Raw genomic sequence first — 115343 nt, forward strand, 5'->3', positions numbered from 1 at the left:
TATCTCTGCGGAGTGGTAGTTCAGTTGGTTAGAATACCGGCCTGTCACGCCGGGGGTCGCGGGTTCGAGTCCCGTCCACTCCGCCATTTGATATCATAAACAAATTAAGTGCATTACCCCATGCACATACCACTGCGGAGTGGTAGTTCAGTTGGTTAGAATACCGGCCTGTCACGCCGGGGGTCGCGGGTTCGAGTCCCGTCCACTCCGCCATTTGTTTTCCTCAAGCAAATGATTAGATAATTCTTTACTTTACACCTCACTATTTCCTTATACTGACAACGTATCTCGTATCTCGTATCTCGTATCTCGTATCTCGTATCTCGTATCTCGTATCTCGTATCTCGTATCTCGTATCTCGTATCTCGTATCTCGTATCTTTCATCCTATCTTGCTAATATTCTTCATTATTCCTATTTATTCAGCTTTTTATATCTGCATGAATAGCAAAGAATGGCGGCTCCACAACAAAAAGGAAATGCGTTATGAGTACATTCGGAACACAACTAAGACACTATCGCAGTGAGCTGAAATTAAGCCAACCAGAATTTGCAGAGCAAGTTGGAATAGAGCAAAGTTACCTTTCAAAACTTGAGAACGATAAATCAGTGCCTTCTAATGACACATTTCGTTCAATATTAACGGCGCTCAATCTAACAATTTGCGACTTTATGGAGCCATTAAAACATTCTGTAGATAAAGCTCGGTTGATTAATGTGCCTGATATTGAAGCTTGGTATAAGCAACAAAGTAATAAGCAATTCATTAAACAGCGCTCATTGATCTATATTGCCATACTATTAAGTGCGCTAGGCTGTGCCATGTTTTATTTAGGGCATCAAGAAAAGCTATTCAACACAAAGTTCTATGAATACAAATCATATGGTGTAGTGAAAGATAATGAACCAGATGGCATTTTTCATGATTGGCGAACGCTACTCGTAGAACAAAGCAGCGAGAAAATAGATGCAAAACGTCGAGAAATGATTAGCAGGCATGATTTTAAATTTATTATCTCAGCGGATTATAAAGGTTTTTCGTTTGTAGAATCTGGCGAGCAAGGTAGGCGTTTGTATAGCCTGACTTCAAAAACACCCGTTATCAAGCCTCATAAAGGCCATGTATGGCTTGAGTTTATTGGTATCTTATTGCTTGTAGTTGGTGCAGGTCTCATCACATTTGAGAGTAAACTGACAAGACAGCAATAATGAGTTGTAGAACCTGACGCGTGTTAGCTGGCGTCAGGATCGCGAGGAATTAAATGCGCAAACTGTTGCTGGTGGATTTGTTCGTATAAGGTCGCTGCATAGCTTTGCGCATCATGTAATCTGCGCGTACTGATGTGTTTTCTCAGGTCATCAAGTGCAGCGGTTGCAGGTTCATAACCTTGGCTACTTGCCAGACTTAGCCACACCGCGCCATGAAAAACACTGTGTGGAACACCTTGCCCTTTGATGAAAAACAGTCCCATATAAAATTGTGCTCTATGGTTACCTGCCATAGCAGCTAGGCGCATCCATTTCGCAGCAAGGGGAGGCTGTTCATTTTTTAAATAATATAAAGCTTTGTTTAGTACGTTTTCAACAGATTGAGTACTTTTATCTGGCGCCGACCCTTTATCGGGTTGGGTAATAAAGGCAAGTATATTATCAAGCTGTTGCTCTAAATCTAAGCCTACTGGCGAATTATCAGACATAGTTTAGTTATTTTCTTGAAATAAAAGACCTTATTAGTTTAGAACATTGCAAGGTAAAATGTCCTCTTATTGAGATAAAATATGATAAAATTAGCCAATTAATCTCAACTTAAAGTTCAACATGTTCGAAAGACTTTTCAAAATCACTGAAAACAACACCTCTGTGCGCCGCGAGACTATTGCTGGTATAACAACATTCATTACCATGGTTTACATTGTATTTGTTAACCCAGCCATGTTAGCCGAAGCAGGAATGGACCAAGGTGCGGCATTTGTTGCAACCTGTATTGCAGCTGCAATCGGCTGTTTTATCATGGGTTTATGGGCTAACTACCCATTAGCATTGGCGCCAGGTATGGGCTTAAACGCTTTCTTTACCTATGGTGTAGTGCTTGGCATGGGCCACACTTGGCAAGCTGCCCTTGGCGCAGTATTTATGTCTGGCTGTATCTTTTTGTGTTTAAGCCTATTTAAGGTGCGAGAGTGGATCATTGATGCCATTCCACTGGTATTAAAGCGTGCCATTGCCACAGGTATCGGTGCTTTCTTAGCGCTTATTGCATTGAAGAACGCCGGGATTATCGTAGCAAGCCCTGCAACGCTAGTGCAGTTAGGCGACATTACAGCACCGGGTCCTTTACTCGCCATTTTTAGCTTTTTTGTGATTGCGGCTCTTTTATATCGCGACATGAAAAGTGGCGTGCTAATTAGTATTTTATTAGTAACGGCTATCGCCCTTGGTTTAGACCTTGTGCAATACCAAGGTATTGTGTCAATGCCACCTTCAATTGCACCAACCTTTATGCAATTAGATTTTGCATCAGCATTAGAAATCTCAATGCTAACAGTGATTTTTGCTTTCTTATTTGTTGATTTGTTTGATACCTCAGGCACTTTAGTTGCTGTTACGCAAAAAGCAGGGCTTGCTGATGAGCAAGGTAAAATGCCTCGCTTAGGTCGTGCATTAAGTGCAGACAGCACAGCAACCATTGCAGGCTCAATGCTTGGTACGTCAACAACGACGTCGTACATTGAATCAGTAGCAGGCGTATCTGTGGGCGGCCGTACAGGTCTTACCGCGGTGGTTGTAGGCATTTGTTTCTTGTTAATGATGTTTTTTGCACCACTAGCCGGTATGATCCCAGCTTATGCAACGGCAGGTGCGATTTTGTATGTTGCGGTTTTAATGATGCAAAACTTAAAGCTGGTCAATTGGGATGATATGACAGATGCCATTCCGGTGAGTGTGGTTTTATTGATGACACCGTTAACGTTCTCGATTGCGCACGGTATTGCTCTGGGTTTTATTTCGTATACTGCGGTGAAGTTGGTATGTGGTAAAAAAGATGAAATCAGTATTAGTGTGTGGGTATTAACAGCATTATTTATCGTTAAGTTTGCGTTTTTATCTTAACGAGCTCAAAGCAAAGAAAAAGTGGTTTACCACTTTTTCTTTGGTGCGAATAACACGTCTAAATCGTCTTGCTCTTGTTCTGCTTTTTTCTTTCTTGATGTTGCATTAGATGCTTTCAATTCAGAGCTAATCGCTTCTAAGTAATTTTCAACTTCTTGTCGTTTTGCACTCACATATTCATCGCTGTAGCTCACACCCGATAGGGTAGCAAGTGCCTTTTCAAAATATTGTCTGGCTGATCCCACCATGTTTGCCGAGCGAGCAGATAAACCACGTTTGATTTGGCTTTCTACATTGATCCTTAACTGCAATTTTTCAAGGCGTTTATCTTCTGCAACAAATACTTGGCTATCAACTTTACCTTTACCATGCTCTGAGCGCAGTACCGCACGTAATTTTTTAATACCTTGGATTAATGCGATTAGTTGTTTGTCGTTATCAGGTAACACCAGTGCGTCACTGTTATTTGCTTCTATTGGCGAGGTTAAACGCTCTTTAGATTCTTTTAAGCGATTTTTTAATTCTTTTGAACTTGGAGAAAGTTCGACCATACCTGCTAGAGCATCATAAATACGACGTTGGAGAATACGCAGGATGTTTTCAGACATGGGAATATTAGCACTGTTAAGCAAAACATCTTCTGCTTCTTCAATGATTTTCTTTAACTTTGTTAACTCTTTACGGCGCTCTGCTTCTTGCTTTTCTTTATGTTGTTGCACCGCACTTACCCACAGTGCAATGACGATTAATGCAACAATGAGCATGATGATGATAGAAACAATCATTACTAAATCTCAGTTTTAACTATCTAATTTTTTTATATTACATTAAAAAGATTAGATCTGAACAGCTTTGCGGTTAGTTATCTAGAATAAACTTCCGATGATTACTACTTTATAATGAGTATAGCGCTAAACTAGCACCTTTATTGAATATTTTGCGTGTAAACACGGCTACCGAGCCGTAATTTAATGTGTTAGCCTTAGAAACAATCGATATAAATGTATAGCGCGATGAAATATCACTTGGCATTGTGCTTTGCAGCCTTTATAAATAAACAATAACAACGTTTACAATGCAGCCATGAAACTACAACAACTCAGATATATAGTCGAAGTCCAAAATCATAAACTGAATGTCTCTGCAACAGCAGAAAGTTTATTTACCTCGCAACCGGGGATCTCGAAACAAGTTCGTATGCTTGAAGATGAACTTGGTGTGCAGATCTTTGGTCGTAGTGGCAAACACTTAACGCATGTAACTAGTGCCGGTAACGAAATCATTAATATTTCACGTGAGATACTATCAAAGGTTGAGGGTATCAAAGCGGTTGCCAATGAACATACCTTACCGGATCAAGGTAAACTAAATATCGCGACCACGCACACACAAGCACGCTATGCATTACCTAATGTTATTCAAGGCTTTATGAAAAAGTACCCGGCAGTGTCTTTGCATATGCATCAAGGTACGCCACAGCAGATTTCTGATGCAGCAGCACGAGGCGACGCTGATTTTGCCATTGCGACTGAGGCACTGCATTTATACTCTGATTTAGTTATGTTGCCGTGCTATCACTGGAATCGCAGTATCGTAGTGGCAAAAACACACCCACTTGCGCAAAAGGCTGATAACTTAACGGTTGCCGATGTGGCTAAATACCCGCTGATAACATATGTGTTTGGTTTTACTGGCCGCTCTGAATTAGATAAAGCTTTCAATGCTCATGGGCTTGAGCCACATATCGTATTTACTGCAACGGATGCTGATGTAATCAAAACCTATGTGCGTTTAGGGCTAGGTGTGGGCGTTGTCGCATCGATGGCAATAGACCAAGTAACAGACACTGATTTAGTGTGTATTGATGCAAGCCATTTATTTGAAGCGAGTACTACTAAGATTGGCTTTAGAAAAGGCAGCTTTTTACGCAGCTATATGTATGATTTTATTGAACGATTTGCACCACACTTAACCAAAGAATTGGTTGAGCGAGCAAGCTTATTACGTAACCAAGAAGATGTTGATAAGCTCTTCGAAAATATAGAGTTACCAGTAAAATAGAAATAAAAAAAGCCGCTTTAAAGCGGCTTTTTTTATTGTGCTGAAAATTAACACTCGATGATATTAACTGCTAAGCCACCGCGAGCGGTTTCTTTGTATTTTGTTTTCATATCATTACCTGTGTCGAGCATGGTTTTAATTACCTTATCAAGGGTCACTTTTTGCTCGCCAGAACCACGCATTGCAAGGCGTGATGCATTGATTGCTTTGATAGCGCCCATCGCATTACGTTCAATACATGGTACTTGCACAAGGCCTCCTACTGGGTCACAGGTTAGACCTAGATTGTGCTCCATACCAATCTCAGCGGCGTTTTCAACCTGCACAACATTACCACCCATGATTTCAGTTAGGGCGCCCGCTGCCATTGAGCAAGCAACGCCCACTTCACCTTGGCAACCTACTTCAGCACCAGAAATTGACGCATTCTTTTTATATAAAATACCAATGGCTGCAGCTGTTAATAAGTAACGGGTCGCAATATCACGGTCTACTTCTTTTATGAAAGTGTGATAATACATTAATACCGCAGGTAAAATACCCGCAGCACCATTGGTTGGTGCGGTAACTACACGGCCACCGGCCGCGTTCTCTTCGTTTACTGCAAGGGCAAACAAATCAACCCAGTCCATCGCACGTAGTGGGTCATTGTTTACCTCAATATTTAATTTAAGGTGGAGGCTAGGCGCACGGCGTTTTACTTTTAAACCACCTGGTAAAATCCCTTCTGTGCGCATGCCACGTTCAATACAGGCTTTCATAACTTGCCAAATATTAAACAACTCATCTTTGATATCTTTTTCGCTGCGTAAGGTTTTTTCGTTATGCATCATAAGTGTTGATACACTAAACCCTGATTCACGGCATAGCTCTAACAACTCTTTAGCCGTGTTAAACGGATAAGGTGCAGGGTTTTCCTCGCGGATTTCGAGTGCTTTTTGTTTTTCGTTCTCGAATTCTTCGTCAGTTACGATAAATCCGCCGCCGATTGAGTAATACACTTTACTGAATAGCTTTTCGCCATTTTGACTCGCAATGATTTCCATCGCATTTGAGTGCTTTGGTAGTGTTTTACGACGATGGAATACAATCGCACCTTGCTTAGGGAAATTGGCTTTATGGCTTTGGTTTAAGTAAATAACCTGTTCTTTTTCGATTTTTGCCAGAATATCGTCAACTAAATCAGCATCAATGGTTTCGGGATCATAGCCAGCAAGGCCTAAGATCACGGCTTTACCTGAGCCGTGGCCAATACCTGTTTGACCTAGTGAGCCAAACAGCTCAACTTTAATATCGGTGACGTTTGCAAGTAAGTTTTTTTCTTCTAATTCGTTTACAAATAAACGCGAAGCGCGCATTGGGCCAACAGTGTGAGATGACGATGGGCCAATACCAATACTAAACATATCGAATGCACTGATCATAATTTGCTACTCATTTTCCTTTAACGGCATACTACCTGCCTTTGAACGGTGCCACATAATAACGTTTAAACGTGTCTGTGTAACCCTAAAAGCAGGATAATTAAACTGGTAGGGCGAGCTGTTTGATAAAGTTATTAATAATGCTCGCTGTTGCTCCCCAAAGCAGGCCATGGGGGGTCATCAAACCTTGCAAAGTAATGGTTTTACCATTTCGCTCAAAGGGGAGGGGCTGCCAATTTTGTTGGTTACTCAAATAAGATAAAGGCAGTAAAAAGCTGGCAGCAACTTCGTTGGGATCTGCGTGCCATGTTGTCCCTTCGCTGAGGGTACACACAAAAGGCTCAATAGTGAAACCAGTCAGGGTCGCGTACTGGTGTAATTTACCGTGGACAGTCACTTGATGTGTGCCAATATTAAGCTCTTCATTGAGCTCTCGAAGGGCTGTGTGCATTAACGTGTCATCTTGCTCTTCATACTTTCCACCTGGTAAGCAAATCTCCCCCGGGTGATGAAGTAAATAACTTGGTCGTTTGCACAGCAACAAATGCGCTTCGTCATTAATATCTAGCAAAGGTAACATCACGGCACTGGCACGCTTTTCGGCATTAAAGCGAATGGTAGCTGGACGCTCTGTGGTTTGACTTAAACTAAAACGGGCAATTATTTGCTGACTATTCAAGGTTTGTTACTTCAACGTTTACTTTAATAAAGGCAGTATTTTATTTACTTTATCGTAAGTTTCTTGGTACTCCAAGTCGACCTTTGAATCAGCCACAATGCCACCGCCAGCCCAGCAATAAATTGCACCTTGATGACACACTAAAGTGCGAATTGTGATACTGGTATCCATGTTGCCACAGGCACTCAAATAGCCAATTGAGCCACAGTACACACTACGGCGATGTGGTTCGAGCTCTTCAATAATTTCCATAGCACGAATTTTCGGTGCTCCGGTAATTGAACCACCCGGGAAAGCGGCATGAATTTGGTCAACGGCATCTTTGCCATCCGCTAATTCTGCGCGCACAGTACTTACTAAATGATGTACAGCTGGAAAGCTTTCAATGGCAAATAGCGAGGGTACGGTGACACTACCTGGACGAGCCACTTTGCCTAAATCGTTGCGCAGCAGATCAACAATCATGACATTTTCTGCGCGGTCTTTTTCAGATTGTTGTAAACGGGTTGCTTGTGCTTGGTCTTGTTCAGGGTCAGCCAAACGAGGGAGCGTTCCTTTAATGGGCTTGGTTTCTATTTGACCTTGATTTATAGAGATGAAGCGCTCAGGGGAGATAGATAAAATAGCGCCATCTGGGTGATTTATATAGCTTGAAAATGGGGCTTTATTCGCTTCTCGAAGTTGTTTATAGGCTTGCCATGTTGAACCTGAAAATTCAGCTTTAAAACGCTGCGCAAGGTTGATCTGGTAACAGTCACCACTTTTTAAATAAGCTTGAATTTTCTCGAATTTTTCGCTGTAGCTGGCTTTGCTCATATTTGACTGCCAGTCGCTTTGTAGCGCGAACTCTACACTTGCTGGCGTTTCGTTTAGGTGCTGCTGGTATAGCGCTAAGCGATTTTGATTTGGCTGACAAACGTAAAACCAGCTTTGCTGTTGCTTATCAAAAATAAGAGCATCAGGATAAAGTCCAACAGCCATTTGCGGCATGTTAATGTCGTTTTCGGCATGATTTGGCATAGTTTCAATCACACGACCTAAGTCATAACCAAAATAGCCAAGCCAACCACCTGTAAAAGGCAGATTGTTAGGGTTTGCTGTGTGATTAAATTCCTGAAGACCTGCTTTCATCAAGCTAAAACAATCACTTGATTGCGCCTTGCCGTCGACAAAGCATGTATTTTCACGCACTTCTAATCGCTTTAATGGCGCAATGGCAATGATATCGAAGCGGCTATTTACATGCTCGCTATTGGCTGAATCGAGCAACACAGCATGGGGCAAATGAGCAAAATGACTAAATAGCGCGATACAATCACCGCTTAAATCTAATTTAATGCACAAATTTTCATCGTTTATCATCTACATTGCCCTGAATAACTAGCCCGAAACGGGCGAGGAGGGTATCATAAGTTAAATTTGATTGGCAGCGTTATGATTTCCTTTATAGTGATGCCATGACTAACCCGTAGAGTAAATCTTCGTCACCGGTTTACTCAGGATCACGTACAGCGCTACGCGATAAAAACTTAAGGAACCCGTAATGAGTACAATTCGTCAGCAAGACTTCATTGATAGCATTGAAGATGCATTGCAATACATTTCTTTTTATCACCCTCTCGATTTCGTACAAGCCTTAGAAAAAGCTTACAACAAAGAGCAAAGCAAAGCGGCAAAAGATGCCATTGCGCAAATTTTAATTAACTCTCGTATGTCTGCTGAAGGTAAACGTCCGCTATGTCAAGATACAGGTATCATTACCTGTTTCGTAAAAGTAGGTATGGATGTTAAGTGGGATAAAACAGACATGACTGTACAGCAAATGGTTGATGAAGGTACACGTCGCGCATACTTAAACCCAGATAACCCGTTACGCGCATCAATTGTTGCAGACCCAGCTGGTACGCGTAAAAACACCAAAGACAATACACCTTCAGTTGTTCATATCGACTTAGTGCCAGGTGGCGAAGTTGAGGTAATGGTTGCAGCGAAGGGCGGCGGCTCAGAAAATAAAACGAAAATGGTTATGCTTAACCCATCTGATGATGTGGCTGCATGGGTTGAGAAAACATTACCAACGATGGGTGCGGGCTGGTGTCCACCTGGCATGCTAGGTATAGGTATTGGTGGTACTGCAGAAAAAGCCGCGGTACTAGCGAAAGAATCATTAATGGATCCGGTTGATATTCACGAGCTGATTGAGCGCGGCGCTGAAACAACTGAAGAAAAAATGCGTATCGATATCTTCGAACGTGCTAATAAGTTAGGTATTGGTGCTCAAGGTCTTGGTGGTTTAACAACCGTAGTTGATGTGAAAATCAAAACGGCACCAACTCACGCAGCATCAAAACCAGTGGTAATGATCCCGAACTGTGCAGCAACTCGTCACGTACACTTCACGTTAGATGGTTCAGGCCCAGCTGATCTTAAAGCGCCTAAACTAGAAGATTGGCCAGAAGTTACATTTGAAGTTGGCGAAGGTACACGTCGCGTTGATTTAAACACTCTGACAAAAGAAGACACACAAGAGTGGAAGATGGGTGAAACGGTTCTTCTGTCTGGTACTATTTTAACGGGTCGTGATGCAGCGCATAAACGTTTACAAGATATGATCCAATCAGGTGAAGGTTTACCTGAAGGCGTAGATTTTGATAACAAGTTTATCTACTACGTTGGCCCTGTAGATGCAGTGGGTGATGAAGCGGTAGGTCCTGCAGGCCCTACAACTGCAACGCGTATGGATAAATTCACTGATATGATGTTAGAAAAAACGGGCATCATCGGTATGATTGGTAAGGCTGAGCGTGGTCCTGCTACAGTAGAATCAATCAAGAACAATAAGTCTATTTACTTAATGGCGGTAGGTGGTGCAGCTTACCTTGTATCTAAAGCAATCAAGAAAGCACGCGTTGTTGCATTCGAAGATTTAGGTATGGAAGCAATCTACGAGTTTGAAGTAGAAGATATGCCAGTAACGGTTGCTGTTGATAGTGAAGGTGCAAATGCGCATACGCAAGGCCCAGCTATTTGGAAAGCAAAAATCGAAGAACTTGATGGCAAATTAAAATAACCATCTTGTAAGTCTTTTATTAAAAAACGGCGCAACTGCGCCGTTTTTTTCTGATCTGACCAGTCTCAATTATTTTCTTAGCATACCTTCATAAAGCAGATACTACTTGGCCTTATCGGCATATTTTTCTTGTCACTTTTTCTTTACGCTATACTTTACCTTTACGTTCACGTAATAAAGTTTGTTAAGTTAATATTTTGTTTTGAATTAACAATGCTTAATGTGTACTTTGGTTGGTATAATTTTTCTATAAAGTGTTAGTTTTTGAGTTGATATTTCGGCTTGGGAACTTTGCTTAGTTTTATCATCTCATTTAGTAGCAAGCGAGCATGCGAAGTGATAAAGTCTCGGCACTTTCAGCGCTCACACCCCTTAGGGTAAGAAAATTTCGGAGTATTTAACTGTGGCTGTATTTAATAAAGTCGACTTTGATAACCACGAGCAAGTGGTGTTTTGTTCAGATAAAGAATCAGGCCTAAAAGCTATTATCGCGGTTCACAATACCAAGTTAGGCCCAGCGGTTGGTGGTTGCAGAATGTGGGACTACACAACTGATGAAGACGCGGTTACTGACGCACTTCGTTTATCAAAAGGTATGACCTACAAAAATGCTGTGGCACGTTTACCATTTGGTGGTGGTAAGTCAGTGATCATCGGTAATGCAAAAGAAATTAAATCAGAGCAACTTTTCCGTGCATTTGGTCGTCAATTAGAGCGTTTAAGCGGTAGCTACTATTCAGCTGAAGACGTAAACATCACCTGTGATGATGTTGCTATCATGAATAAAGAAACGAACTATGTGCTAGGTCTTGAAGGTAAAAGTGGTAACCCTTCACCATTTACAGCGTATGGTACATTCTTAGGTATTAAAGCAGCTTTACAACATCAACGTGGTCATCAAGACCTTGCTGGTATCAAAGTAGCTGTGCAAGGTTTAGGTGCAGTGGCATACGGCCTTTGTAAACACCTACATGAAGCGGGCGCAACATTATTTGTAACAGATATCAACGAGCAAGCTGTTGAGCGCGTTGTAAATGATTTCAATGCAACGGCTGTGGGTATTGATGAAATCTACGACTTAGAAGTTGATGTGTATGCACCTTGTGCACTTGGCGCAACGGTAAACGACACGACTATCCCGCGTCTAAAAGCAACAATTATCGCTGGTTGTGCGAATAACCAATTAGCAGAGTCTCGTCACGGTGAGATCATCCGCGAAAAAGGTATCTTATACGCACCAGATTACGTAATTAACGCAGGTGGTATCATCAATGTTTACTACGAAACAGCACCAGAAGGTTATAGTGCAGAAGCATCAACTAAGCACGTTGAAGGTATCTACGATACGTTAACTGAAATCTTCGCACGTTCTGAAAAAGAACAAAAATCGACGCATTTAATTGCCGATGAACTTGCGTTAGAAATCATCGAAAACGGCTTATAATTTAGTAAACCAGCTAAATTTACAGTTAAAAAAGGTGCGCAGAACGCACCTTTTTTGTCTCTGTTATTTATCGCAACAAAATGACGAAGGCTCACTATCTCGGTACACTCGGTTTTTAAATCTCGAGGACGCCTAATGAAAACTCAGCCTTGTGAAATAACCCCAATCAATCTTGATACTTGGCCTCGTAAACAGCATTTCGCTTTTTTCAACGAATTTTCTCTGCCATATTTTAATGTGTGTGTTTCCCTCGACATGGCAGCTCTCTACAACAAGTGCAAAGCAGAACCTTATTCGTTCTTTCACAGCTATGTTTACCTAACGCTTGAAGCATGCCATGAGTATGCGCCAATGCGCCAACGTATCATTGATTCTTTACCCGTACAATTGTCATCTGTGCGTGGCAGTGTGGTAGAGCTGGCAGAAGATGAAACATTCCGCTTTAGTTATTTTGAAAAACAAGCGTCGATGGCAGACTTTTCAAAACATGCCACTGAAGTGGGAAATGCGAGTAAAGCAAAACCATTTTTTTCTGATGCATTTGCTGCAACAGAAGGGCAGCCTGATCTTATTCATATCTCAGTGCTTCCATGGTTAAACTTTACTGGGTTTGCCCATGCGGTGAGTGAGGGGCATGGCCTTGGTATTCCTAAGTTTGTGTTTGGTCAGTATGACTCACAAACTGGCAAAATGCCGCTTTCAATTGATGTGCATCATGCCTTAATGGATGGATTGCATGTAGCTAGATTTGTGAAAATATTGCAAGAAAAAATTGCGAATTTTTGTAATTGATTGTTGCTAAATGTCATTAAAGTGAGTAAAAATTGCAACTAATGTAGTATTATCTGAAGTTAGGGATGACTTTGGCTTCACAGAGCTACATCACTGAATAGAACGATAATAAATATCAGGGTTTTAGTTTTATGGTGCGGGTAGTTAGTTGTATTTTTCTTTTCTTTTGTTTCAGCGCTTTTGCAGAATCTGCACGCCTCTCTCTGAGTGATTATTTTACCGAGACTTGGAGTACACGCGCTGGCCTTCCTCACAATAGTATTAATGGTGTCACGCAAACCAAAGATGGATATATCTGGATAGCGACTTGGGAAGGACTTGCTCGTTTTAATGGTCGCGAGTTTAAACTCTTTACTCGAACCGAAATTCCTGGCTTACCTGATTCTGGCCTACGCAGCCTTATTGCAATGGAAAATGGCGATTTATACATTGTAGGTGCCCGAGGTGGCATTGCGCTTCGCTCACAAGGGGGGTGGCGAGCATTACCAAGTTCATCAGCCATGGTAAATCATGCACTTGTTACTGAACAAGGTGAGCTTTGGCTGGCACTTGAAGGGCAAGGTATTGTTTACCGCGCTTCTGAAACTGCCACTGAGCAAAAACTGCTTGATAAGCTAAGCGCGTACCGTCTTTTACAAGACAAAACAGGCGTGATTTGGGCTGCCACTAGTGATGGTCTTTATCAAATAAATGATATGCAAGTCAGTAAGGTCAGTGAAGACTCTGGGCTTCCTAATGCCTCTGTGTTTACCTTATTACTTACTCAGTCGGGCACTTTAATTGTCGGCACTGAAAAAGGGGCATGGCAAAAGCAAAACGATAAGTTTGTTGCTATTAACCCTGTGCTTAATAACGAATCAATTGCCAGCTTACTGGAAGATGCGCAGGGCGATTTGTGGTTTGGCACCATCAATAAAGGGGTGTTCAGACTCAGCAGTTTAGGCCTTGAAAACTTAGCCGCAGATGATGGCTTACCCAACAACCGTATTTTATCTTTACTACAAGATCGCGAAAAAAGTATTTGGGTTGGTACAAATGCGGGATTATTTCGCTTGCGTGAAGCGCCATTTACAAATTGGAGCCAAAGTCGTGGGCTTGCATCTGACTATGTGCGTACCGTGTTATCGCATTCTGATGGTAGCTTATGGGTGGGCAGTAGTAATGGCTTAAATCGTATTGAAAATGGCAAGCTCACCACCCTTATCCAAGCCTATGAAAAAGATCCGCTATCCGTATTAAGTTTAACTGAAGATAAGCAGGGCGGAGTATGGGTAGGTACTTACACTGCGGGTTTAATGAAAGTGGTTAATGGACAAATTTACCCAGTAAAAAACCGCAGTAATGGCCTGATCAGCAACGAAGTTCGCGCTGTGTTTTTTGATAAAGCGGATAACTTATGGATTGGCACCGCCGGTGGTTTAACCAAAATTGACCCTGCTGGGCAAACTGAATTATTCACCACAGAAGATGGCCTAACAGGTGATTTTATTATGGCCCTTGTCGAGGATGACCATGGCAGGTTGTGGGTCGGCACGGGAGTGGGTGTGTCCATTTATGACCCGGCTACTAAGCAATTTAAAACTCTCGAGTTTCCAAAGCAGTTCAGCACAGAGTATGCATTCGGTTTTTACTTAGATGGCGATAAAATGTGGCTTGCAACCGATAGAGGCCTTGTTCGTTACAATCTCAGTACAGATAAAATGAGCTTGTTTGGTCGAGACCAAGGTTTACCGGTCGATAAGCTGTTCCAAGTTATTGAGCAAGGTGATTCACTGTGGCTAACCAGTAACCGTGGTGTGATCCAAGTGAACAAAGCTCAGCTTGTTGCACTTTTAGATAACCCTGAAAAAATTAAGCCAATGAGTGTTTCGATGCAGCTTTATGATGAAGGCGATGGCATGCTAAGCGCGCAAGCGAATGGCGGTTCAAACCCTGCTGCTGTGCTTCATTCTGATGGACAAGTATGGGTTGCTACTGCCAAAGGCGTTGCTATTGCGACACCAGAGCGCTTAAAAGAAGCCAGTAAACGCCGTTTATCGACCGTTATTGAAAGCTTTGAAGTCGATGGCAAACCCATTACTTTACCAGTTGGCAATGAGGTACTGAGCTTACCTGCTGGGGTTTCTCGTGTTTCATTTAATTACGCAGGGCTTAGTTTTATCATGCCGGGGCGGTTAAACTACCAAACTCAATTAAGTGGTTACAATCAACAATGGGTAGACCGGGGACGTTTGGCTATTACCGAATACACCAATTTACCGCCGGGTGACTATACCTTTAAAGTGCGCGCTGGGTATCCAAATAGTGATTGGCAAAATAATGAGCAAGTACTGCGTTTTAAAATTGCCCCTTACTTTTGGCAAAAAACCAGCTTTAAGTTATTTATATTAATTGCTGTGCTCTTTAGTGCTTATGTGATTTATAAATACCGCTTATATCATTACAAGCGCATTGAAATTGAGTTAACTGAAAAAGTTGAACAGCAAATGCATGATTTGCAAACGCAAGCCGATGCCTTTGCTCATTTAGCGAATCATGACCAATTAACGCAATTACCCAACAGACGTGCTTTTGATATGTGGTTGTCTGAAAACTTTAATCAGTTCCAACGTGATAATAAAACACTCAGTATTGCGATTATGGATATTGATCACTTCAAACTGATTAATGACAATTTCTCGCACTTGATTGGTGATAAAGTGATTTGTGAAATCGCTCGTTTGCTGCGTATGAATTTCCCTGATGAAGGCTATGCGGCGCGTTGGGGCGGTGAAGAATTTACCCTGTTGTTCCCTTACAAAAACGCTGAAGAAGCCGCAAGACTGTGCGAAATTATCCGTTTAGAGATAGCGGGTTACGATTTCTCTGATTTAGCGCAAGGGCTCTCTGTGACGGTGAGTTTTGGTGTGGCGGATAATACGCAAGTTGCTGATTATGACCGCTTGCTATCACATGCTGACAACGCTTTATACAATGCGAAGAATAACGGTCGAAACCAAATTTTTATTTATAATCAAGGCTGTATTGCGCTTGATTAATCAGTGTTAAAATAAAAATGTGTGTAAACAATTGATCTTTTTTTGTTTGCACACATTAAAGTATCAAGATTGTTTTTTAGGCGATAGTAATGCTTAACCTGGTTTTGATACTTTTTTTAATAATTTTTGTTGTGTGTTACTGGCGCTGGGACGACATTCGTAATCACTTTTGGCAGAAAAAATACCTCAATAATACCCTCAATGCTCAGCAAAAAAATTTGCTGTTAAACTATATGCCCATCTATCGAAAGATGACGGATGCCGACCGCGAAAAACTAGAGCGTCATATCGTTTGGTTTTTAAATGAAAAACGTTTTATAGGCTGTGATGGCCTTGAGCTTAATGATGCAATGAAGTTGATTGTAGCAGCCGATGCCTGTGTTTTGGTGCTCAATAAACCCTGGCCATTGTATCGTAATGTAAAAGAGATCCTTTTATACCCAAGTGCGTATTATGCTCCGCAAACCTCCCGCGATAATGCCGGGCTGGTCAGTTATCACAATACCGTTCGCCAAGGTGAATCATGGCCGGGTGGAACCTTGGTATTGAGCTGGCATGATGTACTTGAGGGGAACCGCTTGCCAAGCGATGGTCATAATTTAGTGTTTCATGAATTCGCCCATCAGCTCGACCAAGAAACAGGCAAAACCACAGGCACGCCAATGCTTGCGAGTAATGAAGATTATCAAAAGTGGGCAAAAGTATTTAGCCGCGCCTTTAATCAACTCAAAACCCATTTAGCTTATGGCATGCCGCATGTTATTCATAGTTATGGCGCGACCAACGAGGCAGAATTTTTTGCCGTTATTACAGAAACCTTTTTAGAAAAACCCGCCGAACTCAGGCAGTTTGACCCTGAAATTTATCATTTACTGGTTGGCTTTTATCAGTTTGATCCGATTGCGTGGCATTAGTCGACTATTTACGTTTGTTTAACACGAATTGCTGGAATCTTGCTATGCTATTTGGTGCAATCCTAAAAGTGTGCATATAAGCAAAACAATAATAAGTGAGATTTCAATGAAGAAAATGCTTCATACAGTGCTGGCTGTATCGATTTCACTTGCTCTTACAGGGCAAGTAGCAGCAGAGCAAGCAAATGATGACAAATGGCAGGTGGACGCACCTAAAGGGCAATTCCTAGACGCTAAAATTAGTGTTGAGCAGGGCACGTGGATGAACGTAGATATTAGCCCTGATGGTAAAACAGTGGTGTTTGACCTACTCGGCGATATTTATACCATGCCAATGTCAGGTGGCACTGCAACGCAATTAACCAGTGATATTGCATGGCAAATGCAACCACGCTTTAGCCCTGATGGTAAGCACATTGCATTCACTTCAGACCAAGGTGGCGGCGACAACATTTGGGTTATGGATTTAAATGGTGAAAACCAAAAAGCAGTCACGAACGAAACATTTCGTTTGTTAAATAGTCCTGCTTGGAGCCCTGATGGCGACTACTTAGTAGCACGTAAGCACTTTACTGCAAGCCGCTCTTTAGGCGCTGGTGAAGTATGGCTTTACCACAAAGCGGGTGGTAAAGGTGTACAGCTGACTGCACGTGAAAACGACCAAAAAGACTTAGGCGAGCCGATGTTCTCACCTGATGGTCGTTATGTTTATTTCTCGCATGATGCAACGCCGGGTAAAACATTCCATTACTCTAAAGATTCTGTAGCGGGCATTTATAAAATTAAACGCTACGACCGTGAAACCGGCGAGATTGAAACTATCATTGATGGCATGGGTGGGGCTATTCGACCGACACCTTCACCAGATGGTAAAAAACTTGCGTATATCAAGCGCGATGACTTCCAAACAAGCTTGTACTTATATGATCTTCACACTGGTGAGCATACCAAGCTGTATGGCGAGCTTGAGCGTGACATGCAAGAAACATGGGCTATCCATGGTGTATACCCAACAATTGCTTGGACACCAGATAACGAACAACTGGTCTTTTGGGCGGGTGGTACCATTCATAAGCTAGATGTGGATGATAAGTCTGTCTCGACTATTCCATTTAAAGTTGAAACTAATAAGCAAATTCAAAAAGCCGTGCGTTTTACACAAAACATTGATAGCGATAATTTTGATGTGAAAATGCTGCGTAATGTACAAATTTCACCAGATGGTGAAACGGCTATTTTTGAAGCGCTTGGTCATATCTATAAGCGTGATTTAGAGTCTGGCAAAGTAAAGCGTCTGACTAAGCAAGACGACCACTTTGAATTATTCCCGCAGTTCTCTCGTGATGGTAAGAAGATTGTTTACACCACATGGGATGATAACGAGCAGGGCTCGGTACGTGTTGTGTCTGCACGCGGTGGCCGTGGCGATACCCTTACCAAAGAGCCAGGTAAATACGTAGAGCCAACATTTAGCCCAGATGGTAAAACAGTTGTTTATCGTAAAGCATCCGGCGGCAGTATCCTTAACCCAACATGGTCATTAGAGCCAGGTATTTACTCAGTAAGTGCCAAAGGCGGTGATTCAACACTTATCACTAAATCAGGTTATCAGCCGCAATTTGGTGCAGCAAACGACCGTATTTATGTAATGAGCCCTTGGCCAAAACCAACATTGAGCGTTGTTGAGCTTGAATCAAAACAAGTTCGCAAACTTTATGAGTCAGAGCATGCAACAGAGTTTAGAGTATCACCAGATGGTGAGTACTTAGCGTTTGCAGAGCGTTTTAAAGTATTTGTTACGCCATTTGTTGAGCGTGGTAAAACCATTAATATTGGTCCGAAAGATAGCCAATTCCCAATTGAGCAGCTTTCTGTTCGTGCAGGTGAAAACATCAGCTGGAGTGGCACAAGCGATAAACTTTATTGGAGCTTAGGCCCTGAGTTATATCATGCAAGCCTAGCGGGTTTATTTGATATTAACCAAAATGCTGAGACTGATTTTAAAGTTAAAAGTGGCGATAACATTGGTTTTACAAAAACCGTGGCGGAGCCTAAATCAGTATTTGCATTAACTGGCGCACGCATTATCACCATGAACGGTGAGCAGGTTATTGAAAACGGCGTTATTGTTACTGATGGTAAGCATATTAAAGCGGTTGGTAGTAAAGACAGTGTTGCTATTCCTAAAGGCGCAGAAGTAATTGATGTAACTGGTAAGACGATTATGCCGGGTATTGTTGATGCGCATGCTCACGGCTCGCAAGGTAGCGATGAGATTATTCCACAGCAAAACTGGAAGAACTTAGCGGGCTTAGCGTTAGGCGTGACAACGATTCACGATCCATCAAACGACACCACTGAGATTTTTGCTGCAAGCGAAATGCAAAAAGCGGGCATGATTGTCGCTCCTCGTATTTTCTCAACGGGTACCATTTTATATGGTGCGAATATGCCAGGTTATACATCGCATATTGACTCGTTAGAAGATGCTAAGTTCCATCTTGAGCGCTTAAAGAAAGTGGGCGCGTTTAGCGTTAAATCCTATAACCAACCACGCCGTGAACAGCGCCAGCAAGTTATTGAAGCAGGTCGTGAACTTGAAATGATGGTTGTGCCAGAAGGCGGTTCATTACTGCAGCACAACTTAACTATGGTCGTTGATGGTCATACGGGTATTGAACACTCAATTCCTGTTGCCAATATTTACGATGATATTCGCCAGCTTTGGTCTCAAAGTGACGTAGGTTACACGCCAACTCTGGGTGTTGCATACGGTGGTATTTGGGGTGAAAATTATTGGTACGACAAGACGGATGTGTGGAATCACCCACGCTTAAGTAAGTTTGTACCAAAGAATCAGCTTTTACCTCGTTCAATGCGTCGTGTTAAGGCTCCCGATCATCACTATAACCACTTTAACAATGCGCGTGTTGCCAAAGAGCTGCAAGACTTAGGTGTTTTAGTAAACCTAGGTGCTCATGGTCAACGTGAAGGTTTAGCGGCACATTGGGAAATTTGGATGTTTGCACAAGGTGGTATGACACCACTTCAAGCAATTCGTGCAGCAACGTTAGATCCTGCTAAATACATTGGTCTTGATAACAACATCGGTTCTCTTGAGCCGGGTAAACTTGCCGATTTAATCGTTATTGACGGTAACCCGCTAACTAACATTCGTGATACAGATAAAATAGATTACACCATGATCAATGGTCGTTTATTTGATGCTGCCACCATGAACGAGGTGGGTGAGAAAAAACGCGAAAAGTTATATTTTGAAGAAATTTAACATAGCGGAAATATAAACTGAAAGCGGCCATAGTGCCGCTTTTTTTATAATTTATTTATTGCTTTAAATGAGGAAACTGTTTAATTCCTACTAGTTTTGCTTGGCAGATCATGCCCTCTACAAGCGTCATCAAATAATGGCTCAGTGAGTCGAGCTGCGAGCTTTCCATGTTTTCACACGCTGATAAGCGCCGTTTTATTAACTGCTGGACTGCCAATTTATGTTCTTTGCAGGCTTGATTAATCGAGCTGGCAGGATCAGCGAACTCAGCGGCAGTGTTGATAAATAAACAGCCATTAAAATCACCTAATTCAGTTACTTCAGAGTTAAACCAAGCTTCATGGCAGCTGATCAACGCTACTTTTAACTCTTCAAGCCTTGTTACCTTGCTGGTGGCATGCGTTAACCAATTTAAAAATCGGGTATGACGCTCACTAAGGCACGCGAGTATCAATTCATCCTTACTTGCGAAGTGGTGGTACATGGTTTTTTTGGCGACACCGGCCACACTAATAATTTCGTTTATTCCCACACTATGAATGCCTTTTTGATAAAAAAGTGACAGGGCGGTCAAAATAATATGTGTTCGTTTATCCATAACAAGATCTCAATTGGCGATTAATGATAGCTTGACAGAAGTAGACCGAGTTGTCTACCATTTGCGAGGTAGACAATTCGGTCTACTTTGGGAGGTATAATGGATAATAAAGTAACTAAAGCGGCAATCGCGGGTGTGTTTGCTTGTATGGCAATTTTTGTGTTGGCCTATTTACAGCAACTAGGACATTACGGTGTGTGGTTGATGGCACCGTTTGGTGCAACTGCCGTGTTGGTATTTGGTGTGCCACACAGTCCGCTTGCGAAAGCGAAAAATGTTATTGGTGGGCATCTTTTGACTGCATTAATCGGTGTTGTATTTGTAAATTATGTCGGTGTAGGGCCTGTTGAAATTGCTATAGCAACAGGACTGGCAATTAGCCTAATGATGTGGACAGATACCGTACATCCAGCGGCAGGCGCAAACCCGATTTTGATAATGCAATCTATGCAAAGCTGGGATTTTTTAGTGATGCCCGTATTAATCGGTACGGTATTTATTGTGTTGTTTGGCTGCTTTAGTCAATGGATTATAACGAGCCAAGTGAATACCCATAAAAAAACCGCTAACGAGTAGCGGTTTTTTAAAATGAATGAGTGCAATTAAATTACACAACACCACGCGGTAAACGACAATCGTGGTCTTTTTCAGCTAGGTTAACAATCCAAAGCTCTTCAGCTTTGTAACCATCATCGTTTGCTGTAACAACAGTAAACGGTGCTTTCTTAGCTGTTTTAGCTGGTGCAGCGGTTTTAGTTTTGGTTTTTTTCGCTGGTGCTTTTGGTGCTTCTTCTGCTTTAGGCTCAGCTGTTTTACCAGAAGTGAGCTCTTCAGTCAGCGCTGCAACATCAGCAAGGCGCAAGTTTTTGCCACCATCGATGCTATACCAACCAGGTTTTGTAGTGATTTCAGGTTTCTTACCATTCGCTGCTTCGTATGCTGCTTCGAAGGCATTTAACACTTCTGTTTTGTCTAGTTTGCTCATCAGAGACCCTATACGTTGTAAACACAGATTAAGAATATATATTTATACCTATTTTCAGCTTACTTTTCAATTTTTTGCGATTTTCCTTCCATTTTTCACCCATAAACGCCAAAATTTGCACAAAATAAAGGGTTGAAGGACGATTTCCATATGCAACGCAAACAATTTACTCAATTATTAAACGACATTCTTAAACCTGATTCAATCGCTGATTTTTGTCCAAATGGCTTACAAGTTGAAGGGGCGAGTGAAGTAAAAAAAATAGTGACAGGTGTCACAGCAAGCCAAGCATTGATTGATGCTGCGATTGCAGAAAATGCAGATACTATTTTGGTACATCATGGCTATTTCTGGAAAGGCGAGTCGCAGCCAATCACGGGGATGAAAAAGCGCCGTATTGCTGCGCTTTTAAATAATGATATTAACTTATATGGCTATCATTTACCGTTAGATATACACCCTGAAATTGGTAATAACGCGCAACTGGCAAAGTTACTTGATATTGAATTCACTGCTGGGCTTGAATCTGGTCCAAATAGTGTGCCGGTAAAAGGGCGCTTAAAAACCCCATTAAGTGGTGAAGAGTTTGCCGACAAAATTACCCAAGTACTTAATCGTGCACCATTAACAAGCTTGGTAAGAAAAGAGAAAATCGACACCATCGCTTGGTGCACCGGTGGCGGACAAGGGTATATTGATTTAGCGGCTGCCCAAGGGATTGATGCTTATCTCACTGGTGAGGCTTCTGAACAAACAATTCATAGTTCACGCGAGCAAGGTATCGATTTTTTTGCAGCAGGGCACCATGCGACTGAGCGGTATGGCATTAAAGCCTTAGGCGAGCTTTTAGCTGAGCAGCATGGTTTTGATGTAACGTTTATCGATATCGACAATCCAGTCTGATTAAGTCTACAGCGCCTCTGGATCAATCCAGCGGCGCACACTCACCCAAGCACTGCCAATTTTCTCATGCGCTACTCTGGTCACTGCAACAAGTACATCGTCATCAGGTATAAACTGCTTATATGTTGGATACTGACTAAAATCTTGAAAGTCGGTTGCCGCTGGGATCACGTCAACACCTTGTGCATTAAATAAGTCTTTCGCTCGCGGCATGTGGCTCGCTGAGGTGACAAGCGCTGTTTTTCTATCGACTAAATAAATGGCAAGTCGCTGCGCCTCTTCTGCGGTGTCCATGGCGAGAGGATTTTGTTTAATTCTCGATGCTGAGATACCAAGCGCTTTTGCTGTCTCAAACATGAGCTGGCTATTGGTAGCATTAGCAAAGCCGCCTCCTGATACATAGAGGGTGGCATTTGGGTAGTGGTGGGCAAGTTTAACACCTTCAAGTAATCGAGCAAGCGCACAATCGCCTAACTGGTGGTTTGCTTGAAGGCGTGAGTTGGGCATTATAGAGCAGCCAAGTACCACTATATTATCAAGTTTAGGGTGTTTTGCTTGGTTAAATTGCCATGCAGGGTTATTGCTTGCAGCTATCAGTGACTGGCCAATATATGGTGTGCTTATCAGCATTAAAGTTAAAATGCTAACAAAGCCAAAATAGAGTGCTTTGCGTTTATGGGCAATGGCTAAAAATACCATCACTAAAGTAAGCAGCCCGAGCAACGGCAGGGGCATTAATAAAGAGCCAATGATCTTTTTAATTTCAAACATGTATACCCAAGCCTCCTCAAGGTACAGAATTCAGCGTTTCACAGGTGCCTTAATATCAAGGCGTTACTTTGCAAAAATGGCAGCCCCTTTTAAGAAGTAACAACGATGAGAGTAAGCACCTGTGAAGCGCCCAAAGGGTTGGTTTAAAAGCGAATTATACTGCGTTATTGATTTTAACCATAGAACCACTATTGTTTGCAATCAATGCCTTGCCTAAATCGCTTTTAATTCCAACTGAAACTCGCACCTTGAGGTGGTTTGGGTATTAACATTATTGTTTGTAACAGATGCAGCTATGTTAGTTATTTTGCCTTGTTTTAGCGACCGTTATTTTGCTTACACGTATTTAAAAAGTGGCGATAAACAGGGTTATCTTTCATATTCTTTTTCATCGCTAAATACATAGGGCGAGTAAGGCCTAGTGCACCTAACGGAATAGACTTAATGAGTCCTTGGCTTTCATAAGGAGTGACTAGCCAGTCTGGTAATGCTGCAACCCCCATACCTGCGCTCACTAATTGGAATATCAATAAGCCTTGGTCAACTGTTTTAAGCGTGCCATCAAAGCGTGCATTTTGAATAAAATGTTTAAAGATATCTTGGCGCTCACGCGGAATAGGGTACGAAATAATTGTTTCGTTCTTTAAATCAAGGGCGGTGACATAGGCTTTTTTTGCCAATTCATGATCCGGTGCGACTATCAGCTTTAATTTAAAATCAAATAGGTGAGCATATTCAAGCTGATCGGGTTCACGAATGTCAGAAGTCAGCACAAGATCTAACTCATCATTAATTAAATCTGGAATGGCGTCATAACTAAAGCCGCGCTCATAATCAATTTTAATATCTGGCCAAAAGTTATTAAATTCTTTGATGGTTGGGAGCAACCAATGAAAGCAGGCATGACACTCAACACTTAAACGTAAATTTGAAATTGGCTGATTAAGGCTTTCTTTTAAACGACACTTTGTCGCTTCAACTCGTGGCAACACCTCATTGGCGAGCTCAAGAAGTAGCATACCTTGCGGAGTAAAACGCACAGGCTGTGTCTTACGCTCGAATAGTTGGCAATCTAACTTATTCTCAAGATCTTTAATTTGATGCGATAAAGCCGATTGAGTTAAAAATAACTCACGGGCGGTATTGACCAAAGAGCCTGTTTCTTTGAGGGTCGCTATGGTTTTTAGGTGCTTTATATCAATCATCTTTAAAAAATCTCATGAAAAATGTGAGTCCAACTCAGATTACGAACATACTACGCCTTAGAATTTGTTTTTTCAACGTCTAGACGTCTAAAAGTGATGGTTATTTTATCTTCTTTTTTACAATACGCCCTTTTACAATTAATTGACAGCGTTGTCATAAAATTGTTTGCAGGTTGATTCTGAAATTCCATGAATTTACCTCAAGTTGAAACTTGCTGTTTTAAATGTTTTTAAGCATCTGGTCATTAATTTAATCCTGGATTCTAATGACTAAAAATAGGGCTGACTTTTCACTAAGGTATTATTTTTTAACATGTTAGTATCTTCTAATGAGTGTATTGTGATTTTTTAAAGGGATGCTTGTGTTACGAACTGTACTTTTACTCTGGGCTTGTTGGGTATTGCCTGCTTTTGCGGGCACTATTTACAGTCAGTTTCCGACAGAAATTGACCCACATGGTCACTATGTTTTTTATTCACATGGTTTTATTGTCGAAGGGACAAACCCTAAGCCTGTTCACAAAACCTTTGGGGTGTATGATTTTATTGCTGTAAAAGAAGCATTGGCAGATGAGAGCTATCATTTAATAGCCTATCACAGGCCAAAAGACACTGAACCTTTTGTGTTTGCGAAAAAACTCGCTGCAGATGTCGAAGCATTGATCAGTGCCGGTGTTGCTGAGTCGAACATTAGTTTGGTTGGTTTTTCACGGGGCGGGGCATTATCGATACTGGCAGTCAATGAACTTAAACGTACACGTATCAACTTAATTATATTGGCAGGTTGTGCAGGCCTTATAAAAAATCACACATCAGTTAAGGCTTATGGCAAGGTGTATTCTATCTTTGAGCGCTCAGATCAGGTTGGCTCTTGCCAATTTTTAATTGATAGAAGTGACGTAACCAAGTTCGAAGAAATAAGCATTAATACAGGGCTCTCCCATGGTGCATTTTATAAACCAAAAGATGAGTGGCTGTTACCAATTAAGAAGTGGCTAAAGGATTAATTATGCCTTATATATTGCTCGTTTTTGTGATCAGTGTTTTGGGCGTGAGCGATGTAAGCCATGCTGAGCCGTTTACTTTGCCACGTACTAATACTGTGTTACTTAAAGATAAACATACCGAAAACGAATACCCCATTACGATTAAGTTGCCACGCAGCTACCAAAAGCAAAACCAGAAGCGCTACCCAGTTGTTTACCTATTAGATGCAAACTACAGTTTACCGATTGCCTCTGGTGCTAGTCGCTTTATGATGAATTCGGGGGCTATAGAAGAGGTAATTATCGTTGCAGTAGGATATCAAAAAGGTGTATCTGGGCTTAATAGCCGTATTTATGACTATACGCCATTTGAAGATAAAAATTGGCAGCGTAAAACTGGCGGAGCAAGTCAGTATCTAAACTACCTAAAACATACTGTATTGCCTTATATTAAGGCCGACTTCAGAACAACCCAAAAAAGTACGTTAGTCGGTAACTCACTTGGCGGTTTATTTGCGGCTTATACCTTATTCACTGAGCCTTCGCTTTTTTCAAATTATATTATCGGTAGTCCTTCAGTGTGGTTTAAAGAAAACTCAATATTAGCTATGGCTGTAAAACCAGCTGCCAACACAACAAAAGTTTACATCGCAGTGGGAGAACTTGAAGAAAGCGAAGGTGAACAAATGGTGTCGGGGGCAAGGCAATTAGCAGCTAAAATTACTAAACAAAGCGGCGCGCTGGTTACAACAAATTTATTTGTTATTCCTCAGGCACGCCATGCAACTGCATTCCCAACAACGATTACCCAAGCCTTAGACTGGATTTACCAGGTTAATACCAACCCGCAATAATACTTAATCATTTTGAGGGATCAAACCTGTCGCTAACTGCGTTAAAAATTTCTCATTTAGAACAACTAAATAACGAAATTTTTGCCTTGCTATCAACGAGGTTTTATTGCCTCAAAATAGACTACTTAATTAAGCGGATTGGTATAAGAGCAATTAAAGAGCGTGACACTTTTTATATTTTTTGCCGCTACCACAAGGGCATTCATCATTACGGCCAATTTTAATATCTGCAACTGGCGTTATATCACCATCAAGGTAACGCCATAAGCCATCTTCTTTAATAAAACGCGACTTTTCGTGTAACTCACAATACAAGTTTTGGTAAAAGTAATTTGCTTTAAATTCTACAAAGCCTTCTTGCTCGTTATGTTCAGTCTCTAAAACACTGAGTTTGGTAAAACGGCAGCTATTAGCAAAATCTTTAATTTCGCGAACCGGGTTCGCGGCTTGCTGGCTTTGTGCATAAGTACTAAATACATATTTTGCATCTTTTAGCGCGTATGCACTAAAACGAGAACGCATAAGTTGCTCTGGGGTATCAGCTTGGCTTGCACCGGTATGAAAAGGCTGGCAGCAAAGCTCGTAAGTCGATTCGCTGCCACAAGGACAAAGGGAGTGTGTGAGTGATGTCATAACAACTTACCTAAAAATGTAAATTGTTATTTTAACAAGCCTATTGTGGCTGCGGTACTAAATTGTTTAATTGAGCGCTTTTTGTAAAGCAATAAAACTTAGCTGATGCCTGATCTAGGTTTAAGTTCATCGAATCAAGTTGATGATTGTTTACAATATCTGTCCATGTGATCACAGCAGCAAAGTTACCGTTATGTAATGCTGAGCTAAGTACGTATTCAAGGTTTACTAAATGCTTTTGTCTGATCACAAGTAGTTTGCTGGTATCAATTGAACACGAATCTAATAATGCTTTGCTAGGAACATGATCAGGTGCAATTAATAGTGTCCATGCATTTTGGCTATTGTAATGATGTAATACTTTTAATAGCTCAAAGGTTGCTGATATTTCGTCTTCAATTTGAATTAAATTAACAGACGCTTTGTCGTTATCTTGTTGGTAGCTTTTAACTGTTCTTAAGGTAATTGGCTGTAACATAACTTTCACTCACTGGTTGTTTATACAGTATGTGTATACAGTAGTTTATACAGTGTTTTTGCGCAAGTACTTTTTTTGCTATTTTTTAACCAATGATTCAGTTTTATGTTAATTAAAATGATTTAGTTCTTATTAAACATGTAGTTATAATTTTGGTTTGCAGAGTTAAAAAGCTAAAAAATTTAGCATTTAACTCATACAGTGTTTTGTACAGTACTGTGTAAGACGTAACATTTTTCTTTTATACAGGTGTTTTGCATAAAAAAGCCGGTATAAATACCGGCTCTTTATCTTTGCAATCTTGCTACTTATCTAAATAAGTATTCAAAAACTCAAGATATGCGTTTGAGGCTTTTATGCGGTTTTCCTTTTTAGTAAAACCATGGCCTTCATCATCAAATAATACATATTCGACAGGCACACCATTTGCCTTAACAGCGGCAACGAGTTCATCGCTTTCAACTTGTAAAACGCGAGGGTCGTTAGCACCTTGGATCACCATTAATGGCTTGGTGATGTTTTTAGCATGAAATAGTGGCGAAATTGCACGGTGACGTTCACCGTCTGTAGCTGGGTCGCCCATTTCGTCATACAGCGCCTTTTTAAAGCTTTCCCACCATGGTGGAATCGAGTTTAAGGTTCTAACCCAGTTTGTTACACCAAAGATGTTGATACCTACTTTGAACTCTTCAGGTTCAAAGGCAAGTGCGGCGGCGGTCATAAAGCCACCGTAACTTCCTCCTATGATGCCAATTTTGTCAGCATCGACCCAATCGAGGCTTTGTAGATGCTTTTTGCCGTATACGATATCTTGTAAATCATCAGTGCCATGCTTTTTGTCATCTAAATGGAAGAAGGTTTTACCATAGCCTGAGCTGCCACGGTTATTGACCGCAAAAATGGCATAACCGTGATTGACTAGATGCTGCTGCATTGCACTATAGCCTGTGCGGCTTTGGCCGCCAGGGCCGCCGTGCACCCACACTAAAGCTGGTACTTTGTTGTTGCTGTTAGCTTGCTTAGGCTTATATAAAACCCCAGGGATTTCTAAACCATCAAAACTTTTAAAGCGCACAATTGTGCTTTCAACCAAGTCATTTTGATTAATTGCATCACTTAATGTGTTGGTTAACTGTTTCGCTTTCGATTCACCGAGTTGCCACACAAATAGGTTACTTGGCGAGGTATCTGAATTTAAATAAAACGCCATGGTCTTTTCATCAGCTGAAAAATTAACACCACGTAAGTTACCAGCAGGCAGCGATGGCATGGCTATGCTTTTACCTGTGGTGGTATCGATTATTGACACCTTAGTGCTTGCGTCGGCATTAACACCGCTTACTTGATAACGACCAGATTCAGAGAAGTAAATAAAGCTCACATCCCACTCATCTTTGAGGGCAGGGCTGTGCTTACCGGTCGTTAAGTCATAGCGCCAAATTTCTGCAAACTCACCTTTAGCATCGGTTGAGTAATACAGTGATTTACTGTCTGTTGAGAAGGTTTCAGGGCCGTATTTGGCGTCGTCGTCATGGCGGGTAATGAGCTCTGGCTTCAGTGTTTTTTTACGCGTATCGAGAATGAACACATCGCTGTCTTTGTTCGAATTATTTTTAGATAAAGCAATAAAACGGCCATCAGGGCTGATCGCACCGACATCCAGTCCCATGGTGTTTTGATAAACAAGGGTTACTTCATAACTGCTAGCATCGACGCGATAAAGATCCATAAACTTAGCATCACGTTGATTGCTGGTTATAAAAAATTGTTTCGCATCTTCAGTGAAGCCTGCAAAACCCGCGCGGGTTTCTTCACCTGGCGTAAGATCTTTAACTGTGCCGTCTGTTTCGCGAACATAGATGTGATAACGCTCGTTACCGCCAGAGTCTTTGGTAAATAATACGCGCTCATCATTAGGGAAATAAGCAACTGCATAAGTACTGTCTTCAAAGTCAGTTAAACGGGTTTTCTTGGCGCTTTTTATATCTACTTCATAAAGACTATAAATGCCGCTTTCGTCACTACTAACGAGTATTTTGTCGCCTTTTGGTGAAAAGCTGCTGCCCATAATTGACGTTGTGTCAAAAAAGGTTTCAGCGTCATACTGTTTTACAGTTTGTTTTTGTTGCACGCTTTCGGTGCTGCTTGTTGATTGGGTTGATTGTGAACATCCTGCAAGTGCAAGGCTAAGTGCGCATGCAACAGCTGCTAGTTGAAAACTCGGTTTCATTGTAATTATTCCTTATCTATTTTTCGCTATAGAGTCTTGCCTGTTCATTATATAAACGCAAGTTTTACCAGTTCGATATTTGTTACAAATCATGTAACTAATTAGGAACATGAGTGTGCTACTATTTTTTCACTATCAAAGGAATAAACATGATTGAAATTAACAACCTCAACAAGCGTTTTGCTTCAGCACACGTTTTTGAAAACTATAATAAGCAATTACAAGGTAAAAGAGTTTGTTTACAGGCAGCAAATGGTAGAGGAAAAACAACATTACTGATGATACTAGCGGGCCTTGAAAAGCCCCAGTCTGGGCTGGTTTTATATAATAATGAGGCATTAAAATCGCCGCAAAGCGATGTATCAATTGCTAGCGATCTTATTGTGCTGCCTGATTTTTTAACTGCGCGGCAAATTTTTGAACTTAGTTGCAAGGCATTAAATAAAGATATGCCAGAGCAGCTCATTACAGGGTTTAACTTTACAGAGCACCTCAATACTCGCTTTAGTGCTTTGTCGAGTGGCAATCAAAAGAAGTGTCAGCTTATTATTGCTTTTTTAAAGCAAGCTCCATTTTTACTCTTAGATGAACCGAGTGCAGCGCTTGATCAAACAAGTATTCAATTTTTGCTGACCTTACTTGATGGCTACCTAGATGATAAACCTAATGGGCAAATCATCATTACAAGCCACGAACCAGAGGTGTTTGTGCAGCGTGGTTTTGAGTGTACATCTTTATGATTGATTCTTTTGCTAGTTACTTGTCATTCCTTTCTTATCGATACCTAGCATATACGACCACCCTCAAAAGTATGCTGTCTCAGTTAAAGAGTTTTAGCTTGTTGTTTGCACTGGTACTAGGCCCTGCATTTCTTGGTATGGTTTTGCTGTTGTTTTTAGGACTCGGCAAAATAGTCGATAGCCATGCAGCACCTGCTTACGGTGCAAAATTAGCAGTGGTTTATCTTTTACTTGAATCGGTAATGTTGTGGGCCATGGCGCCAGCCATTAAAAATGAGAAAAATAGGGCGTTTCAGCGAAGTCTTTATATATCCTATTGGCGAGTATGTGCTGACTGCAAGTTACTACTTTTAAGTAATGCATGGCTCATTGCCAGTTTATTAATAGCAATAGATCTATCGTTAAAGCAGTGGCTACAAGTACCTCATTTTTTGCTGTTCATGTTGTTGCAATGGTTATGTGGAGTATTTGTTCTTTATAAGCCTCGTGCGCTTCTTTATAGTTTATTACTCAGTTCTGTCTTGGTATTACTGCCTATTAGTTTATCTTCAATGCAATATTTTTTGGGTTTTGTTGTTATTTTCGGCTGCTCGACTTTGCTCCCACCCGTAAGAATGAGCCATAAATTAAAAGTACACTCGCTTGCTTTATTTTGGCTTAGCTATTTCATACAGCACAGCTGGAGCTTAATATGGCGTGGTTCAGTTTTGCTAGCATGCTTGTTCGCTTTATTACAGCTAATTTCAGTTCGTAATGACTTTAGTGACTTGATACAGGCTGTGGCTTTTTCAGTATGCGTATTGCTAACGAGCTCGCTGCAGTTTGATTGCTTGGCTGTTTTTCAAAAATTTCAGCTGTTCTTTCAAAGTAATAACCAAGACAAGCCGTTTTATAGGAGCCAGTTTTTACCGAGCTTTATATTTTTTGCTGTAGCTTTAATACTCGTTATAAGCATGCTTGGTACTAAAATGATTTACTTCTTCATTGGGGCAGTGTGGTGTGTATTGCAACAATATTTAGCGCAAAAAAAACCAGCGCAATTTGCGCTGGTTTGGTTTTTCATAACAATTGGAATTGTTTTGCTAGCTTAAGCGGCGTCAGCTTTTTTATCGCTCTCGCCGCGGGCTACTTTACCTGCAACTAAGTCTGCTGGGTCAAAGTCGTCAACGTTAATAACGTCAAGACGGGCTTTTTCAACAGCGGCTAGTTTGTCGGCTTCAGCTTGGCTTAAAATACCTGCTTCTAGGCCCATTTGCGCTACTTTATCAAGTTGGAAGAAAGGCAGTTTCACGCCTTTTTCACGGCACACCTTATCAAACAGAGGCTCAACTTCTAGTACGTCTTTAAGCGTTTGCTCTTGACGACCAACAAGGTTAAGTGGCTCGTTTTTAAGGTAAATGTAGTTAGCTAAACGGTTACGAGTTTCGCTTGGTACTTGTAATAAGTGTGCTAGTTTGTGCTCAAGCTTATCAGTAGGTTTACGAACTGGACGACCGAATGGGAATAACATAATTTTTAGCATTGCACGTAGTGGTGCAGATGGCATGTTATTGATTAAGTCAGCAAGTGCACGTTGGCAGTGGTAAAGGTGATCTTGGCAGCTCCATTGAACAAGCGCAAAATCTTCTTTTTTACGGCCTTCGTCGTTGTAACGTTTAAGTGTTGCAGATACAAGGTATAAGTAGCTTAGTAAGTCACCTAAACGTGCAGAGATACGCTCTTTACGTTTTAATGAACCACCAAATACCGCCATGCTAATATCTGACATTAATGCTAATGATGCACTGAAACGTGACGCAACACGATAAAACTCAGCGGTTTCGTCTTTGTACGGTGTACTTGTGAAACGTGCGTTTGTAAATGCTAACCACTTAGTGCGAACAAGGTTCGAAATAGTAAAGCCAATGTGGCCCATTAACGCTTTATCGAATACTGCAAGCGCTTCTTCACGGTCTTCAATTGCACAAGCGCCTAGTTCAGTTAACACGAATGGATGACAACGAATTGCACCTTGACCATAGATGATCATGTTACGTGTTAAGATATTTGCACCTTCAACGGTAATCGCAATTGGCGCACCTTGGTAACCGCGACCTAGGTAGTTGTTTGGACCAAGCATAATGCCTTTACCACCATGAACATCCATGCCGTGAATTGTTGCTTCACGCATTTGCTCAGTTAAGTGGTATTTAATAATTGCAGATACAACCGATGGTTTTTCGCCAAGGTCAACAGCACCTGTAGACATGCTTACTGCAGCATCAGAGCTATATGCGTAACCTGCAAGTTTAGCGAGTGATTCTTCAACACCTTCCATTTGACCAATTGGCAAACGGAATTGACGACGAATACGGCTGTATGAACCCGTTGCAAGCGCAATTGTTTTAATGCCACCTGTAGAGTTAGACGGCAAGGTGATTGCACGACCAACAGATAAACATTCAACAAGCATACGCCAGCCTTGACCAGCCATTTTCGGGCCACCAATGATGTAATCAAGTGGTACGAAGATGTCTTTGCCGCGAGTAGGACCATTTTGGAATGGTACATTTAGCGGAAGTGACGACGGCCAATTTCGACCCCTGGGGTATCTGTTGGGATCAGCGCACAGGTAATACCAGGTTCTTTATCATCACCTAATAAACCGTCAGGATCTTGTAGTTTAAATGCAAGACCAAGTACAGTCGCAACTGGAGCTAGAGTAATGTAACGCTTGTTCCATGTTAGGCTAATACCGACAACTTCTTCACCATTCCACTGACCTTTACAAACAACACCGTAATCAGGAATTGCACTTGCGTCAGAACCGGCTTCTGGTGATGTTAAAGCAAAACATGGAATTTCTTGACCACTTGCTAAGCGCGGTAAGTAATGATCTTTTTGCTCTTTAGTACCATAGTGCTGAAGTAATTCGCCCGGACCTAATGAGTTAGGTACACCTACGATAGATGAAAGTAACGTTGATTTACTTGTTAGTTTTTGTAGTACACACGATTGTGCATAAGCAGAAAACTCTAAACCGCCGTATTCTTTTTTGATGATCATGGCAAAGAATTTATTATCTTTTAGATATTGCCAAACATCTTGCGGTAAATCAGTTAGTTCGTGAGTTGCGTGCCAGTCATCTAACATGCTACACACTTCTTCAACTGGACCATCAATAAACGCTTGCTCTTCGATAGTCAGTTTAGGTGCTGGGTATTGGTGTAATTTGTTCCAGTCAGGACGACCGCAAAATAGATCCGCTTCCCACCACGTAGTACCGGCATCGATTGCTGATTTTTCAGTTTCCGACATCGTCGGGGTTACTTTTTTGAAAGCAGCGAAGATAGGTTTGATGATGTATTGTTGACGAACGCCAGTCACAGAAAGTGGCACAGCGATAAGTAAGAATAGTAGCCAACTAATTGCGCCAAACGCGCCAGCAAATGTGCCAACAAGTAAAGTCGCAACGGCAATACCTAAGCAGGTATTCCAGCTTGCTCTGTGGTAACTCGCAATACTAAGCAGCACGAGTAAACCAAGTAAAAATATGAGAGTCATTGATTATTCCTTAATAGAGGTCAGACCACCTCTTTTAGAGTAGCGCTTGAAAAGCGAATTATCAAGAGGGGAACAGGGATTAAAACAGTCTGTGCAACGAGTTTTATTCATTTAAAAATGGCTATCAGTGCAAAAACATTTACAGCCAGTGAGGGATTGTTGAGTAATTACTTATAATCAGCGCCGTTATACTGGCAATTAGTTGTGAATTGCTCAGATAGTTCTGAAAATCTCAGCATAGCAGTTGCCATCTTTAACGCTATGTTTAACAATGAGCGCAGGCAGGGATCAGCCCATCATGCCTTCCTTCGATTAGTTTTATAGGTTAAGAGTTCTATGTGTGAGTTGCTTGGCATGTCGGCCAATGTACCAACGGATATTTGTTTCAGTTTTTCAGGATTATTAGAACGCGGTGGTAATACTGGCCCGCATAAAGATGGCTGGGGCATCACTTTTTACGAAGGTAAAGGCTGTCGTACATTTAAAGATCCAGAGCCAAGTTGCCAATCAGAAATTGCCAAGTTGGTTAAAGCGTATCCAATAAAAAGTATTTCAGTGATAAGCCATATTCGCCAAGGAAACCGTGGTCGAGTGTGCCTTGAAAATACCCACCCATTTACTCGCGAGTTATGGGGCCGTGAAATTACGTATGCTCACAACGGGCAACTATCGAATTATCATGATTTAAAACCAGATTACTATCGACCTGTCGGTAATACCGACAGTGAGCTGGCGTTTTGTTGGCTGCTCGATAAAATTCGCGAAAAATACCCTAAACGCCCATCAAATATGGCGTCTGTATTTCGTTATGCTGCCAAGCTTGCCCACACACTGCGTGAAAAAGGCGTATTTAATATGCTGCTTACTGATGGGGTTTATGTTTTAGCCTATTGCACCAATAACTTACATTGGATCACTCGACGTGCACCGTTTGGCAAAGCGACATTAATTGATGCAGACATGGTGATTGATTTTCAAAAAGAAACCACACCGAACGATGTGGTTACTGTGATTGCAACACGGCCACTCACCAATGATGAACGCTGGCAGAAAATGGAACCCGGTGAGTTTGCCCTGTTTAAAATGGGTGAAAAAATCTAAATAAAAGATGAAGCGCTATTAAGGCGCTTCGTTACTCACTTCATTTGTTACGGCCACTGGCGTGGTCACGGTGAATGAATTAAGCTGCACTTCAAATTGCTCAACGCCTTTTTCACCTTTCCACATACGAACTAGCATGTAGTCCATTTCTGGGGCAAACCAAGCAAGTGCTTGACGTTTATCGTTATCGTATAAACGTTTAACTTTAATTGCTTCTACATTACCAACAGGTAGCGAAATCATTTCTGTGCCGATAACTTCAAAGTCGTAATTGCGAAGGTTGCCTTTTTTATCAATCAATGGATACGATAATTGTGTTTTACCTTGCTTTAGCTCTTCGCGTACTTGCACTTGGTAAGATAGAGAATCTTGAAAATCATCTGACCAATCCAGCTTCAATGGGTATTTACTTTCGCTGCTTTGAACTTGCTTTTGCGCTGCATCAAATTTTAAGCTGTATTCTTTATCAGGCCCGGTGCCCGAACGTTCCATGGTGTAACTTAGCGGAGAAATTTTTTGATCATGGTACGTAAATTTAGATGTTTCTTTTCGTGAGTCTGAAAAAATCATCCATTCGATTTCACTGTGATAAGTGATTACGTAGTTACCGTCTGCGGCTTTTTTCAGCTCGCGTACTGCTTTACCATGGGTTTCGCCTTTACGAAGTACATCGTATTTGGCTTCATATTGAGTGAGGTCGCCAGCTAAAACACTGGTAGGAAGTAATAAAGTGCCCACACAAGCGAGTAGGGCACTTAGATTTTTATTCTGGGTAGTGCGCGCCGTGTGCAGGAAGTTTCTTTTCGTCAAAAACTGCATAATCTGCTTCCATCTTGAGTCGTTGTTCACTGAACCACTTGACCACCAATGGATAGATTATATGTTCTTGCTGATGAACACGTTGTGCGAGTGTCTCTGCGGTATCGTTTTCGAGTACCGGCACTTTGGCTTGAAGAACAACGGGACCGCCGTCTAGTTCTTCTGTGACAAAGTGAACACTAACACCATGAACGTCATCTTTTGCATCTATCGCTCGTTGGTGGGTATTCAGCCCTTGGTACTTAGGCAACAAAGAAGGGTGAATGTTCAACATTTTTCCCTTAAATTTTTGCACTAAGCTAGGTGTAAGAATACGCATAAAACCAGCTAATACAACTAGATTTGGTTCAAAATTGTCAATAATGTCCATTAACTCAGCATCATAGGCCTCGCGCGAGTCAAAATCTTTATGGCTTAGTACACGTGTTTGTATACCTGCATTTTTTGCTCGCTCAAGGCCATAGGCGTCGGCTTTATTACTAATTACAGCGGCGATTTCGGCCTTTATTTCACCACGCGCACACGCGTCGATGATGGCTTGAAGGTTAGAACCGCTACCAGAAATTAATACAACAAGACGACAAGGGGTCATTAGTCACGACCACCTAAAATTTCTACTTGCTCTTCGCCTGCTTTCGCATCTTGGATCTCACCAATATGCCATGCATTTTCGCCAAGATCTTTAAGAATTGTTAAGCTTTGCTCAAGTTTGTCTGCTGGAACAACTAAAATCATACCAACACCACAGTTGAATGTACGGTACATTTCGTGTGTTGTGATGTTGCCGTTTTCTTGTAACCAGTTGAAAACTACAGGCCATTCCCAGCTGTCACCTTTGATAACTGCTTTTGCAGACTCAGGAAGTACGCGCGGGATGTTTTCCCAGAAACCACCACCCGTGATGTGAGATAAGGCGTGTACATCAACCTGCTTGAATAGCTCAAGTAGTTGTTTAACGTAGATACGAGTTGGCTCTAATAGGTGATCGCCAAGTGTTTTGCCTTCAAGCTCAGCGCTCGTGTCTGCGCCAGATACTTCAAGAACTTTACGAATTAATGAGAAGCCGTTTGAATGAGGACCACTTGATGCAAGGGCGATTAATTGGTCGCCTGCAGCAACTTTAGTACCGTCGATAATTTTTGATTTTTCTACAACACCAGTACAGAAACCAGCCATGTCGTAGTCTTCGCCGTCGTACATACCTGGCATTTCAGCAGTTTCACCACCGATTAATGCACAGCCAGAAAGCTCACAGCCTTTACCAATACCTGTTACAACATCAGCCGCAGTATCTACGTCTAATTTACCCGTTGCATAGTAATCAAGGAAAAATAGTGGCTCTGCACCTTGTACAATAAGGTCGTTTACACACATAGCAACAAGGTCGATACCCACTGTGTCGTGCTTTTTAAGATCGATTGCTAAACGTAGTTTTGTACCAACACCGTCTGTGCCAGCAACCAGTACAGGCTCTTTATAGCCAGTTGGTAGTTCGCAAAGTGCGCCAAAACCACCGATACCGCCCATTACTTCAGGACGTCTGGTTTTTTTAACTACGCCTTTAATACGCTCAACAAGTGCATTACCGGCATCGATATCTACGCCCGCGTCTTTATAGCTAAGAGACTGTTTTTGTTCGCTCACAGGTTTTCCTCAAAAAAGTTGCATGTGGGTTGCTTAGAAACGCGCGTATTTTACAACAATTGCACTGGCGCGGCTAGTTGAAAAATCACTTTAACCGACTTGACAAGGACAGTTGTCCGGTTTTTTTGCTTTCAAGTTACAAGGCAAAAGTATCAAGCAAATGACCCTTCTACCTTGAAACTAGAAACTTCTTACTATTTGTTAAGCTTTCGCGGTTAAAATAGCGCGAAGAGGGGCAGGGTAACCTTCAATGGTTTTGCTGGTGTCATTTGGATCTAAAAAGTCGACTAATGATTCGTTTTCCATCCACTGGGTTTTACGTTGTTCTTCAAGCGTTGTGATTGCGCAGTCTTTAACTTGTACATCTTTAAAGCCAACGCGCTCCATCCATAGTTTTAATGCCGCGGTGCTTGGGATAAACCATACATTACGCATTTTCGCATAGCGGTCAGTTGGCACTAAAACTGTGTGCTCATCACCTTCAACAACCAGTGTTTCAAGGACTAACTCACCCCCTGGGCGAAGCTGTGCTTTTAATTGCGCTAAAAAGTCGATAGGTGAACGACGATGATATAAAACACCCATTGAAAATACTGTATCGAATGCTTTTAGCTCTGGCAGAGCTTCAACACCTAATGGTAATAAATGCACGTTTTCATCTTGGTGATAATGCTTTATCGCTTGGAATTGGCATAAGAACAAATCAGATGGATCGATACCCACCACAAAATTTGCGCCTTCACCACGCATGCGCCACAAGTGATAACCTGAGCCACAGCCAATATCAAGCACAGTGCGGCCTTTTAACGGTTCGATATGAGGCAGTAAACGATCCCATTTCCAATCACTGCGCCACTCAGTATCAATTTCGATACCGTGTAAGCTAAATGGCCCTTTACGCCATGGCATCATGCGCTTTAATAAATGCGTTAACTGTTTTTGCTGACCTTCAGATAGCTCATCACCGGTGCCAATTTGTACTTTATCCTGAAGATTCACATGGTTTGTGCTTACCTCAGGTAAGTTTTTCAGCACTTTTTGCCATTTCGGTAAATCACCGTGGCTGGCTTCTAGTTCCCAGTGCTTTAATTGACCTGGCAAAGTTTCGAGCCAGTGACTTAGCGGGCTTTGTGCAATCGCAGCGTAAAATTGGTTAAACCATTGAGACATGAAATACTCTTTATATCGTTGTGATGATTACTTGATTGCAATCATCGAGCAGAAGTTAAAACATTGATACCACACTTGCGTTTGGCTAAAACCAATTTCACTTAATCGGTTTAAGTGGGTAGATAAATGATCAGGGCGCATGACATTTTCGATAGCCGTGCGCTTTTGGCTGATCTCAAGCTCCGAATAGCCGTTGTGACGTTTAAAATCATGGTGTAAATCAATGAGCAAATTATCGCATTGCTCATTTTCACCTCTAATTTTTTCGCTCAGTAGCAAAACGCCGCCAGGTTTTAAATTTGCGTAAATCTTTTCAAGCACCGCTTGGCGCTTTTCAGGTGGAATAAACTGAAGTGTAAAGTTCATCGCGACCACAGAAGCATTCTCGATGGCTAAATCGTTGATATCACCTAGCGTAACTGTGACCGGCACGTCAGAGCGAAAACCCTGTAAATGTAATTTACAGCGCTCAACCATCGCTTCTGAGTTATCGACGGCAATAATATTACAGTTATCGGTGCGAATATTTCGGCGCATACTTAGCGTTACAGCACCAAGAGAACAGCCTAAGTCGTATAGGTTTGAATTACTTTGCGCATACTCGCCAGCCAGTTTACCTATGGTGCTAACAATGGTTGCGTAACCCGGCACCGAGCGCTGGATCATATCAGGGAAAACTTCTACTACATGTTGGTCAAAGCTAAAGTCTTTAACCGCTTGCTCAGTGGCATAAATACTGTCTTTTTGCGTCACGTGAACAGTCTCTTTAAAAAATAATACCGCTATTTTAGCATTTTTAACTGGATAGTCAGTGATAAATTCAGTAGCTTGGCTAGAATTATCAATAACAAGTACAAAAAAGAGAAGTTTAATGACAAAAAGCAAAGTGATCAGTACAGAAGATATCTTATCAACTCTGTGTCATTCAGTGACTGGAGTTCTGTCTTCAGCAAGCGGTAACGGTATTAGTTATTCTGCCATGGTTCAAAAAATCACCCGCACCTGTATGCGTCCAGACATTGGCTGTTTTGTATTGTTCGATGGTGGCTTTACCGGTCTTGTGGTAACAAACTTCACAGCGCAAGCAGCCATGGAAATTTATCATGACTATATGCGTAACATGGGTATGCCAGAAGACGAAATTGCACAAAGCCATTTATCAGATGATGTGGCAAACGTACTCGGCGAGCTTATGAACCAAATCGTTGGTGACTTTACGTCAAAAGTACGCGACCAACTGCATACTTCTATTACGCAAAACCAACCTAAGATGATGGCGATTAACAAACAGGTACAAATTTCTGTTGATACCACCATGGATAGACCACAAGCACGCCGTGTGACATTCACTACTGCGAAGCAAAATATCTTCTATCTAGAGCTTGCGATGGATAAAACTGAATTTATCAAACTACATGATTTTGATATTTCAGAAGCCGTTGACCCAGATGACATCATCGAAAACGAAGCCAAACAAAAAGCTGAAAAGCAAAAAGCATCATCACAAGCAGACGATGCAGATGATGATTTTATGGCAGAACTTGGTTTGTAACCTAACGACTTGAGCTGTCAGCTATCAGCTTTCAGATAAAATAGAGGCGCGGGTTAGACCGCGCTTTTTTGTTTAGTTGAAGAAGAGCAACTGTTTTAAATCAGCGATTCAGTTAAATTTATTCTTTTTGATATTACTAATTAATTCATCTGCTAGAAAAATATACTTTTCTTGCTGGAATCTTTCCGCTGATACTTTTAATGCTTTTGCATCGCTAATTAATAGATTTCGTGATTTATCAAAGTAATTTAGAGGAAGTTTTCTTTTTTGTTGAATGCTCCAGTAGCTTAGCATTTCTTCGACCATCTCATTATCTAGTTTATACATCTCCACAACACGATCGATTACAGCTTGGTAGTTTTTAGTCTTTAAATCTTCTCTATTATACTGTCTCCAAATTTTAAATAGCTCTCGATAGTGCCCTTTATAAATAGAAGGTGGTTTAGTGGAAAGTAATAACAAAGCTTCTGCTTCAGAAAGTTTCTGTTCTTTTTTTAATTCCAAAGCCTTTAAGTAATTGTTGAGAAGAGCTGCCCCTTGAGGATCAATATCTGCAGAGGTTAGAACGATGTTTTGCTCGGTTAGGCTTTGGATTTCTTTTGATATGTTTACAGTTGGACTGTGATTTTTCTTTTTGTAAAACCAGCTGAATATGCTCACGCTCTCTCCGATTAATATAAATGGCCCTAGTTATCGCAAGAAAATGGTTAAACCACTCATTCAGTATTTACTTTACAGCTTAAAGCTCTGAACTTAAAGCTCGTTTAAAGCCTACATTCATCCAATTTATGCTTTACTCATAAAGCCTTAAATGGATTTGATGATTGCATGAATTACTTAAAAAACTTTATAACTAAATTTGTTTTCATGATGCAGAAGCGGCCGGGGTTGATGGCGGTGTTGGCTTTTTGTAGTGGTGTAGCGAGCTATGTCTTTGTTGAGCGAAAAGAATCGTTTTCGCAACTTATCTCTATTTTGCTATTAGTCACTTGGTTGTGGTTGTTAATAGATAACTGGCTAAGAAATAAAGTAGAGGAGCGTTTTGGTGTGGCGGTGTCGCCCAACGTGATGCGCTTTGCGCTGCAAGTTGTGCAGCAAGAAAGTTTGTTTTTTGCTTTACCATTCTTCTTGGCGGTGACTACCTGGGACCATGGTCAGGCCGCGTTTACCGCTTTAATTATACTTTGTGCGTTCGTTTCTGTTGTTGACCCCCTCTATTATAAAAAGCTTGCAAGGCACAGTGTCTGGTTTAGTGTGTTTCATAGCTTTTCTTTGTTTGTCGTGCTGTCGGTTACCTTGCCTATTTTATTAAAGTTAACGACCAGCCAAAGTTTTGAAATTGCACTGATAACAGCGGTTATTTTAACTGTCCCTAGTCTTGGCAATTTGATGCCCAATGCGAAATGGTGGCGTTTCCCGTTGTTGGTGTTATTGCTTTGTACATTAGGTGCTGGGCTTTGGCAATTACGTAGCTTTGTGCCACCTGCGGCACTGCGTTTAACGGATATGAGTATGTCATATCAGTTAGATGCACAGGCTCGTAAACCGCTTTCGCCAATAACAGAACTCACTGAGAAGAGCTTGCATGAAAACGGTCTATATAGTTTTAGTGCGGTAAAAGCACCGCGAGGGTTAAATGAAAAAATCTTCCATGTTTGGGTGCATAATCGAAAAGAAGTTGACCGCATAGCCTTGGATATTTCTGGTGGTCGTAAAGAGGGCTATCGAGCGTGGAGCCATAAAACGAATTTCCCTGCTAATGCTGCAGGGAAATGGGTCGTTAAAGTGGTTACCGAGTCTGGGCAGCTGATAGGGCAAATAAGATTTGAGGTTACAGAAGTTTAGCTGTCAGCTTTCAACCGAAATTAGAGGGGGCAATTTTGATTGAACGTTTATGAATAAAAACATTTTGAATGAGGCTTTATGTGTATTGAAATCAACAGCCTTACTCATAACGAATTTTTAGAGGAACATATTGCTTTGAACCAATAACTTAATTATTGTAAATATTAAATTTAATATTTTTGGCAAGAAAAGCATGACTAGGTATTTTCAGTTTACTGTGCTGGTTACAGCAGTTTTATATACGACTTTTTTTTTCTTACCATATATTTGGCAATATATTTACTCTGAAGACATTTCTTACTTATTATCTGCTGCAGGAACAGGTGGAATTATCGACCCTCAAAGCTCGTTTCCATACATTTACTCAATGGTATATGTATTAAGTCTGCTTGGTCTTTATTTATACAAAAAATTAGCGAAGTGGTTATTTTGTTCACTGATCGCCTTTAACTTTCTTGTGAGCCCTTACATTCTTGGGTTATATGTAACAATGTATTTTGATGCATCTATTGGTTATTTACTTACTCTTTGCGAAGGTGCATTGATTCTAATGCTCTTTAGTGATGATGTTATAAAAAAGCTCAAGTAAACAGTCTATTTTTGATATTAGATTTCATATTATTTTCACTTATAGTTTTAATACGGATTTTTCCCTTCACCTACCAGCACACTGAATATTCTTAAATCCAGTTCTAGTTGATGGTATTGCGGCTCCATGTGGCAGCAAAGTTGATAGAAGGCTTTGTTGTGGTCTTTTTCCTTAAAATGAGCCAGTTCATGTACGACGAGTGCTTTGAGAAGGGGCTCAGGTGCGCGAAGTAGGTCGCTATTAATGGCAAGATCGTGTTTTCGGGTTTTACCTTGCATACGAAAAGTATGGGTACCTAAGGCATTTGTAACCATATCGCCTTGTTTTTTGAATGCGGCACGACCAAAAGGCAGGGCACTTTTAAGGTAGCGCTTTTTCAGCTCAGTGGCGTAACTGTATAAAGCTTTATCGCTGGTAATGCTATGGGCATCAGGGTATTTGCCCTTTAGGTATTTTGCGGCCCTGTCGCCATTAAATAGCTGTAAAACTTGCTCAATGATGTGCGGCGGGTAACCTTGAAAATAACGGCTGTAATCTTTCATGTTTTCTCTGATAAATCGGGCGCTAAAATAAACTGCTTTGGCTTGCTTCGCGTTCACCTATAAACGGCGCAAGCACGGGGTGATTGTAACCTAAATCTTGGCAGAACTGTCTTGCTAAAAGTGGCGACTGGCGATTATCTGCGGTATGAAAAAACAAATAGGGTGATTTTCCTTCATCAAGCCATTGTTTTATTTTTTGTAGCCATGGCTGGTAATACGACTTGTATTCATGTTCAAGACTGGCAATCACAAAGCGCAGCATGGGCTGATTTCCTGTTGCAATGGCATGCACAGGTAAATAAGGTTTTTTCTTTTGCGCATCAATGAGTGCATCGGTATCGGCGGGTACAGCAAATAAAGCGCGGGTATCCATACTGATACGGTCTATATTATTTTCAATTAATAGCTGATTTAAACGAATTTCTGCATCATCTTTTTGAAAGAAACCGGGGTGACGTACTTCTATACCGTAACTAAGTTGTTTGGGTAGTTGTGCAATAAAATTAGCAAGCAGGGGTAGGGCATCTGGGCCAAAGGCACGGGGTAGCTGCAACATAATTTGCCCCGTTTTAGCAAAAATTGGCTCAAATAAGTTTAGCCACGCATTAAGCTCACTAGTTATATTCGTCAGCTGTAATTCGTGACTAAAACGCCGATGAAACTTAAAAGTAAATTTAAAGTCTTCGGGTACCGCATCATGCCAGCGTAATAATGACTCGTGACTCGGATCAGCATAAAAACTGGTGTTGCCTTCGACTGAGTTAAAGCATTGCGCATACTCACTGAGCATGTCGGCGCTTTTACAGTGACTAGAGAGCAAATTTCCTTTCCATGCGGTGCTAGACCACTGCGGACAACCTAAATACAGCATTAAATCAACCAATAAATTTAAACTTTAGCTAGTGTATCAAAAGAAATGTTTGCTCAGAAGTCGAGGTATATATTTAGCCCCCGACAGGCACTGCTGGCACTCGCATTTTGCGATGGTTTGGGTATAATGCTCTGCCTTAAATGATTACTTTGTATAGTGGCTTTTGCTCTCAAAATAGCGAACTCTTAAGAGCAGGCGGCTATAAGTCTTTAACTGACAGGAATACTATGCGCTCTATATATTGCGGACAGCTAAATAAATCTCACGTAGATCAAGAAGTTGAACTATGTGGTTGGATCAACAAACGCCGTGACCTTGGTGGCCTTATCTTCGTCGATTTACGTGACAGAGAAGGTTTAGTACAAGTTGTTTTTGATCCTGAAGTAGAAGGATTAATGGATACTGCGAATAAACTACGTCAAGAGTTTTGTGTGCAGTTAAAAGGTGTTGTTCGCGCACGCCCTGAAAGCCAAGTAAATAAAGACATGGCAACAGGTGAAGTTGAAATTTTAGGCACAAGCTTAACTATCATCAACCGTTCAGAGCCATTACCACTTGATTTTAATCAGCAAAACTCTGAAGAGCGCCGCTTAAAATACCGTTACCTAGATTTACGTCGTCTTGAAATGAGCGACCGTATCAAACTTCGTGCAAAAGCGAGCAGCTTTGTGCGTCGTTTCTTAGATGACAACGGTTTCTTAGATATCGAAACACCGGTACTGACAAAAGCTACACCAGAAGGTGCGCGTGACTACTTAGTACCTAGCCGTGTTCACAAAGGTAGCTTCTACGCTTTACCTCAGTCACCACAGTTATTTAAACAATTATTAATGATGTCGGGTTTTGACCGTTACTATCAAATTGTTAAATGTTTCCGTGACGAAGACTTACGTGCTGACCGTCAGCCAGAATTCACACAAATCGATTTAGAGACGTCATTCATGAGCTCTGATCAAGTGCGTGCAATGACTGAGAAAATGATCCGCGAAATGTGGCAATCATTATTAGACGTTGATTTAGGCGACTTCCCAGTTATGCCTTACAGCGAAGCAATGCGTTTATATGGTTCTGATAAACCAGACCTACGTAACCCAATGCAGCTTGTTGACGTTGCTGATTTAGTAAAAGACGTTGAGTTTAAAGTATTCTCTGGTCCTGCTAATGACGAAAAAGGCCGTGTTGCTGTATTAACTGTACCTGGCGGTGCTGAACTTTCTCGTAAACAAATCGACGATTACACTAAATTCATCGGTATCTATGGTGCGAAAGGCCTAGCATGGATGAAAGTGAACGACCGTGCTGCGGGCGTTGAAGGTGTACAATCACCAATCGCTAAGTTCTTAAACGAAGAGGTGATCAACCAGTTACTTGAGCGTACTAACGCACAATCTGGCGATATCATTTTATTTGGTGCTGATAAGCGCAACGTTGTAAACGAAGCAATGGGTGCACTACGTCTTAAGATTGGTGTTGATTTAGGTATTACTAATCTTGATAGCTGGAAACCTTTATGGGTTGTTGACTTCCCGATGTTCGAAGAAGACGACGAAGGTACATTGCATGCGGTTCACCACCCATTCACTGCACCGAAAGGTATTTCTGCTCAAGAGCTTGAACTAAACCCAGCTGGTGCATTATCAGATGCATACGACATGGTATTAAACGGCTACGAAGTTGGTGGTGGTTCGGTACGTATTCACAATGCTGACATGCAAGAAACTGCATTCAGAATCTTAGGTATCGAAGCGCAAGAGCAACAAGACAAGTTTGGATTCTTACTTGACGCACTTAAATACGGTACACCACCGCATGCGGGTCTTGCGTTTGGTCTTGACCGTTTAGTTATGTTGCTATGTGGTACTGATAACATTCGTGACGTTATTGCTTTCCCTAAAACAACGCAAGCATCATGTTTATTAACAGATGCACCAAGCAAAGCTAATGCAGATGCATTAACTGAGCTTGCAATTAATGTTGTAGCGAAAGACGCTGAATAATTCATAATAACCTGAATTATAAGACTTAATGAATAATAACCCTAAGGTGTATGCCTTAGGGTTTTTTTGTGCTTAAATGAATATTTAGTATGTTCTTCAAGGAAAGAGAATGAATATCAATGCAACTTTAATCGGGCAAATAATTGTTATTTTAATTCCTGTGTTTGCCGCTATCAGCTATTACTTAGGTAAGCGCAAAACCTCAACACCAATCGTGGTGGCCGTTATTGGTGGGTTACTAGCGCTAATTCCATTGTTTGGTCTTATTTTTATTGCAGTACTTGCGCTTAAACAAGATATTGAGACCACCGCGTGATCGCAAGCCATTCCCTTTATTTTGAACACACCTTTGAAGCAAACCTTGCAGGGCAAACATTTTCGCATTGTGAGTTTGAGCAATGTGAATTTATCGACTGTGACTTTAGCAATAGCCAGTTTGAAAACTGTCGGTTCATAGAGTGTGAGTTTAAAAACTGTAATTTAGCTGCCCTTGGTCTTAGATACACCTCGCTTGAAGAAGTGAGCTTTAAAGAGTGTAAATTAACCAGTGTGCGCTTTACTGATGTTGATTGGCCGCTACTCGCCAGCCGTGCCCCAGTGAGTTTTGTTGGCTGTGAGCTTAGCCATAGCAGCTTTTTTGAACTTAGTTTAAAGGCTTTAAAAATGCGCAGCTGTTTTGCCAAAGATGTTGATTTTAGACATGCAGATTTAACATCTGCTGATTTTACTGATACGGATTTTCGTGACAGCTTGTTTCAACAAACGAATCTCAGTAAAGCTAATTTTATAGGTGCTAGTCACTTTGCTATTGATATAACTGCTAACAATATCAGTAAAGCCAAATTTGAACGTTATGCCGCTTTGGACTTGCTCGCAGGGCTCGATATAGAGCTGGTGGATTAAATATTATTGCTAATTAAAGTTAAGGAAAGTTATGGATTTAAGTCCCATCACCTTAGAAGGTCAATTTGTTAAATTAGTGCCGTTAACGCTTGAGCACCGTGATGCTTTAGTTAACGCCGCTTCAGATGGAAAGCTTTGGGAGCTTTGGTTTACCTCGGTGCCCAATGAAGAACGTGTTGACGATTATTTAAGTATGGCGTTTGAACAACAAGCACTTGGTCGCGCAATACCATTTGCTGTCATCGATAAACACACCGATGAGGTGATAGGCTCAACTCGCTTTTGTAATATCGACAGTAAAAACCGCCGTTTAGAAATTGGCTATACCTGGTATGCCAAGCGTTTTCAGCGTACTGGGGTTAATACTGAATGTAAAAAACTGCTACTAAGTTATGCATTTGAAACACTCAATGTGATTGCTGTTGAGTTTCGTACCCATTGGCATAATCAGGCTTCGCGCAATGCCATTGCTCGCTTAGGGGCGAAACAAGATGGGGTGCTTCGTAATCACCAAATAATGGCCGATGGATGCGTCCGCGATACTGTGGTGTTTTCAATTATTGATGGTGAGTGGCCGATGGTTAAACGTAGCCTAGAATTCAAATTAGCGCAGTCATAAAATGTTAGATATTAAAAAGGTTGCGCTAATGCTCGCTTTAACTCTAAGCGGGCAAACAGCCTATGCAAATCAAACAGAGACACTGTTTGATACTGAGCGCACCCGCCATATTCCGCTGACCATTACCGCAGCAGATAGCAAATGCACGATAAAGAAAAAATGCCCCGTGGCGTTTATTGGGGCAGGCTATGGTATGGCGCATACAGAGTATCAATTTGCCCAGCAGGCCTTTCATCAGCATGGTTATTTAACGGTTGAAGTGGCTCATGAGTTAAAAGGCGATCCGAATTTAAACCCTGAGCCACCCTACATGACCACACGCATGGAAAACTGGCACCGCGGTGTACAAACCCTTGAGTTTTTAGCCGTAGAACTTGCAAAGCGTTATCCTGCGTATGACTTTAATCAGCTCACTTTATTTGGGCACTCAAATGGGGGGGATATTGCAGCATTATATGCGGCTATTTATCCCGCTAAGGTAGCTAAGCTGATCACCCTTGATCATCGCCGTATGCTGATCCCGCGAAACAAAAATATTCCTGTACTGACACTACGCGGTAGCGATTACCCAGCAGATGACAACGTATTGCTAACGCCGCAAGAGCTCGCAGTATACCCAGTGACGCAAATTAAGCTTAAAGATTCGCGCCATAACGACATGTATGATGGTGGCCCAGAAGCGCTTGTAGCACGTATTAGTAAAGAACTTAACGCGTTTTTATCTCGCTTTTAATGCTCAGCTAAAACTGAGCATTAATATCGCTGCGAAAATTAAAATAGCCCATCTCGACAAGGTTGTTATACACACCCTCAATATTTAGTGGTAGCCATTGCTGGTACATTTTTAAATGGCTGTATTGTGGCAAGCTTATTTCTTTTTGTAAGGTCGCAAGGTTCTTACCTTTTAACATGCCATCGCGCACTGCAGTGTGTAAGTCTTGAATATAGTGTAAGTACGAGACAACATCATCGCGGTTGCCAGTATCTGCATGGCCACCTATAAATGCAGCAAATGTGGGTTCATTTAACACTGCTTTAGTTGAATGCAGCATGCCGTTAATATCGTAACCAATCAGATTTTTATATGGCATGCGGCCAAGTACAATCCAATCAACAACATAAAGTACATTGGCAGGCATAAAACGCATACTGACATTACCACGGCCATTATTGGGCCCATAGTATTTCAGTTGCACGTAGTTATCACCTAAATCGACTTTGAGTGTATCGGTAAATGTAAGATCAGGCAGGGCAGTAGGCACTTTATTTAATTTAAGGTCCTCAGCTGCAAATTGATGAGCGACGACCGTTGTGTTGTTATCGATTAGCTCATGACCGCCCATTGCATGGTCAACATGGCTATGGCTGTACAACATGTACTTGATATCGGCGTTAAAGGTTTTCTTGATATAGCTTTTTAAGTATTTTGCGGCATCGCTATTAATAGGATCAGTCACCAAGGCAAGGTTATCAACAATCATAAAAGCGCTGTGGTAATGGCCAGCACTAAAGCGATATACGTTGTCTTTAATGTTTTCGACTTTATAGTTTGCTGGTTCTGCTGAGCTGATCTGATTGGTAACGAATATGAGCGCACTGAAAAGTAAGATTTGCAGACTTTTGAACATTAGCGATCCTTTTGCGTTGAAATGTGTCTAACTAACCATATCAAAGTTTAGCTAATAGTACATATTATACTACTTAAAGGCTTAGTTGATCTGTATCAAAGTTAAGGAGCTAAGCAAGGTAGGGCGGACATAAGTCCTTATGTTTTTGCCTGTGTTTCTCTATCCTCGCGAAGCGCTATAATGAAGAAATGCTATGCTTAGCACAGACTTCTAGAACCTTATTCACTGGAAAAGACAAATGCAACATTTACCTACCGTTGATTATAAAGCGAGCGATGCGGCCGCTCAATTTGTTGAGTCACTAAGAAACACAGGTTTCGGTGTATTAAAAAATCACCCAATTCCTCAGTCATTAGTTGAGTCTATTTACAAAAATTGGCAAGAATTCTTTAATTCTGAGCAAAAGCACGAGTTTTTATTTTCAAAAGAAACACAAGATGGTTACTTCCCACCATCAGTGTCAGAAGTTGCAAAAGGCTTTACCGTTAAAGATATTAAAGAGTACTACCACGTTTATCCAAAAGGCCGTGTTCCAGCACAGCTAGAAGAAGAAATTCGTGAGTACTACCGTTTAGCAAATGAGTTTGCAGCGACATTATTAAGTTGGGTTCAAGCTGAAGCACCAGAAGAAGTGCGTGCTAAGTTCTCTATTGACCTTAAAGATATGATTGCTAACTCTGAGCAAACACTCCTGCGTATTCTTCATTACCCACCAATGACAGGTGATGAAGAGCCAGGTGCAATCCGTGCAGCAGCGCATGGCGACATCAACTTATTAACTGTATTACCTGCGGCAAATGAGCCAGGTTTACAAGTACAAAAAACAGATGGCGGTTGGTTAGACGTACCATGTGATTTTGGTAACCTGATCATCAATATTGGTGACATGCTACAAGAAGCGTCAGGTGGTTACTTCCCATCAACGATTCACCGTGTGATCAACCCAACGGGTAAAGCGTCAACGAAATCACGTATTTCGTTACCATTATTCTTACACCCGCGTCCTGATGTTGTGCTTTCTGAGCGCTACACAGCAGACAGCTACTTACAAGAGCGTTTACGCGAGCTTGGTGTTAAGTAAAAATTGGTTATAAAGAGAAAGCGGCATTAAAGCCGCTTTTTTTATGCCTTAAATTTGTCTGCTAAGTTCAGCATTAAGTGTTAGTTTGCAAATAATTCCATGCATTATTGACTATCCTAGGTATAATGCGCGCACTTCGCCGAATCGGCTGAATTTTTTAAAGAGAGATAGTATGAGTTTTGATGGGTTAGGTTTATCACCAGCTTTAGTAAATGCAGTTTTAGAAAAGGGCTATGAAGCACCTACGCCTATTCAATCACAAGCTATCCCTGCGATCATTGAAGGCCGTGATGTTATGGCCGCAGCGCAAACTGGTACAGGTAAAACAGCAGGTTTTACACTGCCGTTAATTGAGCGTTTGTCAAAGGGCCCTAAAGCGGGTGGCAATAAAGTACGCGCATTAGTATTGGCTCCAACTCGCGAGTTGGCTCTACAAGTAAGCGAAAATGTTGAGCAATATGCTAAGCATTCAAATGTTAGCTCATTTGTTGTTTATGGTGGCGTTAAAATTAACCCACAAATGATGCGCCTTCGTAAAGGTGTTGATATTTTAGTGGCCACACCTGGTCGTTTATTAGATCTACACAATCAAAATGCTGTTAAGTTTGATGATTTAGAAGTGCTGATCCTTGATGAAGCAGACCGTATGCTTGATATGGGCTTTATTCATGACATCAAACGTATCATTGCTAAATTGCCTGCTAAACGTCAGAACCTGATGTTCTCAGCGACGTTCTCTGATGAAATTCGTGAACTTGCAAAAGGGCTCATTAACGATCCCGTTGAGATTTCAGTCGCGGCAAAAAACACCACAGCTAAAACGGTTACTCAATCTGTTTATGCGCTAGATAAATCACGTAAAACAGCATTGCTTAGCCACCTGATCCGTACTAACGATTGGCAGCAAGTATTGGTATTTTGCCGTACTAAGCATGGTGCTAACCGTTTAGTTAAGCAGCTTGAACGCGATGATATTGTCGGCGCTGCCATTCACGGGAATAAATCGCAAGGCGCTCGCGTTAAAGCACTCGAAGGCTTTAAATCGGGTGAAGTGCGCGTATTAGTGGCAACCGATATTGTTGCCCGTGGTCTTGATATTGTTGAGCTACCTCACGTTGTTAACTACGATCTACCGAATATTTATGAAGATTACGTACATCGTATTGGCCGTACAGGCCGAGCGGGTGCATCAGGTCATGCTATTTCGTTTGTAACAGTAGATGATGCCGACGATTTATATGGTATTGAGCGCTTTATTGGTGAGCTTATTCCGCGTGCAACCGAAGCAGGTTTTGAGCCAAACAAACCGGTTGCTGAAAAGCCGCTAGATACGCGTCCAATCAAGCCGAAAAAGCCAAAGAAACCGAAAAAGCCAAAAGCACCAGCTCAAGATGGTCAAGGTGTAGCAAAACCTGCACAAAAGCCAAAACCTAAATCGCAAAAGCGTCCTTCACAAGGTAAGTGGCAGGGTAAGGGTAAAGAGCAAGGCCAAAACCAAAAAGGTGCAAACAACGGGAATAAATCAAATAACACTAAACCAGCAGGTAATAAACCTGCGGGTAATCGTCAGCGTGTATCGGGGCCATCTCGCCCAAGACGTAAGCCCGCTGCGGATAGTTAATAGCAGTAAAAACAAAAAACGCGCAATTGCGCGTTTTTTGTTTTAAATGAGTTTAATGCAATATAAGGTGGCGACACCAATAAAGAGTGTCACGGTGACACTTAACAAAGTGCCCAGCATGACATACTCAGTAAGTTGTTTTTCGCTACTTTCTTTTAAATCACCGAATCGAAAGATAGATTTGGCCGCCAGTAGAAAGCCCACGCCGCCGTATTCACCTAACAAGATAAAGCTCAACATTAACACTCGCTCGAGCAAGCCAATAAAATGCCCCGCGGCAGGAATGCTGCCTTCATTGTTTATCTGAATATTGATTTTCTCTAGCATCATGCGAATAAACACAGAGCTTGGGTTAAGCACCAATAAATAAGCTGCAATAACAAACAAAGTATCGAGGGCAATCAGCTTTTGCCACGCTAAGCTATAAAATTCATTCTTATCACTAAGCCAAATGCTTAGCATTACAATCACAACAAGATGCGCCAACTGGTCGAGTAAAAACGGCACCACGCCTTTATTTGAATATGACTTTGCCAAGTCAATGACATAGTGGCTTAGCATAATCGCAACCGTTGCTAACAATACACAAGAGAACTCTTGCCAGCCATAAGTGTATTCCCATAGTGTGAGCACAGCTAAAGAGGTCACGCCGTGTGTTAATACGTGCAAATAGAGTTTACTGGCACGAAAGTGACGGTTGTTTCTGTCGTGTACCCAGCTCATTGGTTGCCAATAAAAGTCTGCAAGTAAGTGGCCCAATACTAATGCGGTGAGTAATAGAGCAAAACTGGTCATAACAATCCTTTGAGTGTGGTTTGGCTGTAATTTATAAAGCGCTCGATAAGTTGATAATGCGCCAGGTTGAGTAACTTCGTGACATTCTCTCGGCTAGTATTAAGCTCTTTAGCAAGCTCTGCATGGCTGTTGTTCTCGGCGGTTAAATAATAAAACAGGGCATTGGCCTGCTTTTGACTCATTTTTTCAAGCAGGACTTCGACAAGCGCAATATTAAGCGCAAAGCCTTCTTCAAGGGCGTTATTTTCAATATTTAACAGTAAGCGTTGCTGGCCGATGTTATCTAAACCACGACCAGATAAGGTATAAGCACTGCCTGTGGCTGTTTTTATATCGGCGCGGGGGTTGTCGAGTGAGCCAATGGCCAAGCTTTGTCGCAGTTCGTAATTGGCTGCTTTCATTTGCAAATACAACAAGATTGCTGCATGACACACCAGTTCTGGCTCTGTTAGCTGTACTTGTAATGCATCGCCACGGTAAATGGTAAAGCTTGCATTAAAACGCTTGGCAACAAAGCGTAAGCTTTGATCAAGCTGATAAAGCATAGCGTCGTATTCTTGTTGTGGAATTTTTTGTGATTTAATTAAATCACCGCTGATCACCGCAATCATTATGATCCCTTAGATTAAGTAACTTAATTTAGTTACATCGCGATAAGTAACCAAATTTGGTTACTTTTTTTTATGTAACCAATTTAGGTTACTTTTTCGTAAATATCAACCTAGATATGCTACAGTGAACACAAATCACTAAAGAACAGAAAACTATGTCAGCAGTTGATAAGCCAAGAGTCGGTATTTTTGTAGATGTACAAAACATTTATTACACCTGTAGAGAAAGCTACAAGAAAAACTTTGACTACAATGCCTTTTGGGCACAAATGAGCGAACGCTATCAAATTGATTGCGCCATTGCATATGCAATATATCGTGGCGATGAAAAGCAATCGCAGTTTCAAAATATTCTGCGCGCAATTGGTTTTGAGGTAAAACTGAAACCTTTTATTCAGCGCAAAGATGGCAGTGCAAAAGGGGATTGGGATGTTGGCATTACCATTGATATGCTAGAGCATGCCAAGCAGCTCGATAAAATGGTATTGCTTTCGGGTGATGGTGATTTTGCCTTATTACTTGGTCACTTAGCGAATAAGTATCAGCTACCGTGTGATGTCTATGGAGCAGAGCAGCTTACCGCTGATATTTTAAAGCAAGCCGCCGCTGAATTTCATTGTATTGACGATTCACTGCTACTATCAAGGTGAAAAAATATTCCTATAAAAATAAAATGTTTAACTAAAGTATTATTTCAGCTAAGCTAACATTAGCTACACTTTATGATAAATAAAGGAATAGTCACGCACAACGCACTAAATTATGCAAAAAAGCATAAATAAAGGTGTAATAGGACATTGTTGATGTGGTTTCTAATTTTCTTGTCTGTTAAATAAAACGTTTTAATTCAATTAATTAAAAATAAATATGAAAGATATACGAATTTTTATAAAAAATATAATGACAACGCTGTCATTTGTTGTGTAACATTAAATCAACAAAGGTTGAGATGATTTCGCATTCTGATAAGAAAAATAATGCGATTTAGACAAAAACTAAACGAAGGCTAGGGGTCGTTAAATGATGGCGAAGAGTGTGAATGAGGACCAATTGTTTATTGGTATTGATGGTGGCGGAACGAAATGTCGAGCAACTATCTACTCTGTTAAACAAGGTGTATTAGGAACTGGCCTAGGTGGTCCTGCAAATCCATTACATGGTTTGGAACGTACTCTCGAATCAATTATGGTCTCAACACAATTAGCACTTCGTGATGCGGGTTTACCGCTTGAAACCGTTCATCAGCTTTATGCCGGCTTAGGTTTAGCAGGTGTAAACCTACCAAGTTTGTACGACAAGATTATGGAATGGGAGCATCCATTCAAACAAATGTTCCTCACCACTGACTTACACACAGCCTGTATCGGCGCCCATGAAGGGAGTGATGGTGCGGTGATCATCACAGGCACTGGCTCTTGTGGTTTTTCTTGTGTAAATGGTCGCACAACTAACTTTGGCGGTCATGGCTTTGCTCTAGGAGATAAAGGCAGTGGTGCCTGGATGGGTCTTGAAGCAATAAAAGCGACCTTGTTAGACCTTGATGGCCTAGGCGAAGCAACAAACCTAACTAACGTGATCACCGAGCATTTTGAAGCTGACAATGCGATGGCAATTGTTGAACAAATGTCTGGTCAGCCTTCGAGTAGTTTTGCCAAATTAGCCCGTTATGTATTTGAAGCAGCCAATAATAATGACAAAGTTGCTATCTCCATTGTGAAAGAAGGGGCTGATTACGTTAGTAAATTAGCGCAGCGCTTATTAGAGAATAACCCGCCACGGTTATCTATGATTGGCGGTTTAGCCGAGCCATTAAATAAGTGGCTTGCAGAAGATATTGCGAAACGCGTTGAATCCCCTATTCAACCACCGGAAATGGGCGCGGTGTATTTTGCTCAGCAATCTGTGCTTGAACAAAACCAAGAGGTAAGTTTGTAATGACGATTTATCATGCAAGTTCATTGTTTACCGGTGACGAATTTTTATCTGATGTGTATTTTAGCGTCGACAATGGTGTGTTTAAGCGTGTTGAAGCAGATGCTAATGCCGTTGCATTAACGGGTTTAGTGGCCCCTGGTTTTATTGATGTACAAGTAAATGGCGGTGGCGGGGCGTTTTTTAACGCTGAACAAACGCCAGATTGCTTAGATAGAATAGCCAAAGCACATGGTCAGTTTGGTTCAACTGCGATTATGCCAACCCTGATCACTGACAAAGTTGAAGTCATGGCAAAAGCGGCCGATGCCACTGCACAAGCAATTGCTGAAGGTGTTCCGGGCATAATGGGTGTGCACTTCGAAGGCCCGCACCTTTCATTAGGGAAAAAAGGCACCCACAGCGAGCAATTCATTCGCCCTATTACAGAACAAGAATTTGCGATTTACGCCCGCCAAGACTTAGGCATTAAAATGGTTACCTTAGCACCTGAAAATGTCAGTGCTGATGATATCGCACGCTTAGTGGAGAGTGGTGTAAAAGTGTGTATTGGTCACACCAATGCAGACTTTGCGACCGCCAATGCTGCACTTGCTGCAGGGGCAGATGGTTTTACCCACTTATTTAATGCCATGTCAGCATTTACATCACGAGAGCCAGGTGTTGTTGGTGCTGCACTTTGGGATGATAACAGTTGGTGCGGCTTAATTGTTGATGGTCACCATGTACACCCATCATCAGCTAAATTAGCAATTCGCACCAAGCAGCGCGGAAAAATTATGTTAGTCACAGATGCAATGCCACCTGTGGGTACTGATGATATGGAGATTGATTTCTTTGATGGTCGTAAAGTTATTCGTACTGGCGATCGATTAAATTCAACGACCGGTGAATTAGCAGGCAGCGTACTTGATATGGCAAGTGCGGTGCGCAACACAGTGAACACATTGGATGTTAGCCTAGCTGAGAGCTTACGTATGGCATCACTTTATCCTGCACAATATTTAGGTTTACATAAAAAAGGTCGCTTACTGAGCGGGTTTGACGCTGACTTTGTGGTGTTAGACGCACAGCAAAATGTACAAGCCACCTTTATTGCTGGAAAAGCGCTATAACAAGCTTCCCTGGTAAAAACCCCGCCGTTGTATCGCGGGGCTTTTTCTATTTAAGGTAATACAATGACAACAACACAACCGACAAGAAAACGTTTGGCATCGCTGGATGCACTGCGCGGCATGGATATGTTTTGGATATTAGGCGGACAGTCACTATTCGCAGCGCTCTTCGTTTTAACAGGCTGGACTGGCTGGAAAGTTTTTGAAGCACACACCGTGCACAGCGTTTGGCATGGCTTCACATTTTACGATCTAATTTTCCCATTGTTTATATTCTTATCGGGTGTGGCGATGGGACTAGCCCCAAAACGCATTGACCATTTACCGTTTGATGAGCGCAAAGTGTATTACCGCAAGGCGGGTAAACGTCTTTTGCTATTGTGTTTATTAGGTATTTTATATAACCACGGCTGGGGCACAGGGATGCCAATGGCGTTAGATGAAATTCGCTATGCCAGTGTGCTTGGCCGCATCGCTATTGCATGGTTCTTCTGTGCAATGTTGGTTTGGCATACTAGTTTACGAACACAAATTATTACCGCTGCGGCTATTTTAGTGGGTTATTGGTTACTACTTTGTTTTGTTCCAGTGCCGGGTGGCAGTGCTGGTGATCTTTCAGCAGCAGGGAGTTGGAATGCATGGTTTGATGCACACTTACTGCCGGGTATTAGTTATCAAAACCGTGTAGTAGACCCAGAAGGTGTGTTGTCGAATATTCCTGCGATAGTCAATGCATTAATGGGGGTGTTTGCAGGTCAATTAGTGGCTCGAGCTCAGCAAATTGGCGAGTGGAAAATGACCGCCTTATTGTTCGCCGCAGGTGTGGTAAGTGTATGCTTAGGCTGGTTATGGGATTTACAGTTCCCAGTAAATAAAGAACTTTGGACCAGCTCATTTGTGCTTGTAACCGTTGGCTGGAGTGCCATATTGCTCGCCGTTTTTTATGCACTGGTGGATATTCTGCCGGGGCAACGCGCTGCGTATCCATTTGTGATCATAGGTGCAAACTCGATTATTATTTATTTAGCGTCAAGTCTTGTGAATTGGGGCTATGTAAGCCAAAGCGTATTTGGTGGGGTGATTCGAGCTGTGCCAGAGGCGTGGCAACCCCTGATGGCGGTCATTGCGTTATTAGCAGTACAAATGCTGGTATTACATTGGATGTATCGCCGTAAGATCTTTGTTAGTGTTTGATAATTATTAAACACTAACAGAAAGAGTAATTTTTTATTCACTTTTACTTTACAAAGATAAAACTAGAAGTGATAATGACAGCGTTGTCATAATGGTTATAGCTACTGCATCGTATCCTGGCAGTGGTTTGATCTAAAACCCAGCTCGATTGCACGTGGGGTTGGGTTTTAGGTCCCATTTTTTTCCAACTTATAATTAGAGCTAATCGATATGCAAATAGTGATTCTTGATGATGCAGCCCAAGTTGCAGCGTATGGTGCCAACATCTTTGCGAAACAATTACTAAAAAAACCAGCCTCGGTTCTTGGTCTTGCCACAGGTTCAACACCTGTTGCTTTGTACCAACAACTGATCGAAAAAAATAAAGCTGGCGATATTTCGTTTAGCCAAGCGACAACATTTAACTTAGACGAATACTTAGGTTTAACTGGCGAGCATCCACAAAGTTACCGTTACTTTATGAATGAGCAGCTGTTTAACCATGTTGATATCGACAAACAAAACACCCATGTACCGCCGGGTGATGCAGTAAATCCGCTTGTTGCTTGTACTGAATATGAGCAAAAAATCACAGCCGCTGGTGGTGTTGACGTACAACTACTTGGTATTGGCCGTAATGGTCACATCGGTTTTAACGAACCTTCATCAGGTTTGACATCACGCACCCGTGTAAAAACACTGACGAAAGCGACGATTGAAGACAATGCGAGATTTTTTGCAGAAGGCGAATATCAACCGCATTTATCAATCACTATGGGTATTGGTACTATTTTAGAAGCCAAAAAAGTCGTGCTTTTAGCAACAGGTGCAAGTAAAGCGGATGCCGTTCACGCCATGGTAGAAGGTCCGTTAATGGCTAAATGCCCAGCTTCAGCATTGCAACTTCATAAAGATGCGGTGATCATTATTGATAAGGCTGCCGCAAGTAAATTAGAAGATTTAGAGTTCTATCAGCATATTGAAGCTGAGAACCAAAAACTACAAGCGCACCTAGCGACCTTGTAGAATTGTGAGAGAGAATAAAAAAGCCCAGTTTGGGCTTTTTTTATGCCTGTAATAAATTGGGTTTATCATCCGCTTATGGTAGTTTTAGCGAGTAAACTATTTTCAAGGAATGCCATGCTGAATTACTCTCAAATGCCATTGGATCGTGCATCAAATCGCCGTAAAGATCCAAAGTGGTTAAAGGCTCAAATGAATTCTCAGAGTCGCTGGTTATTGGTCAATAACAATCAAAGTTTATTTGTTAAAGACAGTCCTGAAGTGTGTTATTTACGCTTATCTCAAGTGGATCATCTCGATTTATCAAAAGGCATTTTATTGGGTTTAGACGACGATGATGTGGCTCATTTTGCTTTAGATGTCAGCCATGTTCCAGACTCACTCATTGAGCCTATACTTAATGGCGCTGAATTTGTTGATATTCGTAAGTTAGGCCCACAAGTTGAGCTAAAACAAGGCTCGATTGCCGCACTGGCAAGGGGCTTGTGTTTTTGGCACGCAACGCACCGTTTTTGTGGTCGTTGTGGTCATGAAAATAACATGGTTGAAGCAGGGCATTCACGTTTATGTGAGAACCAAACTTGCCAGCATCAAACTTTTCCGCGAACCGATCCTGCCGTGATAATGATCGTGACTAAAACCTTTTCAGACGGAGTTGAACGCTGCTTGTTAGGCCGTCAAGCAAGCTGGCCTGACGGTGTTTTTTCAACTCTTGCTGGTTTTGTTGACCCAGGTGAAACATTAGAGCAGGCCGTTGCCCGCGAAGTTATGGAAGAAGCTGGTGTTGCGGTGACAGATATTCAATATATCGCTTCACAGCCTTGGCCATTTCCATCATCAATTATGTTTGGCTTTATGGCCACAGCGGTTTCAGAAGATATTCAGGTAGATAAAGACGAGTTAGACGACGCAAGATGGTTTAGCCGTGCTGAACTTAATGAATTTGGCCAATGGCATGAGCAGGGCAGTCATCTTAAACTAACCCGACAAGATTCTATTTCTCGATTTTTGGTTGAGCACTGGCGCAACCTGTAAAGCACAGCTTGGACAAATTATGACAAAGACAAATAAAAATACCCAAATCGTCTCTGCAGGGCGTAAAAAAGCATATACACAAGGAGTGGTGAACCCTGTGGTGCAACGCGCATCAACAGTGGTATTCGACTCGGTGGCTGATTTAAAAGCAGCGGCTAAGAAGCGAGGTGACAAAACGTTATTTTATGGCCGCCGCGGTACGACCACACATTTTGCTCTGCAAGAAGCGATTACTGAACTTGAAGGCGGCGAAGGCTGTGCGCTATATCCATCAGGGGCGGCTGCAATAAGCAATGCGCTACTCTCGTTTGTGAAAACGGGTGATCATATTTTAATGGTGGATACTGCTTACGAGCCGACCCGTGATTTTTGCGACAAAATACTGGCTGGATTAGGCATTGAAACAACCTATTACCCGCCGGGAATTGGCGCAGGAATTAGTGAGCTTATCAAAGATAACACCCGCGTATTGTTTTTAGAATCACCAGGTTCAATCACTATGGAAGTGCAAGATGTGCCAGCCATGGTTGCTAAGGCTAATGAGCGCGGTGTAATGACCATGCTAGATAACACCTGGGGTAATGGTCTGCATTTTAGACCGCTTGAGCATGGCGTTGATATTAGTATTCAAGCTGCAACAAAATACATCGTGGGTCACTCTGATGTGATGATGGGTGTGGCGGTTGCCAATAAAAAGTATTGGCCAACCCTTCGCGAAAATTCATACCTACTTGGTCAATGTACCTCTGCGGATGATGCCTATTTAGCACTACGTGGTCTGCGTACTATGGCTGTGCGTTTAAAACAGCATGAACAAGCCGCCATCGAAGTGGCTAAATGGCTTGAAACACACCCATTGGTTGATCATATTCGCCATCCGGCTTTTGCAACGTGCCCGGGTCATGAGTTCTTTAAACGAGATTTTGATGGCAGTAACGGCTTATTTTCATTTGTAATGAAGCAAGGTAATCAACAAGCGATTGATGCGTTTTTAGATAGCCTACACCATTTTAAAATGGGCTTTTCTTGGGGCGGTTATGAGAGCTTAGTCACGGCAAACCTCAGCATGAAAGGGCTTCGCTCTGAAACGGGTTGGTCGCAAGGTCCGGTAATAAGACTTCACATTGGCCTTGAAGATGTGGCTGATTTACTAGCCGACCTTGACCAAGCGTTGGCTGTATACGAAAGCCACCTCTAGGTTAAAAGTTTATACTTTGTTACATAAGACCCGCTTGTCGGGTTTTTTTTTCTGGTAATTCAAGCTGTTTCAACTTAGTGTAATTCTAATAATAAAATTCATTAAGGATTATGAGTGACGCAGTTACATCCTAAACGACTTGCACAAATTGCACAATTTGAGCTGGTACGACTATTTCTAACCAAACGTGGTTTGTTGGCGGTTGCCGCTTTTGCCATTTGTTGGCTACTTATTTTACGCTATCCCATTGCCCAATCTGTGACCTTGATTAGCTCACCTGATTTTGCCGATTTTGCTAGGCAAGCATTTGGCGCCATTGGCATCAGTAAATTACTTGATTGGCCTGAATCTGAACTGGCCGTTTATTGGTTGATTGCTTTATTTAGTTTTCCAAGTTTTTGTTTGTTTTTATGTAGTGACCAAACAGTGGGCGACAGACAACGAGGTACGTTGCGCTTTTTATCACTTAGAGCGACTCGTTCAGAAATTATTATTGGCCGCTTTTTAGGGCAGCTACTCATTTTAGCGGCATTGTTATTTGTTACCTTGATGGCAACGGTTGCAATGCTTGGCTATCGTGAGCCAAGTTTGTTGCTTTCTGGCTTATCGCGAAGCTTTATGTTGTTATTTTATTTGCTTGTTGCGGTTATGCCATTTATTGCCTTGATGAGCTTTTTGAACACGTTTGCCCGTTCATCGCGTCTTGCTTTTGTATTGGCTATTTTGTTCTTTGCTGGCGGTAATATTGTGATTGGCTTACTGACGTGGCAATGGCCTGCATTTGAGGTTTTAAATTACATATTTCCCGGCTATCAACTTGATTTAATGGCAGGTCAACGTGCCGGCATCACACTGGCTCTTGGTTTACCACTTTTACAAACGGCAGTGTTACTGCTTGCTGGTGAACGAATTTTTGCAAGGAGCTCATTATGACCGTTTTAATTCAAGCACAAGGCTTGTCAAAAAACTACGGGGCTAAACGAGCGCTCGATAACGTTAGCTTTGAAATAAAGAAAGGAGCGCCGGTAGCGCTAGTTGGCCCAAATGGGGCGGGTAAAACAACGTTATTCAGTTTGTTATGTGGTTATATTTTACCAAGTTCAGGAAAATTATCGGTCATGGGGCATAGCCCAGGCAGTGCGGCGTTATTTGGTAAGCTAACCGCGTTACCACAAGATGCCCAGCTTGATCCTCGTTTTAGTATTGCGCATCAACTTAACTTTTATGGTCAATTACAAGGGCTCAGTGGTGCGGTTCGTAAAAAAGAAACGGCTCGTGTTTTAGAGCTCGTTGGTTTGTCAGAAGTGGCTAAGCAGCGACCGGATGACCTTTCTCATGGTATGCGTAAGCGAGTGACGATTGCACAGGCATTAATTGGTTCACCTAAAATAGTGATGCTTGATGAAGCAACTGCAGGCCTTGATCCAATTCATGCTCGTGAGGTGAGAGAGCTGGTAAGTTCTTTAAGTAACGAAGCAACATTTATTTTAAGCTCCCATGACTTAACTGAGCTTGAGCGTTTATGCTCTGGGGTTTTACACCTCGATAAAGGGGTGTTAAGTGAGCATCAAGCCCGTTCTAGCACGCAAGATAATAAACACTTTATTACGCTGCAGTTAAATCAAAACTATGATGATGTCGAAGCAAAGCTTGCAAGCCTTGCCCATGTACATCATGTTTATATGAGCCAAGCAAAAGAATATGTGATCGAGTTTGAGAAAACCGCTGAGCCTTTTGATATCAATCTTCTACACTTTTGTTATCAACAAGGTTGGCAGTATCGTCAACTAGTGAATGGTCACACACTCGAAAATCAAATTTTTCATAAGGAGAGCTAATTATGGGTTTATTAAGCGGATTAATGGGTAACGCAAGTGAAGTCGATAATGATGATTTAGAAGAACTACTTGCCAATACACTGATCGATGGTGAAACAGTACAAAAAGCCTATAAAGTCATTCGAGATATGTTCATCTTTACCAATAAAAGATTAATTATTATTGATAAACAAGGTGTTACTGGATCTAAAGTTGAAATGCTGAGCATTGCTTACTCAAAAATCACCAAGTTTAGTAAAGAAAGTGCCGGGCATTTTGACCTTGATGCTGAACTAAAAATTTGGGTTGGTTCAGATCCAACGCCAATCAGCAAAGACTTTAAAGCAGGAGATAACATTAATGAGGTTTATAGAATTATAAGCCAATTCGCTTTATAAGGTACTGAGAGACTTTACTTTTTTCACTAAAAGTTGGCTTGGAGACGTAAGTTTCGGCCAACTTTTTCTTTACATTTGCCGACACTTTATTACAATTAATCGAGTAAAAACAACTGCTTAGTTAAGTATCCATTCAGTTTTCTCACGTTAGCATGTGCCCAACTTAGCCATCAGGCTAGTTTTCAACAGCAATGAAACAATGTTAATAGGGAAATCTGTTTATGAAAAAGTTAGCAGTTATTATTTCGAGTATGCTTCTGTCAACTGCCGCGACTGCTGCGGATAGTTACCAATCAATTAGCCATTTAGGGTACATGGACACCGATGGCAACGACACTGTAAGCGTTGATTCAACGTATTACTTCGCACCAAAGAAAACAATGGGTCCTTACGACCAGTTTGAATACATCAACAGAACAACCAACGTGTTTGGTTCGTACGCAGATGATGACTTTGGTGATGTAACTAACATCGGTGGTGAATACTTCGTACAAGATTTTGTATTTGGTGCGGGTTATAGCAACTACGATTACGGTTCAGATACTGATTTATTCAATGTATCTGCAGGTTACTTCTTTAATCCTAACCTTCTTCTTAAAGCAACATTTATCGACGTAGAAGACGGTGACAACACTGTAATGTTCGACCTTAAATACAATCACCAGCTTAACAGCACTGATTACTTAGGTTTCACATTCACAGCTGACGATGAGTTTGATTACCGTGCAGTAAATGCAAAATACTTCATGGATCTTCAACAAGGTAACTACCTAACAATTGAAGGTACAATCTCAGATACAGACGATAGCGGTAGCTCTTGGGAACTAGGTTCTAACTACTACTTCTCTAAAGCAACGTCAGCATTTGTAACGTTTAATAAAGAAGATGACTACAGCTTTGGTGCACAGCACTTCTTTAACAAAAACGTAGGCTTAAAAGCTGGTTATGCAAACAACTGGGATGACTCAGATTACGATGCATACTTTGCAAACGTAAGCTTACAGTTTTAATCATTAATTTGATGATATAAAAAAGCCCGCATAATGCGGGCTTTTTCGTTTTTATAATTACCAACCGCACTGGCGGTCTTTATTTTGCTCATCAAGGTATTTTTGTAACGGTGCAAAGTAATCTAAGATTGCTGTTGCATCCATTTCTTCTTTACCAGTGATCGTCGCAAGAGCTTCTTGCCATGGGCGACTTGAACCCATCTCTAACATTGCATTTAGTTTTTCACCCGCCTCAGCAGAGTTGTAAACTGAACAACGATGAATCGCTTCTTTGTTACCAGCAATTTCACATAAACTTCTGTGGAAGTCGAATTGTAAAATGTGCGCTAAGAAATAACGTGTGTAAGGCGTGTTACCTGGTACGTGATACTTGGCACCTGGATCGAAGTCTGCTTCGCTACGTGCGATAGGCGCTTGGACACCTTGATATTTTTCACGTAATTCCCACCACGCTTTGTTGTAGTTCTCTGGCGTTACTTCACCTGAGAAAACTTTCCAGCGCCATTGGTCTACCAATAAACCAAATGGAATAAATGCTACTTTGTCTAAAGCCATTTTCATTAACAGGCCAATATCTTTTGACTCATCAGGCACCTCGTCTAATAAACCAATTTCTTTTAAATAACCCGGTGTAACAGAAAGCGCAATGGTGTCACCAATTGCTTCGTGGAAACCATCGTTCGCACTTTCTTGGTAGTAAACAGGCTGATCTTTATATGCGCGTTGATAGAAGTTATGGCCTAGCTCGTGGTGAATAACAGAGAACTCTTCACCTGTACGTTGAATACACATTTTAATGCGTAGGTCATCTTTGCTATCGATATCCCATGCTGATGCATGACACTGCACATCACGGTCTTGTGGTTTAGTGAAAAGTGAGCGCTCATAGAAGGTATCTGGTAGTGGTGCAAAGCCCATTGATGTAAAGAACTTCTCGGCACCACGTACCATTTTAAGTTCGTCGTAATCGTGCTCAGCTAATAGTTCAGTTACGTCATAACCAGGATCGGCATTTTCTGGTGCAACAACATCGTAGATGTTACCCCACGTTTGTGCCCACATATTGCCTAGTAAGTGTGCAGGGATAGGTTGGTCTTGTGGTACTTTATCTTCGCCATATTTTTCACCTAGCTTGGCACGAACATGACAATGTAATGAATCATAAAGTGGTTTAACTTGGCCCCAAATGCGGTCAAGTTCTTTCGCAAAATCATCGGCTGGCATGTCGTATTTACTACGCCACATAGCACCTGTATCTGCATAACCTAGCTCTTTTGCACCTTCATTGGTGAGTGCAACTTGTTGCTCATAAAGCGGGCGCATAGGCTTTGAAACTTGACGCCAGCCTTGCCATAAATCAAGCAATTCATTGTAATCACGGCTCGTTGCCATTTTCGCAGTCATCTCGCCAAGGCTTAAACAGCTACCATCTTCTTTACAGTATTTACCTTTACCATAAATACCCCCTAGCTCAGCCACTAGCTGTGAAAGCTTAGCTGTTTTTTCAGCATCTTGTGGCGCAGGTAAGGTGAGCGCTAGTTTAAGTTTATCGAGTTTACGACGCGCATCGTAATCAAGCTCTAAACTATCGAATTTTGCAGCTTCATTAGCAAGGCGAACAACAGCTTCAGTCATCTTGCGATTTACTTCAGCAGATAGTTCAGCAGTATCATGGGTGATGAGTTGGCATAAATCCATTCAGCACGGCTTGCTTCTAAATAAAGCGCGCTTAATTCTTTTTCAGTATCGGCGATAAATTTAGTGGCATCTTGTGCTGTTACTTGGCTTGTTTTGACTTCAGCAGTCGTTGTTTTAGTGCTTGCAGCGTCATCATTACAGCCAGTAAGTGCTAGTGCACTTGCGACCATAAGTGCGCTCATGCTGAGCTTAAATGGAGTCTTTTTCATAACGTTCCCTAGAAGTTTATTGTTATTTATTGCCCATGCATAATAGCAGTGTCTTAGTAAACAACAAACTGCATCGGTAAAAACAACCTAGGTAAGAGCCGCTTACGTTGTATTTATGGCACGATCAGTCATACTTGAACCAGTTAATTAAAATAAAAGGATTGCACAATGACGACCGTAATCATTCTGTTACTGGTTGCTGTGATTGTAATTTTTGCTGTGAAAGACATTCGCATCAATCTTGTCACACGACCTACGTTTAGTATGTTTAAAAAAGTTTTGCCGCCGTTATCGCAAACAGAACGTGAAGCTATGGAAGCGGGTGATGTTTGGTGGGATGGTGAACTATTCAGTGGTAACCCAGATTGGCAAAAACTGCATCGTTTTCCTAAACCTGAATTAAGCGAAAAAGAACGCGCATTTATGGGCGAGCAAGTCGAAACCTTGTTAGCCATGCTTGATGATTATCAAATCGTACAAAAAGATAAAGACCTACCAAAAGAAGTGTGGGACTACCTAAAAAAAGAAGGGTTCTTTGCGTTAATCATTCCTGAAAAGTTTGGTGGTCGCGAGTTTTCGGCGATTGCAAATTCAACCATCGTATCGAAAATTGCCACTAAGAGTTTAACCGCTGCGGTTACCGTAATGGTACCGAATAGCTTAGGTCCAGGCGAATTACTCCTTCATTATGGAACTAAAGAGCAACAAGAGCGTTGGTTGCCAAGCTTAGCTAAAGGTGATGATGTACCTTGTTTTGCATTGACGGGCCCTGAGGCGGGTTCGGATGCAGGCAGTATTCCTGATACAGGCGTTGTGTGTAAAGGCATGCATGACGGTGAAGAAGTGATTGGTTTAAAACTTAACTGGTCAAAACGTTATATCACCCTTGCACCCATTGCCACCGTGCTGGGTCTTGCATTTAAGATGTACGATCCTGAGGGTTTATTAGGTGATAAAAAAGAGCTTGGTATTACATGTGCGCTTATTCCGACAGACCATGAAGGTGTTCAAACAGGTGAGCGTCATTACCCTTTAAATATGGCATTTATGAATGGCACAACGTACGGTAAAGATGTGTTTATTCCGCTTGATTGGATCATTGGTGGTGAAAAAGGCGCTGGTCGAGGCTGGCGTATGTTAGTTGAATGTTTAAGTGCTGGCCGTGGTATTTCGTTACCAGCGCTTAGTACAGCAACTGGCCACTTGGCTTCAAGAATGACATCTGCCTATGCAACCGTACGCCAACAATTTGGTGTGTCGATTGGCCAATTTGAGGGTGTTCAAGAGGCGCTTGCTCGCATAGGTGGTTTAACTTACACCTTAGAAGCGACACGGTTAATGACTGCAGGGGCGATTGATTTAAAACTAAGTCCGTCTGTGGTTACCGCCATAGCTAAGTACCATATGACTGAAATGGGTCGTACAGTTATGAACGACGCTATGGATATTCATTCAGGTAAAGGTATTCAAGTTGGGCCGAATAACTATTTAGCTCATGGTTATATGGGGATCCCAGTTTCGATTACCGTTGAAGGTGCAAACATTCTGACTCGTAACTTGATGATATTTGGTCAAGGTGCCACTCGCTGTCATCCGTTTGTTTTAAAAGAAATGGAAGCGGCTGCAATGGAAGACCATGATGTTGCCTTGAAAGAATTCGACTCATTACTGCTGCAACATATTTTATTTGCAGGTAGTAATGCAGGTATGGCATTTGTTCACGGTTTAACGCGCAGTTACTTCGCTAAAGCCCCTGTATGTGGCGCAACCACTGTTTACTACAAACAGTTGAGCCGGATGAGTCGTGGTTTAGCGTTTTGTACTGACGTTGCGATGTTAGTGTTAGGTGGTGAGTTAAAACGTAAAGAGATGATTTCGGCTCGTTTAGGTGATGTGCTTAGCCACTTATATCTTGCTTCATGTGTACTGAAACGTTATGAAGATGAAGGACGCCAGCAAGCGGACCTACCTTTTGTGCAATATGCAGTAGAGCATTCGTTATTCTGCATTGGTCAGGCATTCGATGGCTTCTTTAAAAACTTCGCTAATCCTGTGGTTAATTTTTTACTCAAACGTATTGTCTTCCCACTAGGTAATCATTACCACCGTCCAAGCGATGAGTTAGCTCAAACAATGTGTGAGCACATGAGCAAACCAGGGGTCTTTAGAGACAGATTAACCCATCTTTGTTATGTCGATGAAAATGCAGGCACGGGTGTCATGGAAAATGCCTTTTTAGCCATGATTGATACCCATGAAGACTTTAAGCAGCTTCGTAAATGGCAAAAAGAAGGCACTATTGCGAAAAACCTTGAGCTTGAGGGCGCAATTGCTGCAGCGAAAGAGAAAAACTTGATTAACGAAACCGTTGCAGAGCGTATGAATCAAGCCAATGAGCTACGTAAACAAGCAATAGCCGTTGATAACTTCGCACCCGGCGAGCTGTAAACTCTTGTTAGAATAAATAAAGCCTTGCATTTGCAAGGCTTTTTTATAGGCCTTGAGTGATGATTTTTTCTGCTTCGCTGGCTGGCATAGGTTTCGCTTTTAAGAAGCCTTGACCAAACTTACATTGAGTTTGCTTTAAGATTGCTAATTGTTTTTCTGTTTCAATCCCTTCTGCAACAACATCGAGCTTTAACGATTGGGCTAACGATAAAATGGCATCAACCAAGGGGTTATGTGCTTTATTTAAATGATCGATAAAGCTTTTATCGATTTTTAAAATATGGATAGGTAATTGGTGTAAATAACCAAGCGCTGAGTACCCAGTACCAAAATCATCTAAACATAGTTTTACTTCAAGAGGCTCAAGGCCTTTTATGATTTTTGTAGCGAGCTCTAAATTACCAATTAGTCCTGACTCGGTAATTTCTAAGCACAGCGAGCCCAAAGGAAGCTTGTATTTAGAGTACAAAGCATGAATTTGTGCCACAAAGTCGAGGCTTGCAAAATGACGTGATGATACATTCACGGTAATTCTGCCAAATGCTTTACCTTCACTCGTCCACTTTTCGATTTGCTTTGCAGCAAGCTCAAGCAAATGTAAATCTAGATTAATAATCTGGCCTGTGTCTTCAGCAACGGGAATAAAATCATTTGGTGAGACAAAGCCTTTACTTGGGTGATGCCAGCGCACAAGCGCCTCAAAACCAACAACCTGTGCATCTTGAATGGTAAAAATTGGCTGGTAGTAAAGTTCAAAATCGTTATGCTCAATACCATGCTGTAAATCATTTTCTATATCTGCATGATTTTTAAGTTTTTTACGCATTGTATTGTTGAAAAACTTAACCTTGCCTCGACCTGACGACTTTGCCTCGTACATTGCAGCATCGGCATGTTGCAATAGCTTATAAGCTTGATCGCGACTGCTTTCACAAAACGCAACACCAATACTTGTTGATGCTTGCAATAAATGACCATCAATATCGAGGGGCTCAGCGAGAACCTGTTGAATGCGTTCAAGGGCATCATTAATTTGTTGTTTATCGGTGATGTTTTCCATAAATATGGCAAATTCATCGCCCCCCAAACGGGCAAAGGTATCGGTATTGCGAATGGTACCTAAGATCAACTCACAGATTTTTACTAAAAAGTGGTCGCCAACCTCATGACCTAATGAATCATTGATACTTTTAAAGCGGTCAAAGTCTAGATAGAGCAGGGCATGTTGGTGACGTTTATCTGCTCTTGCCAGACGCAGAATGGCATGTTTAATACGCTCAATTAACAACGAGCGATTGGCAAGACCGGTTAATTCGTCGTGAAGAGCACGGTGCTCAAGCTCTTGTCTTGATAATTGACGGTCTATTGCCATGCTAATTTGGCGGCTGACATACGTAAGTAAGGCACGGTCATGTTCGTCATAGTGATAGCTTTTACTGTAACTTTGTACAGCGATAACACCACTAATACGCTCATTTACTTTAAATGGTACACCCAGCCAAGACTCGGCCTGACGACCAACCATTTTAAAATGACCTGCATCAATGTGCTGTTGAAACTCTTCTTTAGTAAAAAGTAAGGATTGGTCGATGTTTAATAAATAATAAGATGCGGTGTCTTTTAGTTGTTCTTTCGATATTTTCTTGTGCGCGTTAGAACGTACGCCTTCTTCGATAATATAAACTAAATCAAGCACATCTAGTTGCTTGTCATACAGGCCAATAAAGAAGTTATCTGCCCTCAGCAAAGAGGTAATAATGCCATGTAAAGACTCAAAGAAGCTATCTAGCTCGCTTGATTGATAGGTTAAGTTAGCAATTTGCAGCATGCAGCGTTCAAGTTTTTGCGCGTCGTTTAACTGCATCACGGTTTGCTGTAAGTCTTCTACGGTGCGAACTTGATTTATCTTGGCACTTAATAGATGCGCCACTGTTGATAAAATCTCTAAATGCGCATCATTGTAATAATGTTTTTGTGGGTGCTCACAGTCAATGACACCCAGAAGTTTTTCTTTGTAAACTAATGGTACGCAAAGCTCAGAAAGAGCAGGGCGAGAATCTGCGATATAACGCGGATCTTGACTGACATCGCCAATCATTAACGGCTTACCAGTGCTTGCGACATACCCCGTAATACCCTGATCAAAGCTGATTTCTGTACGGTCAATATGATATGTATCATGGCTGCTTGCTGTGCCAATAGACGCCATTTCTTTGAGGGTACGCGTTTTATCATCTGCTAAGTAAATGACACATTCTATGAAGCCTAAGCGGCTTACCACTTCAGACGTGACATATTCTAACAATTCTTCAACAGTGTCTAATTGCATCACAGATGATGAAAACTGATTAATAATATGTAGTTGGTCTGTTTTGACCTCAAGTGCAAAAGCAGCGTCTAAACTCTTAGGCATAGATTAAAAGGTAACCGAAATGTTGTATTAATTTATTACGTTAACCTACTATCAAACTATCCACAAAGTTATTTTCAAAAAAAACTGGAACTGGTGTAAACTAGGCACCTGAATATGGACTTGAGTGAATAAGCGAGGTTATTTGCTCAACGTTTACGCTATCCCCCTAACTTTAGCCGTGGAAACCAGCAATGTCAGATTTAAATTCGATGCAAACTCTAACAATTACACGCCCTGATGATTGGCACATTCATTTACGTGATGGCGAGCAACTCGTTGATACCGTTCGTGATGCAAGCCGATACATGGGCCGCGCGATCATCATGCCTAACCTTGTTCCACCGGCAACCTGTACAGACACTGCGTTATCTTACTATGAGCGAATTAAAGCTGCGGGCCCGCAAGGTAACTTTGAGCCATTAATGGTGCTCTACCTAACAGATAAAACAACACCAGAAGAAATCAAAAAAGCGAAAGCAACAGGTAAAATTGTTGCTGCTAAGTTGTACCCAGCTGGCGCGACGACCAATTCAGATTCAGGTGTGACATCAATCAAAAACATTTACCCAGTACTTGAAGCAATGCAAGAAGTGGGTATGTTGCTATTAGTGCATGGTGAAGTAACTGATTCATCAATCGATATTTTTGACCGTGAGAAGGTCTTCCTAGAAACAATTCTAGCGGACGTAGTAAATGACTTTCCTAGCCTTAAGATTGTGCTTGAGCACATCACCACACAAGATGCGGTTGAGTTTGTGAATAATGCACCAGAGAATGTAGCTGCAACCATTACAGCTCATCACCTTCTTTATAACCGCAATCATATGTTGGCGGGGGGCATTCGCCCACATTATTACTGCTTGCCTATTCTTAAGCGTAACATTCATCAGCAAGCGCTAATTGGTGCTGCAACAAGCGGTAGCAAAAAATTCTTCTTAGGTACTGACTCTGCACCGCATTATAAAGACAAAAAAGAGGCGGCGTGTGGTTGTGCTGGTGCATATACTGCTCACGCAGCTATTGAACTTTATGCAGAAGCTTTTGAAGAAGCCGGAGCTTTAGACAAGCTTGAAGGTTTCGCAAGCCATTTTGGCCCAGACTTCTACGGCATGCCTCGTAACCAAGATACGATTACACTGGTAAAAGAGAGTTGGACAGTACCTGCAAGCTATAAATTAGGTGATTCAGAAGTAGTACCAATCAAAGCTGAAGCGCAAATGGATTGGCAAGTTAAATAAGTTTTAGCAAGCGATAAATTTAGAATTAAAAGCCCATCAATTTGATGGGCTTTTTTCATTGAATATTAATTGTTTATAAATAGTACTGTCATATATTTTTGTTTAGGCGGTTGACCTTAAAATTATTTTCGATTATTAGAGCTAAAAACTATTTAATGTGTTAGTCTTAAATTGCTTTGAGTTTTTGCGTATTGAATTTACGGATAATGTGCGGCTGTACGGTTACCGGTTTGGTTATTGGTTCTTCCTGTACTTTACCCCAAGTTTATTGGGCATTCACTCAGGGAGGATAGAGCCATATTGGCTGAATTTTAATAATTGACTTACAGGAAAATTTGGTATGTCAAACACGGTTACTGGTAAAGTTAAGTTCTTCAACGAAGCTAAAGGTTTCGGTTTTATTGAACAAGAAAATGGCCCTGACGTATTCGTACACTTCAGCGCTATCACAGGTACAGGCTTCCGCACTCTTAGCGAAGGTCAGCAAGTATCTTTCGGCATCAAACAAGGTCAAAAAGGCCCTGAAGCTGAGAACGTAGAAGTAGCATAATTATTTATGTGAAACTTAGCATTTTGGTGAAACAGTTTCTGTTTCACCAAAATTCATTTTAATACCTAACAACCCCACGTTTACCCTTCACCATATATCACTCTAATTGTACCGAAATTATATTCCTCCAAAGGCATTGAAAATGACTAATTTAGTCAGCCCTTAAGCTAGAAGTTCACGATCTATGCCCTAAAAGCTACTCTCCATAACTAAAGTATTATATGCTGTACCGATGGGATTTTATTTAACATGACATCAGCTGTTATGTTTAGTTAGTAGTTTTGATCAAACATGAAAGTTAACCGCGAAGGAAAGTTTACAGTTATTTTTCACCAATCTAGAAATAACCCGCTAAACTTAACCTATCCACATATGGAAAAAATGCTGAGTAACTTATACTTGTTTGATGAAATATAATGAAGGTTTGCTAATCGATGAGCATAGGAAACAATATACTTTTGGTAGACGACCACCCGATGGTGGCAACAGCAATTAAGATGGTACTTGCAAAGTCTACTCTGGTGAATGAAGTACAAGCTGTTGGAAGTCAAAAGGAAGCATTGCAGTTTTTAAAAAGTAATAATGTAGCGCTGGCGATTTTAGACATCGAGTTAGAAGACTCCGATGGCTTTAGCTTATATAAGCGTGCAGTCAGTAGTGGCTTTACTGGCAAAGTATTGTTTTTATCTGCAAAGCAAGACAAACACATCATCCGCACAGCTGCGAAACTAGGCGCACAGGGATTTGTTAATAAGGCTGAAAGTCTTGAAGATATTTCTTCTGCTGTTGAAATGATTTTGCGTGGTTATACATTCTTTCCGCAAGAGCATCTTATTGCCTCTGAAAAAGACATCGATGAGTTACTAACAGAACGTGAGCTCGCGGTGATGAATTATTTGCTCCAAGGCCTATCGAACAAAGATATTGGTGAAAAGCTTTTCATTAGTAACAAAACGGTAAGTACATACAAAGCGAAAATATTTGAAAAGCTTGAAGTTGATTCAATTATCTCACTTGCAAAGCTGGTAAAAGACCGCGCTGTATTTTAATTCTCTCACCCATAGCGGTGAGAGAATTCAACTCTCTCATTCTTGTGTTTAGTGTCTGTTTTGCCTGCATATTGAGCAGTAATGTAAGCTCGGTGCATAAAAATTCTGCAAAATAGATTTTTTAGATGAATAAACTGAATTTTTTTTTCATTTTTCTTTAGCTCTTTCTGTTTTCATAAAATGTTACATTTATGTTTAAGCTTGAACCTAACATGAATGCAATGTTCGCCAGTAAAGGGCTATAGAAGTAGCAGTTGAATACCTCTGTTATATTTTTGTTAATTCGTTGTTTTGGTTATTTTCATCTCAACGACGAGTCACCAAATTTTTCCGATGAAAGCCGAACATCAAGTTGACAGACTCTGATGCATTTAGCATTATTGGAGGGTTGATATCTATTAAAAGATATCAGGGTTGTCCTCTTCGGAGGGTAATTAAATTATAAAAGTAACATTACTTAATTGGTTGGGAACTATGTCTGTTAAAATCAGAAAGAGTCTTGTAGCATCAGCGTTGGTTGGCGCTTTTGCATTTGCAAGCAGCAATGTGATTGCAGATCCTTTGAAAGATGTGCAAGATGCAGGTCAACAAATTCAAAAGGCTGCTGTTAAGTCTCAAACTAAAATTGACAATGTATATGGTCAAACTCAAGAGCTAATCGCTGAGTACCGTAGCGTTGTTGACGAAACTGAGCTAATGAAGGTTTATAACGATCACGTAGCACGTTTGGTCGCTGACCAAAACGCTTCAATCGAATCGTTTGACCGTCAAATCGCAACTATCGATAACACGAAACAAAACGTTGTGCCTTTGATGTATCGCATGATCGATACGCTTGAGCAATTCATCAAAGCGGACGTTCCGTTCAATCTTGAAAACCGTTTAACACGTGTTGAAAGACTTCGTGACATCATGGCGTCAGCATCAGTTACTACATCTGAAAAATTCCGCCAAGTTCTTGAAGCTTACACTGTTGAAACTGCATACAGCTCAGCTGTAACTGCTTCTCAAGGTACTCTTGAGATCGATGGTAAGAGCATCAACGTTGACTTCGGTCGTTTAGGTCGTATCACATACGTAGCTCAGTCTTTTGACCTTAAGCACGCGTGGGTGTGGGATAACAACACTAAACAGTGGAAAGAATTAGGTGAAGAATACCTAAAACCTGTTAAAGAAGTTATCCGTATGGCGCGTAAACAAGCGACATTAGAACTTGTTAAACTACCAATCTTCGGCGCGGAGTAATCAATAATGAAGAAACTATTTAAAGGTTTTGCTGTTGCAGCAGTACTATCTGTTTCTGCAGGTACCGCGCTTAATGCACACGCAAACACTGATGCTTTAGACAAAATTCTTGAGCAAGTTAAGCAAGAACGTATCTCTGAAGGCAAATTAAACAAGCAACGTGAACAAGAGTTCCTTTCAGCTCGTGCTGACAAGCAAGCGTTACTTAACAAAGCGAAAAGCGACCTAGCTGCTGAAAAAGCACGTGGTGATCGTTTATCTAAAGAATATGCACAAAACGAAAATACTTTAGCTGAAAAAGAGCAAGCTCTTTTAAACGCTCAAGGTACGTTAGGTGAGATGTTCGGTGTTGTACGTCGTGCAGCTGCTGATGCAATCGGTTCAATCGAAGCATCACTTGTTTCTGCTGAAAAACCAGGACGTGCTGAAGTACTTCGTTCACTAGCTGCAGCGAAAGAACTTCCAACTGTACGTGAATTAGAAGAGCTTTGGATTTCTCTTCAAACTGAAATGACTGAATCAGCTAAAGTTTCAACTTTCGAAACTGAAGTTGCAGGTCTTGACGGTTCATCTTCTGTGAAGAAAGTAACGCGTATCGGTAACTTCAACTTAGTAACTGACGACGGTTATTTAATCTACTCTCCAGAAACTAAAGCGATCCAACCTCTAGGTAAGCAACCTGATAGCTACATCCTAGCTGGTATCAGCGATTTAGAAAAAACTTCTGCAGACAACTACGCTGGCGTATACATCGACCCGACTCGTGGCGCGATCTTACGTATCAACACGCAGAAAAAATCGTTAATGGAATACTACGAGCAAGGTGCTGAAGTAGGTTACATCATCACAGTATTACTTGTTGTTGGTCTACTTATCTTCATCGTTCGTTTCATTGATCTTGCGCTTACTAGCACTAAGATTAAGAGCCAGCTTAAAAACCTTTCTACTCCGAATACAAACAACCCTCTGGGTCGTATTCTTAAGGTTTACGCTGACAACAAGAATCAAGACGTTGAAAACCTTGAGCTTAAACTTGACGAAGCAATCCTACGTGAAACGCCTCGCATCGAAGCTGGTATCAACATCATCAAGATCTTGGCAGCAATCGCTCCATTACTAGGTCTACTAGGTACGGTAATCGGTATGATCCTTACGTTCCAAACAATCACATTGTTCGGTACAGGTGATCCGAAGATCATGGCTGGTAATATCTCTCTAGCACTTGTAACTACAGCGTTAGGTCTAATTGCAGCTCTACCACTTATCCTACTTCACTCAATCGTTGCGGGTCGTAGTAAGTCGGTTCTACATGTCCTTGATGAGCAAAGCGCAGGTATCATCGCTGCTCACGCGGAGAAGGAGAAAGCCTAATGCTAGTCCTGATGGAGATCTGGGAATCTATCAGGGATTTTGTTGGCACAGGCGGCCAGGTTTTATACGTGGTCGCGATAGCACTCTTTCTTATGTGGGTTTTAATGATTGAGCGCTATTGGTTCCTACTAGCTGAGTTTCCTCGTATGACGAAGGACATCGTAGCTCAGTGGGATGCCCGCCAAGACACTACGTCTTGGTACGCACACAGAATCCGTGAAGCATGGATTTCTGAAGCGTCTGAAAAATTAGATCAGCGTATGTTGTTGATTAAGACATTGGTAGCTATTTGTCCTTTAATCGGCTTACTAGGTACTGTAACGGGTATGATCGCGGTTTTCGAAACCATGGCTACTCAAGGTACAGGTAACGCACGTTTAATGGCATCAGGTATTTCAATGGCAACAATCCCAACAATGGCTGGAATGGTTGCGGCACTATCTGGAGTATTCTTTAGCTCACGCCTTGAGGCAAGAGCGAGAATGGCGAAAGCTAAACTTGTAGATAGCATGCCTCATCACTAGAGAGAGAATTAAATATGGCACGTAAACAACGTTTTCGTGAAGAAGAAGAAGCAGCGGTTGATATGACGCCAATGCTTGACATCGTATTTATCATGCTTATTTTCTTTATCGTAACTACATCGTTCGTTAAAGAGGCTGGTATCGAAGTCAATAAACCTAAAGCAGCTGCAGCTACGAAGCAAAAAAATGCAAACATTTTTGTTGCTATCCGTGCTGACGGTGCGATCTGGATTGATAAACAACAAGTAGACGTTGAACGTGTATCAGCTAAGCTTGAAAGTTTATTAGCAGAACAACCTACAGAAGTTGTAATTTTGCAAGCTGATAAAGAAGCAAAACACGGCGTAGTAGTTAAAGTTATGGACCAGATCAAAGCGACGGGTGATAACCTTAAAATTTCAATAGCTGGAGATCAGTAATGATTCGTTTTCTGTTTTCACTGATTGCAGGTGGGGCAGTTACTTTCGGCTTGTTCTACTTCATGGCGTACCTCATCTCCGGTGGAGCTGATCGTGCGACTGAACAAAAAGAACAGATCGTAGTCGAAATTATGACGAATCCGCCTGAATCTAAGGTGCAGGAGAGGAAGCGTGTTCCGCCTCCGCCTCCGCCACCGCCAAAGCAGCCGCCTAAACCGCAGCCGCCTCAGCCGGAAAACAGCAACCCGAACACTGGTGGTTTGTCATTTAATATGCCAAGCATCGATGTGGGTAGCACAGCTGGTGGCCTAAGTGGTCCAGGTGCATTTGGACGTGATGGTGACGCGACACCTATCGTTCGTATTGAACCAAAATACCCAACGCAAGCAGCGCGTGATGGTAAAGAAGGTTGGGTACAACTTTCATTCACTATCAACGAAGTTGGTGGTGTAGAAGATATTCAAGTGATCGACGCTGATCCTAAACGTATCTTCGACCGTGAAGCTAAGCGTGCGTTATCTAAGTGGAAATACCGTCCTAAAGTTATTGATGGTAAGCCACAAAGACAACCGGGTCTTCAGGTTCAATTAGACTTTAAACTTAACCAAGGCAACTAAGGAGGCGAGTAATGAGAAATTTATCTAAAGTAACTGCTCTTGCGCTTCTTATGTCACTATCAGGTGTGGCATTCACTGCACCTGCTTTAGCTGCGCCAGATTACGCGAAGATTGAAGCGCGTAAGAAAGCAAAAACTAAAGTTATGGGTGAGCGCGTTGGTAAGAAAGTAATTAAAGCGTTTGACTTGTATAATGAAGAAAAGCTTGACGAAGCGATTGCATTACTTAAAGAAATTGATGCATCAGATGACTTCGACAAAGCGACTGTTGACCGTTATTTAGGTCAAATGTACGCTCAAAAAGAGCAGTATCAGTTAGCTATCAAGCACGTTCAAGCAGCTGTTAAACCTGACGTTTTAAACTTTGCTGACCAAGAGCAAGGCCTAAAACTATTAGGTGATATGTACGCAGGTACAGAGCAATATGCAAAAGCGAAAGAAGCTTATGCAGCTTGGATGGACTTCACAGGTGAGGAAGACGACAAAGTTTATACACGTATTGCGCAAGCTAACTACGAGTTAAAACTTTATAAAGACGTACTTCCTGCTGCAAACAAAGCAATCGAATTGGCAAAAGAGCCTGCTAAAGCCTCTTACCAATTAAAGCTAGCTGCCTATTTTGAACTTAAACAGTACAAAAACATGGTAGAAGTAGCTGAAGAGATTGTTCGTGTTTGGCCTGAAGACAAAAAAGCCTGGGTTGGTTTAGGTAAATATTACCTACAAACCGAAGACTTCAAGAAAGGTCTTGCGACCATGGAAGTTGCCTATAAAAATGGCTATTTTGAAAACGAAGTTGAATACAAAGTACTTTCTAACTTTTATTCGTTAAACGATATTCCTTACAAAGCAGCTGTAGTGCTTGAAAAGGCAATCAACGAAAACAAAGTTAAGCGTAACAAGCAAAATATCAGTGCAGTGGCATCTAACTACCACCGCTCAAAAGATATTGAAAAAGCAGCTAAATACTATGAAGAAGCGGCTAAATTTGATGACGATGCAGAGCTTTACCGCAAAGCTGGTTCATTACTTTTACAATCGCAAAACTATAGTGCAGCCGTTGTTCGTTTGAACAAGGCGTTAGAGCTTGGTTCTGATAAAAAAGGAACTATTTACTCTGACTTAGCTGAAGCTTACTACTACCAAGAGAAGTATAAGCAAGCTTACAACGCTATCACTAAAGCAATGGATGATCCGCGTACGCGTAAATTCGCGAAGAGCTGGTCAACCTTCATCAAAGATAAAGCGAACCGTAATGGCGTGAAAATCTAATTGATGTTGTTTTAAATTAAAAAGCCCCTCTGGGGCTTTTTTTATGGAATTTTATAATGCTAAGACAGATCGTATTATTACTTGTCGCCAGTGTGATGCTGATAGCTTGCTCTGAGCAAACTACAAAATTCAACACGGTTCACGAAGGACAGCAAGAACTTCGAAACATTAATAATTTATTATCTAACCAAAATGAACATAGCAAGGTAACAAGTTGGCCTTTCTCTGAGAGCTATTTACAGGCACGACACCTAGCTTATAAAGGGCTACAAGAAACAGAGTTAACTGACTCTCAACGAGCGCAATTGAACTATTTGATCATCGCTGAGCGTTACCCTGAGCGTTATTTTGTATGGCCAATTCAACGTGATGTTATTAGCAACGCTCGTCTACAAGGTGATTTCAGTGAGCAGGGATTAGCAGCCTGGTTAGAATTGGTTGAAACACGTTTAATTGCAGCTGAGCAGAGTAATCTTAAACTGAATAAAATCGAATTAACCTTGTTACATAATATGGTTACAGCTCATTTAAATAACAATGATAACCACGTGCAAACAGCGCTCAATAAACTTAATCAATATTTAACGCAATATAAGCCACGCACAAAACTGGGTTTGGTTGGTTTGGCGAATGGGAAAGATTGGTATCAGAGTAAATTAAATTACTTTAGTGGTGTGACTAAACCACCGTTAGATTGGCTTAGCGAGATACAACAGGCTTTAAAGCAGCCTCACAGTGCTGATTTTTTACTACCTTTAACTGATTCGCATACTAAACCATTAGTAATGAGCTATTTTACTCAAGAACATCAGCACGATGGTTTTGATTGGCAGTTAGAATTCATTGATCCGCTGAAAAATAAACGTGAATTATCAGAAGGCGAGCAATACTTTTGGCAAGTAATGATGGAAACTGATGTGGGGATCCATTATCACACGTGGAGTGAACAGCAAGCTCGTGTCAACTTAATGAAGCGTTTGAATGTTGATCAGCTGCAAGCTGATTGGTTAATTGAGGATATTGTCCTTTATCCTGCGATGAGTTTTATATTTGTAAATTAATGTGCTGCGCTCTAAGGAGCGCATCGCCGACAGCGCTGACTTGCTGGATCTGCAAGTAAACGTTCATCATCAATTTTCTCTTCACAATCACAACAATAACCATATTGCCCAATATCAATCTGGCATAGAGCTGCTTCTAATTTTTCTATGCGAGCAATTAATAGTTGATATTCAGGGCCAAGATTATTCGCTGTCAGCTCTAACCACTCTGAAGGGGGATTATCCTTGAGTTGCGATAGCAGTTGCTGATGATAGCCTTGATCAGATTTAGCCAGCATATCCAGTAAACGTTGTCTAACCTGCGCAAGTTCCGCAGATAACTTTGTTTGAATTTCAGTATTGTTCATCGCGTTTCTTCCAAGTGGGCAATACTGGTATTATCAAACAAAAATCGTTAGCTAATTATGATTTGTATCAATACTCGGCGCTTTGGCGTACTTTCTTAGTACGTCAGCGACTTCATCTTTCGCTTTTAAACGTCTGATCTCATCAAAAAGTGCGTTGGCTTGCGGGTATTGGCGCTTTAAATAACCAAGCCATTGCTTGGTTCGAGAGGCAAAATACTTCTCACATTTACTTTCTTCTTGATGCATCGAAGAATGGATGATGTGGTATATCACATGTTCCCAAAGCATCGGACTGTACTGCTCATTTTCTACATGCGATTTTATTTGTTTTGCTAAATCAGGCATTGCTAGCGCACCACGACCTAGCATTAGGTCTTGGCAATGGCTACGTTTTTGGCACAACATAGCATCCTCAACTTGCCAGATTTCACCGTTGGCAACCACAGTAATGTTCTTGCCTTCAATTAATGGTGGAATTTTTTCCCAGTATGCCGGTGGATTATATCCATCTCTTTTCGTTCTAGCATGAATAGCAAGACTTGATGCACCTGCACTCACCACAGCATCAACAATTTCTTGACTGTTGCTGTCATCATCAAAACCAAGTCTAATTTTTGCACTCACCTCATGTCGCGGATCGACAGCATCACGAACGGCTTTAATAATTTCGTACATGTGTTCTGGGTCTTTTAAAAGTACTGCACCACCTTTACTTTTGTTTACCGTTTTAGCCGGACAACCAAAGTTTAAATCGATACCATGAGACCCTAAATTGATAGCTTTAACTGCATTTTCAGCTAGCGCATTGGCTACTTGACCAAGTAACTGAATACGCACAGGGGTGCCTGCACGGGTATAGCCAGCAGTTTTTAACTCAGGACAATAGCGATGAAATACGCGCTCGGGCAGTGTGTCTTCAACGACACGAACAAACTCAGTTACGCATAAATCGAATCCACCTAAATCAGTTAGGAGTTGTCGCATTTTAAAATCTACAACGCCTTCCATCGGTGCTAAAACTAGTCGCATGATACCTGTTAACTCATCAAAAATTAGGACGCGTATTCTAGCTGTTCTTGATTGTTTTATAAATCGTAATTTGCAATCTTGGCACTTTCAGAAAATAATTATAAAAAATTTGAAAGTAATTTTTAGTTCTCGGGTCTTGTTAAATAACCCTTTATAAAAAAGAGAGTCATCGAATGAACACAGTTAAGAAAAATTCAATTGCATTAACATTAGGTGCAGTTGTAGTAGGTGCATCAAGTTTTGTAGCGACTGATGCCAGTGCAAACCCATTTGAATTTCAGCAAATGCAAGCTGGTTATCAGCTAGACGCCGCTGAAGGTAAGTGTGGCGAAGGCAAATGCGGCGCAGACAAAAAAGCTGAAAAAGAAGGTAAGTGCGGCGAAGGTAAATGTGGCGCAGACAAAAAAGCAGCTAAAGAAGGCAAGTGCGGCGAAGGTAAATGTGGCGCAGACAAAAAAGCAGCTAAAGAAGGTAAGTGCGGCGAAGGTAAATGTGGCGCAGACAAAAAAGCAGCTAAAGAAGGTAAGTGCGGCGAAGGTAAATGTGGCGCAGACAAAAAAGCAGCTAAAGAAGGTAAGTGTGGCGAAGGTAAATGTGGTTCTAACCACTAAACGCTCACTTAGCTTTTGAAAGGGCCGTAAAGGCCCTTTTTAGTAGGAGGTAGTATGTTAAATAAATCAGCAGCAGATTTTGGGCAAATAGGATTAGGTTTGCGCCGAGAAATGCTTGACGAAATGCTCATCGATGTTCCGAAACCCATTGAGTTCTTAGAAGTTGCGCCTGAAAATTGGCTAAAGCTTGGGGGGCGTTTTGGTAAACAATTTAAACAGCTTACTGAACAGCACGCCTTTGTTTGTCATGGCTTATCGTTATCAATTGGCTCACCAGAAGCGCTTGATATTGAATTTGTGCAATCGCTAAAAGCTTTCTTTAAAGAGCATAATATTCGTTTATTCAGCGAGCACCTAAGCTACTGCTCTGGTGAAGGGCATATGTATGATTTAATGCCTATTCCGTTTACTGAAGAGGCTATTAAACATGTGGCCTCTCGTATTAGGCAAGTACAAGATATTCTAGAGCAGCCAATTGCTATCGAAAATGTTTCTTACTATGGCGCGCCTGGCCAACAAATGACTGAACTTGAGTTCACTAATGCAGTGTTAGAAGAAGCCGATTGTCAATTACTGCTTGATGTGAATAACATTTACGTTAATTCGATTAATCATGGTTATGATGCTGAGCAGTTTTTAGCTGCATTACCAACAAAGCGCATCGCCTATGGACATGTTGCGGGTCATTATACTGAAGCTAAAGATTTATTGGTTGATACCCATGGTGCGCCTGTCATTGACCCTGTTTGGCGATTGCTTGAAAAAGCTTATGACGTTCATGGGGTATTTCCCACCTTATTAGAACGTGATTTTAATATTCCGCCGATGAGTGAGTTATTAGCAGAGCTTAAAACCATTGAAACACTGCAGCACACAGCCAATAAGCAAAATCAAGTAACGGTGAAACACAGTGCCTAATCATTTTATGCAAGTACAGCAAGCGTTTATGGCGCATATCCGCGACCCTGAGCAACATGCTAAGCCCGTTGATGTTTCAGAGCGCCGTATGGCGATTTACCGCGACTTATTTTTTAATAATGTGGATGGGTTTGTCAGCTCTGCCTATCCTGTTCTAAAAAGTTTATATTCAGAGCAAGCGTGGCACAGACTCGTTAGGCAGTTTTTTAGTCAACATAATTGTAAATCGCCTTATTTTTTAGATATTGCCGGGGAGTTTTTGGCCTTTCTTGCAAATGACTATGAAATGCAAAGTGATGATCCTGCGTTCATGTTAGAACTGGCGCATTATGAGTGGGTTGAGCTCGATGTGTCGGTTGCGAAGGAGCTGGAAAACGAAACGAACTTATCGGCTCATCAAGTCACCAGTTCTGAATTGTATTTAAGCTCCCTTGCTCGCAATTTGAGTTATCGTTTTCCAGTTCATACCATCAGTGTGGATAATCAACCAAGTGAGCCCGCAGCTGAGGCAAGCTATTTTGTGGTATATCGGGATAGCGATGACGAAGTGCAGTTTTTATCAACTAATGCGATGACCGCGTTACTGCTAAACATGATTGAATCTCAGCCAGGAATCGATTTAAACCATGTGTGCCAAGTAGTTGCAAAGCATGCACCTCAGTTTAGTCAAGAACAGCTTTATCAAGGAGCGCTTAATACCTTAAGTGCCATGGCTGAGCGAGGTATTGTGGTTAGTAATACATTGGTTTAAAAATCGGCTAAAGCTCTTTATTGATGAGGGCAGTTCGACTATTATGTCTGCCTTATTTTGTCGTGCTTAAATAAAGGTAGTAACTATGTCGAATGATAAAGACTTTAAAGATCCGTTCAATGCAACTTATTTCATTGCGTTTTTAGCTGTATTCGGTGGCATTGGCTGCCTTAACGCTATCCTTGGTTGGATCACTTCTTTATCTTAATCTGCGTAAGCAAATTTAAGACAATAGGCTGCATTATGCAGCCTTTTTTATTGCTGCTTATATTATTTCGAAACTTGCTACCGACTTTCTACTAAGGTGATGTTATACTCTCGAGCTTTGTTAGATAAACTTTTTGAGCAGTATAATTATGACTCAAGCAACTTCAACGCTCATCAAACAGAGCATTGCAACGATCGCTGATTACCCTAAGCCGGGCATTATGTTCCGCGATGTAACCACTTTAATGGCTAACGCTGAGGCATTTAAAGCAACTATCGACAGCTTTATTGCCGCATATAAAGACCAAGGCTTTACAAAAATCATTGGTACTGAATCACGTGGCTTTATTTTTGGTGCGCCACTGTCATATGCACTTGGTGTTCCGTTCATTCCAGTTCGTAAACCGGGCAAACTTCCTCGCGAAGTGATTTCACAAAGCTACCAATTAGAGTATGGTGAAGATATTCTTGAGCTTCATACAGATGCAATTGTCCCTGGCGATAAAGTGTTATTAGTAGACGACTTACTGGCTACAGGTGGCACAATCGAAGCAACGGCAAAATTAGTCGCTAAGCTAGGCGGTAACGCAACTGATGCTGCATTTGTTGTTTCTTTACCTGAACTGGGCGGTGAACAACGTGTTGCTGATATGGGCATCAAAATCTTAAAGTTGGTTGAATTCGAAGGCGAATAATTAATGAGTTATCAGGTTCTAGCAAGGAAATGGCGACCACAAACCTTTCACGAGTTAGTGGGGCAGTCTCATGTTAAACAAGCATTAGTTAATGCATTAACACAAAATAGACTCCATCATGCTTATCTCTTTACTGGAACCCGTGGGGTGGGTAAAACAACCATCGCACGTATATTCGCAAAAAGCCTCAACTGCGATAAGGGTATCTCTGCTGAGCCATGCGGCCAATGTTCAAGTTGTACTGACATCGAAGCAGGTCGTTATATTGATTTATTAGAAATCGATGCGGCATCGCGTACTAAAGTAGAAGATACCCGCGAAATCCTTGATAACGTTCAATATGCACCAACACGTGGACGTTACAAGGTATACCTAATCGATGAAGTTCACATGCTGTCAAAGCATAGTTTCAATGCTTTACTAAAAACATTGGAAGAGCCCCCGGAGCATGTGAAGTTTTTATTAGCGACAACCGATCCGCAAAAACTGCCTGTGACGATCTTATCGCGTTGCTTACAGTTTAATTTAAATGCTTTGTCGCAATCAGAAATTCATGATCAACTTGCCCATGTTCTTAATCAAGAACAACTAAGTTTTGACGATAAATCATTGTCTATTTTGGCGAAAGCAGCTGACGGCAGTATGCGTGATGCACTGAGCCTTACAGACCAAGCAATTGCGCAAACCAATGGCAATATTAATCATCAGGCTGTGCAAACCATGCTTGGCTTGATGGATACTCAATATAGCCAAACCATGTTAGCAGCGTTACTATGCCAAGATGGCGATGCATTACTTCAAGAAGTAAAAGCAGTTGTTAGCCGAAACCCTAATTTTGTAGCCTTGCTCGACGATTTAATTGCACTTACGCATCTTATTCAACTTGTGCAACTCGTGCCTAGTGCAGCGGCACTTGATGATACTAACCGAGATTTTATTGAGCAGGTGGCACAAACCACTGATGCACAGCAGATGCAGGTTTACTACCAATTACTATTAAATGGTAAAAAGGATTTGCAATGGGCACCCGATGCTAAACTTGGCTTTGAAATGATCATGTTGCGACTGCTTGCATTCCAACCTACTCAATTTGCACAAAGCCAAACTCCAGCGAATACCCAGCAGCAGGTTAAGCCAACAGGCGCCAGTGCACTGCGCGATATTTTAAAAAAATCAACGGCGCAACGTGAACAAGCTGCATCAGCCCAAGCACCAGTAACGCAAAGCTCTGAGCATACAAATCCTGTGCCTTCAGAGGCTCAGCAAACACAAGCAGCACCTATTCAAACAGCTAGGGCAGAAACGGCACAAAGCCAAGAGTCTGATCAGCAAGTTGAAGCTAAGCCTTTAGAACAATCTGCTCAACCAGCTGAAATTGCAATGGCCGCTGACGTTAAACCAGCGCCACAACAGCAAGAGCAAAGTAATGCAGAACAGATGCCTGCTGCTGATGATTCTTCGCAAGCTTACTCTACACCAGAGTACTCCGCGCAAGATTACATGGATGATGATGCCGAAATGGATCCATCACTTGCTGCGCAATACGATGATGTGATGAATAGCGCCTATGATCAGGGCTTTACAGCAAATGAAGCTGCTGCGCCCCAGCAACAGCAAACTGCACCTGCACAATTGCAACAGCAGCAAAGCCAAGCGCAATCGGCTATTGCACGTATTTTACAAGACCGTAATATCTCAGGAGCCGGGCGTTTAAGTGGTGCGGCGACGCAAACGGATGTAAAAGCAGAGCCACAGCCTGAAGCAAAGCCGGTAGTAGAGCCGCTCAGGCAACAAAACCAAGCCACGACCAATATTCAGCCTCAGCAGCAAGCAATGGCTGCTGAAGTAAAAAAGCCCATCCCCCAGCAAACGGGGGAGAGCACTAATAAAGTAAAAAAAGTCGACTTTAGAGAAAAGCATCAAACAATCACCGAAAATTTAGCGCCAGAGCTGCTTGAGCAGATCAATCCGCAAAAAGCGCCAGAGCCAGTCGTTGAAGAAGCTAGTATTCCGGTACCCGATGATTTTGAAAGCCCGATCAGCAGTATTAAATTTGCACACGAACAAGATGAATGGGCGTATTTAATAAAACGCATGGGACTGGGTGGGCGCATGCGCCAATTTGCGCTGCATTCAATCTTTACCAAGCAGAATAATCAGCTGCACATTGAAGTTGATTCATCACAGCGCCATTTAGATAGCGCTGTGCTAAGACAAAAGCTCAATGCCGCATTAAGTGAAATTTACGGCCATAATGTAGAGCTCAGTATTGAGTTTGCTGATGGCGTAATTGATTCACCGTATTTAATTCAACAAAAAATTGATGCGGGACGTCATCAACAAGCGATTGATGTAATAAATAGCGATGAAAATATAGTGCAATTTCAGCAGTTATTTAGCGCTATAATCGATGAAAACAGTATTCAGGCATTGTAATTAGTTACAATAGCCCTTATCTTCATGCCAATTAAAGTAGTTTAGAAAGAGAGACAGTTATGTTTAAAGGTGGAATGGGTAACATGATGAAGCAAGCGCAGCAAATGCAAGAGCGCATGCAAAAAGCCCAAGAAGAAATCGCAAACCTTGAAGTTGTAGGTGAAGCAGGTGCAGGCCTAGTTAAAGTAACTATGCTTGGTAACCACAATGTTCGTCGTGTTGAATTAGATGACAGCCTAATGGAAGACGACAAAGACATGATCGAAGATTTATTAGCGGCAGCGTGTAATGATGCTGTTCGTCGTGTTGCTGAAGAAACTCAAGAGCGCATGAGCAAAGTAACTGGCGGTATGCAATTACCACCAGGTATGAAAATGCCATTCTAAGTGATTTTGTATGCAACTATCTCCTAGTTTAACACAGCTAATTGAAGCGCTAAGATGTCAGCCGGGCATAGGCCCTAAGTCGGCACAGCGCATCGCTTTTCATTTGCTTGAGCGTGACCGTCAGGGTGGTAAACAGCTTGGTCATGCATTAACCAAAGCAATGGATGAAGTAGGGCATTGTCAATCTTGTCGTACTTTTACAGAGCAAGCTGTATGCGATATTTGTTTAAGTGTTAAACGCCAAGATAGTGGTTTATTGTGTGTGGTCGAATCACCAACCGATGTACTCGCTATTGAGCAAACTGGTCAATATCAAGGGCTTTACTTTGTTTTAATGGGTCACTTGTCGCCAATTGATGGCATAGGACCAAAAGAAATTGGCCTTGATATTCTTGAAAGCAAGTTGCAACAAGGCGGTATTAATGAGGTGATCCTCGCAACAAATCCAAGTGTTGAGGGGGAAACCACCGCTCATTATATTGCTGAGCTTTGCCACAAGTACCAAGTGAGTGCATCTCGTATTGCTCACGGTGTGCCTGTTGGTGGTGAGCTCGACTTACTTGATGGCATGACCCTAATGCATGCATTTAGTGGACGACGCGCCGTAAACCAAAACTAATACCTGATATGGTATCAAAAGCCTGCTTTAAGCAGGCTTTTTTGTTTGTAAGATGTTACTTAAGTGGGGACGGTTTAATTTGTGTTTTAATTGTAGTATTGTCTTATTAAGTGGTTTGATAAGGATTTTAAACAATGAAAATACTGATAACACTTAGCTTTTTATATACATTCTCTTCAGTTGCATTTGCTACAGATACAAAATGCAATCTGGTTAATCAGAAACCTGAATTTTACAAAGAATGCCCATTAAAACTTTTGGTCACTGCTAAAGATACACTCACGGTTGAGGGTGAGCGTATAAATGAAGGGAATAAATTAACCATAAAATATTTCTTCACAGTTACTACAGAGTCTAACTACAAAGGCGCTTGGTTACTGAGTAATAAAGAAAGTATCAAATTAAATAATATTAACATTGAATTGCCACAGAGAAACTGTGTATTTAATGAATGTAAATTTTCAGATTACATTCATTCTTTAGAGTTAAATTCTTTTGAGAAATCAGTAGCTAATAATATTGATAGACAAGTACTAATTAAAAAAGTTGATGAGAAGCTAGTTGAATTAGGAGCTGAGCTTACGCCTACTGATGTGCAAACCTCGCTTGATGTTTTCTTAAAAGATTCAAACAAACCAGTGTTCTTTAAGTTTCTAAATTCGCAAGGGGATTTTACTGCTTACTTCAAGTCTAATATTGACTCTGATGGAAAAATGTATCCTTCTGAATTTATATATAAAGTTTATAGTCAAGGTGAAAATACTTGGCTAGGGAACCGAAATTATGATCTTGAAGCAAGTCATGCTATGTGGACTTTTCTTGGTGAAAAAAATTTAAGAAGAGTTAAAGAGTGTTCTCATTTGAACGTTTCTGTATTGCGCTCGAACAAAGAATTACAGACCTTACCTGCTACTCAGTGCTCATATTTTTGATGCAATTGTTTATTCATTAATAGATTAAGTATCACTTATTAATTAGAGATCTTGTTTTAGGTTGGAATCAGTATTGAAACCTCCAATGTTAATATCTTAAATATAATTGATAAGTTTTACTCGTAATAGCCGATATGAAAGTTGCTAATTAGATGGAGCAACCTCAATTTTCCCCGCAAATTTAATTTTTTGCCTTGAAGTTCCAAAAGCCTACCCCATATATGAGTCATAGTGCAGATTAGACACTTTGTTAATTGGAGATTTACACAATGACTGCAGCACAAAAAGAAACATTAGGCTTTCAAACAGAAGTCAAACAACTATTAAACCTGATGATTCACTCTCTTTACTCTAATAAAGAGATTTTCCTACGTGAGCTTGTATCAAACGCGTCAGATGCAGCAGATAAATTGCGTTTCCTAGCGCTTTCTAATGGCGATTTATACGAAAACGATGCAGATTTGAAAGTCCGTATCAGCGCCGATAAAGACGCAAACACGGTCACCATTACTGATAACGGTATTGGTATGAGCCGTGAAGATGTGATCAATTCACTGGGTACGATTGCCAAATCAGGCACCGCAGAATTTTTCCAGAACCTAACAGGTGACCAAAGCAAAGATTCACAATTGATTGGTCAATTTGGTGTGGGTTTTTACTCAGCATTTATCGTTGCTGATAAAGTAACCGTACGTACGCGTAAAGCAGGTGAAAGCCAAGGTATCGAATGGCAATCTGCAGGTGAAGGCGATTACACCTTACAAGAGATTGAGAAACCAACACGCGGTACTGAAATTATTCTTCACCTTCGTGAAGACGAAACAGAATTTGCTGATGAGTTCCGTTTACGTAGCATCGTAACTAAATACTCTGATCATATTTCGATTCCTGTTGAAATGTATAAAGCAGAAGTACCAGAGTCAGAAGGTCCAGATGGCGAAAAAATTCCTGCGCAGCCAGGCGAGTGGGAAGGTATTAACCGCGCGACAGCACTATGGACTCGTGATAAGTCAGAAGTCACAGACGAAGAGTACAAAGAGTTTTATAAGCACATTGGCCATGATTGGGAAGAGCCATTAAGCTGGGCACATAACAAGGTTGAAGGTAAAACTGAATACACGAGCTTGTTATATATTCCTAAAAAAGCGCCTTTTGATTTATGGAACCGTGACCGCCAAACGGGTTTAAAACTATACGTACAACGCGTTTTCATTATGGATGACGCAGAGCAATTCATGCCAAGTTACCTTCGCTTTGTAAAAGGTCTGCTTGATTCAAACGACTTACCACTTAACGTGTCGCGTGAAATCTTACAAGATAACAAGGTAACGCAAGCAATCCGTAAAGGTTGTACATCGCGTGTACTGAAAATGCTTGAGCGCATGGCGAAAAATCGTGAAGAAGATTACCAAACGTTCTGGAATGAATTTGGTCAGGTGTTAAAAGAAGGTCCAGCTGAAGATATGGCAAACAAAGAAGCCATTGCTAAGCTATTGCGTTTTGCTTCTACACACACTGACGAAAGCACACAAAATGTATCGCTTGAGCAATACATTGAGCGTATGAAGCCAGAGCAAGATAAAATCTACTATGTGGTTGCAGATTCGTTTGCAGCAGCGAAGAGCTCACCACATTTAGAGATCTTCCGTAAGAAAGGCATCGAAGTATTGCTACTAAGCGACCGTGTTGATGAGTGGATGATGAGCTACTTAACTGAGTTCAACGAAAAATCATTCCAGTCAATCACCCGTGGTGACTTAGATTTAGGCAACATGGATGACGAAGACACGAAAAAAGCGCAAGAAGAGTCAGAAAAAGAAGTTGCTGGCCTAGTTGAGCGTATTAAAACTGCGTTAGGTGATAATGTTAAAGATGTACGCTTTACGCATCGTTTAACAGACTCACCAGCTTGTGTTGTTGCTGATGAGCATGATATGAGCTCGCAAATGCAAAAGCTAATGGAGTCTGTAGGTCAAACTGTACCTGAGCAAAAGCCAATTTTTGAGCTTAACCCTGAGCATCAGCTTGTTAAACACTTAAACGTTGAACAAGATGAAGACAAGTTTGCCCAGTGGTCACATGTACTTCTTGACCAAGCATTACTGGCCGAGCGCGGTACGTTAAAAGACCCAGCAGGCTTTGTAACTCGTTTGAACAAACTTATGCTAGATTTAAGCAAATAAGCGTTTTAACTGAATGAGTTGAAAAAGGGAGCAAGGCTCCCTTTTTTATTGCTGCTAATATAGGCAATTGGTATAAGTTACTTGAGGTATAGCCTCAGTTGTGGAAGAATTCAGGCTCTAAAAACAAAACTCCACTGATCGACCATTTTTAAGATTAGTATCACACAGAGGACAATGATATGCGCATTATTCTTTTGGGCGCGCCGGGTGCAGGTAAAGGTACTCAAGCTCAGTTTTTGATGGACAAATACGGTATTCCACAAATTTCTACGGGCGATATGCTGCGTGCAGCAATCAAAGAAGGTACACCACTTGGTCTTGAAGCTAAAAAAGTAATGGATGCAGGTCAATTAGTATCTGACGAAATTATTATCGGTCTAGTTAAAGAGCGCATCGCTAAGCCAGATTGCGAAAAAGGTTTCTTACTAGACGGTTTCCCACGTACGATCCCTCAAGCTGATGCAATGAAAGAGAATGGTGTGGTTGTTGATCACGTTATCGAATTTGACGTTGCTGACGAAATCATCGTTGAGCGTATGGGTGGCCGTCGCGTACACCCAGGTTCTGGTCGTGTTTATCACGTTGTTTATAATCCACCAAAAGTTGATGGCAAAGATGACATCACAGGTGAAGACCTTATCATTCGTGATGACGACACTGAAGAAACAGTGCGTAAGCGTTTAGGTATCTACCACGACCAAACTAAACCATTAGTTGATTACTACCAAGCTGAAGCAACAGCAGGCAACACTCAGTACCACAAGTTAGACGGTACACAAGCTGTTGAAGCTGTTAGCCAACAACTTGGTGAGCTTTTAGGTTAATAGCCTAATAGCAGATATAAAAAAACCGCCACTGGGCGGTTTTTTTATGCGAGTTGATATTGAGTTTTTACAGTTTTTTCAACGCAGCAATAGCACTGTCGTAATCAGGCTCTTTTGAAAGGTTATCAACGAGCTGTTTGTAAACGATTTTATGCTCTTTATCTAATACAAATACCGCACGGGTTAGCAGGCCCATATCCTTGATAATCAAACCGTAGTTCTTACCAAAGTCATGCCATACAGAATCCGATAAAGTCACCACTTTGTCGATATTCTCTGCTTTACAAAAACGTTTTTGAGCAAATGGTAAGTCAGCGCTTAGAGTAAGCATGGCTACACTTGGGTATTCTGAAGCTACCTTTTCATTAAAGTGTTTGGTTTGAATACTGCATACACCGGTGTCTAAACTTGGCACTACGCTTAAAAGCACCGCTTGGCCTTGGTAGTTGTCTAGTGTAACGGGTGTAAAGCTACCATCTACTACTTTAAAATTAGGTGCATTTTGACCAACTTCAACACCTTGTCCTAGTAAGGTGACAGGCTTTGACTGCGCAGAAACCTTACCAGCATCTAAACTATTTTCTGATAAATCACCCGCATAACTAAACGTGCATACTGCTCCAAGTGCAAATATAAGTGGACGTAACATAATAAGATTCCTTCAAATTAACGCATTTAACATCAGTGTATTATACTCAAGGAGTCGGTCCAAGGATTAGTACAATTTAAAATTGTAAATAACCAATAGTTTGATTAACATGTGTTCGTGACCCTATTTTTTATATATAAAAATAAGAATAAAGTTACTAGTCAAATTTGTGTCTAGTTAAAAAGTACGGATTTAGAGAGAGAGTATGTCAACATCGGTATTAGTTTGTGATGATTCAAAGTTAGCTCGTCGACAATTAGCGCGCTCTTTACCCGATGATTGGGATATTAAAGTTGAGTTTGCTGAGGACGGTGTGCACTGTATTGAGCAAATCAAAAAACTCCAGCCAGAAATTCTATTTCTCGATTTAAACATGCCTGAAATGGATGGTTACGAAGTACTTCAAGCCATTCAAGATCAAGGCCTTCATGTGCTTACTGTCGTTGTTTCTGGTGATATCCAGCCTAACGCCCATCAACGTGTGCTTGAGTTAGGTGCTATCGACTTTATTCAAAAACCGTGTTCTGCAGAAAAGCTTGCCAATATCATCGAGCATCATGGCATTAAAGACAAAGCCATGCGTGAACGACTTGCTAATAAGCTAGGTGAGCAAGTTGACCCTGATGTACGTGACATCTATCAAGAACTCACAAACGTGGCTATGGGGCAAGCAGGGGACTTATTAGCGCGTCTTCTTAATGTATTCGTAAAACTTCCAATCCCTAATGTAAATGTATTAGAAGTAAATGAGCTAGATATGGCTCTACGCTCAATTGATGCTAACGCAACGACATCAGGTGTATGCCAAGGATTTATTGGCGGCGGTGTGTCTGGTGAAGCCTTATTACTGCTAAATGATTCAAGCTTTAAAGAAATTGCATCACTAATGAATTACGAAGGTGAGCTTAACGATAAAGTTGAGCTTGAGCTGTTGATGGATGTCAGCAACATTCTGATCGGTGCAATTTTATCAGGGCTTTCTAAACAGCTCGATATGCGTTTTAGCCAAGGTCATCCTGTGGTACTAGGTCAGCATTGTGATGTGACCGATTTAGTAAAAGCCAATAAATCTCGCTGGCAACGAACGCTGGCGATTGAGATCAGCTATGGCATCGAAAATCACAATATCAACTGTGATTTGATGTTGCTGTTCACCGAGGACTCATTAAAAACCCTTAAGTACAAAGTAGCTTATTTATTAGAAGACTAGACTATGCCTGCAGCCGATTTTAATATGAATGAACTCCATTGGTTAATGGATATGTTTAATACCGTTGATGTAGGCCTAGTAGTGCTCGATAGAGACTACAAAGTATGCATATGGAATGGGTTTATGGAAAACCATTCTGGCTTATTGCCCAGCGCGGTGAAAGACAAAGATCTGTTCGACTTATTTCCATCAATCGATGAAAAGTGGTTTCGCAGCAAATCAGAGTCTGTGTTCATCTTAAATAATCGCTCGTTTACTATCTGGGAGCAGCAGCCGTATATTTTCCGCTTTAAAAATTACCGCCCAATTACAGGTAAAGCGGATCATATGTATCAAAATGCCACCTTTATACCACTGACGACGACCACAGGCGAAGTGTCGCATATTTGTATCATTATCTATGATGTAACCGATGAAGCGGTGAATAAAAAAGAGCTAGAAGAAGCCAACAGCAAGCTTGAACAAATGAGCCGCACTGATGCACTTACCAAGCTAACCAATCGCGGTTATTGGGAAGAAAAGTTACGCAAAGAATATATGCGTATTGTTCGTAGTGGCGGGTGCAGCACCTTATTGATGTTTGATATCGATCACTTTAAAAAGGTCAATGATGAACATGGTCACCGCGGTGGGGATGAGGCGTTGCGTCATATTGCAGACTTGCTTCGTAAAACTCTACGTGAAACAGACTTAGCTGGACGCTACGGTGGGGAAGAGTTTGCGGTAACCTTGCTCGATACTGATCATGAAGGAGCGCATATCTTCGCTGAGCGATTAAGAACGCTGATTGAGAATTCATCGATTTACTTTGGTGGCAAACAAATTCAACTGACGGTCAGTATTGGTTTTGCGTGCTTTGACGAAAAATTTGATCGTTACGAAAAATGGGTTGAAGCGGCAGATAAAGCCTTGTATCACTCTAAAGAAAATGGCCGTAACAGGGTTACAGCTTATACAGATTTATAAAGAAGGGGCTAATAAGCCCCTTTTTCATAACAATTCTATTAAGTGATACGAGTTAAACGCCAAGCGGCGGTAAAACGAGAATATCTGTTTTAAGTAGTTTCATAACCTTTTCAGCGGTATTACCAATTAAATGACCTTTAATTCCGGTATTGCCCACCGAACCCATAATCACTAAATCGGCATTTAATTTTGCAGCAATACTAGGGATCACTTGTTCAACCACACCCGCTTTAATCTCAAGTTTATCTTTTAAGTCATGTGCTTCAATTAAGGCACGCTGCGCTATCGGTAGCTTTTCGAACGCATTAATGACTTGCTCATCTGAAAATACAATCCCCAAATCACGTAAAAACGGCGATACATGCACGGTATAACAGGCATAAAACTCGCTGTCGTAGTCATTAGCATAGGCTAATCCCGCTTTAATAATCGCTTCGTTTAAGCGGTATTTGGTTGCTTTTTCACTGCCCAAATCAAGTGCTGCTAACACATTGGTATTGTTTCGCCATTTGTTATCAGCAGCTAAATAAAGTGGTAACGGGCTAAAGCGAATAAGTTGCCAGTCAAGCTCTGTAAATTGCGTTTGTTCGTCAATATGGCGAGTTTTAATCACCATTTCATAATCTGACGTATCAAGTTCATTGGCAAGCCACTGCACTGGGTTTTCATGCCACAGTGTTTGCAACGTATAGCTGCTAGCGTCTAAATGCTCGCTAATAAGAGGGCTTAGCGCATTACGAACTTTTGCGAGCTCCTTATCTTGAATAGCGAGCGCTTCATCGGGTGGAATAGAATATAAAATACTGTTGGTGTCTTCATAGCTAAAGGCGACGATATCAATATGCTTCACTCCTTTGGCTTTTTGTTTTGCGTGTAATATTGACGTTTTAGCATCGGCTATCGAGTCGATGATCACCAGTATTTTTTTATCCATTTTGCCTACTCTGTTGTGTGTCGGGTATCACTGCTTGGGCATTCACCCAATAATGAAACTTCACCTGTTGAGGTTTCTTGTTCCAGTTTTACCTTAAAGCCCCATAGCCTGTAAAGGTGTTTTAGTACTTCATCTTTTGATTTCGCTAATGGAATATTGTTATGGGGTACATAACGCAGGGTAAGTGAACGATCTCCTCTAATATCAACGTTATAGACTTGAATGTTTGGTTCGTGATTACTTAAGTTATATTGTGCAGAAAGCGTTTCACGAACCTTGTGATAGCCCATTTCATCATGAATAGCGCCGACATTAAGGGTTGGCTCTTTTTCATGATCAATAATGGTAAAGAGCTTAAAATCTCGGATAATTTTTGGCGATAAAAACTGGCTTATAAAACTCTCATCTTTAAAGTTTTGCATTGCAAAATGTAAGGTTTCTAACCAATCACTGCCGGCATACTCTGGAAACCATTTCTTGTCTTCTTCGGTTGGGTTTTCGCAAATACGGCGAATATCAACCATCATATTAAAGCCAAGAGCATAAGGGTTGATCCCTGAATAATAATTGCTGTTGTAGGGCGGTTGATACACTACATTGGTGTGGCTTTGTAAAAACTCGAGCATAAAGGCATCGGTGAGCTTACCTTCATCGTACAGGTGGTTCAAAATGGTGTAATGCCAAAACGTAGCCCAGCCCTCATTCATCACTTGAGTTTGTTTTTGGGGATAAAAATATTGCGAAATTTTACGCACAATACGAATTACTTCACGCTGCCATGACTCAAGCAGCGGCGCATTTTTTTCGATGAAATATAAAATGTTTTCTTGTGGCTCAGCAGGGAAGCGGCGCTCACGTTTTTTTGATTCTTGCTGCGAAGTAGGGATTGTGCGCCACAACTCGTTGACTTGCGATTGTAAGTAATCTTCACGTTCTTGCTGGCGCTTTTGTTCTTCGTACAGTGAAATACGTTGCGGGCGTTTGTAGCGGTCCACACCGTAATTCATTAACGCATGGCATGAGTCGATGAGATTCTCAACTTCATTGATGCCGTATTTTTCTTCGCATTTAGCAATATAATTTTTGGCAAATAATAAGTAATCGATAATAGAGCTGGCATCAGTCCAAGTTTTAAAAAGGTAATTACCTTTAAAAAATGAATTGTGGCCATAGCAAGCGTGCGCCATTACCAAGGCTTGCATTGGCAGGGTGTTTTCTTCCATTAAATAAGCAATACACGGATCTGAGTTAATCACAATCTCATAAGCAAGACCCATTTGCCCACGTTTATAGTTTTGTTCTGTTTGAATGAATTTTTTACCATACGACCAGTGGCTATAGCCAATCGGCATACCCACACTCGAATAGGCATCCATCATTTGTTCAGCAGTGATCACCTCAATTTGATTTGGGTAGGTATCGAGTTTATAAATTTTCGCTACCCGTTCAATCTCAGTTTGATACTCTGCTAATAAATCAAATGTCCAATCAGGACCGTCGCTAATACGTTTATCGGCCATACTTTACCTCACTCGCAAGGCTATGCGACGCCTTGCTGCTGACGATTCTTTTTAAATAATTCACGGAAAATTGGGTAAATGTCCTCAACGCCACGAATGTGTTGCATGGCAAAATTGTCGTGGGTTTGTGCTATCGATTGATACTCACGCCATAAGCTTTGATGAGCACGGGCGGTAATTTCAATATAGGCGTAATAGCGCACCGCCTTTAACAGTTTATTACGTAAAATTTCGCCACAGTTTGGCGAGTCATCGGCCCAATTATCGCCATCAGAGGCTTGTGCTGCGTAAATGTTCCACTCTTCAGGGTTATAACGCTCCGCGATGATTTCGTTCATCAGTTTCAATGCACTAGAAACAATGGTGCCACCCGTTTCTTGAGAATAGAAAAACTCTTGCTCATCGACTTCTTTCGCTTGGGTATGATGACGAATGTAGACTACCTCTATATTTTTGTAGCTACGGGTTAAAAATTGATACAGCAAAATATAAAAGCGTTTTGCCATGTCTTTGGTCGCTTGATCCATCGAGCCTGACACATCCATTAAACAAAACATCACGGCTTTGCTTGTAGGGTGTGGTCGTTTTTCATAGTTACGAAAACGTAAGTCGTAATTATCAATAAAAGGCACCGCTTTAATGCGACTTTGTAGTTCCTCAATTTGACGTTCAAGTAAAGCGATGGCCGCTTTATCAGGTTGCTCTTCTGCTTTGAGTAACGCGAGTTGTCCTTCAAGCTCTGCAAGGTGACGTTTTTTGCCTGCGGTCATTGCCACCCTGCGGGCGAGTGAACCTTGTAATGAACGAACAATATCAATATTACTGGGCATGCCGTCGTTACAAAAACCAGCACGATGGGTTTTCATTTGCACCAGTTTATCGAGCTGGTTTTGTTGCAGATTAGGCAGTTCAAGGTCTTCGAACAATAAGTCTAGGTATTCATCTTTTGAAATAGAGAATACAAAGTCGTCTTGTCCTTCACCAGAATCACTGGCTTCACCTTCGCCACTGCCACCCCCTTGAGCGCCTCCTTGCGGGCGCTTAATTCTGTCGCCCGTAGAGAATTGGTCATTACCAGGGTGGATCTGTTCACGGTCGCCACCACGTCCTTATGAAAAATAGGCTCACTGATATCACGTTGCGGAATCGAGATACTCTCGCCGCTAGTGGTATCGGTTACGCTACGCTTATTAATGGCATCAGATACCGCTTCTTTAATCTGTTTTTTATAACGCCTGATGAACCGTTGACGATTCAAGGTACTTTTGTTTTTTCCATTCAGGCGTCGGTCAATAAAATGCGCCATAACAACCCCCTTAAAACAAACGTTTTTTTACTGCGATTTTCTAACGCGTAAATACCATTCAGAAAGTAAACGTACTTGTTTTTGGGTATAGCCTTTCTCAACCATACGATTGACAAAGTCTTCGTGTTTTTTCTGATCTTCAGCCGAGGTTTTCGCATTGAAGGAAATAACCGGCAGCAGATCTTCGGTATTTGAGAACATTTTCTTCTCAATAACCGTGCGAAGTTTTTCGTAGCTGGTCCAAAGCGGATTCTTGCCTTGGTTGTGCGCACGCGCACGCAGTACGAAATTGACTATTTCATTCCGGAAATCTTTAGGGTTTGAAATACCCGCAGGTTTTTCAATCTTCTCAAGCTCTGCGTTAAGTGCAGCACGGTCAAATAGCTGGCCAGTATCTGGGTCGCGGTATTCTTGATCTTGGATCCAGAAATCAGCATACGTCACGTAGCGGTCAAAGATGTTTTGCCCATATTCAGAGTACGATTCTAAGTAGGCCGTTTGTAACTCTTTACCAATAAACTCCACGTACTGAGGAATGAGATACCCTTTTAAGTGGCTTAAGTAACGCTCTTCAACGTCGGCGGTAAATTGCTCACGCTCTATTTGCTGCTCAAGAACATAGAATAAGTGCACTGGGTTGGCCGCCACTTCAGTGGTATCGAAGTTAAACACTCGCGATAGAATTTTAAACGCAAAGCGGGTAGAGAGCCCGGTCATGCCTTCATCAACACCCGCGTAGTCGCGGTACTCTTGATACGACTTCGCTTTCGGGTCGGTGTCTTTTAAGCTTTCACCATCATAGACGCGCATTTTTGAATAAATACTTGAGTTTTCAGGCTCTTTCATACGAGAAAGGGTGGTAAATTGTGCCAGTGTTTTTAATGTGCCCGGTGCACAAGGGGCATCATGTAATTCACTGTTTTCAAGCAATTTATTGTAAATCTTAACTTCTTCAGAAACACGTAAACAGTAAGGCACTTTGACGATGTAAACACGGTCTAAAAATGCTTCATTGTTTTTGTTGTTTTTAAATGTTTGCCACTCAGATTCATTTGAGTGAGCTAAAATCATGCCGCTAAACGGCAGGGCACTGATACCTTCTGTTCCGTTGTAGTTACCTTCTTGCGTGGCTGTAAGTAGTGGGTGTAGCACCTTGATTGGCGCTTTAAACATTTCCACAAACTCCATTAAGCCTTGATTTGCTAAACAAAGCGCACCTGAATAGGCATACGCATCAGGGTCGTTTTGCGCAAAGTGTTCAAGCTGGCGAATATCGACTTTACCGACTAGCGCTGAAATGTCTTGGTTGTTTTCATCGCCCGGCTCGGTTTTAGCAATCGCAACTTGATTTAAAATAGATGGATAGCGCTTAACCACTCTAAATTGGCTAATATCACCATTAAATTCACTTAAGCGTTTTGCAGCCCACGGTGACATCACCGTTTTTAAATAACGCGGTTTAATGCCGTATTCTTTTTCTAAAAGCTCAGCGTCTTCATTTGGGTCAAATAACGCTAAAGGGTGGTCGTTAACAGGCGAGCCTTTAATCGAATAAATAGGTACCTGCTGCATTAAGTATTTAAGCTTTTCAGCAATGGATGATTTACCCCCACCTACCGGGCCAAGTAAATACAGTACTTGCTTACATTCTTCTAAGCCTTGCGCAGCATGTTTTAAATAAGAGACGATTTGCTCAATGGCATCTTCCATACCATAAAAATCGTGAAATGCAGGGTAGCGTGCGACTACGCGATTAGAAAACAGCCTGCTTAAGCGCGCATCGGTTGAAGTGTCGATAATCTCCGGCTCACCGATGGCCATTAATAGCCGCTCTGGTGCGCTGGCATAAGCTGATTTATCCTTCTTACAGATCTCGAGAAATTCCTCAATACTGTATTCTTCTTCTTGCGCTGCTTCGTATCGTGATTGGTAATGCTCAAAAATACTCATAGAGACCTCCGAAAACCCGCTAAAATGACGTGTAATTAGATTAAGAGAAAAGCAAAGGCTAATTAAAGCTTAGTCACGATTTTGAATTTTTGCGCAAGAAAATTAAGAATTTAATTGAAAAAAGCTCATCTTGATTACGCTTTTTGGCTGAGGGCTTGGCTGCGACTTAGAAGGGGCGTGCACTGGCAATAAAAAAGACGCCGAAGCGTCTTTTTTTGATTACTGCTAGTAACAGAAGATTAAGCGAAGTTAGCGTTCGCGAAGTCCCAGTTAACTAATGCCCAGAAACCTTTTAGGTAATCTGGACGAACGTTACGGTAATCGATGTAGTAAGCGTGTTCCCAAAGATCCACAGTTAGGATTGGTGTAACACCTTCATCAGTTAATGGCGTTGCAGCATTTGATGTGTTAACGATATCAAGTGTGCCGTCAGCTAGTTTAACTAACCAAGTCCAGCTTGAACCGAAGTTGTTAACTGCTTTGTCGTTTAACGCTTCTTTGAATGCGTCGAAAGAACCCCATTTAGCGTTGATCGCGTCAGCGATTGCGCCCGTAGGCTCGCCACCACCGTTTGGAGATAGGCTGTTCCAGTAGAACGTGTGGTTCCAGATTTGTGCAGCATTGTTAAATACGCCACCTTCTGAAGAACATACGATTTCTTCTAGAGATTTGTTTTCGAATTCTGTGCCTGGGATCAGACCGTTTAATTTCACAACGTAAGTGTTGTGGTGTTTACCGTGGTGAAACTCTAGAGTCTCTTTTGAAATATGTGGCTCTAATGCATCGATTGCGTATGGTAGTGACGGTAGTTCAAATGCCATTTTTTATCTCCATCTTCTTGGTTGATAGTCCACTCAGTTATAGGTAATAGCAAGGTAAACAGCGTACTTCCCTATACCAAGTGGTATTATAGTGTTACTATAATTGTTGAGTATTTTACTCAAGTTTTAGCAAACAGCAATGCTATTGCTAAAGACTATTTAAAATTGTGGCTACGAATGCCGATTTTAAGTTATATATCTGAGGCCACAGTGAAACTTTTTCAAGGCCAATGTAGTAAGCCAATGTCTTTTTTGAGGTTGTAAATGGAAACCATCGATAAAATTAAACAGCAAATTTCTGAAAATCCAATCCTTCTTTACATGAAAGGATCACCAAAGTTACCTAACTGTGGTTTTTCTTCACAAGCATCACAAGCACTTATGGCGTGTGGTGAGCAGTTTGCTTACGTTGACATTCTACTTAACCCAGATATTCGTGCAGAGTTACCTGCATACGCAAACTGGCCAACATTCCCACAACTATGGGTAGAAGGCGAGCTTATCGGTGGTTGTGACATTATCATCGAAATGTTTCAACGTGGTGAATTACAGCCATTAATCACTGAAACAGCTGCAAAGTACAAAGAAAAAGACGCTGAATAATTATATTTAGTGTAGAGAAAAGCCGCTGATTGCGGCTTTTTTTATATCTGTTGTATTACGCGGGCAGCAAAACATGCACGCTTAATCCACCTTGCTCGCGGTTATGTAAGCTAATTTGCCCGTGGTGTGCTTCAACTATTTCCCTGCAAAGTGCTAGCCCTAAGCCACTGCCTGTTGCTTTAGTGGAGTAAAAGGGAATAAGTGCGTTAGCCATTACAGCTTCACTCATACCTTTACCTTTATCACTCACTGTGATGTGTGTGCCACTTGCTTCTTGTTGCACAGTTAAACTGACATCTTCGGGGTTTGACCCTGATTCATAGGCATTTTTTAATAAGTTTATAAGTAACTGTTCGAGCTGAGTGTGATCAGCGTCAGTTGTCACTCGCTCATCAAGTGATACTTCAACCTGCCACTGACTTTTTAATTGCTCAATCAGCGTCGGCCAGTTAATCGTTGATAGTTGAGGGGTGGGTAACTTGGCAAATTTACCATAGCCTTGTACAAACTCATTAAGGTGTTTTATGCGGTCTTCAATGGTGGTAAATACTCGTTTTAAGCGTGGTTCATCGACTTCTTTCGTTAATAGTTGCGCGCTATGAAGCATCGACGACATTGGCCCTAGGGAGTTGTTAAGCTCATGGCTAATGATACGAATAACTTTTTTCCATACCTCTACTTCTTGGCGGCTTAGTTCGCGAGTCAGCTGTTTAAAAACATACAGTTGATGAAACTGATTATTAAGCAATAATCGGCCTGTTGCCATATGCCAAGTTTGTGATTCTTGATCTGCTTTGTCCAGGGTAAATAAGCCATCAACGCCTTTGTGAATGGCACGCGTTAATTGCTCGCAGCTTGAATCTAATAAGTTTTCGAGCTTGGCGCCTTCAAGGGCTGATTTAGCATCGAGTAAGCTGCGGGCACTGTGGTTGCTAAACACAATAAAGCCTTGGTCGTTAGTCAAAAGTACAGCTTGTGGCGAGCTTTGCAGCACTTTGTCGAGCATCAACTCACGCTGATAAATCCATTGTTTTTCTTGGCGAAGCTGTTTTGCGGTTTGGTTATAAAGCCGGCATAAATCACCTAGCTCATCACTGCCATCATAGGCTAATAATGTGGCCAGCTCACCATCTTTAAAATTAAGCAGCCCGGTTTCGAGCGAGTTCATACCATCAATGAGCGGAGCTGATAATTGCGCGGCAAAAAATCCGCTGATCAAGGCGCAAGCGAGCAGGGCTAATAGGCTGTAAAGCAAGCTGATGCCCGCAAAATAACACACCAACACAAGCGGCAATGCAGACGCTGCAATACACAAAGTTATGATTTTATATCGAAACGAAGAACGCATTAGTATTCAATCTTAAATTTATCAAGCCTGCGATAGAGCGCTTGGCGGCTTAAGCCAAAATGGCGAGCCACTTTAGCAATCACACCTTTGTATTCGCGCATGGCAAGTTCGATCTCTTGTCTGTTAGGCTCTGCTCTTGTTTGTGTTGGGCTGTTTGTTTCAACTTGTAAGCCAAAATCAGCAAGCTCAATCACCCCTGTGGGTTTTAAAACGCCAGCGCGTTTACAGGCATTTTCAAGCTCACGAACATTACCCGGCCAGCTATGGGCGAGCAGGGCTTTTTCTGTACTTAGTGACAGTGTGCGCTCAGGTAAAAAGTGTGCGACCAAAGCTAAAATATCATCTGGGCGATGGGCAAGGCTTGGTAAATTTAACTCAATTACATTTAAGCGGTAGTAAAGGTCTTCACGAAATTGACCTGTTCTAATTGCATGGCTTAAATCTTCATTGGTTGCTGAAATCACCCGCACATTCACTTTACGTGTTTGTGTTGAGCCTAAACGTTCAAATTCACCAGTTTGTAAAATGCGTAATAATTTCATTTGCCCAGAAAGTGGTAAGTTACCAATTTCGTCTAAAAATAGGGTGCCACCATCGGCCGCTTCAAAACGACCAATACGCTGTTTAGTAATACCTGTATAGGCGCCAGCTTCGGCACCAAATAACTCAGCCTCAATAAGCTCGCTTGGCAAAGCACCCGCATTAACAGTGATAAAGGGTTTATCAGCTAATAATGAATTAGCCTGTATTATTTGCGCAATGCGCTCTTTACCACTGCCGTTAGGGCCTGTGATCAGCACTGAAATATCCGATTTAGCCACTTGAATCGCAAGATTAACAATGTGCTCCATAGCGGTACTTTTATAAACCAAGCCCACCAAATTTGCTTGTTGCACAGATGCGTCACGTTCTTGCTGGTGGCGGGTAAAGGTTTCGTTTTGTTGTTTTGCTTTACCCAGCTCGATTAGGTTATTTACACAAGTAAGTAGCTTGGCATCGTCCCATGGTTTTGGTAAATAATCAGCAGCCCCTGCTTTGACAAGTTCAACGGCAGTAGAAAGCTCTGTCCATGCGGTGATCAAAATAATCGGTAAGTGAGGATTAATGTCTCGTAAGGCATAAAAAAGTTCTTTGCCTTCTTCGCCGGAAGTGGTGTCGGCGGTGAAGTTCATGTCTTGAATAACAAGCGCTATGCGTTGGTATTGTACGGCTTGAATTGCCTCAAACGGGTTACTTGCTGTAACAACATCAAAACCGTGAATTTCGAGTAATAACGACAATGCATCCAAAATGGCTGGGTTATCGTCGACGATAAGTATTTTTTCCATATTATTGTTTTAGTTATTTTCCTAATAAGGGTGCAAGATGAATGCTACACTGTTAATCCAGTGTAGCATAGGTTGGGAGAACTAAATTGTTCGAGTTGCAATGCTCGGTGAGATATTCGCCGCCCGTTTTGCAGGTGCAAGTACTGCTAATAAACTCATAACGAACACTGCCAGCGCCGTAGCAAGCACGTAGCTAATATCAAGCTGAGCAATTGAAAAGTGCTGCATGAGCAACTGGCCTAAATACACGGCAGCAATTACACCAATCACTAAACCAACTATACATATCATGGCGTTTTCAACTAAGAAGTAGCTGATGATGGCAGATTTTCTGGCGCCTAAAGCGCGGCGAGTGCCTATTTGTTTAGTACGCTTACTAATATTGAACAGCGTTAGGCCGAAAATACCCAGGGCCGTCACCAACACTAAAATAGTAATAAGTACAATCAACATGCGCATCATTAATGTATCTTCAGCCATGTATGACTCTTTATCGTCATCTAAGCCACGAATGCGAGAAATAACGCGTTTGTTGTAGTTTTTCAGCATGGCTTCTTCAACACGATTCATGACTGATTGACGTTGACCAGGCTCTGTTCTAACCACAAAGCGTGCATTTGTACCAGGCTTAATAAAAGGCAGCAGTGCTACGTTATCTGGGCGGCTGTCTTTAAGCCATGGGCCTTTCATCAGTTCAACAACACCAATTACTTTCATTGGAATGTCACCAAAATAGACAGTTTGACCTAAACCATTGCCGTCAGGAAACAGCTCATCGAGTAGGGTTTTAGTGACAACGGTTACTTTTGAAAGCTCATCATAGTTATCGGTAACGATCACTTCGTCTTCGGTGTAGTTACGCCCAGCAATGAGTTTTACACCATAAGTATTTATGCCATGCTCATCGATAAACATGTAAGAGCTACGCGCTGATTTACTCTCTTCAGGTGCTGGCTTTAAACTAAAATCTGACGAAGAGCCACTGCCCGAAAGCGGTGTGTTACTCGAATAAGCAGCATCAACTACACCAGGTATTTGACGAAGCATGGCTTCATCAAGCTCATATTGCTGAGATGGCGACACATCTTTGCCAAACATCATGACATTAAAAACGAAAATGTCTTGTTCAGGGTAGCCAGTCTCTTGGCTTAAATAGCTAATTCTGTCTTGAATAATAAACGCTGCGTTACTGACAATCGCAGTGGTGATGGCAATTTGGATCAGTAATAAAATAGCGCCAACTTTTGAGCGGCATAAGGCGTGAAAGATAGGTTTAATTTCTAACATGGGTGTCTTCCTTATTGGCTCTTAAGATAAATAGCAGGGTTGGTTTTACATACCAGCCAAGCAGGGTACAGACCCGCTATCACACAGGTGCTAATTGCAATCACAGGTGCGCTGAGTAGCATGGTTAAATCCATAGTGGCTAAGCTTTGGTAGTAGCTATAGCTTTGACGTACGCCTAATAAGCCCACTTGCGCCAAAATAATTCCGAAGATGCCACCTAAGAAACCTAACATCGCGACCTCAACAATATGTTGAAAGAATATTTGGCGTTTGCTGGCACCTAATGCTCGGCGCACACCGACTTCCGGAGCGCGGCGTAAAAATTTCGCTAGTAATAAACCTAAAATATTGGCAAGGCATACTGCTAAAAACATAAAGCTTAGGCCAACCAGAATTTCGTTGTCTTCGCTAACGACATTGTTGTATTGCATCCACTCATTTACATCGCGTAAGGTGGCGGTTAATTTTTCGCGGTTAAAACGACCTAGCTTTTGTTGCTCTTGCATATAGGCCATTAAAAAGTCTTGGTAAGCTTGTTTTTCTGCAGGTGTTTTTAGTTCAACCCAAAATTGTAACCACACCATTTCAGAATTGAGTTTGTCGTTAAAGGTATTGGTTTTTTCGTGCTTCCAACCATTGGTATTACCCCAGTTTTCAAGCTGGCGTGCTTTCATTAGGCTAAATGGTAAAAATAGTTGCTCGGTCTTATTAAATGCACCGTTGTTCAGATCATAATATTTGGTGGTGATATCCCAATCATCAATGACGCCAATAACTTCGTAGCTGGCATCATCGAGGTACACCATTTTGCCGACAGGGTTTTCACCTGCGAATAGCTTGTCGTTTAATTCTTTATTGATCACCACAACAGGGGCTGCATCGGCTTCTTGTTGCGCGCTCCAAACCCCACCATAAATAAATGATAGGTTAAACATATCGAAAAAATCAGGCGTGGTTAGGCGTGCTTGTCCAATAAATGGTTTAACTTTATCTGAGTCTAAATAAACCGAAAAACCCGTTCTAACCATAGTGACACGTTTGCCACCCGCATTCGCTTGATTAAGGTTAACGGCATCCTGATAAGTTAATTGCAGTGGCATGTTATCGACTGTCCACCACGTACGGCCTTCATCCATGGTTTGTAGCTGTACAGTATAAAGGTCGCTACTTTTTTCAGGAATAGGGTCTGCTGACATCATGTGATACACAGATAAGCTTGTCATGGTTACGCCAATACCAATGGCAATGGCCAGTACCATTAAAAAGCTCACAAGTGGAGTGCGCTTAAAGCTGCGCCAGCTTAAATCTAAATAATGAAGGAACATGGTTACACTCCAGCCGCTTTAAGATTTTGAGTGCCTTGGTACAAGGTGAAGTCAGCTAATTGGCCGTCAACAACTTGGATATTACGTGGTGCTCTGCGAGCAAGCTCTGGATCATGAGTAACCATGATGATGGTTGCGCCATCACGGTTGATTTGCTCAAGTAGCTCCATTACTTGACGAGCCATTAAGCTATCTAAATTACCGGTTGGCTCATCGGCAAGTAAAAAGCGCGGTTCACCTGCAAGAGCTCTGGCAATAGCCACACGTTGTTGTTGACCACCAGAAAGTTGTTGCGGTAAGTGTTTAGCGCGTGACGCTAAACCAACTTGCTCCAGGCATTGCTCGATTCGGCGTTTACGCTCGGCGGCTTTGATACCGCGATAACGCAGTGGTACTTCAATATTTTCATAGAGATTCAAATCTGGAATAAGGTTGAAGCCTTGGAAAATAAAACCAATTTTTTGATTACGTAAGTCAGCACGCTGGTTGTCGTTGAGCTTACCCACATCAATACCGTCTAGCATGTATTGGCCTTCGCTAAATGGTTCTAACATACCGGCGATGTTTAAAAATGTGGTTTTACCTGAGCCACTTGGGCCCGTTACGGCAATAAATTCACCTTCTTCTACTTGTAGATTAAAGTCACGAAGGGCATGTGTTTGTACCATATCTGTTTGATACACTTTGCTGATGTTGTTCATTGTAAGCATGTTGATTATTCCTTTTATTTGTTAGCGTAAAACCAGTGTGGTTGCTTTTTTAAAGCGATCGTAGTTCGAGATAATTAGCTTATCGCCAGGCTCTACGCCTTCAATTATCTCGACAGCATTAATACTGCTTGCACCGGTTTTTATATCGATTAAATAAGCCATGTCACCGTCAACCTTATAGGCATGGGTGCCACCTTGTTGTAAGAATGCGCCGCGTTTTACTTGTAATACATCGTCGCGATTCTCTAATAAAATACGTGCGGTTAAACGTTGGTTTTGGCGGATGCCAGAAATCTCATTGTCAAAACGTACGCGGGTTGTCACCTCGCGGTTATTCACTTCAGGCGAAATGGCTGAAAGAGTGCCTGTGACATGACGAGCTCCTAACGTAAGCTCAACTTGCATACCAAGACCTAGCTCATTGGCGTAGCTTTCTGGTACTTGCAGTTCTGCTTCAAAGTTACTTAAATCGACCAATGTCATTAATGGTTGGCTTTGTGTGACAGCTTCTTTTTGTTGCACTAATAAGTTACCCACAATGCCGCTTACACTGGCAGTGATAGTAAGTTCATTTACTTGTCTGAGTAAGTCGTCAACAATCAGTTGTTGACGAGCCAGATCACGCTCTGCGGCTTTTAGCTCAAATGCGAGGGTATCTTTGGCTAGATTAACTTCTTGCTCGGCGTGCTTATAAGAAAGCTTGGCACGGGCTAAGTCATCAACCGCTTTTTCTAGATCTATTTGGCTAATTAAATGTTTCTCGATAGAGATTTTAGCTCGGCGGTTTTCTCTATCAGCGGCATTGAGTTCAACTTGCGCTAAATCGAGCGCTTTAGTCAGGCTCAGTTTTTGTCTGCGCGCTTCAAGTTGCTTGCGTTGTAATTCACCTTCTAAACGTGCTAATACCGATTGCTGTTGCTTTAGCTCGTTGGTTAGCTCAGGACTGGTTACGGTTGCGATCACTTCATTTACCTCAACGCTGTCACCGGCTTTTACTTTTAAATCGACAAAACCACGTTCAGGGCTATAAACCTTCGGTGCATTAGCTGCAACGATTTTACCGCTCGCGGCCACATCTCTTATGAGCGTCTTTTGAGTCACTTCACTAATTTGTAAGCTCGCTGCATCAACCGAAATGCTGCCATCACTACTTGCTAATAATGCTTGAAAGCCAAGCGCACCAACAAGTATTACACCCGCTACTACTATAAGTGGTTTTTTTATGGTGTTTTTCTTCGCCACGGTAATATCTTGGGCACTGGTATCCTTAATCATTTTAACTCCTTACGATTCTCAAAACACACGATCATGAAGCCAACGGCAAGCATGGTAAGTGGAGAAGCCATAAACAAACTGATAGTGAACATTTTGAAATCCTTAATTTCGCTGATGTCTTATCTATACTAGTAGTGTGCCAACTTTTAAGTTTTTGATTTTTAATTGGATTTATTTTTATTGCAGGTTTTTTATCTGTCCGCGGACAGAAAAAGTGTCCGCAGCGGACACTTTTAAATTGCTGATTGTTGACGCAAGGGTAAACAGACTAAGACATTGCGACTAAGGTCGGCTGCTCAGATACATAGTTTGTAACTATGCTAAAGCCAAGAGTAAATAATGATGCAGCTGTACTGCACTAGAGCCCACTAAAAGCTGCATTGATATTCATTGTGTGAATAATTATTCAATAATGTGCGCAGTTTACGTTAACGTAAAGGTTCGGATTTTTAGATTGTTTTTTTACAAGTTGTTAAATTTGACACCAGTGTCATAAAAAAATAACGGGTAAAATACGACTAAATGTAAAAATTTAGCTTAGAATTTAAAAAGTGCTTTAAGTGAGAAATATTCATGAATATGAATATGTATTCAAAACTCTATTGACTCATGGGATATTTGGCGATAGTTTTGTTCGTCTGCTAGCACTGTCACAAAAGACTGAACCGCTAGTCGTTGTAGCAAGGGGAGGGGTCTATGTTATACGACTCAAAATTAGAAAAAGATAATTGTGGCTTTGGCTTAATAGCCCAGGTCAATGGTCAGGCGAGCCATCGCTTGATTCGAACAGCAATCACTGGCTTAGATCGCATGGAGCACCGTGGGGGTATTTCTGCCGATGGTAAAACCGGTGATGGTTGTGGTTTATTAATGCAAAAACCCGATAGTTTCTTTCGTGCTATTGCCAGCGAACATGATTGGCATCTAGGAAAGAACTACGCCGTAGGCATGGTATTTTTAAATGCCGATCCTGTACTTGCGCAAACAGCTAAAGATGTGTTGAGTGAAGAACTCGAAAAAGAAACCTTGAGCATTCAAGGCTGGCGCGTAGTACCGACTGATGCGTCATGTTTAGGGCCAATTGCAAAAAAACAACTACCAGGCTTTGAACAAATTTTTGTTAGCGCACCAGAAGGCTGGCGTCCAAAAGATTTAGAACGTCGCTTATATGTAGCGCGTCGTCGTGCTGAAAAGCGCCTCGAAAACGATGAACATTTTTATATTGCCAGCTTATCTGGTTTGGTCACTGTCTATAAAGGCTTAATGATGCCTGTAGACTTGCCTAACTTTTATTTAGATTTAGCTGACATTCGCATGACCAGTGCGATTTGTGTATTTCACCAACGTTTCTCTACTAATACACAACCTCGTTGGCCGCTTGCACAACCATTCCGCTATTTAGCGCATAATGGTGAAATCAATACGATTCAAGGTAACCGCCAGTGGGCCCGTGCCCGTGCGTACAAGTTTGCCTCACCACTTATTCCTGATTTGCAATCAGCTGCACCATTCGTTAACGAAAGCGGCTCAGACTCTTCAAGCTTAGATAATATGCTTGAGTTGTTCTTAGCCGGTGGCATGGATTTATTCCGTGCAATGCGTATGCTTGTGCCGCCAGCATGGCAAAAGAACCGTGCTATGGATGAAGACCTACGTGCATTCTATGACTTTAACTCAATGCATATGGAACCATGGGATGGCCCGGCTGGTATTGTTATGTCTGATGGCCGTTTTGCAGCCTGTAACCTTGACCGTAACGGTTTACGCCCAGCGCGTTATGTAATCACTCAAGATGGTTTTATTACCCTTGCCTCAGAAGTCGGTATTTGGGACTACGCACCTGATGAAGTGGTTGAGAAAGGCCGTGTGGGCCCGGGTGAACTGTTAGTTATTGATACTCACCAAGGTAAAATTTGGCATTCAGATGAAATTGACCAAGACCTTAAGTCACGTCATCCATATAAAGCATGGCTTGAAGCAAACGTTAAGCGTTTAACGCCATTTGAACAGCTTGCAGAAAAAGACGCAGGTAATCGTTCATTTGATGATGAAACATTGCTTAAGTATCAAAAAATGTTTGGCTACACCAACGAAGAACTTGATAGCGTTATTCGTGTAATGGGTGAAAATGGCCAAGAAGCAACAGGTTCAATGGGGGATGACACGCCATTTGCGGTACTGTCAGAAGGTCATCGTTCATTGTTTGATTACTTCAGACAAAAATTTGCGCAAGTAACCAATCCACCGATTGATCCGCTTCGTGAAAACCATGTTATGTCACTGGCAACCTGTATTGGTAGTGAGCAAAACGTATTCAACGAAACAACTGGTCACGCTAAGCGTTTACAGTTTGATACACCTATTTTGATGTATGCAGACATGAAACAGCTTTTAAGTGCTGATCAAGCGCATTATAGCTATTGTAAAATCGATATTACTTACACTGCAGAAGAAGGCCTTGAAAACGCCATCACGCGTATTTGTGATGAAGCGCAAGAAAAAGCGGCAGCGGGTTGCGTAATGCTCGTGTTAAGTGACCGTAACTTCAGTGAAACACAGTTACCTATTCCGGCAGCAATGGCGGTTGGTTCTATTCAAAAGCGTTTAGTTGATAATAACTTACGTTGTGAATCAAATATTATCATCGAATCGGGTAGTGTCCGTGATGCGCATCAGTTTGCGGTATTACTTGGTTTTGGCGCGACGGCTATTTATCCGTACCTTGCTTATGAATCTTTAGTTGCGATGAGTGACAAAAAGATTCTTAACAAGAGCTATTGTGAGGTCACACTTGCCTATCGTAACGCGATAAATAAAGGCTTGTATAAAATCATGTCGAAAATGGGTATCAGTACCGTTGCATCTTATCGCTGCTCAATGTTGTTTGAAGCAGTCGGTTTGTCTGACGCGATTGTAGAAACCTGTTTTAATGGCGTAGCAAGTCGTATTAAAGGAGCCTGTTTCACTGATTTTGATGATGACCAACGCAAGCTTCATAAATTGGCATTTAGTAAACGTAAATTATTAAGCCATGGCGGCTTATTAAAATATGTTCATGGCGGTGAATACCATGCTTATAACCCAGACGTTATTCAAACACTGCAAAAAGCTGTGCGTTCTGGAGAATATAGTGACTATGTAGCGTACGCTGATCTGGTTAATAATCGTCCGATCACTAACTTACGTGACATGCTTGCACTGAAAGTGCCTGATGCAGGCATCAGTATTGATGACGTAGAACCTGCAACTGAGCTATACAAACGTTTTGACTCAGCAGCAATGAGTATTGGTGCGTTATCGCCAGAAGCGCATGAAGCGTTAGCAATAGCGATGAACCGTTTAGGTGGTTGTTCAAACTCTGGCGAGGGTGGTGAAGACAAGCTTCGCTACGGCACAGAGAAAAACTCACGTATTAAACAGGTTGCTTCTGGCCGCTTTGGTGTAACACCGCATTACTTACGTAGCGCTGATGTGATTCAGATTAAAGTGGCGCAAGGTGCAAAACCAGGCGAGGGTGGTCAATTACCAGGTGAAAAAGTGACGCCGTATATTGCAAAATTGCGTTACTCAGTGCCAGGTGTGACTTTGATTTCTCCACCGCCGCATCACGATATTTATTCGATTGAAGATTTAGCCCAGCTAATTTTCGATTTAAAACAAGTAAACCCAGAAGCACTAATTTCGGTGAAACTAGTGTCTGAGCCGGGTGTCGGTACTATCGCAACGGGTGTTGCCAAAGCGTATGCCGATTTAATTACCATTGCAGGTTATGACGGTGGTACCGGTGCAAGCCCGCTTACTTCGGTGAAATATGCGGGTAGCCCATGGGAGCTTGGCCTTGCTGAAACTCAACAAGCGCTAGTAGAAAATGGCTTACGTCACCGTATTCGTTTACAAACCGATGGTGGTCTTAAAACGGGTCTAGACATCATTAAAGCTGCTATTTTAGGTGCTGAAAGCTTTGGCTTTGGTACTGGTCCTATGGTGGCACTTGGTTGTAAGTATCTGCGTATTTGTCACTTAAATAACTGTGCGACCGGTGTTGCAACGCAAGACGATACACTGCGTCAAAAGCATTATCATGGTTTGCCTGAAATGGCGATGAACTACTTCAAGTTTATTGCCCAAGAAGCACGCCAAATTATGGCAAGTTTAGGGGTGACTCGTTTAACTGATTTAATTGGTCGTTTGGACTTACTTGAAGCAATTGAAGGTAATACAGAGAAACAAAAGAAAGTGGATCTGTCGTCTGTGATTGCTGTGCCGAACAACCCAACAGGTGAAACACTGTATTGTAGTGCGCCAAATAGCTCACACTACTTAGGTCAGCTAAATGAAACCTTGCTTGAAAAAGCAAAACAAGCAATTGACGAAAAATCGGGCACCTCATTGGTAAGCCGTATTTGTAATACCGACCGCTCTGTGGGCGCGATGTTATCGGGTTATATTGCCTCTAAACATGGCAACCAAGGTATGGCTGCTGATCCTGTCTCTATTGAGCTTCATGGTACAGCGGGTCAATCATTTGGGGTATGGAATGCGGGTGGTCTTGAAATGACCCTCGTTGGTGATGCCAATGACTATGTTGGTAAAGGCATGGCTGGCGGTAAGCTGGTAATTCGCCCGCCGCTTGGTTCATCGTTCGAAAGCCACAAAGCAACGATTGCTGGCAATACCTGTCTATACGGGGCAACGGGTGGTAAGTTATTTGCTGCTGGCTCTGCAGGTGAACGTTTTGCTGTTCGTAACTCAGGCGTACAAGCAGTTGTAGAAGGTGTCGGTGATAACGGCTGTGAGTATATGACTGGCGGTGTAGTGTGCGTACTTGGCAAAGTGGGTATTAACTTTGGTGCGGGTATGACAGGTGGCTTTGCCTATATTCTTGATGAAGGCAAAGACTTTGAAAAACGCATTAACCCAGAGCTTGTTGAAATTGTTACGCTTGAGGGCTTAGCTTCTCATCAAGAGCATTTACGCGGTCTTATTGCTGAGCATTTAGAGCTGACTGGCTCAAACCGCGCTGAGCAGATTTTAGCTAACTTTGATTTATACATGCCGATGTTTAAATTGGTTAAGCCAAAATCTAGTGATGTAAAAAGTTTACTCGGACACCGAGCGCGCAGCAGCGCAGAGCTTCGTGTTCAGGCTCAGTAAGGGGGTAGTATGAGCGAAAATGTATACCAGTTTATCGATGTACAACGTGTTGATCCGCGTAAAAAACCAATTTCAGCACGTAAGCAATCTTTCGTAGAAATATATGAGCCGTTCTCTGAGACTCAAGTTAACTCACAGGCGGACCGTTGTTTAGATTGTGGTAACCCTTACTGTGAATGGAAATGCCCAGTACATAACTATATTCCACAATGGTTAAAGTTAATTCGTACTGGCCGTATTTTAGAAGCGGCAGAGCTTTCTCACCGTACCAACAGCTTACCCGAGGTGTGTGGCCGAGTTTGTCCACAAGATCGCTTATGTGAAGGCTCATGTACGCTAGAAGAAGAGTTTGGTGCTGTCACTATCGGTAATATCGAAAAGTACATCACAGATACGGCCTTTAAGATGGGCTGGAAACCAGATATGTCGTATGTGGTTTGGTCTGACAAAAAAGTGGCTATTATTGGTGCAGGCCCAGCTGGCTTGGGCTGTGCAGATATTTTAGTTCGTAATGGGGTAAAACCTGTGGTGTTTGACCGTCACCCAGAAATCGGCGGCCTTCTTACGTTTGGTATTCCATCATTCAAACTTGAAAAAGAAGTGATGCAAAAGCGTCGCGAAATCTTCACGGAAATGGGTGTCGAGTTTAAGCTAAACACTGAAGTTGGCGTTGACATTACCCTTGATGAAATTTTGGCTGAATATGATGCCGTATTCTTAGGGGTGGGTACCTATCAAAGTATGCGTGCAGGGCTTGAAAATGAAGATGCAGACGGTGTGTTTGATGCACTGCCATTCTTAATAGGTAACACCAACCGTGTTATGGGCTATGCAGAAGACAAGCAAGCTTATATCGATATGGCGAACGAAAAAGTCGTTGTATTAGGCGGTGGTGATACAGCAATGGACTGTGTAAGAACCTCTATTCGACAAGGTGCTACACAGGTTACCTGTGCGTATCGTCGTGACGAAGAAAACATGCCAGGCTCAAAACGGGAAGTTAAAAATGCCCGTGAAGAGGGCGTTGAGTTTACCTTCAACGTTCAGCCAAAAGGTATTGTGGTTGATGA

General features: G+C 41.6%; 101 protein-coding genes, 2 tRNA genes and 3 pseudogenes (1 of these 106 running past the window's edge). 66 read left to right on the top strand and 40 right to left on the bottom strand.

The window, feature by feature from the left end:
* Positions 1-9: 9 nt before the first annotated feature.
* The 3 genes from C2M33_RS05480 to C2M33_RS05490 all read left to right on the top strand — a co-directional run bounded on the left by C2M33_RS05480 (position 10) and on the right by C2M33_RS05490 (position 1208).
* Positions 10-86, top strand: a tRNA-Asp gene (locus C2M33_RS05480).
* A 50-nt stretch (positions 87-136) separates the two neighbouring features.
* A tRNA-Asp gene (locus tag C2M33_RS05485) sits at positions 137-213 on the top strand.
* Between the two features lie 272 nt (positions 214-485).
* Positions 486-1208, top strand: coding sequence for a helix-turn-helix domain-containing protein (locus C2M33_RS05490; RefSeq protein WP_063706036.1), 723 nt, complete (start codon positions 486-488; stop codon positions 1206-1208).
* Positions 1209-1231: 23 nt separating this feature from the next.
* On the opposite strand, the gene C2M33_RS05495 is transcribed toward C2M33_RS05490, so the two are convergent.
* Positions 1232-1696, bottom strand: coding sequence for a sel1 repeat family protein (locus C2M33_RS05495; RefSeq protein WP_063706033.1), 465 nt, complete (start codon positions 1694-1696; stop codon positions 1232-1234).
* Between the two features lie 121 nt (positions 1697-1817).
* On the opposite strand from C2M33_RS05495, the gene C2M33_RS05500 reads away from it, so the two are divergent.
* Positions 1818-3110, top strand: a complete 1293-nt coding sequence (locus C2M33_RS05500) for an NCS2 family permease (protein WP_063706031.1) — start codon at positions 1818-1820, stop codon at positions 3108-3110.
* Positions 3111-3136: 26 nt separating this feature from the next.
* Here C2M33_RS05500 and C2M33_RS05505 read toward each other — a convergent pair whose 3' ends face one another.
* The gene (locus C2M33_RS05505) at positions 3137-3895 is read right to left on the bottom strand and encodes a hypothetical protein (protein ID WP_105173937.1); all 759 of its coding nucleotides are present in this window, start codon (positions 3893-3895) and stop codon (positions 3137-3139) included.
* 298 nt (positions 3896-4193) lie between these two features.
* Here C2M33_RS05505 and cysB point away from each other — a divergent pair, with 298 nt between their 5' ends.
* The gene (gene cysB, locus C2M33_RS05510; protein ID WP_063706027.1) at positions 4194-5171 is read left to right on the top strand and encodes an HTH-type transcriptional regulator CysB; all 978 of its coding nucleotides are present in this window, start codon (positions 4194-4196) and stop codon (positions 5169-5171) included.
* Between the two features lie 47 nt (positions 5172-5218).
* Here cysB and C2M33_RS05515 read toward each other — a convergent pair whose 3' ends face one another.
* The 3 genes from C2M33_RS05515 to pabB all read right to left on the bottom strand — a co-directional run bounded on the left by C2M33_RS05515 (position 5219) and on the right by pabB (position 8636).
* Positions 5219-6595, bottom strand: a complete 1377-nt coding sequence (locus C2M33_RS05515) for an L-serine ammonia-lyase (protein ID WP_063706025.1) — start codon at positions 6593-6595, stop codon at positions 5219-5221.
* Between the two features lie 100 nt (positions 6596-6695).
* Positions 6696-7274 (bottom strand): NUDIX hydrolase, encoded by a 579-nt coding sequence (locus C2M33_RS05520; RefSeq protein ID WP_105173938.1) that lies wholly within the window; start codon positions 7272-7274, stop codon positions 6696-6698.
* Positions 7275-7292: 18 nt separating this feature from the next.
* Positions 7293-8636 (bottom strand): aminodeoxychorismate synthase component I, encoded by a 1344-nt coding sequence (gene pabB / locus C2M33_RS05525; protein WP_105173939.1) that lies wholly within the window; start codon positions 8634-8636, stop codon positions 7293-7295.
* A 181-nt stretch (positions 8637-8817) separates the two neighbouring features.
* On the opposite strand from pabB, the gene C2M33_RS05530 reads away from it, so the two are divergent.
* The 6 genes from C2M33_RS05530 to C2M33_RS05555 all read left to right on the top strand — a co-directional run bounded on the left by C2M33_RS05530 (position 8818) and on the right by C2M33_RS05555 (position 19821).
* Positions 8818-10344, top strand: coding sequence for a fumarate hydratase (locus C2M33_RS05530; protein ID WP_063706019.1), 1527 nt, complete (start codon positions 8818-8820; stop codon positions 10342-10344).
* 403 nt (positions 10345-10747) lie between these two features.
* Positions 10748-11788, top strand: a complete 1041-nt coding sequence (locus tag C2M33_RS05535) for a Leu/Phe/Val dehydrogenase (protein ID WP_105173940.1) — start codon at positions 10748-10750, stop codon at positions 11786-11788.
* 135 nt (positions 11789-11923) lie between these two features.
* Positions 11924-12580, top strand: a complete 657-nt coding sequence (locus C2M33_RS05540; RefSeq protein WP_105173941.1) for a CatA-like O-acetyltransferase — start codon at positions 11924-11926, stop codon at positions 12578-12580.
* 131 nt (positions 12581-12711) lie between these two features.
* Positions 12712-15618 (top strand): ligand-binding sensor domain-containing diguanylate cyclase, encoded by a 2907-nt coding sequence (locus tag C2M33_RS05545; RefSeq protein ID WP_105173942.1) that lies wholly within the window; start codon positions 12712-12714, stop codon positions 15616-15618.
* Between the two features lie 89 nt (positions 15619-15707).
* Complete coding sequence (locus tag C2M33_RS05550) at positions 15708-16532, top strand: M90 family metallopeptidase (RefSeq protein ID WP_063706011.1); 825 nt, start codon at positions 15708-15710, stop codon at positions 16530-16532.
* A 106-nt stretch (positions 16533-16638) separates the two neighbouring features.
* Positions 16639-19821: an amidohydrolase family protein gene (locus tag C2M33_RS05555; RefSeq protein ID WP_105173943.1), complete on the top strand. Its 3183-nt coding sequence runs from the start codon at positions 16639-16641 to the stop codon at positions 19819-19821.
* 55 nt (positions 19822-19876) lie between these two features.
* Here the strand turns inward: C2M33_RS05555 and C2M33_RS05560 are convergent, their stop codons facing one another.
* Positions 19877-20419, bottom strand: a complete 543-nt coding sequence (locus C2M33_RS05560; protein WP_105173944.1) for a TetR/AcrR family transcriptional regulator — start codon at positions 20417-20419, stop codon at positions 19877-19879.
* A gap of 99 nt (positions 20420-20518) precedes the next feature.
* Between C2M33_RS05560 and C2M33_RS05565 the strand changes: the two genes are divergently transcribed.
* On the top strand, positions 20519-20995 hold the full coding sequence (locus C2M33_RS05565) for an HPP family protein (protein WP_105173945.1): 477 nt from the start codon (positions 20519-20521) through the stop codon (positions 20993-20995).
* Positions 20996-21026: 31 nt separating this feature from the next.
* Here the strand turns inward: C2M33_RS05565 and C2M33_RS05570 are convergent, their stop codons facing one another.
* Positions 21027-21404, bottom strand: coding sequence for a hypothetical protein (locus C2M33_RS05570; protein WP_063706001.1), 378 nt, complete (start codon positions 21402-21404; stop codon positions 21027-21029).
* Between the two features lie 150 nt (positions 21405-21554).
* On the opposite strand from C2M33_RS05570, the gene C2M33_RS05575 reads away from it, so the two are divergent.
* Complete coding sequence (locus C2M33_RS05575; RefSeq protein WP_063705999.1) at positions 21555-22307, top strand: Nif3-like dinuclear metal center hexameric protein; 753 nt, start codon at positions 21555-21557, stop codon at positions 22305-22307.
* A gap of 6 nt (positions 22308-22313) precedes the next feature.
* On the opposite strand, the gene C2M33_RS05580 is transcribed toward C2M33_RS05575, so the two are convergent.
* Entirely contained in the window at positions 22314-23078 is a 765-nt protein-coding gene (locus C2M33_RS05580; RefSeq protein WP_063705997.1) for a YdcF family protein, read from the bottom strand.
* Positions 23079-23395: 317 nt separating this feature from the next.
* The gene (locus C2M33_RS05585) at positions 23396-24283 is read right to left on the bottom strand and encodes a LysR substrate-binding domain-containing protein (protein WP_054551603.1); all 888 of its coding nucleotides are present in this window, start codon (positions 24281-24283) and stop codon (positions 23396-23398) included.
* 362 nt (positions 24284-24645) lie between these two features.
* Between C2M33_RS05585 and C2M33_RS05590 the strand changes: the two genes are divergently transcribed.
* Together C2M33_RS05590 and C2M33_RS05595 are read left to right on the top strand one after the other, a co-directional pair.
* Positions 24646-25290 carry an alpha/beta hydrolase gene (locus tag C2M33_RS05590; protein WP_233999121.1) on the top strand — a complete coding sequence of 215 codons (645 nt, stop codon included), beginning with the start codon at positions 24646-24648 and terminating at the stop codon, positions 25288-25290.
* Between the two features lie 2 nt (positions 25291-25292).
* Positions 25293-26123, top strand: a complete 831-nt coding sequence (locus C2M33_RS05595; protein WP_105173946.1) for an alpha/beta hydrolase — start codon at positions 25293-25295, stop codon at positions 26121-26123.
* A gap of 153 nt (positions 26124-26276) precedes the next feature.
* On the opposite strand, the gene C2M33_RS05600 is transcribed toward C2M33_RS05595, so the two are convergent.
* From C2M33_RS05600 to C2M33_RS05610, 3 genes are all read right to left on the bottom strand, one after another.
* Positions 26277-26756 carry a YchJ family protein gene (locus C2M33_RS05600; RefSeq protein WP_062564233.1) on the bottom strand — a complete coding sequence of 160 codons (480 nt, stop codon included), beginning with the start codon at positions 26754-26756 and terminating at the stop codon, positions 26277-26279.
* 40 nt (positions 26757-26796) lie between these two features.
* A complete protein-coding gene (locus C2M33_RS05605; RefSeq protein ID WP_063706205.1) occupies positions 26797-27234 on the bottom strand; it encodes a SulA-like leucine-rich domain-containing protein in 438 nt (145 codons plus the stop codon).
* A gap of 304 nt (positions 27235-27538) precedes the next feature.
* Positions 27539-29464: a S9 family peptidase gene (locus tag C2M33_RS05610; RefSeq protein ID WP_105173947.1), complete on the bottom strand. Its 1926-nt coding sequence runs from the start codon at positions 29462-29464 to the stop codon at positions 27539-27541.
* A gap of 149 nt (positions 29465-29613) precedes the next feature.
* On the opposite strand from C2M33_RS05610, the gene C2M33_RS05615 reads away from it, so the two are divergent.
* Positions 29614-30204 carry an ABC transporter ATP-binding protein gene (locus C2M33_RS05615; protein ID WP_105173948.1) on the top strand — a complete coding sequence of 197 codons (591 nt, stop codon included), beginning with the start codon at positions 29614-29616 and terminating at the stop codon, positions 30202-30204.
* On the top strand, positions 30201-31295 hold the full coding sequence (locus C2M33_RS05620; protein WP_105173949.1) for a DUF6136 family protein: 1095 nt from the start codon (positions 30201-30203) through the stop codon (positions 31293-31295). Before C2M33_RS05615 ends, C2M33_RS05620 begins: the two co-directional genes overlap by 4 nt.
* Here the strand turns inward: C2M33_RS05620 and fadE are convergent.
* Positions 31292-33747, bottom strand: a pseudogene (gene fadE, locus C2M33_RS05625) (acyl-CoA dehydrogenase FadE). The gene C2M33_RS05620 and the pseudogene fadE sit on opposite strands and share 4 nt — an antisense overlap.
* Positions 33748-34083: 336 nt before the next feature.
* Here fadE and C2M33_RS05630 point away from each other — a divergent pair.
* A complete protein-coding gene (locus tag C2M33_RS05630; RefSeq protein WP_054551596.1) occupies positions 34084-34848 on the top strand; it encodes a class II glutamine amidotransferase in 765 nt (254 codons plus the stop codon).
* Positions 34849-34866: 18 nt separating this feature from the next.
* On the opposite strand, the gene C2M33_RS05635 is transcribed toward C2M33_RS05630, so the two are convergent.
* The 5 genes from C2M33_RS05635 to cmoA all read right to left on the bottom strand — a co-directional run bounded on the left by C2M33_RS05635 (position 34867) and on the right by cmoA (position 39234).
* Positions 34867-35667 (bottom strand): DUF3108 domain-containing protein, encoded by an 801-nt coding sequence (locus C2M33_RS05635; RefSeq protein ID WP_082874091.1) that lies wholly within the window; start codon positions 35665-35667, stop codon positions 34867-34869.
* Positions 35612-36259, bottom strand: a complete 648-nt coding sequence (purN, locus tag C2M33_RS05640; protein WP_054551594.1) for a phosphoribosylglycinamide formyltransferase — start codon at positions 36257-36259, stop codon at positions 35612-35614. The genes C2M33_RS05635 and purN overlap by 56 nt, the downstream gene beginning before the upstream one ends.
* Positions 36259-37311, bottom strand: a complete 1053-nt coding sequence (gene purM, locus C2M33_RS05645) for a phosphoribosylformylglycinamidine cyclo-ligase (protein WP_063705981.1) — start codon at positions 37309-37311, stop codon at positions 36259-36261. Before purM ends, purN begins: the two co-directional genes overlap by 1 nt.
* A 201-nt stretch (positions 37312-37512) precedes the next feature.
* Positions 37513-38481: a tRNA 5-methoxyuridine(34)/uridine 5-oxyacetic acid(34) synthase CmoB gene (gene cmoB, locus C2M33_RS05650; protein ID WP_054551592.1), complete on the bottom strand. Its 969-nt coding sequence runs from the start codon at positions 38479-38481 to the stop codon at positions 37513-37515.
* A 27-nt stretch (positions 38482-38508) separates the two neighbouring features.
* Positions 38509-39234 carry a carboxy-S-adenosyl-L-methionine synthase CmoA gene (gene cmoA / locus C2M33_RS05655; protein WP_063706202.1) on the bottom strand — a complete coding sequence of 242 codons (726 nt, stop codon included), beginning with the start codon at positions 39232-39234 and terminating at the stop codon, positions 38509-38511.
* A gap of 118 nt (positions 39235-39352) precedes the next feature.
* Here cmoA and C2M33_RS05660 point away from each other — a divergent pair, with 118 nt between their 5' ends.
* Complete coding sequence (locus C2M33_RS05660) at positions 39353-40033, top strand: DUF3334 family protein (protein WP_063705977.1); 681 nt, start codon at positions 39353-39355, stop codon at positions 40031-40033.
* A gap of 108 nt (positions 40034-40141) precedes the next feature.
* Here C2M33_RS05660 and C2M33_RS05665 read toward each other — a convergent pair whose 3' ends face one another.
* Positions 40142-40693, bottom strand: coding sequence for a hypothetical protein (locus C2M33_RS05665; protein WP_105173950.1), 552 nt, complete (start codon positions 40691-40693; stop codon positions 40142-40144).
* A 168-nt stretch (positions 40694-40861) separates the two neighbouring features.
* Between C2M33_RS05665 and C2M33_RS05670 the strand changes: the two genes are divergently transcribed.
* Both C2M33_RS05670 and C2M33_RS05675 read left to right on the top strand, forming a co-directional pair.
* A complete protein-coding gene (locus C2M33_RS05670) occupies positions 40862-41878 on the top strand; it encodes a DUF5924 family protein (protein WP_199776351.1) in 1017 nt (338 codons plus the stop codon).
* A gap of 193 nt (positions 41879-42071) precedes the next feature.
* Positions 42072-42467, top strand: coding sequence for a hypothetical protein (locus tag C2M33_RS05675; RefSeq protein WP_063528860.1), 396 nt, complete (start codon positions 42072-42074; stop codon positions 42465-42467).
* Between the two features lie 47 nt (positions 42468-42514).
* Here C2M33_RS05675 and C2M33_RS05680 read toward each other — a convergent pair whose 3' ends face one another.
* Positions 42515-43009 carry a M48 metallopeptidase family protein gene (locus C2M33_RS05680; protein WP_105173953.1) on the bottom strand — a complete coding sequence of 165 codons (495 nt, stop codon included), beginning with the start codon at positions 43007-43009 and terminating at the stop codon, positions 42515-42517.
* A 22-nt stretch (positions 43010-43031) separates the two neighbouring features.
* Positions 43032-43880, bottom strand: a complete 849-nt coding sequence (locus tag C2M33_RS05685) for a DUF72 domain-containing protein (RefSeq protein WP_105173954.1) — start codon at positions 43878-43880, stop codon at positions 43032-43034.
* Between the two features lie 227 nt (positions 43881-44107).
* On the opposite strand from C2M33_RS05685, the gene aspS reads away from it, so the two are divergent.
* From aspS to C2M33_RS05710, 5 genes are all read left to right on the top strand, one after another.
* Positions 44108-45877: an aspartate--tRNA ligase gene (aspS, locus tag C2M33_RS05690; protein WP_105173955.1), complete on the top strand. Its 1770-nt coding sequence runs from the start codon at positions 44108-44110 to the stop codon at positions 45875-45877.
* A gap of 109 nt (positions 45878-45986) precedes the next feature.
* The gene (locus C2M33_RS05695; RefSeq protein ID WP_058585269.1) at positions 45987-46193 is read left to right on the top strand and encodes a hypothetical protein; all 207 of its coding nucleotides are present in this window, start codon (positions 45987-45989) and stop codon (positions 46191-46193) included.
* The gene (locus C2M33_RS05700) at positions 46190-46780 is read left to right on the top strand and encodes a pentapeptide repeat-containing protein (protein ID WP_233999122.1); all 591 of its coding nucleotides are present in this window, start codon (positions 46190-46192) and stop codon (positions 46778-46780) included. Before C2M33_RS05695 ends, C2M33_RS05700 begins: the two co-directional genes overlap by 4 nt.
* Before the next feature lie 31 nt (positions 46781-46811).
* Entirely contained in the window at positions 46812-47399 is a 588-nt protein-coding gene (locus C2M33_RS05705) for a GNAT family N-acetyltransferase (RefSeq protein ID WP_105173956.1), read from the top strand.
* A gap of 28 nt (positions 47400-47427) precedes the next feature.
* Entirely contained in the window at positions 47428-48132 is a 705-nt protein-coding gene (locus C2M33_RS05710) for an alpha/beta hydrolase (protein WP_442793145.1), read from the top strand.
* 7 nt (positions 48133-48139) lie between these two features.
* Here C2M33_RS05710 and C2M33_RS05715 read toward each other — a convergent pair whose 3' ends face one another.
* The gene (locus tag C2M33_RS05715; RefSeq protein WP_158685564.1) at positions 48140-49027 is read right to left on the bottom strand and encodes an MBL fold metallo-hydrolase; all 888 of its coding nucleotides are present in this window, start codon (positions 49025-49027) and stop codon (positions 48140-48142) included.
* A gap of 238 nt (positions 49028-49265) precedes the next feature.
* Between C2M33_RS05715 and C2M33_RS05720 the strand changes: the two genes are divergently transcribed.
* Both C2M33_RS05720 and C2M33_RS05725 read left to right on the top strand, forming a co-directional pair.
* Positions 49266-50108, top strand: coding sequence for an isopenicillin N synthase family dioxygenase (locus C2M33_RS05720; protein ID WP_054551580.1), 843 nt, complete (start codon positions 49266-49268; stop codon positions 50106-50108).
* A gap of 172 nt (positions 50109-50280) precedes the next feature.
* On the top strand, positions 50281-51729 hold the full coding sequence (locus C2M33_RS05725) for a DEAD/DEAH box helicase (RefSeq protein ID WP_063705959.1): 1449 nt from the start codon (positions 50281-50283) through the stop codon (positions 51727-51729).
* A gap of 42 nt (positions 51730-51771) precedes the next feature.
* Here C2M33_RS05725 and C2M33_RS05730 read toward each other — a convergent pair whose 3' ends face one another.
* Complete coding sequence (locus C2M33_RS05730) at positions 51772-52524, bottom strand: DUF3307 domain-containing protein (protein WP_105173958.1); 753 nt, start codon at positions 52522-52524, stop codon at positions 51772-51774.
* Entirely contained in the window at positions 52521-53135 is a 615-nt protein-coding gene (locus C2M33_RS05735) for a hypothetical protein (protein ID WP_199775142.1), read from the bottom strand. The genes C2M33_RS05730 and C2M33_RS05735 overlap by 4 nt, the downstream gene beginning before the upstream one ends.
* A gap of 155 nt (positions 53136-53290) precedes the next feature.
* Between C2M33_RS05735 and C2M33_RS05740 the strand changes: the two genes are divergently transcribed.
* The 11 genes from C2M33_RS05740 (at position 53291) to C2M33_RS05790 (ending at position 63836) form a co-directional block, all read left to right on the top strand.
* A complete protein-coding gene (locus tag C2M33_RS05740) occupies positions 53291-53785 on the top strand; it encodes a LabA-like NYN domain-containing protein (RefSeq protein WP_063705954.1) in 495 nt (164 codons plus the stop codon).
* Between the two features lie 370 nt (positions 53786-54155).
* Complete coding sequence (gene nagK, locus C2M33_RS05745; protein ID WP_063705952.1) at positions 54156-55070, top strand: N-acetylglucosamine kinase; 915 nt, start codon at positions 54156-54158, stop codon at positions 55068-55070.
* The gene (nagA, locus tag C2M33_RS05750) at positions 55070-56182 is read left to right on the top strand and encodes an N-acetylglucosamine-6-phosphate deacetylase (protein ID WP_105173960.1); all 1113 of its coding nucleotides are present in this window, start codon (positions 55070-55072) and stop codon (positions 56180-56182) included. Before nagK ends, nagA begins: the two co-directional genes overlap by 1 nt.
* 63 nt (positions 56183-56245) lie before the next feature.
* Positions 56246-57376: a transmembrane glucosamine N-acetyltransferase NagX gene (nagX, locus tag C2M33_RS05755; RefSeq protein ID WP_105173961.1), complete on the top strand. Its 1131-nt coding sequence runs from the start codon at positions 56246-56248 to the stop codon at positions 57374-57376.
* A gap of 210 nt (positions 57377-57586) precedes the next feature.
* Complete coding sequence (nagB, locus tag C2M33_RS05760) at positions 57587-58381, top strand: glucosamine-6-phosphate deaminase (RefSeq protein ID WP_063705946.1); 795 nt, start codon at positions 57587-57589, stop codon at positions 58379-58381.
* Positions 58382-58495: 114 nt separating this feature from the next.
* Positions 58496-59413, top strand: a complete 918-nt coding sequence (gene nudC, locus C2M33_RS05765; RefSeq protein WP_105173962.1) for an NAD(+) diphosphatase — start codon at positions 58496-58498, stop codon at positions 59411-59413.
* A 19-nt stretch (positions 59414-59432) separates the two neighbouring features.
* Positions 59433-60611: a cystathionine beta-lyase gene (locus C2M33_RS05770; RefSeq protein ID WP_105173963.1), complete on the top strand. Its 1179-nt coding sequence runs from the start codon at positions 59433-59435 to the stop codon at positions 60609-60611.
* 114 nt (positions 60612-60725) lie between these two features.
* Entirely contained in the window at positions 60726-61544 is an 819-nt protein-coding gene (locus C2M33_RS05775; RefSeq protein WP_105173964.1) for an ABC transporter permease, read from the top strand.
* Positions 61541-62449, top strand: a complete 909-nt coding sequence (locus C2M33_RS05780) for an ABC transporter ATP-binding protein (RefSeq protein ID WP_105173965.1) — start codon at positions 61541-61543, stop codon at positions 62447-62449. Before C2M33_RS05775 ends, C2M33_RS05780 begins: the two co-directional genes overlap by 4 nt.
* Before the next feature lie 2 nt (positions 62450-62451).
* Entirely contained in the window at positions 62452-62826 is a 375-nt protein-coding gene (locus tag C2M33_RS05785) for a PH domain-containing protein (RefSeq protein ID WP_054551567.1), read from the top strand.
* 221 nt (positions 62827-63047) lie between these two features.
* Entirely contained in the window at positions 63048-63836 is a 789-nt protein-coding gene (locus C2M33_RS05790) for a putative porin (RefSeq protein ID WP_062564210.1), read from the top strand.
* Between the two features lie 57 nt (positions 63837-63893).
* Here C2M33_RS05790 and C2M33_RS05795 read toward each other — a convergent pair.
* Positions 63894-65743: pseudogene (locus C2M33_RS05795) on the bottom strand (M2 family metallopeptidase).
* A gap of 168 nt (positions 65744-65911) precedes the next feature.
* On the opposite strand from C2M33_RS05795, the gene C2M33_RS05800 reads away from it, so the two are divergent.
* Positions 65912-68191 carry an acyl-CoA dehydrogenase gene (locus tag C2M33_RS05800; protein WP_105173966.1) on the top strand — a complete coding sequence of 760 codons (2280 nt, stop codon included), beginning with the start codon at positions 65912-65914 and terminating at the stop codon, positions 68189-68191.
* Between the two features lie 43 nt (positions 68192-68234).
* Here C2M33_RS05800 and C2M33_RS05805 read toward each other — a convergent pair whose 3' ends face one another.
* Positions 68235-70604: an EAL domain-containing protein gene (locus C2M33_RS05805; RefSeq protein WP_105173967.1), complete on the bottom strand. Its 2370-nt coding sequence runs from the start codon at positions 70602-70604 to the stop codon at positions 68235-68237.
* Positions 70605-70795: 191 nt separating this feature from the next.
* On the opposite strand from C2M33_RS05805, the gene pyrC reads away from it, so the two are divergent.
* The 10 genes from pyrC (at position 70796) to C2M33_RS05855 (ending at position 79949) form a co-directional block, all read left to right on the top strand.
* Positions 70796-71842: a dihydroorotase gene (pyrC, locus tag C2M33_RS05810; protein WP_105173968.1), complete on the top strand. Its 1047-nt coding sequence runs from the start codon at positions 70796-70798 to the stop codon at positions 71840-71842.
* A 340-nt stretch (positions 71843-72182) separates the two neighbouring features.
* On the top strand, positions 72183-72392 hold the full coding sequence (locus C2M33_RS05815) for a cold-shock protein (RefSeq protein WP_036967526.1): 210 nt from the start codon (positions 72183-72185) through the stop codon (positions 72390-72392).
* A gap of 434 nt (positions 72393-72826) precedes the next feature.
* On the top strand, positions 72827-73441 hold the full coding sequence (locus C2M33_RS05820) for a response regulator transcription factor (RefSeq protein ID WP_063705929.1): 615 nt from the start codon (positions 72827-72829) through the stop codon (positions 73439-73441).
* A 474-nt stretch (positions 73442-73915) separates the two neighbouring features.
* On the top strand, positions 73916-74686 hold the full coding sequence (locus C2M33_RS05825) for a DUF3450 domain-containing protein (protein WP_063705924.1): 771 nt from the start codon (positions 73916-73918) through the stop codon (positions 74684-74686).
* 6 nt (positions 74687-74692) lie between these two features.
* Positions 74693-76057, top strand: coding sequence for a MotA/TolQ/ExbB proton channel family protein (locus tag C2M33_RS05830; RefSeq protein ID WP_063705921.1), 1365 nt, complete (start codon positions 74693-74695; stop codon positions 76055-76057).
* Positions 76057-76581, top strand: coding sequence for a MotA/TolQ/ExbB proton channel family protein (locus C2M33_RS05835; protein WP_036967538.1), 525 nt, complete (start codon positions 76057-76059; stop codon positions 76579-76581). The genes C2M33_RS05830 and C2M33_RS05835 overlap by 1 nt, the downstream gene beginning before the upstream one ends.
* A gap of 14 nt (positions 76582-76595) precedes the next feature.
* Positions 76596-77000, top strand: a complete 405-nt coding sequence (locus tag C2M33_RS05840) for an ExbD/TolR family protein (protein WP_054551557.1) — start codon at positions 76596-76598, stop codon at positions 76998-77000.
* Complete coding sequence (locus C2M33_RS05845) at positions 77000-77617, top strand: energy transducer TonB (RefSeq protein ID WP_063705919.1); 618 nt, start codon at positions 77000-77002, stop codon at positions 77615-77617. The genes C2M33_RS05840 and C2M33_RS05845 overlap by 1 nt, the downstream gene beginning before the upstream one ends.
* A gap of 11 nt (positions 77618-77628) precedes the next feature.
* Complete coding sequence (locus tag C2M33_RS05850; RefSeq protein WP_063705917.1) at positions 77629-78888, top strand: tetratricopeptide repeat protein; 1260 nt, start codon at positions 77629-77631, stop codon at positions 78886-78888.
* Positions 78889-78944: 56 nt separating this feature from the next.
* Positions 78945-79949 (top strand): hypothetical protein, encoded by a 1005-nt coding sequence (locus C2M33_RS05855; RefSeq protein ID WP_063705915.1) that lies wholly within the window; start codon positions 78945-78947, stop codon positions 79947-79949.
* An 11-nt stretch (positions 79950-79960) separates the two neighbouring features.
* On the opposite strand, the gene C2M33_RS05860 is transcribed toward C2M33_RS05855, so the two are convergent.
* Complete coding sequence (locus tag C2M33_RS05860) at positions 79961-80296, bottom strand: TraR/DksA family transcriptional regulator (RefSeq protein ID WP_063705913.1); 336 nt, start codon at positions 80294-80296, stop codon at positions 79961-79963.
* Positions 80297-80347: 51 nt separating this feature from the next.
* Positions 80348-81325 (bottom strand): tRNA-dihydrouridine synthase, encoded by a 978-nt coding sequence (locus tag C2M33_RS05865; RefSeq protein ID WP_105173969.1) that lies wholly within the window; start codon positions 81323-81325, stop codon positions 80348-80350.
* A gap of 173 nt (positions 81326-81498) precedes the next feature.
* On the opposite strand from C2M33_RS05865, the gene C2M33_RS05870 reads away from it, so the two are divergent.
* The 11 genes from C2M33_RS05870 to adk all read left to right on the top strand — a co-directional run bounded on the left by C2M33_RS05870 (position 81499) and on the right by adk (position 91887).
* Positions 81499-81936 carry an HvfA family oxazolone/thioamide-modified RiPP metallophore gene (locus C2M33_RS05870; protein ID WP_105173970.1) on the top strand — a complete coding sequence of 146 codons (438 nt, stop codon included), beginning with the start codon at positions 81499-81501 and terminating at the stop codon, positions 81934-81936.
* Positions 81937-81990: 54 nt separating this feature from the next.
* Positions 81991-82854, top strand: coding sequence for an HvfB family MNIO-type RiPP peptide maturase (locus C2M33_RS05875; RefSeq protein WP_105173971.1), 864 nt, complete (start codon positions 81991-81993; stop codon positions 82852-82854).
* 7 nt (positions 82855-82861) lie between these two features.
* On the top strand, positions 82862-83605 hold the full coding sequence (locus C2M33_RS05880; RefSeq protein WP_105174344.1) for an HvfC family RiPP maturation protein: 744 nt from the start codon (positions 82862-82864) through the stop codon (positions 83603-83605).
* A gap of 85 nt (positions 83606-83690) precedes the next feature.
* Entirely contained in the window at positions 83691-83813 is a 123-nt protein-coding gene (locus C2M33_RS21410) for a hypothetical protein (protein WP_254907726.1), read from the top strand.
* A 148-nt stretch (positions 83814-83961) separates the two neighbouring features.
* Positions 83962-84507 carry an adenine phosphoribosyltransferase gene (apt, locus tag C2M33_RS05885; RefSeq protein WP_105173972.1) on the top strand — a complete coding sequence of 182 codons (546 nt, stop codon included), beginning with the start codon at positions 83962-83964 and terminating at the stop codon, positions 84505-84507.
* Positions 84508-84510: 3 nt separating this feature from the next.
* Entirely contained in the window at positions 84511-86943 is a 2433-nt protein-coding gene (dnaX, locus tag C2M33_RS05890; protein WP_105173973.1) for a DNA polymerase III subunit gamma/tau, read from the top strand.
* Between the two features lie 59 nt (positions 86944-87002).
* Complete coding sequence (locus C2M33_RS05895; protein ID WP_054551547.1) at positions 87003-87329, top strand: YbaB/EbfC family nucleoid-associated protein; 327 nt, start codon at positions 87003-87005, stop codon at positions 87327-87329.
* A gap of 10 nt (positions 87330-87339) precedes the next feature.
* On the top strand, positions 87340-87948 hold the full coding sequence (gene recR / locus C2M33_RS05900; protein WP_105173974.1) for a recombination mediator RecR: 609 nt from the start codon (positions 87340-87342) through the stop codon (positions 87946-87948).
* A gap of 134 nt (positions 87949-88082) precedes the next feature.
* Positions 88083-88880, top strand: a complete 798-nt coding sequence (locus C2M33_RS05905; protein ID WP_063705899.1) for a hypothetical protein — start codon at positions 88083-88085, stop codon at positions 88878-88880.
* 269 nt (positions 88881-89149) lie between these two features.
* A complete protein-coding gene (gene htpG, locus C2M33_RS05910) occupies positions 89150-91063 on the top strand; it encodes a molecular chaperone HtpG (RefSeq protein WP_063705897.1) in 1914 nt (637 codons plus the stop codon).
* A 179-nt stretch (positions 91064-91242) separates the two neighbouring features.
* The gene (gene adk, locus C2M33_RS05915) at positions 91243-91887 is read left to right on the top strand and encodes an adenylate kinase (protein WP_063705894.1); all 645 of its coding nucleotides are present in this window, start codon (positions 91243-91245) and stop codon (positions 91885-91887) included.
* A 67-nt stretch (positions 91888-91954) separates the two neighbouring features.
* Here the strand turns inward: adk and tpx are convergent, their stop codons facing one another.
* The gene (gene tpx / locus C2M33_RS05920; protein ID WP_063705891.1) at positions 91955-92536 is read right to left on the bottom strand and encodes a thiol peroxidase; all 582 of its coding nucleotides are present in this window, start codon (positions 92534-92536) and stop codon (positions 91955-91957) included.
* Positions 92537-92741: 205 nt separating this feature from the next.
* Between tpx and C2M33_RS05925 the strand changes: the two genes are divergently transcribed.
* Together C2M33_RS05925 and C2M33_RS05930 are read left to right on the top strand one after the other, a co-directional pair.
* On the top strand, positions 92742-93746 hold the full coding sequence (locus tag C2M33_RS05925; protein ID WP_063705889.1) for a response regulator: 1005 nt from the start codon (positions 92742-92744) through the stop codon (positions 93744-93746).
* Positions 93747-93749: 3 nt separating this feature from the next.
* The gene (locus C2M33_RS05930; RefSeq protein ID WP_063705887.1) at positions 93750-94712 is read left to right on the top strand and encodes a sensor domain-containing diguanylate cyclase; all 963 of its coding nucleotides are present in this window, start codon (positions 93750-93752) and stop codon (positions 94710-94712) included.
* Positions 94713-94764: 52 nt separating this feature from the next.
* Here C2M33_RS05930 and C2M33_RS05935 read toward each other — a convergent pair whose 3' ends face one another.
* The 5 genes and pseudogenes from C2M33_RS05935 to C2M33_RS05955 all read right to left on the bottom strand — a co-directional run bounded on the left by C2M33_RS05935 (position 94765) and on the right by C2M33_RS05955 (position 101243).
* The gene (locus C2M33_RS05935; protein WP_063705885.1) at positions 94765-95646 is read right to left on the bottom strand and encodes a universal stress protein; all 882 of its coding nucleotides are present in this window, start codon (positions 95644-95646) and stop codon (positions 94765-94767) included.
* A gap of 5 nt (positions 95647-95651) precedes the next feature.
* Positions 95652-97166, bottom strand: coding sequence for a SpoVR family protein (locus C2M33_RS05940; protein ID WP_063705883.1), 1515 nt, complete (start codon positions 97164-97166; stop codon positions 95652-95654).
* A 20-nt stretch (positions 97167-97186) separates the two neighbouring features.
* Positions 97187-98472, bottom strand: a pseudogene (locus C2M33_RS05945) (YeaH/YhbH family protein).
* 27 nt (positions 98473-98499) lie between these two features.
* Positions 98500-100422: a PrkA family serine protein kinase gene (locus C2M33_RS05950; protein ID WP_063705879.1), complete on the bottom strand. Its 1923-nt coding sequence runs from the start codon at positions 100420-100422 to the stop codon at positions 98500-98502.
* Between the two features lie 239 nt (positions 100423-100661).
* The gene (locus C2M33_RS05955) at positions 100662-101243 is read right to left on the bottom strand and encodes a superoxide dismutase (protein WP_054551537.1); all 582 of its coding nucleotides are present in this window, start codon (positions 101241-101243) and stop codon (positions 100662-100664) included.
* A gap of 264 nt (positions 101244-101507) precedes the next feature.
* On the opposite strand from C2M33_RS05955, the gene C2M33_RS05960 reads away from it, so the two are divergent.
* The gene (locus tag C2M33_RS05960) at positions 101508-101846 is read left to right on the top strand and encodes a Grx4 family monothiol glutaredoxin (RefSeq protein WP_054551536.1); all 339 of its coding nucleotides are present in this window, start codon (positions 101508-101510) and stop codon (positions 101844-101846) included.
* Positions 101847-101901: 55 nt separating this feature from the next.
* Here the strand turns inward: C2M33_RS05960 and C2M33_RS05965 are convergent, their stop codons facing one another.
* The 6 genes from C2M33_RS05965 to C2M33_RS05990 form a co-directional block, all read right to left on the bottom strand.
* Positions 101902-103194: a sensor histidine kinase gene (locus tag C2M33_RS05965; protein ID WP_105173975.1), complete on the bottom strand. Its 1293-nt coding sequence runs from the start codon at positions 103192-103194 to the stop codon at positions 101902-101904.
* A complete protein-coding gene (locus tag C2M33_RS05970; protein WP_105173976.1) occupies positions 103194-104522 on the bottom strand; it encodes a sigma-54-dependent transcriptional regulator in 1329 nt (442 codons plus the stop codon). The genes C2M33_RS05965 and C2M33_RS05970 overlap by 1 nt, the downstream gene beginning before the upstream one ends.
* Before the next feature lie 81 nt (positions 104523-104603).
* The gene (locus C2M33_RS05975; protein ID WP_105173977.1) at positions 104604-105809 is read right to left on the bottom strand and encodes an ABC transporter permease; all 1206 of its coding nucleotides are present in this window, start codon (positions 105807-105809) and stop codon (positions 104604-104606) included.
* 11 nt (positions 105810-105820) lie between these two features.
* Positions 105821-107134: an ABC transporter permease gene (locus tag C2M33_RS05980; protein WP_105173978.1), complete on the bottom strand. Its 1314-nt coding sequence runs from the start codon at positions 107132-107134 to the stop codon at positions 105821-105823.
* Between the two features lie 2 nt (positions 107135-107136).
* Entirely contained in the window at positions 107137-107844 is a 708-nt protein-coding gene (locus C2M33_RS05985; protein WP_054551528.1) for an ABC transporter ATP-binding protein, read from the bottom strand.
* 21 nt (positions 107845-107865) lie between these two features.
* The gene (locus tag C2M33_RS05990) at positions 107866-109119 is read right to left on the bottom strand and encodes an efflux RND transporter periplasmic adaptor subunit (protein WP_105173979.1); all 1254 of its coding nucleotides are present in this window, start codon (positions 109117-109119) and stop codon (positions 107866-107868) included.
* Positions 109120-109815: 696 nt separating this feature from the next.
* Between C2M33_RS05990 and gltB the strand changes: the two genes are divergently transcribed.
* Complete coding sequence (gene gltB, locus C2M33_RS05995; protein WP_063705859.1) at positions 109816-114273, top strand: glutamate synthase large subunit; 4458 nt, start codon at positions 109816-109818, stop codon at positions 114271-114273.
* 9 nt (positions 114274-114282) lie between these two features.
* Positions 114283-115343 carry the 5' portion of an FAD-dependent oxidoreductase gene (locus C2M33_RS06000; protein ID WP_063705857.1) on the top strand. Its footprint extends 355 nt past the window's final position, so the window shows 1061 of its 1416 coding nt (coding positions 1-1061); it begins with the start codon at positions 114283-114285; its stop codon lies off the right edge, out of view.

Source organism: Pseudoalteromonas sp. T1lg122, assembly GCF_002964825.1.
Lineage (GTDB): Bacteria > Pseudomonadota > Gammaproteobacteria > Enterobacterales > Alteromonadaceae > Pseudoalteromonas > Pseudoalteromonas gelatinilytica.

Bases quoted from the DNA above. Each gene is read 5' to 3' on its own strand.
- C2M33_RS05615 (WP_105173948.1), top strand. From the start codon at position 29,614: ATGATTGAAATTAACAACCTCAACAAGCGTTTTGCTTCAGCACACGTT.
- htpG (WP_063705897.1), top strand. From the start codon at position 89,150: ATGACTGCAGCACAAAAAGAAACATTAGGCTTTCAAACAGAAGTCAAA.
- C2M33_RS05935 (WP_063705885.1), bottom strand. From the start codon at position 95,646: ATGGATAAAAAAATACTGGTGATCATCGACTCGATAGCCGATGCTAAA.
- C2M33_RS05575 (WP_063705999.1), top strand. From the start codon at position 21,555: ATGCAACGCAAACAATTTACTCAATTATTAAACGACATTCTTAAACCT.
- C2M33_RS05950 (WP_063705879.1), bottom strand. From the start codon at position 100,422: ATGAGTATTTTTGAGCATTACCAATCACGATACGAAGCAGCGCAAGAA.
- nagB (WP_063705946.1), top strand. From the start codon at position 57,587: ATGCAAATAGTGATTCTTGATGATGCAGCCCAAGTTGCAGCGTATGGT.
- C2M33_RS05570 (WP_063706001.1), bottom strand. From the start codon at position 21,404: ATGAGCAAACTAGACAAAACAGAAGTGTTAAATGCCTTCGAAGCAGCA.
- gltB (WP_063705859.1), top strand. From the start codon at position 109,816: ATGTTATACGACTCAAAATTAGAAAAAGATAATTGTGGCTTTGGCTTA.
- C2M33_RS05705 (WP_105173956.1), top strand. From the start codon at position 46,812: ATGGATTTAAGTCCCATCACCTTAGAAGGTCAATTTGTTAAATTAGTG.
- C2M33_RS05670 (WP_199776351.1), top strand. From the start codon at position 40,862: ATGAATTACTTAAAAAACTTTATAACTAAATTTGTTTTCATGATGCAG.
- C2M33_RS05770 (WP_105173963.1), top strand. From the start codon at position 59,433: ATGACAAAGACAAATAAAAATACCCAAATCGTCTCTGCAGGGCGTAAA.
- cmoB (WP_054551592.1), bottom strand. From the start codon at position 38,481: ATGTCTCAATGGTTTAACCAATTTTACGCTGCGATTGCACAAAGCCCG.
- C2M33_RS05555 (WP_105173943.1), top strand. From the start codon at position 16,639: ATGAAGAAAATGCTTCATACAGTGCTGGCTGTATCGATTTCACTTGCT.
- C2M33_RS05545 (WP_105173942.1), top strand. From the start codon at position 12,712: ATGGTGCGGGTAGTTAGTTGTATTTTTCTTTTCTTTTGTTTCAGCGCT.
- C2M33_RS05530 (WP_063706019.1), top strand. From the start codon at position 8,818: ATGAGTACAATTCGTCAGCAAGACTTCATTGATAGCATTGAAGATGCA.
- C2M33_RS05850 (WP_063705917.1), top strand. From the start codon at position 77,629: ATGAGAAATTTATCTAAAGTAACTGCTCTTGCGCTTCTTATGTCACTA.
- C2M33_RS05620 (WP_105173949.1), top strand. From the start codon at position 30,201: ATGATTGATTCTTTTGCTAGTTACTTGTCATTCCTTTCTTATCGATAC.
- C2M33_RS05595 (WP_105173946.1), top strand. From the start codon at position 25,293: ATGCCTTATATATTGCTCGTTTTTGTGATCAGTGTTTTGGGCGTGAGC.
- C2M33_RS05830 (WP_063705921.1), top strand. From the start codon at position 74,693: ATGAAGAAACTATTTAAAGGTTTTGCTGTTGCAGCAGTACTATCTGTT.
- C2M33_RS05605 (WP_063706205.1), bottom strand. From the start codon at position 27,234: ATGTTACAGCCAATTACCTTAAGAACAGTTAAAAGCTACCAACAAGAT.
- C2M33_RS05905 (WP_063705899.1), top strand. From the start codon at position 88,083: ATGAAAATACTGATAACACTTAGCTTTTTATATACATTCTCTTCAGTT.
- C2M33_RS05515 (WP_063706025.1), bottom strand. From the start codon at position 6,595: ATGATCAGTGCATTCGATATGTTTAGTATTGGTATTGGCCCATCGTCA.
- C2M33_RS05720 (WP_054551580.1), top strand. From the start codon at position 49,266: ATGCAACATTTACCTACCGTTGATTATAAAGCGAGCGATGCGGCCGCT.
- C2M33_RS05865 (WP_105173969.1), bottom strand. From the start codon at position 81,325: ATGCGACTAGTTTTAGCACCGATGGAAGGCGTTGTAGATTTTAAAATG.
- C2M33_RS05630 (WP_054551596.1), top strand. From the start codon at position 34,084: ATGTGTGAGTTGCTTGGCATGTCGGCCAATGTACCAACGGATATTTGT.
- C2M33_RS05990 (WP_105173979.1), bottom strand. From the start codon at position 109,119: ATGATTAAGGATACCAGTGCCCAAGATATTACCGTGGCGAAGAAAAAC.
- nagX (WP_105173961.1), top strand. From the start codon at position 56,246: ATGACAACAACACAACCGACAAGAAAACGTTTGGCATCGCTGGATGCA.
- C2M33_RS05880 (WP_105174344.1), top strand. From the start codon at position 82,862: ATGCAAGTACAGCAAGCGTTTATGGCGCATATCCGCGACCCTGAGCAA.
- C2M33_RS05940 (WP_063705883.1), bottom strand. From the start codon at position 97,166: ATGGCCGATAAACGTATTAGCGACGGTCCTGATTGGACATTTGATTTA.
- C2M33_RS05825 (WP_063705924.1), top strand. From the start codon at position 73,916: ATGTCTGTTAAAATCAGAAAGAGTCTTGTAGCATCAGCGTTGGTTGGC.
- C2M33_RS05840 (WP_054551557.1), top strand. From the start codon at position 76,596: ATGGCACGTAAACAACGTTTTCGTGAAGAAGAAGAAGCAGCGGTTGAT.
- C2M33_RS05780 (WP_105173965.1), top strand. From the start codon at position 61,541: ATGACCGTTTTAATTCAAGCACAAGGCTTGTCAAAAAACTACGGGGCT.
- C2M33_RS05550 (WP_063706011.1), top strand. From the start codon at position 15,708: ATGCTTAACCTGGTTTTGATACTTTTTTTAATAATTTTTGTTGTGTGT.
- C2M33_RS05635 (WP_082874091.1), bottom strand. From the start codon at position 35,667: ATGCAGTTTTTGACGAAAAGAAACTTCCTGCACACGGCGCGCACTACC.
- C2M33_RS05685 (WP_105173954.1), bottom strand. From the start codon at position 43,880: ATGCTGTATTTAGGTTGTCCGCAGTGGTCTAGCACCGCATGGAAAGGA.
- C2M33_RS05725 (WP_063705959.1), top strand. From the start codon at position 50,281: ATGAGTTTTGATGGGTTAGGTTTATCACCAGCTTTAGTAAATGCAGTT.
- C2M33_RS21410 (WP_254907726.1), top strand. From the start codon at position 83,691: ATGTCGAATGATAAAGACTTTAAAGATCCGTTCAATGCAACTTATTTC.
- C2M33_RS05790 (WP_062564210.1), top strand. From the start codon at position 63,048: ATGAAAAAGTTAGCAGTTATTATTTCGAGTATGCTTCTGTCAACTGCC.
- nagK (WP_063705952.1), top strand. From the start codon at position 54,156: ATGATGGCGAAGAGTGTGAATGAGGACCAATTGTTTATTGGTATTGAT.
- nagA (WP_105173960.1), top strand. From the start codon at position 55,070: ATGACGATTTATCATGCAAGTTCATTGTTTACCGGTGACGAATTTTTA.
- C2M33_RS05805 (WP_105173967.1), bottom strand. From the start codon at position 70,604: ATGCCTAAGAGTTTAGACGCTGCTTTTGCACTTGAGGTCAAAACAGAC.
- C2M33_RS05675 (WP_063528860.1), top strand. From the start codon at position 42,072: ATGACTAGGTATTTTCAGTTTACTGTGCTGGTTACAGCAGTTTTATAT.
- cysB (WP_063706027.1), top strand. From the start codon at position 4,194: ATGAAACTACAACAACTCAGATATATAGTCGAAGTCCAAAATCATAAA.
- C2M33_RS05930 (WP_063705887.1), top strand. From the start codon at position 93,750: ATGCCTGCAGCCGATTTTAATATGAATGAACTCCATTGGTTAATGGAT.
- purN (WP_054551594.1), bottom strand. From the start codon at position 36,259: ATGACCCCTTGTCGTCTTGTTGTATTAATTTCTGGTAGCGGTTCTAAC.
- C2M33_RS05820 (WP_063705929.1), top strand. From the start codon at position 72,827: ATGAGCATAGGAAACAATATACTTTTGGTAGACGACCACCCGATGGTG.
- C2M33_RS05490 (WP_063706036.1), top strand. From the start codon at position 486: ATGAGTACATTCGGAACACAACTAAGACACTATCGCAGTGAGCTGAAA.
- C2M33_RS05925 (WP_063705889.1), top strand. From the start codon at position 92,742: ATGTCAACATCGGTATTAGTTTGTGATGATTCAAAGTTAGCTCGTCGA.
- C2M33_RS05540 (WP_105173941.1), top strand. From the start codon at position 11,924: ATGAAAACTCAGCCTTGTGAAATAACCCCAATCAATCTTGATACTTGG.
- C2M33_RS05855 (WP_063705915.1), top strand. From the start codon at position 78,945: ATGCTAAGACAGATCGTATTATTACTTGTCGCCAGTGTGATGCTGATA.
- C2M33_RS05580 (WP_063705997.1), bottom strand. From the start codon at position 23,078: ATGTTTGAAATTAAAAAGATCATTGGCTCTTTATTAATGCCCCTGCCG.
- C2M33_RS05835 (WP_036967538.1), top strand. From the start codon at position 76,057: ATGCTAGTCCTGATGGAGATCTGGGAATCTATCAGGGATTTTGTTGGC.
- C2M33_RS05870 (WP_105173970.1), top strand. From the start codon at position 81,499: ATGAACACAGTTAAGAAAAATTCAATTGCATTAACATTAGGTGCAGTT.
- C2M33_RS05710 (WP_442793145.1), top strand. From the start codon at position 47,428: ATGCTCGCTTTAACTCTAAGCGGGCAAACAGCCTATGCAAATCAAACA.
- C2M33_RS05960 (WP_054551536.1), top strand. From the start codon at position 101,508: ATGGAAACCATCGATAAAATTAAACAGCAAATTTCTGAAAATCCAATC.
- C2M33_RS05965 (WP_105173975.1), bottom strand. From the start codon at position 103,194: ATGCGTTCTTCGTTTCGATATAAAATCATAACTTTGTGTATTGCAGCG.
- C2M33_RS05735 (WP_199775142.1), bottom strand. From the start codon at position 53,135: ATGATTGCGGTGATCAGCGGTGATTTAATTAAATCACAAAAAATTCCA.
- C2M33_RS05660 (WP_063705977.1), top strand. From the start codon at position 39,353: ATGACAAAAAGCAAAGTGATCAGTACAGAAGATATCTTATCAACTCTG.
- C2M33_RS05500 (WP_063706031.1), top strand. From the start codon at position 1,818: ATGTTCGAAAGACTTTTCAAAATCACTGAAAACAACACCTCTGTGCGC.
- C2M33_RS05975 (WP_105173977.1), bottom strand. From the start codon at position 105,809: ATGTTAGAAATTAAACCTATCTTTCACGCCTTATGCCGCTCAAAAGTT.
- C2M33_RS05985 (WP_054551528.1), bottom strand. From the start codon at position 107,844: ATGCTTACAATGAACAACATCAGCAAAGTGTATCAAACAGATATGGTA.
- recR (WP_105173974.1), top strand. From the start codon at position 87,340: ATGCAACTATCTCCTAGTTTAACACAGCTAATTGAAGCGCTAAGATGT.
- C2M33_RS05730 (WP_105173958.1), bottom strand. From the start codon at position 52,524: ATGACCAGTTTTGCTCTATTACTCACCGCATTAGTATTGGGCCACTTA.
- C2M33_RS05875 (WP_105173971.1), top strand. From the start codon at position 81,991: ATGTTAAATAAATCAGCAGCAGATTTTGGGCAAATAGGATTAGGTTTG.
- C2M33_RS05785 (WP_054551567.1), top strand. From the start codon at position 62,452: ATGGGTTTATTAAGCGGATTAATGGGTAACGCAAGTGAAGTCGATAAT.
- C2M33_RS05955 (WP_054551537.1), bottom strand. From the start codon at position 101,243: ATGGCATTTGAACTACCGTCACTACCATACGCAATCGATGCATTAGAG.
- C2M33_RS05610 (WP_105173947.1), bottom strand. From the start codon at position 29,464: ATGAAACCGAGTTTTCAACTAGCAGCTGTTGCATGCGCACTTAGCCTT.
- C2M33_RS05680 (WP_105173953.1), bottom strand. From the start codon at position 43,009: ATGAAAGATTACAGCCGTTATTTTCAAGGTTACCCGCCGCACATCATT.
- C2M33_RS05860 (WP_063705913.1), bottom strand. From the start codon at position 80,296: ATGAACAATACTGAAATTCAAACAAAGTTATCTGCGGAACTTGCGCAG.
- C2M33_RS05740 (WP_063705954.1), top strand. From the start codon at position 53,291: ATGTCAGCAGTTGATAAGCCAAGAGTCGGTATTTTTGTAGATGTACAA.
- C2M33_RS05600 (WP_062564233.1), bottom strand. From the start codon at position 26,756: ATGACATCACTCACACACTCCCTTTGTCCTTGTGGCAGCGAATCGACT.
- dnaX (WP_105173973.1), top strand. From the start codon at position 84,511: ATGAGTTATCAGGTTCTAGCAAGGAAATGGCGACCACAAACCTTTCAC.
- nudC (WP_105173962.1), top strand. From the start codon at position 58,496: ATGCTGAATTACTCTCAAATGCCATTGGATCGTGCATCAAATCGCCGT.
- C2M33_RS05845 (WP_063705919.1), top strand. From the start codon at position 77,000: ATGATTCGTTTTCTGTTTTCACTGATTGCAGGTGGGGCAGTTACTTTC.
- C2M33_RS05715 (WP_158685564.1), bottom strand. From the start codon at position 49,027: ATGTTCAAAAGTCTGCAAATCTTACTTTTCAGTGCGCTCATATTCGTT.
- pyrC (WP_105173968.1), top strand. From the start codon at position 70,796: ATGTCAGATTTAAATTCGATGCAAACTCTAACAATTACACGCCCTGAT.
- C2M33_RS05560 (WP_105173944.1), bottom strand. From the start codon at position 20,419: ATGGATAAACGAACACATATTATTTTGACCGCCCTGTCACTTTTTTAT.
- adk (WP_063705894.1), top strand. From the start codon at position 91,243: ATGCGCATTATTCTTTTGGGCGCGCCGGGTGCAGGTAAAGGTACTCAA.
- tpx (WP_063705891.1), bottom strand. From the start codon at position 92,536: ATGTTACGTCCACTTATATTTGCACTTGGAGCAGTATGCACGTTTAGT.
- C2M33_RS05895 (WP_054551547.1), top strand. From the start codon at position 87,003: ATGTTTAAAGGTGGAATGGGTAACATGATGAAGCAAGCGCAGCAAATG.
- pabB (WP_105173939.1), bottom strand. From the start codon at position 8,636: ATGATAAACGATGAAAATTTGTGCATTAAATTAGATTTAAGCGGTGAT.
- C2M33_RS05585 (WP_054551603.1), bottom strand. From the start codon at position 24,283: ATGATTGATATAAAGCACCTAAAAACCATAGCGACCCTCAAAGAAACA.
- C2M33_RS05695 (WP_058585269.1), top strand. From the start codon at position 45,987: ATGAATATCAATGCAACTTTAATCGGGCAAATAATTGTTATTTTAATT.
- C2M33_RS05505 (WP_105173937.1), bottom strand. From the start codon at position 3,895: ATGATTGTTTCTATCATCATCATGCTCATTGTTGCATTAATCGTCATT.
- C2M33_RS05565 (WP_105173945.1), top strand. From the start codon at position 20,519: ATGGATAATAAAGTAACTAAAGCGGCAATCGCGGGTGTGTTTGCTTGT.
- C2M33_RS05980 (WP_105173978.1), bottom strand. From the start codon at position 107,134: ATGTTCCTTCATTATTTAGATTTAAGCTGGCGCAGCTTTAAGCGCACT.
- C2M33_RS05815 (WP_036967526.1), top strand. From the start codon at position 72,183: ATGTCAAACACGGTTACTGGTAAAGTTAAGTTCTTCAACGAAGCTAAA.
- C2M33_RS05970 (WP_105173976.1), bottom strand. From the start codon at position 104,522: ATGGAAAAAATACTTATCGTCGACGATAACCCAGCCATTTTGGATGCA.
- C2M33_RS05800 (WP_105173966.1), top strand. From the start codon at position 65,912: ATGACGACCGTAATCATTCTGTTACTGGTTGCTGTGATTGTAATTTTT.
- aspS (WP_105173955.1), top strand. From the start codon at position 44,108: ATGCGCTCTATATATTGCGGACAGCTAAATAAATCTCACGTAGATCAA.
- apt (WP_105173972.1), top strand. From the start codon at position 83,962: ATGACTCAAGCAACTTCAACGCTCATCAAACAGAGCATTGCAACGATC.
- C2M33_RS05495 (WP_063706033.1), bottom strand. From the start codon at position 1,696: ATGTCTGATAATTCGCCAGTAGGCTTAGATTTAGAGCAACAGCTTGAT.